The sequence below is a fragment of the Polyangium sp. 6x1 genome (assembly GCF_029946515.1).
Lineage (GTDB): Bacteria > Myxococcota_A > Polyangia > Polyangiales > Polyangiaceae > Polyangium.
In genome coordinates this window covers 1-115,343 of the sequence record NZ_JARZHH010000032.1, presented here as the reverse complement: position 1 = coordinate 115,343, position 115,343 = coordinate 1, and the positions used below count along the sequence as shown (strand labels likewise).

Sequence of the window (115,343 nt, the reverse complement as noted above, 5' to 3'; positions counted from 1 at the left end):
CGTGCACGCGCATCTCGCCAAGGAGCCGCCTCCGCTCGATTCCGTCGCCCCGGACGTGCCGAGAGCCGTGGCGGCCATCGTGGCGAAGCTCCTGGCCAAGGATCCCGAACGGCGTTACCAGACGGCCCGCGGCGTGGCGGAGGATCTGGAGGAGGCCCTCCGGCAATGGGACGAGCGGGGCACGGTGGAGCCGTTCCGCCTGGGAAAAAAAGATTTTTCGCGCAAGCTCCGGTTGCCGCAGGCGCTGGTGGGGCGGGAGCGCGACGTCGAGCGGGTGGCCGAATCCTTCGCGCGCGCCGCACAGGGCGCGGCGGAGCTTTTGCTCGTCGGTGGTCCCTCGGGCATCGGCAAGACGGCGCTGGTGCGCACGGTGTACAAGGATATCGCGCAGGCGGGGCGCGGGCTCTTGATCGCCGGCAAGCACGACCAGCTCGCGCGGTCGACGCCGTTCGCGGCGCTCGCGCAAGCCTTCGGGGCGCTGATGCGGCAATGGCTCGGGAGCTCCGAGGCGGTGCTCGAGGCCTGGAAGGAGCGGATCCGGCGCGAGGTCGGGGACAATGCGCGGCTCATCGCGGACGTGGTGCCGGAGCTCGACCTGGTCATGGGCAAGTTGCCGCCGGTGCCGCCGGTCGAAGGCGAGCAGGTGCTCAATCGGCAGAAGCTGACGTGGCTGAATTTCGTGCGAGCCGTCACGGCGCCCAACCCGCCGCTCGTGATGTTCCTGGACGACATGCAATGGGCCGACAGCGCCACGCTGATCATCCTGCAAACGCTGCTGACGGACGTGGAGCGCAAGTCGCTGCTCGTGATCGCAGCGTACCGCGACAACGAGACGCCGCCCGAGCACCCGCTGTGGAAGCTCGTGGAGGCGGTGGAAAAGAGCGAGGCCCGGGTCTCACGATTGACGGTGGGCCCGCTGTCGGGCGAGCAGGTGCAAAAGTGGCTCGCGCGAACGCTGGAGAGCGAGCCCGCGCGGGTCGAGCCACTTTCGCGCGTGCTTTCGCAGAAGACCCGCGGAAACCCGTTTTTCCTGGAGCAGCTCTTGCTCTCGCTGCACCGGCAGAAGCAGGTGGTGCGGGATCCGGAGAGCGGGGCGTGGCGCTGGGAGCAATCGTCGCTGGAGAGGGCGGGCGTCACCGATAACGTGGTGGCGCTCTTGACGGACAAAGTGCGCGAGATGCCCGAGGCGACGCAAAAGCTTCTGGGGCTCGCGGCCTGCGCGGGCCACACGTTCCACCTGCAAGACCTCACGCGGCTCAGCGGTTGGGAGCGCGCCCCGGTGACGGGGGCGTTATGGCCGGCGCTGGACGCGGAGCTCGTGGTGCCGGTCGATGGCGCGTACCGCCCCGCGCAGGCGCTCGGAGGCATCGGCGAGGAGTCCCTGGACGCGGCGTACCGGTTTTTGCACGACCGCGTGCAGCAGGCGAGCTACGAGCGGATCTCGCCGGAGCGGCGCGTCCTCGCGCACCTGGAGATCGGCCGGCGGCTTCGGGCGCGTTATCGCGCCGAGGGGGGTACGGCCCCGCAATTCCTGGAGCTCGTGCGGCACCTGAACCTGGGCTCGGCGCGGCTCGAATCCGTGGAGGAGCGCAAGGGGGTCGCACGGCTGAACCTCGAGGCCGCGCGGACCGCAAAGGCGGCGAGCTCGTACCGATTGATGGCGAACCTGCTGGACCAGGCGCAGGCGCTCCTCGGCGAGCGGGCCTGGGAGGAGGAGCACGCGCTATCGGTGGAGATTGGTCTCGAGCGCCTGGAGGCCGCCTATCTGCTCCGGGAATTCGACGACGTCGAGGCGCGGGCGCTCGCCTTGCTGGACAGGTCTCTGCCGGAGGTGGCGTGGCTCTCCGCGCAGGAGATTCGCACGCGCTGCTGTGTCGCCACGGGCCAGTATGCGCGGGGCGTCGGGATCGGGATCGCCGCGCTCGAAAAGCAGGGCATCACGTTTCCGGAGACGGATGACGCGTGTCTGGCGGCGCTCCTGCAAGAGTCCACCGAGCTGGATCAATGGCTCGAACGCCACCCGGACGGCTTTGACCGAATGCAGCCCGATCCGTCGCTGGAGCACCGGCTCATCGATGCCCTGATGACGCAGGCGCAGCTCTGCACGATCTACGGCGGCCGGCCGATGCTCTATTCGCTCATCATCGCCCGCATCGTGTCCGAGGCGATACGGCGGGACGCGCTCACGCCGGCCGCCGCCTTCATGATCTGCAGCTTTGCCAATGTGTGGTCTGTCGCGACAGGCATGTATCGGCGCGTCAGGCGATGGCTCACGCCCGGGGTGCGCGCCGCAGAGCGTGTGGGCTCGCCGATGCTGCCCGAGTGCATCGCGCTCAAGGCGATCTATCTGGCCCATTGGAGCCCCATCGACGAAGCGCCCCCCGTGTACGAGCAAGGCATCGCAGCCGGCTTGAAGATCGGGTCGTTTCAAGGCACGAGCTGGGGCCTTCTGGCCGAGCTGTTTTATTACCGCGTCTGGCGTGGCCTGCCGCTCGACCAGGTCCACGCGCAGCACAAGGCTCGCTGGGATCTCGTGCAACGCGCGGGAGACGCCGTGGGGAGGCACCACTTCGAGGCGGTCGCGTCCTATTGCGAGGTGCTGATGACGCCCGACGGCGCGCCAAAACTCCTGCATGACGAGCCCTTGTCGCGGGGTTCGCGCTCCCTCCTCGGCGACGGGGACGGGTTCACGGGAGGGCTCGCTCGGACCTTGGAGGCCTATCTGTTCTGCGTCACGGGCAGGTGGGAGCGCGCGCTGTCGCGGGCGCGGGAGGCAGACCAATTTCGAGCCGACATCCTCGGCATGCCGCCGGTGACGGACATTCCGCTCTTCCTCGCGCTCGCCGCTGCGAAATGCTGGACCGACGCCGCCACGGACGAGCAGCGGGCGCGGCTGCGGGAGCACATCGAGCATAGCCTCACGCGATTGCGTTACTTCACCGAAGGATGTGAATCCAATTTCCTCCACAAGCTGCGCCTCGTCGAGGCCGAATACGCGCGTATCCTCGGCAAGACCGAGGAGGCAGCGACCCGATACGACGAGGCCATCGAGCTTTCCCGCGAGCACCGCTTCCTGCACATCGAGGCCCTCGCAGCCCAGCTCGCCGCCGAATTTCGCCTTTCGATGGGCAAGGGCCACATCGGGGCGATGTACCTGCGCGAGGCGCGTGATGCCTATGCGCGCTGGGGCGCTTATGCCGTGGTCGCCCACCTGGGCGCGCGATATCCCGCCGTGCTCAAGGGGGCCATGCACGAGCCTTCCCCCGAGCGCACGACCATGACGGCGACGACGACCACCACGGGTGCATCCACGGACGCGAGTTTCGACGTGAAGACCGCGGTGCGCGCGGCGCAAGCGCTCTCGGGCGAGCTCGACCCGGGGCGCGTCGTGGGCCGGCTGATGGAGCTCACGCTGGAGAATGCGGGGGCGCAGCGCGGCGCCCTCGTGCTCAGCGAAGGGGAAGCGCTCTCCGTCGTCGCGCGGCTCTCGGTGGAGGGGACCCGCATCGAGACGGGGCTGTCGGAGCCCCTCAGGCAGAGCCAGGACGTGCCGGTGGCGGTGGTGAAATACGCGGCCCGCACGGGCGAGCCGGTGGTGACCGGCGACGCGAGGTCCGAGGCGCGTTTCGCCGGCGATCCGTACCTCACCTCGCACGCGGTCCTCTCGCTTTTGGCGCTGCCGTTGACGCACCGGGGTCACGTGGTGGGCGTGCTGTACCTCGAGCACCGCGACGTACCCTCGGCATTCCCTCCCGCGCGCGTGGAGTTCTTGTCGGTGCTCGCCTCGCAGGCCGCGATCGCCGTCGAGAATGCCGTGCTCTACCGGGACCTGGAGGTGAAGATCCAGGAGCGCACCGCGCAGCTTCAGATCGCCAAGGAGGCGGCCGACCGCGCCAATCGAGCGAAGAGCGATTTTCTTTCGAGCATGAGCCATGAGCTACGCACGCCGCTCAATGGCATCCTCGGCTACGCGCAGTTCCTCATGCGAGCGCCCGAGCTCTCGCCGAAGAGCCGCGAAGGCGTGCAAATCGTGAAGAAATCGGGCGAGCACCTGCTCTCGCTGCTCAATGACCTCCTCGACCTGGCGAAGATCGAGGCCGGCAAGATGGAGCTCGTCCCCCTCCGGCTCGACTTTCCCTCCTTCGTGCAATCCATCGTGGACCTCTGCCGCGTGCGCGCCGAACCGAGGGGCATCGCCTTCACCTACCAGGTTCGGGGCCCGGCGCTCGCCGCCGTGCACGCCGACGAAAAGCGCTTGACGCAGGTGCTCCTGAACCTGCTCGGCAACGCCATCAAATTCACCGAGCGCGGCGCGGTCACGCTGCTCGTCGATGTGCTCGACGAGGGCGGAGCGGGTTCGCGCGAGGTGCGCTTCCGGATCGAAGACACGGGCCCCGGCATCGCCCCGGAGCACCTCGCGCGCATTTTCGACCCCTTCGAGCAGGTGGGAGACCAGCGGGTGAAGAGCGAGGGGACCGGGCTCGGCCTCGCCATCAGCAAGAGGATCATCGAGCAGATGGGCGGGACCATCCATGTCGAGAGCGAGCTCGGCAAAGGGAGCGCGTTCACGGTGACGCTCACGCTGGCCGAGGCGCTCCCTTCCGCGGCCGTCGACGAAGCGCCGGGGTGGGACACGATCACCGGGTATCGCGGCGAGCGCCGCAAGATCCTCGTCGTGGACGACAACGCCGGCAATCGCGCGTTGTTCTCCGATCTGTTGGTCCCCATTGGATTCGACGTCATCCAGGCCGACAGCGGCGAAGCCGGGCTGCGGCTCGCGCTTTTGCACCGGCCGGCGCTGATCCTGATGGACCTCGCCATGCCAGGCCTGGACGGTCATGAGACCACGCGCCGGCTGCGGCAGATGCCCGAGCTCGAGGGGGTGGTGATCCTGGCCTCGTCGGCGAACGTCAACGCCGCCAAACAGCCGAAGGGGGACCAGGCCGGCTGGGACGACTTCTTGCCCAAGCCCGTGCAGGCCAGCCTGCTCTTCAAGAAGATCGAGCGGCTCCTCGGCCTGGAATGGACGCATGAGCCGGTGAAAGCCGCGGCGCCCATGGCGGAGGAGGACGGCGCGTTGCTGCCGCCCTCGGCCGAACAGCTCTCGATGCTCTCGCAGCTCGTGGCGTCGGGCCGTATCCGGAACGTGCTGGCGGAGGCGGTGCGAATGCAGCAAAACGAGCCGCGACTCGGCCCCTGGCTCGAGCAATTCGAGGCGCTGGCGCGGACCTACCAGATACGGAAGCTGCAGGAGTTCGTCGAGAAATATGCCGCGGGAGGCCCGGCGGCGAGCGAGAGCAACTGACGAGCCCCCGGGCGAGGCCTACACGGGCCGGACGCGGCCATCCGGGCTCGTCTCGACCCGAGCATGGGTTCGTCCGGCCAAGCTCGCCACGTGCGCCACGAGCTCCGACGGCTTCACGGGTTTGGCCAGGTGCATCTGGTATCCGGCCAAAAGCGCCCGCGTGCGGTCCTCGGCGCGCGCAAATGCGGTCAACGCGAGCGCCGGGACGCTCCCCCCACGCTCGTGCGGCAATTGCCGTACCTTCTGGATGAGCTCATAACCGCCCTCTTGCGGCATGCCGATGTCGCTCACCAGCACCGTCGGCTGGTCTCGATCGAGCTCTGCCAGAGCCTCCACGACCGAACCCGCCGTCCGCACCTCCGCGTGGCACTCCGCGAGGATTCGCAGGAGCAGCTCGCGCGTGTCCGGCTCGTCGTCCACCACCAGCACCCGCACGCCCGTCAAATTCAAGAGGTCCCCGCCACGGTGCCATACGGGCCGGCGCGGCGGCGTCGAGGGCGCCCGTTCTTCGGCCCAAACCTCGGCATGTTTGGCCTCGAGCGGCAGCCTCACCGTGAAGCTCGCCCCCTGGTCCTTCCCTGGGCTCGCCGCCTCCACCGTCCCCCCGTGCAGCTCCACGAGGTGCTGCACGATCGAAAGCCCGAGGCCGAGCCCGCCGTGCTCGCGCGTGGCCGAAGCGTCTGCTTGTCGGAATTGCTCGAATACGTACGGCAGAAAATCCGGATCGATGCCGATCCCCGTATCGCTCACCGCGAGATGCGCGTACGAACCCTCGCGACGCAACGATACGCTCACCTGCCCGCCCCGCGGCGTGAACTTCATCGAGTTGCTGAGCAGGTTCCACACGATCTGCTGGAGACGATTCGGGTCCCCCATGACCCGTTCTCCGGCCGACGCGACGCTGAGCTCCAGGCGAATCCCCTTCGTCTTCGCCGTCGGCTCCGCCGATGCCAGCATCGTTTCGAGCATCTCGGCCAGATCGACCACCTCCACCTCGAGGCTCAGCCGCCCGCTGATGATGCGCGACATGTCCAGGAGGTCGTCGATGAGCTTGGCTTGCGTTCGCGCATTGCGCTCGATCGTCCCGAGCCCCCGGCGCTGGATCTCGTCCGAAGGGCCGCGCGTGAGGAGCAATTGCGACCATCCGAGGATCGCGGTGAGCGGCGTCCGCAGCTCGTGGCTCAAGAGCGCCAGGAACTCGTCCTTCAGCCGGCCGGTGCGCTCGAGCTCGGCGCGCGCCACCTGCTCGCGGGCGAGCAGCCTCTCCCGCTCCGCCTCCGTCCGCGTTCGCTCGGTGATGTCCGTGGAAACCCCGCAAACCGCATACACGCGGCCGGACTCGTCGAAGAGCGGGCACTTGATCGAGATGTACGTGTGGAGCTCATCGTCCAGAGGAACGATCTCTTCCTTCTCCAGCGGCTTCCCGGCCGCCGCCACCTGCTGGTCGGAGGCGCGAAATGCGTCGGCATGCTCCGCGGGGAACAAGTCATAGTCGGTCTTGCCGATGATCGACCGCGCGCTCACATGATACAACTCTTCGTGGCGGCGGTTGGCCATCAAATAGCGGCCTTCGAGGTCCTTGACGTAGATGACCGCCGTGGAGTTGTCGACGATGGCCTGAAGCAGATGCTGGCTTCCGCGCAAAGCTTCTTCTGCCCGCCGGCGCTCGGCGTTTTCCGCTTCGAGGGCGGCGTTCGAGCTCGCCAGCTCGGCCGTGCGCTCTCGCACCCGTTGTTCCAGCTCCTGCTGGGCTCGCTGGAGCTGCGCGTTCTTCGCTTCCAGCTCCTTCGTTGCCTCGCGCAAGGTCAGGTGCGTCTTGATCCGCGCGAGCACCTCTTCAATCTCGAATGGTTTCGTGATGTAATCGACGCCCCCCGCCTCGAACCCCTCGAGCTTGTTCGCCGCTTCTCCGAGGCAGGTCATGAAGATGACCGGGATGTCTCGGGTGCTCTCGGCCGCTTTCAGGCGCCGGCACGTCTCGAAGCCGTCGATCCCAGGCATCACCACGTCGAGCAGGATCAGGTCGGGTTTCATGAGGTGAGCCCGCTTCAGGGCATCCTCCGCGTCCTGCGCGACGAGCGCTCGATGACCCGCGGATTCCAGATGATCCACCAGCACGGCCAGGTTGATGGGCATATCATCCACAATGAGGATAGTGCCCTCGCGAACACCGGGCGCTGAGGCTCTGCTCATGATCGATGACCGCCGAAGGCGCGCCGCGCACCGAGACGCGGCATCACCTTCCACTCGAATTCTTGGGCCAGCCGGCCCGAAAAAAGCCACGCCCGCCCGGTCGCCGCACCTAGGCGCCACCCGGCGGATATTCCGCGTGTGAAGAAGCCTGGCTCGCTCGTACGCAACATGCTGTGTCTCTGCTGCGCCGGGCAGTCCATTCGGAACCTCGCAATCCGGCCGATCCTGGGACCTTCGCAAGGCGGCGTCAATTCCGAACCGTCGTCCCCTCGGGGGCAGAAGACCTCGCCTGGCCGAGCGTCAATTGTTTGTCGGACCTCGGGCCGTGCTCACACGTCTGTCCCACGCCTGTCAAGCCAAACGAGAACGGATGCGCCAGACAGGGACAAAAACGGCGCGTCGGAAGACGAGGACAAGTGCACGAAGCAACACATCCACGGCGCCGACGAGGGGGGAAGCGGGGCCCCGGGTGGCGGGGCTGGAACGGCCGCGGGTACGTCGCGGTCGAGGCCGCGCGAGACGATCAACGCGGCCTGTTGCGGATGCTCGTCGGGCGCTTGGGAAGGTGACGGAGGCCCATCCACGCGAGCGCCGCGATATGGGTGGCGACCTCTTCGATCGGGGGCTTGCGGACCGTCGTCCACCACTGGCCCACGAACGTCACCATGCCGACGAGGGCATGGCCGTAGATGGGCGCCGCCCGGGCGTCGTAGCCTCCCGCTTTGAAAGCAGCCGTGAAGACCTCGCTGACGCGCTCGCCGAGGTCGCTGAGGAGCGACAACATCCCGCCCCCCGCGGCGGGGGCGTCGTGGGCGAGGATCGCGAAACCATCGGGGTGGTCCTTGACGTAGGTGAGGAAGGCGAGGGCCCCGTGCTCGAGCCGCTCGCGCGGTTCACCTTGCGCAATCGCCTCGGAGATCCTGCGGACCACGTAGTCCATTTCGCGGTCGACCACGACCGCGTAGAGCCCTTCTTTCCCACCGAAGTGCTCGTAGATGACGGGCTTGGAGACCTTGGCGCGTTCGGCGATCTCCTCGACCGAAGTGGCCTCGTAACCGCGTCGCGCAAAGACGAACCGACCCGCGTCGATGATCGAGGCGCGGCGGGCCGAAGCAGAGAGGCGGGGCGCTCGGGGCGGCATCGCGGCGAGTTTAACCCCGCGGATGTCGGCACGCTGGTCGATGGGAGGGACTTTCGCGGAACGCCTTGGCTCCTTCTACCTACGGACGCGTAGGTTTCATCGTCCCCGCGGCCGCTCTCGCGCGCGGCGCATGCAGGCGGTCGACCCTTGGAATTGGGGTCACGTTTCGGTCAGGATCACGAACGGCGCGACGGGCCGTTTGACCTGCTCCCCTCCTCGATCGTATCTACGTTGACGTAGGTAAGCGCGCCGTCGCTGACCACGAGAAGGCCTCCCATGAACGACGAGTTGCATGCAACGCCTGCGAACGGCTTCGAACCGCACTCCGAGAAGCCAAAGCTCCGCGGCGTCATTCACCAGTGGGCGGCGGTGGTCGCGGGCTTCGCGGGCGTGGGGCTCGTGTGCATCGCCGCCGAGATCCGCCGTTCGGTGGCCGCCGCGGTCTACAGCCTCAGCCTGCTCACCCTCTTCGCGGTCAGCGCGACGTACCACCGGATCGACTGGGGCCCGAAGGCGCGCATGCGCATGCGTCGCCTCGACCACGCGGCCATCTTCGTGCTCATTGCTGGCACGTACACGCCCATCGCCCTGATCGCCGTGGGCCCGGGAGACGGGACGAAGCTTTGCGCGCTGGCATGGTCATGTGCAGCCGTTGGTATCGTGAAGTCGGTCTTCTGGTCGGGATCGCCGAAATGGGTGACCGCTGCCGTGGCCGTCGCCGCCGGCTGGTGCATCGTTCCGTTTCTGAGCGCCGTGGGACGCGCGCTCGACCTCATGCAGCTCGTCCTGATCTTCGGCGGAGGCATGTTCTACACGCTCGGCGCCGTTGCCTATGCATCGAAGCGCCCGAACCCCGTCGTCGGCGTCTTCGGCTACCACGAGGTCTTTCACGCCTGCACCGTCGTCGCCGCCGCCATGCATTTCACAGCCGTCGCGACGATCGTTCGAGGGGGGTAACGGTGCGCCGGCCGATGCGTCGTCGCGCCCATGCGACGTCGAGGCCTGCCGCTCCTCCTCCTCGGGCACGAATGTGAAATTTCAATGGGGAATGGCCACGAACGCGAATATCACGTGAACGAGCCCCTCGCAGGGCCCACCGCCCACCCGCCCGATCCGCCCGTCGCCCCCGCTCCCGCCCCCTCGCGTGCGCCTCCCGCCGTCCGCGCTACGCTCGCCCCGCGATGATTGGCTCCGCGGTCACGGCCGTGCTCGGCCCGACGAACACCGGCAAGACACACCGGGCCGTCGAGCGCATGCTGGAGCACGAGTCCGGGATGATCGGGCTGCCGCTGCGGCTCCTCGCGCGCGAGGTCTACGACCGCATCACCGCGCGCCTCGGCGAGCAGCGCGTCGCGCTCGTGACGGGCGAGGAGAAGCGCATCCCGCGCAGGCCGCAATACTGGGTCTGCACGGTCGAGGCCATGCCGCGGAGCCTCGACGTCGAGTTCGTCGCGGTCGACGAGATCCAGCTCGCCTCACATCCGCAGCGCGGTCACGTGTTCACCGAGCGCCTGCTCGATGCCCGCGGCACGAAGGAGACCTGGTTCATGGGGGCCGCGTCGATGCAGCCCATGATCGCCGAGCTCCTGCCCGCGGCGCGGATCCAGACGTTCCCGCGTCTCAGCCGGCTCGCGTTCGCGGGGGCCGAGAAGCTCGCGCGGCTGCCGCAGAGGAGCGCGATCGTCGCGTTTTCCATGCAGGAGGTCTACGAGGTGGCCGAGCGGCTGCGCGCCACGCGCGGCGGCGCGGCCGTGGTGCTCGGGGCGCTGTCGCCGCGCACGCGCAATGCGCAGGTGGCGATGTTCCAGTCCGGAGAGGTCGAGTACATCGTCGCGACCGACGCGATCGGGATGGGGCTGAACCTCGACGTGAAGCACGTGGCATTCGCCGCGCTGCGCAAGTTCGACGGACGGGACGTGCGGGACCTCGAAGCCGCGGAGATCGGGCAGATCGCCGGGCGCGCCGGGCGCTACACGAGTGATGGATCGTTCGGCACGCTCGCGCCCCTCGCGCTGCCGCAGGGGCTCGCGAACGCCGTGGAGGCGCACAGGTTCCCCGCGGTCAAGAAGCTCCTCTGGCGGAACGCGGATCTCGATACGAGCTCGATCGACGGCCTCATCGCCTCGCTGCGGCGCTCGCCGGGGCGGCGCTCGCTCGTGCTGCAGGAGAGCGCCGAGGACGCGGCGGCGCTCACGCGGCTGGCCCAGGATCCCACGATCCGGTCGCGGGCGCAGGGTCGGGAGGCGGTGGAGCTGCTCTGGGAGGTCTGCCGGATCCCCGATTATCGCAAGCTGCTCTTCGAATCCCACGTGGCGCTGCTCGCGGAGATCTTCGCGAACCTCGCAGGGCCACGCGCCTTCCTCGACGAGGCGTGGATGACCGAGCGCGTGCAGGAGATCGACGATCCCGCGGGGGACATCGATACGCTGATCGCGCGCATCTCGGCGATCCGGACGTGGACGTACGTGTCGAATCAAGGCCGCTGGGTGAAGGATCCGGCGGCCTGGCAGGAGCGGACCGCGGCGATCGAGGATCGGCTGAGCGACGCGCTGCACGAGCGGCTGGTGCAGCGGTTCGTCGAAAAGAGCGGCGGCGGGAACAAGGCGCGCGCGACGGGCCCCGCGCGGAAGGCGCCGCCGACGCGGGCCGAGCAGCGGGCGATGGACAAGGCGAATCCGTTCGGCAAGCTCGCGGCGCTCCGGGCGCCGCAGGCGCGCGAGGCGGGCGGCGCGTCGTCGGAGGAGGCGCGCTGGGTGGAGGCGGTCGTCGCGGCGCGGCACGTGTCGATCGAGGTGGATGCGTCAGGGCAGATCACGTTCGAGGACGGGCGCGAGCTTGGCCGGCTCGTGCGGGGGTCGAGCCTGCTCCTGCCGGACGTGAAGCTCGCGGCCCTGCTGGAGCTCGGCGCGGGGGCGCGGGCGCGGATCACGCGGCGGCTCGTGGCGTTCGCGCGCGACCTCGTGGAGGAGCTCTGCGCGCCGCTCCGCGCGCACGCGCCGCGCGGGCTCGGGGCCGCGGCGCGCGGGATCCTGTATCAACTCGAGCAGGGGCTCGGGACGGCGAGGGCCGAGGACGCGGCCGCGCAGATCGCCGAGCTCGCGCCGGAGGACCGGGACAAACTCGCGGCGGCGGGCATCGTGGTGGGCGCGCGGGTGCTGTACGTGCCGGCGATGCTCAAGGGCCCGGCGCTCGTGCGGCGGAGCGCGCTCGTCTCGGCGTTCGCGGGGGCGAGGGCGCCGCGAGCGCCGGGGCCGAGCGTCGTGTCGATGCCGGTCGCGCGGCCCGCGGAGGCGTCGCTCCACACGGCCCTCGGGTATCCGGTGTTCGGGCCTCGCGCGGTGCGCGCGGACGTGGTCGAGAAGGTGTTCGCGGCGATCGAGGCGGACGGCGGCCTCCCGCCGGCAGGCAAGCTCGCGGGGTGGCTCGGGTGCCCGGCAAAAGAAGCGGCGAAGGTGGGCGGAGCGATCCTGGGCGAGGCGCGGGCGTCCTGCGAGGAGCCGGATCGCAGAGCTTCGACGCCGCGCAATGCGGCGGAGTGACGCTCACTGAAACAGAAACGAATGCCAGTACGCGAGGACCTCGCGGGCGATGAACCACGGCTCCTTCAAGAGGCGCCGGCTCATGCGCGCGGGCACCGTGTACACCGCCACGCCCGCGCGCTCGAAGAGCATCTTCACCCGCGGCTCGTGATAATAATGCGTCACCGCGATCGCCCGTGAAAAACCGTGGCGACGCATCAAGAGCGCGCCGTTCTTCGCCGTCCACGAGGACGTGATGCCCGCCTCGTCGAGGATCACGGAGGCCTCCGGCACGCCCGCCGCGACGGCGCGCGCGCGCATCACCTCGGGCTCCGAATGACCATTCTGATCGTCGATCGCCCCGCTCATCACGATCGCTTGGACGAGCCCCTGCTGGTGGAGCCGGATCGCCTCGTCCACGCGATCCGAGAGCGCGAGCGAGGGCGTGCCGTCGTCCCAGACGCGCGCCCCGAACACAATCGCGCAGTCTGCGCGGCGCTCGTACCGCGTCGGACCCAGGGTGACCATGAGGAGGAGCGGCATGGCCACGAAGCTCGCCGCTGTCACCGCCCCGCACGCGATCACGCGCGCGAGCGTCCATCGAGGACGATCCGCGCGATCGGTCGCGACATTCACCGCGAGCGCGCCGAGACAAACCAGGACGACCAGGGAAGCCGGAACGAACGCCGGGCCGCCGATCGCGCCTCGCGCGAGGACGCCGTAAAACGTTGCGACGTCGCGCGCGGCGAGCAGGGCCCCGATCCCGATCACGACCGCCCCGCCGAGACGCGCCCACGCGGGGCGAATCGGCCGCGCCACGTGCCAGAGAAGCGTGACAGCCGAGAGGAGCTCCAGGGCGCGGAAGATCGGCCGCGGCAGATCCGCGTCGCCGAGCCATGTGTGTGTCGTATCGAAGGGGGGCCTGAGCGCCTGGCCTGCGAGGTTCGCGAGGGCGAGCAGGCCGACGGCGAGGCCCACGCCGCGCAGGAGGAAGGCGGCGTGGGAGCGGAGACGAGAAGCGCGCGAGATCAGGAGATCGTGGGCGGGTTCGAGATGCGGGGCAGGCGCGTGCTCGGCGACGCGCCGCTCTTCGAGGAGGGCGCCGACTGCGAGCTCGCGCCGCCGTAGAGCGCCTGGATCGAGGCCGGCATGCGCGAGCCGGGCGGCATCGACGGGCGGCCCATCGGCGGGCGGTACGAGGGACGCTTGACGGCGGGCAGGCGATGCGCGCTGCCGCGGCGCGAGAGCGGCGTGCGGAGCGAGAGCGGCGCGACCTCGTTCGCCGCGTCCTTCATGACCTTCGCGAGCACGCCGTAGACGTTGGCCCACGCTTCCTTGACCTCGGGCGTGAACGCCTCGCCGAGGCCCTTCTCCAGCGTCCACAGGAGCGCAGCGCCCACGATGTCGTAGTGATCGTCGCGAACGCCGTAGGCGAGGTGGCGACGACCGAGCGCCTGGACGGTCGGGATCAGCGCTTCGAGACGATCGAGCGCCTGGACCGCCACCTTCAGCGTGGACATGAGCTTCTTGCCCTGGTCCTTCATGTCGCCCCGGAAGAGGGGCTTGAGAGACGGATCGACCTCGAAAAGCCGACCGTAAAATAGCTCGGCGGCGACGTCCGCAATCGGAGCGACCATCTCGAAGGTCTTCTGGACCAGAAGCTTCTGCTCGTTGTTCATCGTTTCCTCGCGGTCAGCCCTGTTTTCCGGGCGGAGAGATGCTTCGGCGACCACCAGCGCGAAGACCTCTATCCAAGATCTGCGCCGACGTTTCACCCTAGCATGGGTCGGGCTTGGACCGACACTATTTGTTGCGAGGACGCCAAGCGCGTGGCGTCCACGATGCATCGGCAGCGTCCCGACGCGAGGCCCGCAACGTTTGCACCCGAACGACATGGATGTCGGCCCGAGGGCGGAAACATGCGCAGGATCGAGGGGCGCGGCTGCTCAAACGGGGATGATCCCGCGCTTCTTGAAGGGCCGCTCGATGCGCTTGTGCCGCGCGAGCTCGAGGCCCCACGCGACGGCGCGCCGCGTGTCCCGGGGGTCGATCACGTCGTCGATGAGGCCCCAGCCAGCGACCTTCATGACGTCGATGTTCTTCTGGATCATGTCGATCATCTGCTGCTTGAGCTCCGGCGGCGGCGGCGCGTCGCCGAAGAGCTTGCGCGCGGCGATGCCGAGCATGCCCTCGGGGCCCATCACGCTGATCTCGCTGGTCGGCCACCCGACGATGAGGTCCGGCTCGTAGGCGCGGCCGCACATCACGTAATAACCAGCGCCATAGGCCTTGCGCACGACGACCGTGACCTTGGGGACGGTCGCCGCGCTCATGACGTGCAGCATCTTCGCGCCGTGACGGATGATGCCCTCGTGCTCGACCTTCGAGCCGATCATGAAGCCCGGTACGTCCTGGAGGAACACGAGCGGGATGTTGAAGGCGTCGCAGATCTGCATGAACCGCGCGGCCTTGTCGGAGCTGTCGACGTCGAGCACGCCGCCCATGTGATTCGGCTGGTTCGCGACGATGCCGACGCTCTGGCCGCCGATGCGCGCGAGGCAGGTGATGATCTGCCGCGCGAAGCGGGGCTTGATGTCGAAATACTCACCGTGGTCCACGATCGCCGCGATGAGCTTGTACATGTCGTACGCCTTGCGCGGGTTCTCGGGGAGCAGGTCGAGCAGTGATTCCTCGCGCCGATCGACGGGATCCGTCGCGGCGAGGCGCGGCGCCTCCTCCTCGCAATGGGACGGGAAATACGAGAGGTATTTCTTGATCGCCGCGATGCATTCGGCGTCGCTCTTGAACTCGCCGTCGCCTACGCCGCTCTTCGTCGAATGGACCTTCGAGCCGCCGAGGTCTTGCTCGGAGATGTCCTCGCCGGTCATGGCCTTGACGAGCGGCGGGCCGCCGAGGGCCATCGAGCCGATGTCCTTCACCATCGGAACGAAATCGGCGAGGCCCGGGATGTAGGCCGTCCCCGCGGCGCCGGGGCCGACCATGGCCGCGACCTGCGGGACGACGCCGCTCATGACGACCTGCTCGCGGAAGAGGTGGCCGCTGCCCGCGAAGAGCGAAATCGTGTCCGGGTGGCTCGATCCCGGATCGATGCGCGCGCCGGCCGAATCGATGAACCACACCATGGGCCAGCGGCCGCGCAGGGCCATCTGGCGCAGGCGCGTGACCTTCTCCTCGCCGGTATGGCCGATGCTGCCGCCCTTCACCGTGAAATCGTAGGCGGCGGCGCAGACCATGCGGCCGTCGACCTTGCCGAACGCGCAGACGACGGCGTCGGCCGCCGGGCGATCCCGGCCGTCGCCGGCGGCGAGGCCCATCTGCGTGCCGTGCATGCCGACCTCGAAATGGACGCCGTCGTCGAAGAACGCGGCGAGCCTCTCGCGGGCGGTCAGCTTGCCACGCGAATGTTGCTTCGCGACCTTGTCCTCGCCGCCCATCTTGCGCACCTCGGCGCGCCGGGCTTCGAGGTCCTTCAAGAGCTCACGCATGTCCATGGGTCATTTACCCGTCCATTTGGGGGTGCGTTTTTCCAGGAACGCCATCAGGCCTTCCCGCGCGTCGTCCGTCGAGAGCACGGCCCCGAGGCGCTCGCGCAGGAGCGGCAATGCCTGTTCGAGCGCGAGATCGGCCTGCGCCGCGAATGCTTCGAGCCCGAGCTTCACGGTGATCGGGCTCTTGCTTGCAATTTGCCCGGTGATTCGAGAAACCTCGGCGTCGAGCCCGTCCGCGTCGACGGCCTTTCCGACGATCCCGACCGCCGCCGCAGCGTCGGCGTCGAGCCGCTCGCCGAAGAGCATCATTTCGAGCAGGCGCCGCTGCGGGACGACGCGCGCGAGCACGGCCATGATCATCATCGGGAAGAGGCCGACGTTGATCTCGGGCGTGCCGAGCTTCGCCGCCCGCGACGCCACCGCGAAATGGCACGCCGCCACGAGCCCGAGCCCGCCGCCCATCGCGTGCCCGTTCACCCGCGCGACGAGCGGCTTCGGCGAGCGCGTGATCGCGAGCAAAAGATCCGCGTAATCCCCCTTCGGCGGCAATTCGGTGCCCGGGCCGAACGAGCTCATTTGCGTGAAATCGCCGCCGGCGCAGAACGCGTCGCCCGCGCCGGTCAGGACGATCGAGCGTACCGCTTCGTCGCCCGCCGCGTCTTCGAGCGCCCAGAGCAGCTCATTCACCATCGCGGGGCCGATGGCGTTTTTCTTGGGCGGGTTTTTCAGGGTGATCCAGAGCGCGCCGTTCTCCTTCGCGGCGACCTCCAGAAACCCGTACGCGCGCGGCGTCGTCATCGCGGCGCTCCGAGCGAGAGGATCTCCCGCGCCTCCTCGACCGTCGCCGGCCGCCGGCCCACGTCGCGCACGAGCCGCACCGCCGTCTCGACGAGCTCGCCGTTCGATTTCGCCATCTCGCCGTTCGGCAGATAGAGGTGGTCTTCGAGCCCGCAGCGGATGTTGCCGCCGAGCACGAGCGCTGCGGCGATCATGCGCCAGGCGCCGTGGCTGATCCCGATGACCTCCCACTCCGAGCCGGCGGGCATGATCTTCGTCTGGAGCTGGAGCGACTCGACGTGCCCCGGAATGCCGCCGAGCACGTTGACGATGAACGAGAACTGGAGCGGCGGCCTTAGCACGCCCATGTCGAGCAGCGGCGCGATTCCGTTCGTGTGCCCCGTGTCGAAGCATTCGAGCTCGGGCTTCACGCCCGCCTCGTTCATCACCTCGAGCAGCTTGATGATCTTCGAATAGGTGTTCGGAAACACCATATCGAAATCGAATTGCTTGCGCTTGGGCGAGTACTTCGCGTAGTTCATCGTGCCCATGTTGAGGGCGGCGATCTCCGGCTTGCTCTCCCGCACGTACGTGCATTGGTCGGTCACGTCCTCGAGGATCGTGCCCGTCGAGAAATTGAGGATGATCGGGCAGCGGGCGCGGACCTCCTCCTTGATGCGGGCGAAGACGGCCGGGGAGAACGTCGGGCTGCCGTCGTCATTGCGGGCGTGGATGTGCACGACCGAGGCGCCGGCGTCATAGGCGCGCTTGCATTCGTCGCCGATCTCCGCCGGCGTGTATGGAATGCCCGGGTTTTGCCTGCGATTGGCGAGGACGCCCGTGACGGCGCAGGTGACGACGCAAATGTCGGGATCACGCACGCCGGGCTTCTTGCTCTCGCCCGTGAACGTCGGCTTCTCCTTCATGGCTTGTCCTCTTCCTCTCCCACGCGGGGAGCGCCCATCGCCTCGGATACGCGGCCCTCGACATGCGAGACGACGCGCTTTTGCAGCTTGGCCAGGATCCGGAGCAAATGTTCGAGATCGCTTTGCGACAGATCCGTGAGCGCGCTCCGGAAGATCTCCATGGGCTCGACCTGGATCTCCCGCGCGAGCTTCTGGCCCTTTTCGCTGAGCCGGATGTAAACGACGCGCCGATCCGTGGTCGAGCGCTCTCGCTTGACGAGCCCCTCGCGCTCCATGCGGTCGATGATCCCGGTCACCGTGCTGTTCTGGGCGCGAATGCGCTCGGACAGGGATGACAAGGACAGGTCCCCGAGCTCCTCCAGGAGCTTGATGACCGTGAGCTGCGGGCCCGTGAGCCCGAACTGCGCCGCCAGGCCCTTCGTCAGGCGGCGCGACTCGGTATAGAGGTAGATGATCGTCTCGACGATCGCATCCACCTCGGGCTTGGTGTCGGGAGGGAGGGAGGCCGCCACGGATGTTTCGTGTACGAAATATCCGGACCGGAACCGAATGTCAAGGAGGGAGTTTAAGCAAGCCGACTCACGCTCTGAACGGCCGGAACCCCATCGACCGCGTCCGGGCGAGCCGTTCGAGGAACTGCTTGCGGGTGAGGACGATGGCGCCGAGCGCCTTCATGTGCGGCGTCATCACCTGGATGTCGATCCAATCGCAGCCGGCCTCGGCGAGCTTCTCCACGAGGTGCAAAAGCGCGATCTTCGACGCATTCGGCGCGAGGTGGAACATGCTCTCCGCCGAGAAATATCCCTCGACGCAGACGCCATAAATGCCCCCGACGAGCACGTCCTCCGCGTCCCATACCTCGACGCTGTGCGCGAAGCCGAGCTCATGCATCTCCTTGTAGGCGTCCATCAGCTCCGGCGTGATCCACGTGCCGTCCTGACCGGGCCGCGGGACCTCGGCGCAGCGCTCGATGACCGCGTCGAACCCGCGGTCCACCGTGCAGCGGAGCGGGGTCTTCCGGAGCTCGCGGCGCAGGCTGCGCGAGAGGTGGATCTGCGAGAAATCGAGGATCGCGCGCTCTTTCGGGCAAAACCACGGCAGGACATCGAGCCCGTCGATCGGCCACGGAAAGACCCCGCGCCGGTACGCCTCGACGAGCACACGCGGCTCCAGGCTGCCGCCCACGGCCACGATGTCGTCGGCGTCGATGCTCATGCTCGGTCTTCCACGACGCCGGCATCCAAGCGCCAAACCCCCCGTGGGTCAAGCCTTTGCCAGCGGCCAAATCCAGCTTATAGCCCAGCATCGTGCCCGTCTTCGAGAAACGTACCCGGATCCAGGCCCCGCCCGAGGTCGTCTTCGCCTTCCACGAGCGCCCGGACGCGCTGAGCCTCCTGCTACCGCCGTGGGAGCATGCCCGCGTGCTCGAACGCAGCGGCGGGCTGGAGAAGGGCGCGCGAACCGTGATCGAGACGTACATCGGGCCGGTGAAGCAACGCCTCGTGGCGGTTCACACGGCGTACGAAAAAGGGCGGATGTTCCAGGATACCGTGATCGAGGGGCCGTTCGCGCGCTGGGTCCACACGCACACGATGGAGCCGGACGGAGAGGGCGGGACATGGCTCGTCGACCACATCGATTACGCGCTGCCGCTCGGCCCGCTCGGCGCTCTGTTCGGCGGCGCGTTCGCGCGGCGGAAGCTCGAAAGAATGTTCGCGTTCCGCCACGAGGTGACGAAAAAAACCTGCGAGACCTGAGGGGCGTCAGCGTTTGTCCGGCGAACCTGCACCGCTCGCTTTCTCGATCGCCGATAGCTCGAGGAGCACGGCCTTCACGCGCGGATCCTCGGGATCGAGGGCCTGCGCTTTCTCGTATGCCTCGCGCGCCTCCGGGAGCTTGCGCTGCTTGGCGAGGGCGTTGCCGAGGTTCACCCACGCGCTCACGAGCGCAGGATCGAGCGCGAGCGCCTCGCGGTAGACGACCTTCGCGCGCTCGATGTCGCCCTTCTGCGCGATCGCATACCCGAGGTTCGAGCGGTACGTGGCGCGGCGCGGATCCCGCGCGACGGCCGTCTCGAGGCACCGGATCGCGCGATCCGTGTCGTTCAGCGTGAGCAGCGCGGTGCCGAGGTCGTTCTGCACGCGGGCGTCGTTCGGCGCGATCCGCGCGGCGCGCTCGTATACGCGGACGGCCTGCTCCCGCCGGCCGAGCGCGAGCAGGGCCGTGCCGAGGTTCGTCTGCCGCTCGGCCACGCCGGGCTCGATCTCGGCGGCGCGTTCGAGCTCGCGGATCGCCGGCTCGAGTTGCCCCGTGGCGACGAGCCCGACCCCGAGCGCGGAGTGCGCCTCGGCGTCGTTCGGCGAGACCTCGGCGGCCTTACGCAAGGCAGCGAGCGCGGCGTCGGCGCGGCCGAGGACGAGGAGCGCGCGGCCGAGCTCGAGGTGCGCGGGCGCGTAGGCAGGCTCTTTTTGCAGGACGGCTTCGAGGTCCTTCACCGCCTGGAGGAGACCGGGGTGCGTGGGCGCGGCGCCGTAATCGACGGGCGCGTCCTCGGCGGAGAGGCGCGTGCGGACGAGGCCCACGATCGACGCAGGGTCCTTCGGCGCGAGCGTCTTCGCCTTCTTGTACGCCTTCTCGGCCGCGGGAAAATCGCCCCGCGCGAGCGCCTCGTCGCCCTCGGCGAGCGCCTTGTCCGCGGGCGTGCCCGTGCCACGCGCGAGCTTCGCGGGCGGCGGCTGCGGGGCTTCCTCGCTGGAGACGGGCGCGTCGAGCGGGACCCCGGAGCCCGGCGCCGGCGCCGCGGGCGCGGTTGCGGAAGCGGAGGCAGGCGCGGGCGCGGGCGCGGTTACGGAAGGTGTTACGGAAACACTTCCGTAAGTAACAGGCGGCTGCGGCGGGAGCGTCGGCGAAGGAGGCGGCGTGGCGGGGCCACAGGCGGCGAGGATCACGAGCGTGATCACGCCGCCGCGGCGCGTTCGGGTCTTCATCACAGCTTGTACGGGGTCATCGAATGCTCTTTGCCGTCGTAACGCAGGAGCACGGGCTTGTTGTCGAGCCGCGTCGCCACGGCCACGGGCCGCTTCCAGCAGCGGACGAGCGAGACGAGCGTCTCGCGCGCGTAATCGGCCCGGAGGTCCACGCCGCCGTGCTGGTGCTCGAGGAGCAGCTCGCCGCGGTTCTGGTGGTTCGCGTCGATCACGCGGATGTAGGGATCGCCGAAGTTCGTGAGCGAGAAGAGGAGCTTTTCCTTCACGTCGCGGAACTGACGGCTCTCGATCTCGAAACGATCGTTTCGCCCGGAAAAACCGAACGTGTAGAGCTTCTGCTCCAGCACGAAATCGGGGGTCAAGAACTCGTCGATGAACGTGACGTCGTTGTAGAGCGCGCGGACCTGGAAGATCTTCTGCCTCCCGAGGCCGAGGCGCATGTCCCAGCTCCGCTTGGCGTCGAGGTCGTTGCACTCCTCCCATTCGCGGCCGAAACGCCCCTTGTTCCAGCGCTCCTCGATGTAACGGAAGAGCTCGACGCCGACCTTGTACGGGTTCAGCCGGCCCGGCGCCGTGGCCATGACGCCGGCGTTGTTGTCGGCGTAATCGATGATCTCCGAGGCATCGAGGATCTTCTCCGTGAGCATCTTCGAATGCCAGTATGCCGCCCAGCCCTCGTTCATGATCTTGGTCTGGCGCTGCGGCACGAAATAGAGGGCCTCGTCGCGGATGACCTCCAGGATGTCGCGCTCCCAGCGCTCGAGCGGCGCGTGATCGAGCAAGAAGCCGAGCACGTCGCGCTCGGGCCGCTCGGGGACCTTGCGTTCGGGTTTGTCCTTCGCGAGCTGCTTCTTCTTGGCCTCGATGTACTCCTCCGGGTTGATGAAGGATTCCATGTACTCCTTCGCCCGGAGCCGCGGCACCTCGATCGGCTTCTCGTCCTCCTCCTCGTCGCCCTTTCTCGTGACGCCGCGGCCCGAGAACGGCTGCCAGGGATCGATGAGGTTCTCGAGCGAGAGGCATCGATCGATGAAATCCTCGACCTTGTTGATGCCGTGGCGCTCGATGTGCCGCGCGACGCGCGAGCCGTGGTTCGCCATCTTGTCGATCCAGCGCCGATCGGGGTCGTACGGCGTCGTCTTGCGCACCGGATCGATGATGCTGCCCTTCTGATCGAGGTCGGTCGAGCGGAAGCAGAAGTTGTTCTTGAAGAAGTCCACGTGCGCATACACGTGGGCCATCACGAGCTTCTGATCCGTGAGCGAGTTGCCTTCGAGCAAATAGGCGTACGAGGGGTTGTTGTTGATGACCATCTCGTAGATCTTCGAGAGGCCATACTCGTAGCTCTTCGAAAGCTGCTCGTACTCCATGCCGTACCGCCAGTGCGGATACCGGCTCGGGAAACCGCCGTACGCGGCGATCTCGTTCATCTGGTCGTACGTCAGGATCTCGAAGATCACGGGGAAGAAATCGAGGCCGTACTCGCGCGCAACGGTCTCGACGCGCTGCTGTGTGTCCCGCAGGTAGCGGGGGAGCGCGGTGTTCAGCGCAAACTTGCTCATCTCGCCTCTCCGCCCCCTCTCACTTCCCCTTGCCCAGGAAATCCTTGATGCTCCCCACGATGCCGTCCTTGTCACGAATCTCGCTCGTGACGACGCGCTCGTCCCGCCCGAAATGCTCGCGCAGATCCTTGATGAACTGCCCCGAGCCGTACGGGCTCTCGACCTGGCCATACGCGAACATGTTCGCCCGCGGCAAGACCCGGTTTTTCAGGACGTCCACGCACGCGAGCGTATCATCCATCGACCAGTTGTCCCCGTCCGAGAAATGGAACGGATAGATGTTCCACTCGTCCGGCGGATAGTCGGCGTCGATGATCTGCGCGCAGAGCTTGTATGCGCTCGAGATCATCGTGCCGCCCGACTCGCGCGTGTGGAAGAACGTCTCCCGATCGACCTCGCGCGCGACCGCGTCGTGGATGATGAACCGCGATTCGAGGCCCTTGTATTGCTTCGTGAGCCACGCGTCGATCCAGAAGGACTCGATTCGAACGATCTCCTTCTGCTCGTCGCCCATCGAGCCCGAGACGTCCATCATGTAAATGATGACCGCGTTCGCGACGGGCTCCGTGACCGTCTTCCACGATCGATATCGCTTGTCGTCCGGGACGGGCACCACGACGGGCTTTTCGTGCTGGAACGTGCCGCTCGCGATCATGCGCTTCAGCGCCTCGCGGTACGTGCGCTTGAAATGGCGCAAGGACTCGGGGCCGACGCGCCGGATCCCCGAATACCGATCGTGCGCATTCGAGATCTTGTTCTTGCCCTTGTCCTGGATGTCCGGCAGCTCGAGCTCTTCGCCCAGGATGGCCGCCAGCTCGTCGAGCGTGACGTCGACTTCGAGGATGTGATCCCCCGCGTCGCTGCCAGCCTGCCCCTGCCCGGGCTGCTTCTCGTCCCCGCCGTGGATCGGGTCCCCGGGGTTTCCATCCCCCTGCCCCACGCCCCCGCGCTGCTTGTCCCCGTACCGGAACCGCGGGATGTCGATATGCGGGATGGGGATCGATACGAGATCCTTGCCCTTCCGCCCGACGAGCTCGCCTTGCGAAATGTACTTGCGCAGGTTCTGCCGGATCCTCCCGCGGACGATCTGGCGAAAACGGCCGTGGTCCTGGTCGATCTTCAGCGACACCTCGGAAGTGTAGCAGATCCGATCCACGCGAGGCTCTTTCCGCCCGACGAACTGCGCGGCCGCAAAGCACGTTTCCGCACGTCCAGCCTGGCCCGCGCATGCCTCGGACGCCCCCGCGCTCGATCGTCGGTTCGCTCACGCGCTCGATTCGAGGCCCGGGGGCGCGGCCGTTCAGCGCGCGGAGCAGGTGGTCAGTGATCCGCGCGATCCAGCGGTGAATTGGGCGTCCAGGACATGGCCTGTGATACGCTCCGAGGTGATGTCGCGCGGCGCTTATTCCATAAGGATGCTTTGGTTCGTGCTGTCCTTCGTGGCCCTCGGGTGCGGGGGTCGGGCGGAGCTGCTCGGGCCAGGACTCGGCGAGGACGGCCAGGGCGGTCAGGGCGGACAAGGCGGCCAGGGGGGCCAGGGCGGAAGCGCCTGCCTCCAAAACGGGTCGGCCTGCCAGGACGGGAGCGCCTGCTGCAGCGGCACCTGCGAGAACGGCGCGTGCGGCGCGACGACGTGTCTGCCCGATCAGGCGCCCTGCACGGACGCGAGCGAGTGCTGCGCCGGCATCTGCAAAAACGAGCGCTGCGGCACCTGCATCCCCGACGGCTTCGGCTGCGACGCGGGCACCACCTGGTGCTGTAGCGGCGTTTGCGAAAACAACTTTTGCGGGGGCAGCCAGTGCGACCCCGACGGCTTCGACTGCTTCACGGACGCCGAGTGCTGCAGCAAGTCCTGCAACAACGGGGTCTGCGGGTTCGGCCAGTGTAAGCCCGACGGCTTCGGCTGCATGCAGGCCTTCGAGTGCTGCAGCGGCTCCTGCCAGAACGGCGCCTGCGGCTTCACCCCCCAGTGTCAGCCCGAGGGCGCCGCTTGCATGGTGGGCTTCGACTGCTGCAACGGATCCTGCATCAACGGGGTCTGCCAGATCGGGCAGTGCACCGGAAACGGCCTCATGTGCAGCTCGTCCGACGAGTGCTGCTCGGGCGTCTGCTCGAGCGGCGTTTGCCTCGGCAAGCCCTGCACGCACGATGTCTGCGTCGTCGGCCCCGCGCTCGATCCCGGCTGCGGGCCGTGCGCCGCGTCGGTCTGCAAGCTCGACTCGTGGTGCTGCACCACGAACTGGGACGGGCTCTGCGTGAACGCCGTGGACTCGGTCTGCGGGCTGAATTGCGGCGAGTGCACGGAGGATGGCCTGCCGTGCATGTCGGCCGATCAGTGCTGCTCGCAGGTCTGCAACGCGAACGGGACGTGCGGCCCGCTCGTCTGCATGCCCGACGGCAAGCTCTGCCAGAGCGCGGGCGACTGCTGCTCCGGGCAGTGCTCGAACGGCGTCTGCGGTCCCCCGGCGTGCAAGTCCGACGGTGTGCCGTGCATGAGCGCCGGCGAGTGCTGCACGGGCCTCTGCTCGAACGGCATCTGCGGCCCGCCCAAGTGCCAGCCCGACGGCAACGCCTGCATGACGGCCGGTGACTGCTGCATGGGCGTCTGCACGAACGGCGTCTGCGGCAAACCCGTCTGCCAGCCCGACGGCGCGCTCTGCAACGACCCGAGCGCGTGCTGCTCGGGCGTCTGCTCGGGCAACGTCTGCGGTCCGCCGCAGTGCCAGCCCGACGGCGCGATGTGCATGAGCGGCGGCGACTGCTGCAACGGCAAGTGCACGAACGGCGTCTGCGGCGTGTCGGCCTGTCCGTCGGACGGCAGCACGTGCGGCGACTGCGTGGCGCAGAGCTGCTGCAACCAGTTCCAGAACTGCTTGGGCAGCCCCACCTGCCAGAGCAACGTGGAGTGCTTCCTCACGTGCGTGGCCGGCGGCTCGAACCCGGGCCCGTGCTTCTTCCAGTGCGTGAACAGCCCGCAGGCGGTGCAGCTCCTCGTCTGCCTCGGGTCGAACTGCGGCCAGGGCACCTGCTTCTAATCGTGCCCGCCTCCGCTGCCCGGATCGCCGCGGCGTTTTCCCTGCTCGCTTCGCTCGTCGTCACGGAAAACGCCGCGGCCGAGCCGCCCACACCGGCCGAGTCCGCCCTCCTCCACGACCTCGAAAAGATCGTCGAATCGAAGGCCAATTCAGGCTGGAAGATCGATCGGTACGAGCTCGAAACGATGATGCCGGACGCGCTGCAGAGCATCTGCGGCGCGCCGGAGAAGGCGCGGCTCGACGCACTGGAAAGGCAGGCGCGCACGGTGGAGTCGCTCGGCGGGCCGATCGCCGAGGCGTACCGAAAGAACGGCGGGAGCCTCCGCGGGCTGTCGGATCTGCTCGCCGCGACGCGGGTGCACGATCTGCTCGCGGAGGCCCTGAAGCGCGCGCCCGCCGAGTGCCCGTTCTGGATCACGCCGAGCCCCACGTTCCCCGGGCTGCAGACGGACGCCCATCGCTTCACGCTGAACCTGGAGACGGGCGGGCTTTTTCTGCTGCGACGCACGGAGAGCACGTTCCTCCCCGGCGCAGGCGGGCTCGGGCGGCTCCTCCTCGGGCGCGGGCTGTCGGAGCGCTGGACGATGTTGTTCGGCCTGGAGTTCGGCGGCTGGGCGATCATCGAGCAGAGCGAGGGCGAGACGAACTTCCCGCTGGAGTTCATCGGCGCCGCGCCGTTCGTGCTGCGTCACGTGCGGACGACGTGGCAATACGATCTCGAGCTCGCCCCGGTCGTGTTCCTGACGCAGTCGGATCTGCGGCCGAGTGCAGGCGGACGCGTGGGCGTGGCCGTGGGGGTCTCGACGCTCCGGATCCGGGGCATCATGCCGTGGGCCGGCGTGCAGCTCTCGGCGGAGTTTTTCCCGGAGAACGGCGTGCGCAGCGCCGTGACGGTGCTGAAGGGCGGCGCGCGGGTCGGCTTTGACTGGGACTTTTAGCTAGCGCGAAAACGAGAGGCCCCACCAGGCGATCACGCGCGGCGCGCCGCCCTGATCGAAGATCACGGGGCCGATGCCGATGCCGGGCGCGATGGAGCGGAGCTCGTCGCGGAGCGCTCGCACGGGCCAGCCGTGTCCCTGCGCGGGATCGTCGTACCGGAACACGAGCGTCGGCCCGCCATCGAGCGACGACTCGCCACGCTCGATGCGGAACGGGGCGACGCGGCGGCCCCCTTTGAGGAGGTTCCAGCCGATCTCGCCCTCGATGGCCTTGCCCTGCCACGGCAAGAGATCCGACGCGAGGACACGAACGAGGCTCCGGACCGCGAGGAACGCGCCCGGCGCCGCGACGAGCGCGAGGACGCGGCCGCGGCCTTCACCGATCGAAGAAGGATCGAGGTTGCTCCCGCCCGCATAGAAGCGGCGGAGCGACTCGGGATGCGCGCCGACGAGCTCGTCGAGCGACCGAACCATCGAGACGACGCGACCGTGCTGCACTGCCTGCATGAGCCGGCAAGTCGCATGGTTTTGAACGCGCAGCAACGCGGAAGCTCCCTCCCTCTCCGCCACGTGGAGAGGGAGGGATGGGGTGGGTGAGGTCAGGCGCGCGGCGTGCGGGCCGGCGGAGGCGTGCTCCGCGACGGGACCTGCTGAGGCGGCGCGGGCGGGGCCGCGAGCGCAGGCGCAGGCGCGCTCGTGCCGAGGCGGCGCGCGACGTCCGTCAGATCGAGCCCCGTGGCCGCGCGGATCTGCTCGGTCATGGCAATCGCCTTGCGCGCGAGCGAGCCGTCGTCGCCCGACGGGAGCACCGAGAGCGTGCCGATCTTCGTCGGCGTGCGGGCGCCCGCGATGTGCGGCAGGAGCGGCATCATCTGCTGGAGCGCGAGGATCTCGAGCGCGCCCGGCCCTGCCTTGCGGATCTCGTCGACGATGCGGTGCAGCGCCTCGGCCTCGGCCTTGCCGAGCTCGATGATCTTCGCTGCGTCGCCGCGCGCCTGCTCCTCGAGGTTGCGCCGCTCGGCGTCGTGCGGCTGGATCACGTCGGCGAGGAGCTGTCGCTCGACCTGGAGCGCGCGGGCCTTCTGGCGGTTGATCTCCGCCTTGACCTGCGCGATCTGCGCGAGGACCTGGCCGCGCGCTTCCTGGATCATGGCCTCGCGGCGGCTCATCGCGTCCTTGATGCGCTTCTCCGTCTCCTGGCGCGCGATCGCGAGGTCCGCGTCGATCTTGGCGACCTCGCTCTTCGCCCAGTTCTCGGCCTTCTGCTCGGCCGATTCGGCCTGCGTCCTGGCCTCGACGATGCTCGCGTCCATGCGCACGCTCGCGCCGCGCATGCGGCCGATCGAGTTCAGGTAGTTCGCGTCGTCGGCGACGTTCTGGATCTTCAGCGTGTCGAGCACGAGACCCATGCGCTGCATGTCGTGCTCGGCCTCTTCGAGCAGTTTGTCCGCGAACGCGGTCTTGTCCATGTTGACCTGCTCGGGCGTGAGCTGCGCGAGCACGCCGCGGACGTTGCCTTCGAGCGTCTCGCGCGCGATCGCCGCGATCTCGTCGCGCGACTTGCCGAGGAAACGCTCGACCGCGTTCGAGAGCCGCGGCTCCTCACCCGGCAGTTTTACGTGCGCGACGCCCTGCACGTTGAGCGGGATGCCGCCCTTCGAGTAGGCGCCCTTCACGGAGATGTCGACCGGGATGTTGTTGAGATCCATGCGGTCGACGCGCTCGAGCAGCGGGATGCGCACGGCGCGACCGCCGCGCACGGAGCGATAACCGACCTCGCGCGAGCCCACCTGATGCGACCCGCCCGAGAGGACGAGGACCTCGTTCGGCGAGCTCACGAGCAGGAGGTTCTTCAGCGTGTAGATGACGAAGCCCACCACGACGAACGCGGTGAGGCCGAGGACCATGATGATCGGGATCACGAAGCCCTCCCGTGCGATCCGAGGATCTGCTGGATGTCGATGCCCATCGCGCGGCCCGTCTCCTGAAGGACACGCGTGACCGCGGCGGGGTACGCCGCGACGAGCGAGCTGAACGCCTCGACGTCGTTGCCCGCAACGACGTTGACCTCACCGATCTGCGTCTGCGCCACGCGCGCCGCCGCGGCCGTGACGAGCTGCCGGAGCTGCTGGAGCACGTACGCGTCCTTCGCGAGTTGCCCCGCGGCCGCCCACTCCTGCGCCACGAGGCGGAGCGCCTCGGCCGTCGCCTTGCCGTTCTCCACCGTGGGCGCCGCCTCGCCGCGCGCCTTGAGCTCCTGCGCCTTGCGGTTCGCCTCGGCCGGCAGGATGACGTCACAGTTCAGGCGGAGTTTTTCGAGCTCGGCGCGCAAGGCCTGCAGCTCCTGCTCGGCCACGGCGCGCTCGGTCTCGGCCGCGATCTCGGCCTCGTTCTCGATCTGCTTCGCCTCGGCTTCGAGCTTCGCGCTCTCGGCGCGGTAGTTGTTGCGGCTCTGCACGATCACGGTCTCGGCGCGCTTCGCCGCCGTCTCGGCCGCCTGCCGCGCGGCCGCCTGCGCCTCGGCCACGGCCTGGTTCGCCGCGTTCTCGGCGTTCGCCGCGTCGCGCAGCATGGTCGCGATCCGGCCGCGGCCGAGGTTCGCGAGGTAGTGCTGATCGTCAGAGACGTGCTGGACCTTGAGCACGTCGAGCTCGAGGCCGAGTTTGTCGAAGTCGTCACGCGCGTTCTCCACGAGCGTCTCGGCGAACTTGAGCCGGTCCTCGTTCACCTCCTCGGGCGTGAGCTGCGAGATGACCTCGCGCAGGACGCCTTCGAGTGTCTGCTGGGCCGCGATGGAGATCTGCGTGGGCGTGGTGCCGAGGAAGCGCTCGACGGCGTTTCGCACGGCCGTGTCGTTGCTCGCGATCTTCACGTTGGCGATCGCGTGCACGCTGAGCGGGATGCCGCCCTTCGAGTAGGCGTTGTGCACCTGGACCTCGACGGGGAAGAGCCGCATGTCCATGCGGGCCACGCTCTCGAGGAAGGGCACGCGGAAGCCGCGGCCGCCGTGCAGAATCTTGTAACCGCTCACGGTGCCGTCGGGCAGGACGTGCTTGCGGCCGCTGAAGACCAGGATCTCGTTCGGTCGGCAGATGAACAAGAACTGCCGGAGGACCGCCACGAAAATCCCGAAGAGCAGGATGATGCCGCCCGCAGCGAGCAGCACGAAGACGGCTTGATCGAGGTCGGGCGTCCCCGCGCCCGAGGCCACGTCGGTGGAAGGGCGCGTGCGCCGCTGCGCGTCGATCGACGCGAAGAGGACACTGCCGAGAAGATGGTACCCCATCCGACGAGCGTAGCAGGCAACACGCTGTGCCCGCTGCGTGATTGAACACGCGATCGCCCGATTTCCTACGAGCTCAAGCGAGCTCGGAGGGACGCCGCGACACGCGCGCCACGTCGCCTTCCACATCCTCCACGAGAACATGGTCGCCGCGCGCGATCTCCTCGCCGTCGCTCCGGGCGAGCAGGTCGACGCTCTGACCCTTCAAGACGATACGAATCTTGCCGACCTTGTCCTTGCCGACGGGCACGAGCACGCGCCCGACCGAGCCACCGGCGCGCGTGACGTCCGCCGACGTCGACGCCGATCCTTGGGCCACGAAACGAAATGCGAGCTGCGCGAAGAGGCCCGACGAGAGACCGGAGGTCGCCGCGAGCACGAAGATCACGACGGGACCCGCGAGCGCGAAGAGGTGCAGGAGCGAGCCCGACATGCCGAAGCCGAGCAGCGTGAAGACCCAGAAACGCAGCGAGAGAAAAAACGCAAGGATGTCGCTCGCTCCGGTGCCCGCGGGTGTCGTGGCGAGCGCCTTGCCGGAGAAGTCCTTCGCGAGCTCCTTGCCGCCGGCATCACCGTCGTGCGCGTCCCCCGCGTCGGCGTCTCCTTTGCCCCCCGAGACGATCTGCACGAGCAAGATGCCCAAGCCCACGACCAGGGAGAAGAGGTAGACGAGGCCCATCGACGAGAGAGTATCGCGACCGAAGGGCCGAACGATACGGATCGGCAACCCGGGCTCCAGGGAGGCGATCCGAACGATACGGATCGGCAACCCGGGCTCCAGGAAGGCGATCCGAACGATACGGATCGGCAACCGTGGCTCCAGGGAGGCGATCCGAACGATACGGATCGGCAACCCGGGCTCCAGGGAGGCGATCCGAACGATACGGATCGGCGACCGGGCGCCTCAGCTCCCGCGCAGCACGGCCTCGTAGACCTCGCGCACGCGCCCCGTGACCTCCCGGTACCGCGCGAGCAGCTCCCCGGCGGCCTGCGCGCCCGGCCGATCACGGATGCCCATCCGGCGCGCGAGCGGCCACAGGCCCGGCGCGCTCTCTTCGAGCAGGTGCGACGCGTCGGCGTGCACGATGCGGATGCGGCCGCCGAGCTTGCGCAGGAACGCATACCCGTCCCGCAGCGCCTCGGCCTGCTCCGGCGAGAGCTTGCCCGACGCCGCGAGCGCCTCGATCGCGAGGGCCGTCTCCGTCGTGCGGACGCCCGGATCCGCGCCGCTGAGCATCTGCAAGAACTGCACGCAGAGCTCGAGCTCGAAGAGCCCACCGCGCCCGAGCTTGAGATCGTACCGGCCGCGTCGCTCCAGCGAGAGCTCCTGCTCCATGCGGCCCCGGAGCCGGCGGAGCTCCTCGGCGCCCTGCGCGGGATCCCCCGGCATCGCATAGGCCGCGGCGTGCGCGATCTCGATCGCCCGCGCCCCGAGCTCGACGTCGCCCGCCACGGCGCGCGCCCGCAAGAGCGCGAGGCGCTCCCAGGCCGCAGCCTCGACGTGCGGCGTGTCCGGCCCCTTCGCGTGGTACCGCGCGAACGCGTCGATCGACGTGACGAGCAAGCCCTGGTTGCCCGACGGCCGGAGGCGCGTGTCGAGCTCGTAGCCGGGCCCGGCCGGGTGCAGGATCGAGATCAGGCGGATCACGCGCCGCGCCGAGCGAGCGAAGAACGCGTCGGGATCCGCGCCGGCCGGTGCCTTCTCCGGATCGAAGAGGAAGAGGACGTCGAGATCCGAGCCGTAGCCGATCTCGCGGCCGCCGAGCGTACCGACGGCGAGGACCGAGAGGCCTCGCACGGGCTCGCCCTCCGGCGTGCCGAGCGCGTGCCGCGTCGCCGCTTCGAGCGAAGCATCCGCGAGCGCCGAGAGCACGTACCCGACCTCGCGTGGTCCGAGCTCGCTCGCGAGGTCGGCGAGCCCGACGTCGATCACGACGCGCGCCTTCGCCTGGCGGAGCGCGCCGACGAGCTGCTCGTCGGGATCCTCGTCCCCCGCTGCGGCCTCGCGCTTGGCCTGGTCGAGCTCCGCGCGCGCGGACGCGGGCGTCGGGACGGTGCGCGCGAACAGGATGCGATCGCCGTGCTCCGGGTGCTGCACGAGCGCCTCGGCGAGGAACGCGCTGCCCCCGATGGCCTCGACGAGCCTGCGCACGAGGCGCGGCTCGTCCCCGAGGAAACGCAGGTACACACCGGGATGACGGAGCCGCGCGAAGAGCCGGCGCAGCGTGCGCGCGGCCTGCTCCGGATCGGCCGCGTCGGCCACGGCATCGAGGACCGCCTCGCCGAGCCGCGGATAAGCCTCGCGGCTGCGCGCGCCGAGCACCGCGTCCGGGCGGCGCGAGAGATCGAAGAGGTCGCGCGCGACGTCGCCCCCGCGCTCCACCGCTTCGAGCGCGTCCGGCGCCTCGGGCGTCGCGGCGGGCAAGGAGAGCTGCGCGACGCGGCGGAAGGCCGCTTCGAACGCCGCGGCGTCGCCGTCGTCGAGCGCGGCGAGGGCCTCGGCCCAGCGGGAGGGCGCGGGCGCGCCGTCGGGCACGAGCGAGCGGAAGCGCGCTTCCACGCGGCCGAGGTGCTTCGCGAGGTCGACCTCGAACGCCTCGGCCGACGCGAAGCCGAGCGCCCGCGCGAGCCTGCCTGCGGACTCAGGGTCCGCGGGCCACACGTGCGTCTGCTGGCCCGTCGCGAGCTGCACGGCGTGCTCGGCGCGGCGGAGCGCGAGGTACGCCTCGGCGATCTCGCGCGCCTCGCGATCCGTCACGAACCCGGCCGCGCGCAGGCGCCGCAGGCCGTCGAGCGTGCCCTTCACGCGGAGGCGCGCCTCGCGCCCGCCCCAGACGAGGAGGAGCGTCTGCACGAAAAACTCCGCCTCGCGAATGCCGCCCGAACCGAGCTTCAGATCCCGCCCCGGCTCCCGTGACAGCTCGGTCCTCGCGCGCTGCACGAGCTTCGTCATCTCGACGGCGATCGTCGGATCGACGCGCCTCCGCCACACGAAGGGCTCGAGCGCAGCGAGCACCTCGTCACCGAAGTCGAGATCTCCCGCGATGGGCCGCGCGCGCACGAGCGCCGCGCGCTCCCACGTCCGCCCGAACGACTCGTAGTACCGCTCGGCCGCGGCGAGCGAGTTGACGAGCGGCCCGCTCCGCCCCTCGGGCCGCAGGCGCAGATCCACGCGCCACACGAAGCCGCCTTCGGTCACGTCCTCCAGCGTCGCCGTCACGCGCCGCGCGACCCGCGTCCAGAAGTCGTGCAGCGGCAACGTCTCGCTGCCGCCTTGCGTGCACCCGCCCTCGTCCGTGTCGTAGAAGAACACGAGATCGACGTCGGATCCCACGTTGAGCTCGCCCCCGCCGAGCTTGCCCATGCCGAGCACCACGAAGCGCGCGGGCGCGCCGCTGTCGCGCCGCGGCGGGCCGAACCGCGCGGAGAGCTGCGTAACCGCGTCCTTGACCGCCGCGTCGATCGTCACCTCCGCGAGCAGCGCGATCTCTTGCGACGTGACGTCCACGTCCGCGCCCCCGAGCGAAGGCGGCAAGAGCTCACGCAGCGCGACGCGGATCCGCTCTTCCCGCGCGAACCTCCGAAGCTCCCGCGACACCCGCTCGCCGTCGTCACCGTCCCCGAGCCGCGCCCGGAGCCGCGCCTGAAGGCCTGCGCGATCCCGCGCGGCCTGGTGCCCCTCGGCGGCGATCGTCGCGACGATCTCGGGCGACGCTTCGAGCGCGGGCGCGAGGGCCGGATAGGCGCTCGCGAGCAGCACGGCGAGGGCGAAGCCGACCGTGCCGGGCTCGATCCGCTCGGCGAAACGCGTCGCGTAGATCTCGGCGCGCGGCCGATCGATCCGCTGCGCGAGGGCGTGGAGCCGGGAGCGCCGGAGCATCGGAAGGCCGCAACGTAGCAGCGCCCCTCTCTCTTTTCATGCTCGCGGATCCACGTTTTTTCCTCCCTCGGACCCGCCCGAGCAGGCGGGGCGGACGTGTTCACGGATCTCCCTACCCTCGGCTCCGATGCGCCTTGGCGAGGCTCCGCCCACCTCCTATGCTCCGCGACGTGCGTCTCCTCTGCCTCTCGGACATCCATGGACGCGCGGATGCGCTCTCCGCCGTGCTCGCGGTGGCCGAGCGTCGCGGCTACTCGAAGATCCTCGTCGCCGGGGACCTCTGCTTCCCCGGCCCCGATCCGCTCGAGACGTGGCGTCGGCTCACGCAGATCCAGGCCATCCTCGTCCAGGGCACCGGCGATCGCGCGCTCGCGACGCTCGACATCAGCAAGGTCGTCCCGAAGAGCCCCCACGAGCGCTCGCGGCTCGAGCGCCTCTCCGGGGTGCGCACCGAGCTCGGCGAGCTCATCCTCGCGCGGCTCGGCAGGCTCCCGACGACCCATCGGATGAACCTCGAAGACGGCAGCGAGCTTTTGCTCGTCCACGGCTCCCCGGTCGATCCGTTCGAGCCGTTCTGCCACGACATGACGGACGAGGAGATGGCGGCCCTGCTCGGCGACGATCCGGCCGACGTGATCGTCTGCGGCGGCTCGCACGTGCCTTTTGATCGCATGGTGCAGGGCGTACGCATCGTGAACGTGGGCAGCGTCGGCGAAGCCCCGGGCGGCGAGGGCGCGGGGCAAGGCTTTTCGCACGCCGACGTCACGCTGCTCGAAACGAGCATCGCCGGCGTCGAGGTCGAGCAGATCGCCGTCCCTCTCGGGAAGGCGGCGTAGGGAGGGAGCGGCGAACGATTCGCCGGGCCAGTCGGCTGGCTTTCTTTACGTCCCTTGGAACCCCGAGAAACCACCTGGCCCTGCACAGTAGCCATTCCCAAGCGACGGCGTGCAGCGCTATGATGTAGTTTGGCAGCATGAACAGCGGGCCGCCTGACGACGATATCGAAGCCACGCGGGTCGCCCACGTGAAGGAGCTCCAGGACGAGCTCAGGGCTCGATCGCAGCGTGATCGCGCCTATCTCATCGTGCTCGTCGGCTCGAACGTCGGCGAGATGTTCGAGGTCGAGTTTCCGGAGACCGTCCTGGGCCGCGGGGCGAACGCCACGGTGCGTCTGAACGACGACGGCATTTCGCGAAGGCACGCGCGGCTCGTCCGCGCCGGCAACGACGTGGTGCTCGAAGACCTCAACAGCTCGAACGGCACCTCGGTGAACGGCGAGAACATCAGCCAGCGCATCCTGCGCGACGGCGACAAGATCCGCCTGGGATCGACCACGATCCTCAAGTTCACCTACCACGACCACCTCGACGTCAGCTTCCAGCAGCAGATGATCGACGCGGCGCTGCGCGACGGGCTGACGAAGGCGTTCAACAAGCGCTATTTCCTGAGCCGCCTCGAGACCGAGATCGCCTACGCGAAGCGGCACCGCGCGCCCCTCTCGCTCGTGATGTTCGACGTCGACCACTTCAAGCGCGTGAACGACACGTACGGTCACCTCGCCGGCGACTACGTGCTCACGAAGATCTCGAAGCTGACGATGAACACGGTGCGGACCGAGGACGTCTTCGCGCGCTACGGCGGCGAGGAGTTCGGCGTGATCTGCCGCGGCGTCTCGCTCGGCAACGCGGGCATCCTCGGCGAGCGGCTGCGCTCGGCCGTGGAGACCACGCCGTTCGAGCACGAAGGGACGCGCATCCCCATCACGATCAGCGTCGGCGTCGCCGCGAGCCCGGATCTGCCGGTGGAGACGCCCGAGCAGCTCATCGCCGCCGCCGACGAGGCGCTCTATCAGGCGAAGCGGACGGGCAGGAACCGCGTCCTCCTGAAGCACGGGACAGGCTGAACCGCGGCTACGCAGGCTCGTCGAGCGCGCGCCGGAGCTCGCTCACGAAGGTGCGGACGGCGCGCCTCTGCTCGTCGCCGCTCGCGGCCTGCTCGATGCGCCGCGCGAGCGCCGTGCCGACGACGACGCCATCCGCGCCGCCGGACACTTCACCCGCCGCGAGCTTTGCGCTCGCGCCGCTGTCGATGCCGAAGCCCACGAGCACGGGCCGGTCGAACGCGCGACGCATCCCCTCGGCGTCGCGCGCGGCCGCGGCGAGGTCCGACGGGTTCGCCCCCGTCACGCCGGTCATCGAGATCGAGTACACGAACGCGCGCGGCGCGCCTTCGAGCGGCGTGGAAGCGCGCCGGATCGCCTCGATCCGCGCCGCGTGGCTCGTCGGCGACACGAGCGGCACCACGCCGAGGCCCTCGGACGCGCACGCACCCCGGAGCGGCCCCGCCTCCTCGGGAGGCAGATCCACGACGAGAAGCGCGTCCACGCCGGCCCCTCGCGCGAGCCGCGCGACCTTCGCCTCCCCCGCGACGAGCACGGGGTTGTAGTACGTGAACAGCACGAGCGGCGCCTCCGAGCGAGCGCGCACGCGCGACGCCACTTCGAGCACGCGTTCGAGCGTCGCGCCCGCCGCGATCGCTCGTTGCGCCGCGCGCGCGAGGGTCGGGCCGTCGGCCGTGGGATCACTGAACGGCACGCCGAGCTCGAGGACGTCCGCGCCCGCGTCGATCGCCTCGAGCGCGAGAAACCCCGACGCTTCGAGCGACGGATCCCCGACGCAGAGGTACACGCAGAGCGCCTTCCGGCCCGCGCGACGGAGCTCGACGAAGCGCTGATCGATCCGGTGCATCACTTCCCCCCGCCGTACGCCGTGATCGTGTCCAGGTCCTTGTCGCCGCGACCCGAGAGGCAAACGAGGATCCGCGCCGGCCGTCCTCGCGCCTCGGCCTCGCGCCGCGCGATGGGTCCGATCGCCGCGAACGCGTGCGCCGTCTCCAGCGCGACCACGATCCCCTCCGCGCGCGCCACCTCGCGCGCCGCGTCGAGCGCCTCCGTGTCCGTCGCGGAGACGTACGTCGCGCGCCCCGTGTCGCGCAGGCGCGCGTGCTCCGGCCCCACGCCCGGATAATCGAGCCCCGCGCTCACCGAGTGCGCCTCGGTCACCTGCCCCGCGTCGTCGCAGAGCACGTACGTCTTCGCGCCGTGCAGCACGCCGACGCGCCCGCGCGAGAGCGTCGCCGCGTGCTTGTCCGTGTCGAGCCCGAGCCCTGCGGCCTCGACGCCGTAGAGCGACACGCTCGTATCGCCCTCGAACGCCTTGAAGATCCCGATCGCGTTCGATCCGCCGCCCACACACGCGACGACGGCGTCCGGGAGCGCCCCGCGATCGAGGCACGAAGCGCGCGCCTCGTCGCCGATGATCCGCTGCAGCGACGCGACGAGCGTGGGGTACGGATGCGGCCCCGCCGCGCTGCCCACGCAGTAGTACGTGGTCCGAACGTTCGTCACCCAGTCGCGTAGCGCCTCGTTCATCGCGTCCTTCAGCGTCCGCGACCCCGACTCCACCGGCACCACGCGCGCGCCGAGCAGCCGCATCCGCGCCACGTTCGGCGCTTGCCGCTCCATGTCGAGCGCGCCCTGGTAGACCTCGCACGGGAGACCGAGGAGCGCCGCCGCCGTCGCCGTCGCCACGCCGTGCTGCCCCGCGCCCGTCTCCGCGATGATCCGCGTCTTGCCCATCGCCTTCGCGAGCAAGAGCTGGCCGAGCGCGTTGTTGATCTTGTGCGCCCCCGTGTGACAGAGGTCCTCGCGCTTGAGCAGAAGCTCTGCGATCGCTCCTCCGTCTGGATCGATCCGCCGCGCGAGCCGCTTCGCCTCCGTCAGGGGCGTCGGCCGCCCGACGTAGCTGCGCAAGAGCTCGTGGAGCTCCGCCTGGAACGACGGCGACGGCAGGATCTCCTGACGAGCGCGATCGAGCTCCTCGAGCGCGGGCACGAGCGTCTCTGCGACGAAGCGCCCTCCAAACTGTCCGAAATACCCGGAGACGAGCACGGCGAGAAGCCTGCTCGCCCGCGTGCTACCGGGCGAGCAGGTCCTTCCTGAAACGGAGGTGCAGCGAGCCCCGCGGCGCGGAGGTCACCAAACCGCGCACATCTTCGCCGGGCGCATCGGCGTGCCCTCGGCGCACGAGAACGCCTGGGCGAACTCGGGCGTGTTCACGAGCGGACCGTTCACGCGGAACCGGGGCGCCGAGTGCGTGTTCGTCTTCGCGTGGTGCCGCGCGTACTCGTCGCGGCTCTTCGCGCACCAGGCCTGCGCGTGCGCCAGGAAGAACTGCTGATCCTCGGTGAAACCGCCTGCGACGGTCACGTTCGCCGCGCCCTTGCGCATCTCGCGGTACGCCATGAACGCGAGCTTGATGCCGCCGAGATCCGCGATGTTCTCGCCGAGCGTGAGCTTGCCATTGAGCTTCACGCCGGGCAGCGGCTCGTACGTCGAGTACTGCTCCTCGACGCACGTCGTCTTCTTCTTGAAGAGCTCCCCGACGGCGGGCTCCCACCAGTTCTCGAGGTTGCCGTTGCCCGCGTACTGCGAGCCCTCGTCATCGAAGCCGTGCGTGAGCTCGTGGCCCACGACCATGCCCATGCCGCCGAGGTTCACCTGGATCGCCGACTTCACGTCGTAGAACGGCGGCTGCAGGATCCCGGCCGGGAAGACCATGTGGTTCTTCTGCGCGTCGTAGTACGCGTTCACCATCGGAGGGCTCATCTGCCACTCCTCGCGATCGACGGGCTTGCCGATCTTGGCGAGCCTGCGCCTCTGCTCGAACGCGCCCGCGGCCATCGCGTTCTTCCCGTAGCTCTTCCGGTCGACCTCGAAGTCGTAGCTACGCCACTTGCCCGGGTAGCCGATGAGGTAGGCCATCGTCGAGAGCTTGGCGAGCGCGCGCTCCTTCGTCTTCTCGTCCATCCAGTCGAGCGAGCGCACGCGCCCCCCGAAGGCCGTGCTGATCTGCTGCACCATCTGCTCGGCCGCGCGCTTCGAATCCCCGGCGAAGTGGCGCGACACGAACGGCTGCGCGACGAGCTCGCCGAGCGCGTGATCGGTGGCCTCGACGCACCGCTTCCAGCGCGGCTTCTGCTCCTTCAGGCCGAAAAGGCGGGCGCGAAACGAGAACGCCTCGTCCACGAACGGCTTCGACAGCTCGTCGGCCGACGCGCGCACGATCTGCCACGTCAGGTAGTTCTGCCAGACGCTGGCCTTCACCGACCCGAGCAGCTTGTCGAGGCCCTCGAAGAACGGGATCGACGTCAGGTTCGCCTGCTTCACGTCCGAGATCCCGATCGTCTTGAAGTACACGTCCCAGGGGAACGAAGGCGCCTTCTTCGCGAGATCCTCGCGGCTCACCATGTTGTAGACGCCCTTCGGATCGCGGCGCTCCACGCGCGTCTTCGAGATCTTGGCGATGTTGGTCTCGAGCGCGAGCACGTCCGCCGCGGCCTTCTTCGCGTCGGCCTCGGAGAGCCCCGCGAGCTTCAGCATCCGCTCGACGTGGGCCACGTACTCGGCACGCAGCTTCTTCGAGTCGTCGTCGTCCTTCGTGTAGTAGTCGCGATCCGGCAGGCCGAGCCCGCCTTGATCGAGCGTGGCGATGACGCGCGTCGCGTCCCCGGGATCCTGCTCGCCCGAGATCCAGAACAGCGGGAAGATTCCCTTGCCATGCAGGTCGGTGACCAGCGTGGTCACGTCCTTCGCCGATGAAACTTTCCGCGCACGATCCACGAGCGGCTTGATCGGCGTGATGCCCGCGGCGTCCACGGCCGCCTCATCCATGCACGCGGCGTAGTAGTCGCCGATCTTCTTCGTCGTCGGATCGGGGTTCTTCGCCTTGCCCGCGTCCTCGAGGATCGTCTTCAGCGCGAGCTCGTTGCGCTTGTCGATCTCGCTGAAGCTCCGCACCCAGGACGCCTCGTCCGAGGGGATCTCCGTCGACTTGAGCCAGCCGCCGCAGGCGAACTGGTAGAAGTCGGTGCAAGGATTGACGGACTTGTCGAGCGCGGCGCCGTCGAGGCCGACGCTCTCCAGCGTGGCTTCGACGGCCGGCGGCCCCTTGTCGGCGGGGGGAGCGACGGTGGGCACGGGGCCCGCGGTGTTGGTGATCGGCTCGGGCTTGGCCGAGCCACACCCAGCGAGGAGGGACATCGCCACGGAGGCGAAGGCGAGGGAAAGCGTGCGCATACGAGTCTCCGGTCGGGGGAGCGGCATCCTAGGACGAACCGCGCATGTCGCAACGATGGACGTCGCGCCGGAGCCCATGTGAACCCGCGAGAGCGCGTGAACAGGAGAGGACGTGGAGGGGCGTGATCGAGACCGCGATCAGCGACGCGAAATTTCTACGCGCCGACGACCCCTGCGCGCCGCGACGGCCGCGCCGATCACGACGCCCGCGATCCAGCCGAAGGACGCATCGCTCCCGCCGCCGACGACCCGGCACCCGCAGCTCCCGTCGTCGCCGCCGTCCGTGCCGCCACCATCGCTCCCACCCGCGCCTCCACTTCCGCCGGCAGCTCCGCTTCCGCCAGCGCCTCCGCCGCTGCCGCCGCTCCCGCCGGCGCCGCCGCTGCCGCCGGCGCCTCCGCTCCCGCCCGCGCCTCCATCGCCGTTGAGCTCGTAGGCGCCGATGTCGATCGTGCCGACCGTCATGCGCCCCACGGCGTCGGCCGGGTGCACGTAATGAAACTTGGGGGTCAAATCGTTTCCGCCGCCCATCCCGGGCGCCTCGCCCTTGTCCACGCAGGGCGAACCTTCCTTCAGCCGGTAGTCGAACGCGGCCTGATCGACGAACATGGGATCGCCCTGGAAGTTCGTCCCGAGGCTCGCGTTGCCCTGGTTCGTCAGCGTCCCCGGCCCGACGAAGATGTTGTTCCGGACGACCGCCGGGACGGCGTTCGAGCCGATGTTGAGGAACGTGCCGCCGTTCGGGCGCTCGTTGACGAACGTGTTGTTCACGACGAAGAGCTCGGTGATCGGGTTCGCCCCGTTCGACTCGAGGCAATAACCGACGAGCGAGCTGTTGTCCGTGTTCGGCCCCTGCTGGATGAGGTTGCCGATGATGAACGTCCGGCCGCCGTTCGAGATGTCGATCTCGTAGCTGCCCGTCCCGTCCTCCTCCGTGAGGCGGTTGTAGAGGACGTGGTTCTCGAGCGCGCGGGTCTTCAGCAGGTGGCCGATCTTCGCGGCGTGCGAGTAGTTGTACTGGAAGACCAGCTTGGCGACGTGGTTGATGTAGAGGTTGTGCGACTGGCCGTCGCCGTAGCCGTTGTTCGCGAACTCCGTGTACTCGATGAGGATCGTGCTCGCTGCGTTGTTGCCCGCGAGGATGCCGTTCTCGTTGTCGTGGAAGTAGCAGCCGCGGACCGTGAGGTTTGCGCCCTCCTGGCGGATGCCCGCGCCGTTCTGATCCGGGACCGTGGCGCCCGAGAGCTCGATGTTCTCGACGACGGTGTCGTTCCCCGCGATGACCCAGATCGCCTTGCCGCCCGAGTTTTTCCCCGCCGCGTCGATCTTCGCGAGCCCACCCACGCCACGCAACGTGAGCCCGTTCTTCGACCAGCCGCAGACATCGCCGTCGTAGTTGCCGGCCGCGTCGATCTCGATGGTATCGCCGTCGCTCGCCGCCGCGATCGCCGCGCAGGGCGTCGCGTGCGTCTTGCCCGGACCCACGGTCAACGTCGCAGCCGACACCGTCGTCGCCGCGAGCACGCACGGCGCCGCGACGAGAACCCCCAAGAGTCCCCTCGAACCTCTCCGCATCATCACCAAGACCTCCTCTTCAGGCGTCGTCCGCGCTGTCCGCCGCTCGCGCGGCGTCCTGCGTGGCACGCCGGGCTTCGTCGACGAACGCGCGCATCTTGCGTTCGTCCTTGAGCCCGGGCGCGTACTCGACACCGCTCGCGACGTCGACACCAAAGGGCTGCACGACGCGCACCGCCTCGGCGACGTTGTCGGGCCCGAGCCCGCCCGCGAGCAGGACGCGACGCGCGCGCGAGAGCTCGACGACGAGCGCGGGATCGACGCGCACGCCCGTGCCCCCCTTCTGCCCCGGGACACGCGCGTCGACGAGCAGGAGGTCACCGCCGTACCGCGCCGCGAGCGCGACGTCCTCGGCGCCGCCGATGCGCAGCGCCTTGAACGCGCGCGGCCCGAGTGTGCCCAGCACCTCGGGCGGCTCGTCTCCATGGAGCTGCACCCGGTCGAGCCCGACCTCGGCGACGAGCGCCTCGATGCGCTGGGGATCGAGATCGGCCACGACGCCGACGATCTCCACGCGACCGCGCGCCGCGCCCACGAGCGCGCGCGCGAGCGGCACGTCGATACGACGTGGTGATCCTGGGACGAAGTTGAGGCCGAGCATGTCGGCGCCCGCGGAGACGGCGGCCTCCACGTCCTCGATCCGCGTAAAACCGCAGATCTTGACGTGAAGAGCCGGGGGCGTTCGGTTCACTCGATGCCGAGGAGCTCTTTGACCTTGGCGATCACCTGAGGCGCCTGGATGGGCTTGGTGATGTACGCGTTCGCGCCGAGCTGGAGCGCGCGTTGCCGGTCTTCCTGCGAGCCTTCGGTGGTGATGATGATGATCGGCGTGTCCTTGTGCACCGGATCCGACCGGACACGCTTGACGAGCTTCAGCCCGTCCATGATCGGCATGTTGATGTCGGTGATGATGACGTCGTACTTCGTCGAGGCGAGCTTGCGCAGGCCATCGACGCCGTCGTCCGCCTCCGTGACGCGCAGGTTCTTGAGCCGCGCGAGCGCGAAGACCAAGAGCTGCCGCATCATGGGCGAATCTTCGACAATCAGGCAGGAGTACTCGGCCATCGATCAGTCCTCCAGGTCGAGGAACGCCTGTACACCAGGCACCTTGCGACCTGCATCGGTGAACAGCCGCGCGCTGACGAGCGCGAGGGCGGCCTGCGCGCCCAGGAGCCGGAACAGCTCACCGTCCTGGTCGTCGAAGGCCGTCTTTTGGGAAAGCGTCCCGAAGATGGCGATGACGCCGATGGGCTGGCCATCGATGAGCAGCGGTACCACCGCCGCGGGGCTCTCGACCGTGCCCTTCGAGACATCGTTCTCGGCGTCGTAGTACAGCTTGCCGGTGGAAAAAGCCCGTCCGATCGGGCCCTCGTCCACCGGTAGGGTCGCGATGTCGGCGAAGCTCTGGCCTTCCGTCGCCACCGCCACGAGCTCTTTCTTGTCGTCCGAGGCGATGTAGACACCGAACCGAGCCGCGCCGAGCAGCTGCGCCAAAAGCTCCTTGATGTTGCGGAGCACGTGGCGAACGTTCGTCGAGGAGTGGAGCTGCGAGGTCGCGACGTAGAGGTTCGCGAGGCTCGCGAGCTCGGACTCCACTTCCTGATGGCGCGAGGTGTAGCGATCGCTCACCGCCTCCATCGCCACCGAGCGCTGGAGCAGCGCGTTCTTCTCGCCCTCGAGCGCCTCGATCTTCCGCACGAGATCCCGCATCGCCGTGTCGCTGGCGATGTGCGAGCGGAGCCTGCCGTTCTCGTTCTCGAGCTCCGAGAGCCGGTCGCGCAGACGCTCGTTCTCCTTCAGGACCTCTTCGGTCAACTGAGCGCCCTTGCGGAAGAACTGCTGGATGAACAAATCCCGCTCCCTTTTCAGGTCTTCCGGAGGCTGGTCGCTGGGCGTCTTGGATCGCCCTTCGTTGTCGCTCATCGTCTCCCTGGGATCTCCAGCGACCCGGACGGTAGCACGCCCGGCTCGCCGGCAGGAAGGCCCCTTAAGATGGCCGGGCCAAGCTCATTTCTTCCAGCCGCCGGAGGCGAGGGCCGCCCAGCGCTCGAGATCCGGGGAAAGAAGGGTGGGCGCGCGCCGAAGGGCCCGTACGTCCCGTGCGCCCACCAAAAGCATGACGGCGCGGAGCTCGGACTCCACCCGGTCGAGGAAGGCGAGCGCACCATCCCGGCCCCCCGAAAGAAGCGCTTGCAAGACCGGTCGAGCAATCCCCGCCGCATGCGCGCCGAGCGCGATCGCCTTCGCGACGTCGACGCCGCTCGCGACGCCGCCGGTCGCGATGATGCTCTTGAACCGCGGCCGCGCCTCGCGGGTGATCAGCACCGAAGCCGCCGTCGGCACGCCCCAGTCCCGCAGCGTCACGCCGAGCGAACGCTCTTGCCCCGCGGCGCGCGCCGTCTCCACCGCGACCCAGCTCGTGCCGCCCGCGCCCGACACATCGACGTGCCGCACGCCCGCCTTCGCGAGCTTCTTCGCGGTGCGCGGCCCGATCCCGCAGCCCGTCTCCTTCGCCACGACCGGCACGGGGAGCTCCGCGACGAGCCGCTCAAGCGCCCCGACCACGCCCACGAAATCTCGATCCCCGCCCGGCTGCACGGTCTCCTGCGCCGGGTTCAGGTGCACGCAGAGCGCGTCGGCGCTCACGGCCTCGACGAGCTCGAGCACCTTCGAGGTCTCGAGGCTCTTGGCCTGCACGCCGCCGATGTTGCCGAGCACGAGCGTCGTCGGCGCCACGTCCCGCACCATGTACGTCTCGCGGGGCTCGCCCTTCAGGATCGCGCGCTGGCTGCCGAGGCCGAAGCCATAACCGCGCTCCTCGGCGATCCGCGCGAGCTCCCGGTTGATGTCCCGCGCGCGCTCGGTGCCGCCCGTCATCGCCGCGATCACGAGCGGCGCGCGCAGCTTCTTGCCGAGCAGCTCGATCGACGTGTCGATCTCGTCGACCACGAGCTCGGGCAGCGCGTCGTGCACGAGCTCGACGCCCTCGAACAGCGTCGTCTTCGCGCGGAAACCCACGTCACCCGTGGCGCACAGGTCGATGTGGTCGGCCTTGCGCGAGGAAATCGAAGAGCCCTGCGGCGGGACTGTCTGGAGTTCGGTCATTCGATCCGTCCGCCCCCTCCATGAGGCTTAGCGGTCCACGAATCAAGGGAAAGAAGCCCCTACGCTTTCGACGCGGCGCCGCGCACGCACTAGACTGTTCGCATGGATCTACCCGCCGAACCGAGGGTCCGCTGGCTCCTCCATCGCGCCGCGGCCCTGATCGAGCAAGGCGCCGAGCCCGTGCGTAGCCTGGTGCTCCCCACCGCGGATTATTTCCCCGATGCCTTCGACGGATCGCCGAACGCGGTGGCGAAGCTCCTCGAGCGCGTGCAAGCGCTCGCGGGCCTCTCGGATCTCACGGTCGAGCTCACGCTCGTCACGCCCGAAGGCGAGACGATGAGCACGGGCTGCGGCAGCGGCGCTTGTGGACCCGGCGGCAAGATCGAGGCGCGCCTCGATCGCGTCGGTCGCCGTCCCGACGGCTCCTACGTCGTCGCCGTGGGCACGGGCGAGGTGCGTGATCCCGTCGTCCTCACGACGGCCCTCGTCCGCTCCGTGGCGTGCATGTTCATGACCGAGGCCGACGCGTACGACGGGCTCTCCGCGGCCGAGCGTGAGCACGTCACGGATCTCGCGGGCGTGCTGCTCGGCTTCGGCGTCCTGCTCGCCAATGGTTCGCACGTCGTGGTGAAGGGCTGCGGCGGCGCGAAGATCCACTCCGCGACGCGCCTCGCCACGAACGAGCTCACGCTCGCGCTCGCGATGTTCTGCAAGCTCTTCGGCACGGACGGCAGGGTCGCGACGCGCCACCTCGATCCCGTCCCGCGCGAGCGCTTCGCGGAGTCCGAGACGTGGGCGCGCGCGAACGCGGCCGTCGTGCGCCGGCTGCGCGAGGATCCGGACGGGATCCGCAGCGACGCGTTCGTCCTCGATCAAGCCGAGGGATGGATGTCGCGCCTCTTCGGCTTCGGCCGCAGCAAGCGCGCGCCCACGGCCGAGGAGACGCTCTCCGAGCTCGAACGATCGATGCGCGCCACCACGCCGAAGAAGACTGTTGATCCCGAACGCGCCAAGAAGCTCGCCGAGCTCCGCGCGCTCGTGGACGAGACCCTGGAAGGACAATGAGCGGACGACTCTGGGACAAAGGCGGCGCCACCGACGCCGCCATGCTCCGTTACACCTCTCGCGACGACTGGAAGCTCGATCAACGCCTGCTCGCCTACGACCTCGTGGCCACGCGCGCGCACGTGCGCGGCCTCCGTCGCATCGGCGTCCTCTCGGAGGGCGAGCTCGACGCCATGGAGCGCGCGCTCGCCGAGCTCGTCCGCAGGAACGACGCCGGCGAGCTCGTGCTCACCGAGGCCGACGAGGACGGCCACACCGCGATCGAGTCCGCGCTCGTCTCGATGCTCGGCGACACCGGCAAGAAGGTCCACACGGGCCGCAGCCGCAACGATCAGGTCCTCGTGGCGATGCGCCTCTACGAGCGCGACGCGATGGACGAGCTCGAAGCGCTCGTCCTCGCCGCTTCCTCCGCGCTCGTCGCGCTCGCGCGTCGCGAGGAGAAGACACCGCTGCCCGGCTACACGCACCTCCAGCGCGCCGTGCCGAGCTCGGTGGGCCTCTGGGCCGGCTCCTTCGCCGAAGGCCTGCTCGACGCGGTCACCATCGTCCGCGCCGCGCGCGCGCTCACCGATCGCTCCGCGCTCGGCGCCGCCGCCGGCTACGGCGTGAACCTCCCGCTCGATCGCGAAGGCGTGGCGCGCGAGCTCGGTTTCTCCGACGTCGCGTGGAACCCGCTCGGCTCGCAGACCTCACGCGGCATCGTCGAGGCCACGCTGCTCGCCGCTGCGTGGCAGGTCATGGCGATCGTCCGCAGGCTCGCCTGGGACCTCTCCCTCTTCACGACGAGCGAGTTCGGCTTCGTGCGCCTCCCCGACGCGTTCACCACGGGCTCGTCGATCATGCCGCAGAAGCGCAACCCCGACGTCGTCGAGCTCATGCGGGCCGCCTGCTCCATCGTGCAAGGCGCGCTCGCCGAGGTGCAGACCCTCGTCGCGCTCCCGTCCGGCTACCACCGCGATCTGCAGCTCACGAAGTCGCCCGTGCTGCGTGGCCTCGACGAGACGCTCGCCACGGTCCGCCTCCTGCCGCGCCTCGTCGAGGGCCTTCGTTTTGACCACGAACGAATGCTCGCCGCGATCACGCCCGAGTGCTTCGCCACGGACCGAGCCGTCGAGCTCGCCGCCTCCGGCGTCCCCTTCCGCGAGGCGTATCGCCGCGTCGCCGACGAGATCAAAGGGCTCGCCCAGGGCGACGCGCCGGCGAGCCTCGCCGCGCGTGTCTCGCCGGGTGCGCCGGGCGATCTGCGCCTCGATCTCCTCGAAGCGCGCCTCGCCTCGTTCAGCGCATCTCGGTGACCGCGTCCGCGCCGCCCACCAGCACCACGTCTGCCATCTCGATGAAGAGCCCCGTGTCGACGACGCCGGGGATGCGCCGCGCCTCGGCGTGCGTACGCGCGGGATCGTCGAGCGCCGCGAAGCGCGTGTCGACGATCCAGTTCATGTTGTCGGTCACGAAGGGAAAACCGTCCGCCTTCTTGCGCACGACGGGCTCTCCGCCGAGGTTTTTGAGGTGCCGCGACGCCGTGGCCACCGCGAACGGCACCACCTCGATCGGGATCGCCGTCCTCGTTCCGAGCTTCGGAACGAGCTTCTCCGGCGTCACCAGAATCACGAGCCGCTCGGCCTCGTACGCGACCACGCGCTCGCGCAGGAGCGCGCCGCCAAGGCCCTTCGTGAGCGCGAGATCCGGCGTCACCTCGTCCGCGCCGTCGAACGCCACGTCGATCCCGTCGATCTCGTCGAGCCCGACGCACTCGATCTGGAGCTTCTTCGCGAGCTCCTCCGACCGCTTCGAGGTCGGCACGCCCCGCACGCGGAGCCCCCGGCGCACCCGCTCGGCGAGGCGATCGATGAACGCCTCCGCGGCGCGGCCCGTGCCGAGGCCGAGCGTCATTCCATCCGCCACGTGCGCGAGCGCCGCGAGCGCCACCCGATCGAGCGCGACCGGATCCGGACCCTGAGACATCGTCATGCCCCGCCCTTGCTCGATCGTGGCGCGCGCGGCAACCGCGAACGACCTTTTCCCGCGGCCTTCTTCGCCGGGGCCTTCACGCTCGGCTTCGCGCCGCCTCCCGACCCATCGAGCGGCGCCGGGCAAACGTCGCGGACCCTGCAGCCTTTGCACTCTCTCCCGGACCAGATCCGATCGAACGTCTCCTGCATCTCGTCGAGCAGCACGTCGTCGTCCGTCAGGATCCCCGCCTCGAAGTTGCGCCGCCCTTCGCCCTTCGCGCCGAGCCCGGCGCCCGTCAGGTTTGCCGACCCGAGGTAAAGCGCCGCGCCGTCGACCGCGATCATCTTGAGGTGCACGCGCGGGCAACGGCGCATCGCGAGCCCGCCTGCGCGCAGGTCGTCGTGCCGCGCGAGCTCCTCGCGGAACGCGCGTGACGGCACGCCCGCGTGAAGCAGCCGCAGCTCGACGCCGCTCCGCGCGAGGCCCCTCAGCACCTCCAGCAGCGACACGTATTTTCCCCGCGCGCGTGCCCTCGATCCCACGGGCGCCTCCACGCGCAGCTCCTTCACGTTCGCCGTCGCGATCCACACGCTCACCCGCGCCGACGCGAGCACGCGCTGCACGAGCACGTCGTAGTGCGCGCGATCCCGGAGCAGGCGCAGCTCGACGCGCCGGCCGCCGAGGCTCAAGGCGACGTGGCCTCGATGGAGAGATGCGCGGCGAGGATCGACCGCACGTCGTCCGGCATCGGGCACGATGCCATCACGTCGAGGTTCGTCGTGACGATCGTGTGCTCCACCGTCGCGACGAGCACAGCCCCCGCTTCGCGCAGCATCCGGTACCTGAGCGTCGCGCTCCGGTTGCCGAGATGCGCCGTGCTCGTCTCGATCCGGAGCACGTCACCGTACCGCGCGGGCGCGCTGAACGACATGTTCACCTTCACCGCGGGAAAACCCACGCGCCGCTTCACGATGAGGTGCGCATATCCGCCGTCGAGCCCCGCGAAAAAGTGCTCCATCGCCTCGTGGGCGAGGCCGAGGTAGTGCCCGAAGAAGACGATCCCCGCCGCGTCGACCTCCTCGAACTTGATCGGCCGCACGAAGGGGATCATGGCTTCACGCGAGATCCTCGGCGAGCTTCGTGATCGACGCGGGCCCGAGCTCGTTCCGCACGACGTACTTCGGGTGATCCACGCGCACCGCGACCTTCGCCGTCTTGCCGCGGATCGACGCGATCGCCGCTTCGGAGAGCTTCACCTTGAAGTAGTGCACGGCCGTCGTCCGGTCCGGCATCACGCCCTTCGGATCACTCGTCGCGGGCGCGCGCACGCCGTCGACCTCCACGCTCACGCAGCCTTCGAGGCCCTTCAGCTCGATCAGCATGCGGTCGCGGATCACGGCGTCCGGGATCTCCACGAACAAGGTCAGGCTGAGCTCGCCCTGGGACGGGATCAGCTCGTTGTACGTCACGACCTCGTGCGCGATGCCGCTCTCGCTCGTGATGCGCTCGGTGCGCAGCATCTCCTGGATCTGCAAGAGCACCGAGTCTCGGTTCTCGAACACCGCCGACATCTGTTCGCCGAGCTTCACCCGGCGCGGCCGCTTCTCCTCGATGACGCGCGCCCGGAACCTCGCCCGGATCTGCTCGTAGTCGCCGAGGGGCAGGATCTCGCTCCGATCGATCGGTCGCATCGCTCTTCCATCCTCCGGGATCAGGCCCGTTCCGCCTTCGTCGTCGTGGGTTCGGCGCCCTCGGCGGACAAGAGCCCGTAGGCCCGCGCGAGCGCCTCGATCGGGTGGAGAACGTGCTTGCCCGTCTCCTTCACCACGCGGAGCCCTGCCAGCGTGCAGTCGCTCACGACCATGTCCGGCTCCGCGTCCGACACGCCGCGCACGAGCTTCTGCGCGTAGCGGCGCCCCGTCTCGTAGTTCGCCGCCTTCATGCCCCACGTCCCGTCGACGGCCGAGCACTGCTCGATCACGCGCACGTCCGTGTCGGGCACGACGCCGAGCACGCGCGCGCCGGGAAACCCGACCTTCTGCGCGCGCAGGTGGCAGGCCGCGTGATACGCGACCTTGCCGAGCTTCTGCGGGAACTCGCGCACGAGCTTCTTCTCGCGGCCGAGCTTCACCAGGAACTCCATGAGGTCGATCGTCGCCGCCGCGACCTCCTTCGCCTCCGGCGTCGGCAGGTACTCCGCCCACTCCTTCTTCATCGTGTAGCCGCACGTCGGTCCGGGCACGACGATCGATCGGCCCGCGCGCACGTGCGGCAGGAGCAGCTCCACGTTGTGCTTGATCTTCTCGGTCGCGGCCTTCACGTCGCCGCCGTCGAGGTTCGGCATCCCGCAGCAGGTCAGGCTCGCGCCGCGATCCTCGCCCACGCCGGGATACCGCACGCGCACGCCGTTGTGCTCGAGCACGCGCACCGTCGCGCGCGCCACGCTCGGCACGTTGTACTCGCCGTAGCAGGTCGCGAAGAGCACGACCTCGCCGTTTTTCCCCGCCTTCTCGGAGGGCTCGTGCCCCTCGAGCCACGCGCCGAACGTCTGCCCTGCCATCGGCGGCAGCGGGAACTCCGCCGAGATGCCCGTCACCTTCTCCTGCACCTTGCGCACGAGGCTCGACGCCAGCACGAGGTTCGAGATCGGCGCCATCACGCCGCCGCCCACGGCGCCGATCGCCTGCGGCTCGCCGAGGATCTTGTCGACGAACGCGATCCCATCCCGCGCGGCGCGGTTCGCTCGCTCGCGGGCCATCAGCCGCGGGAAATCGAGCAGCTCCGACGAGCCCTCGTCGGGCGTGTACGGGCACTTGATATAACAGAGCTTGCACTGCCAGCAGGCGTCGCTGACGGCCTTGATGTCCGCGTCGTCGATGAGCTCTGCGCCCTCGGCGCGGCCCGACTCGATCGCCTTGTCGACGCGGTTGAACAGCTCCGGGAACGAACCGCAGTAGCCGACGCACATGCGGCACTCGTGACAGATCTGGAACGCGCGGCGCAGCTCCGCTTCGAGATCCCGCGCGTCGTAGTAACGCGGATCGTGCGGGCTCGTTGCCGGCGGGGCCTTGGGCTTGCGAGGGATGACGCTCACGGCTTGATCTCGTCTCCGGTTCGTCCGGGCAAAGGGGAGGGCGCGTGTTTCCGCGGCTGGCGCGCGGGAGAGCAGCGTTTGCCGCTCGCCCGCGCGCCGCGCGGCGCGCTCGATCAGCTCAGAAGTCGAGCGAATCGAGGGCCTTCGCGAAGCGGCCCGCGTGCGACTTCTCGGCCTTCGCGAGCGTCTCGAACCACTCGGCGATGTCGTCGAAGCCCTCGTCGCGGGCCGTCTTCGCCATGCCGGGGTACATCGTCTCGTACTCGTGCGTCTCACCGGCGACGGAGGCCTTGAGGTTCTTCTCCGTGTTGCCGATCGGCAGGCCCGTGGCGGGATCGCCGACCGCCTTCAGGTAGTCGAGGTGGCCGTGCGCGTGGCCCGTCTCGCCGTCGGCCGTGTCCTTGAAGAGGCCCGCGATCTCGGGGCGCCCCTCCACGTCCGCGACCTTGGCGAAGTAGAGATAACGGCGGTTCGCCTGCGACTCGCCGGCAAACGCGTCCTTCAGGTTCTGGTGGGTTCTGGTTCCTGCGAGGTTCGCCATGGGTGATCTCGTCTCCTTCGTACTTCCAACGATGGGGAGCAACTGCGTGGTGAAACTAGCGTGGTTTGCCCGCGCGCGCCCGGCCCGACGTGGGCTCGTCCGCGGCGCAGGCCTCGCACAGCCCGCGGTAGATGCGCTCCACGGCGCGCAGGGAGAACCCCGGCGCGGCCGCGCTCACGCTGGGACCGAGCTCTGCGATCGGCTCGCCGTCCGCGCACGAGGGCACGTCGCGCACGAGGCCGCAGCGATCACACACCGCGTGGTTGTGCGGCGTCATGTTCGCGTCGAAGCGCGCCGCGCCTGGCGACAGGCTCAACGACACGCAGAGCCCGGCCTCCGCGAGCGCGTCGAGCGTGTTGTACACGGTCGCGAAGCTCATCGTCGGCATCGCGGGGCGGAGCCGTTCGAAGAGCTCCTGGGCCGTGGGGTGCGTCGGGTCGCCCGCGAGCTCGCGCGCGATGGCCAGCCGTTGCGGCGTCAGCTTGAGGCCGGAGGCCCGGACCCGCGCCAGCGTCTCGGCGAAACGTGCTTCGGCCTCGGGGCACGCGTTCGGCACGTCCGGTGGATACTTAGAATCTTTCTCAGCTGCAAGGGCTCCCGAGTTGAGGAAAATCCCTACAGTTCCCTGCGTGATGGTCCTTCGCCGGGCGGCCGGGCCCGAGAAATCGTGGAGAATCTCACGGGTTTCGCCTGGCGCACGATCCATCGGGGACTCGAACACGCATGGACGGCCTTGCCAGACAAAAATCCCCCTGACATACTGTCGCCCCCTCGCAAACCGGGTCCGCGTACACGTGTACCTGCGCACCGCGAGGAAAACGAAGGACGACAAGGCCCCGCGCGGCCCGGGGGAACAGGGCCCCGCACGACGGAAACGAGAGGACGCGTTCAGAGATGCCTACCGACGCCATTCAGTGCAAACCGCTCGAGGTCGCCGTGGGCGACAAGGGAATCGAGCGCGCGATCAAGCACCTCAAGCGGAAGATGGCCGCCGAGGGCATCCTTCGTGAGCTCAAGAGGCGCCGGCACTACATGAAGCCCTCGGTCAAGCGCCGCAAGAAGGCGTCCGAGGCTGCCCGGCGCCGCCGCAAGCGGTCCAAGATGGACGTGATGCAATAGCCCGGCGGCGCGTCCGCGCGCCCCCGAGGATGTCGACGATGACGCCGGCCGCTCCGCGGAGTCCGGCGTTTCGTCGTTTTGTTCGACCTTGAAACATCTCATTCTCACCACCTCCTACCCGACGAACGAGGCCGACCCTTCCGGCCACTTCGTCCGCGCCGAAGCGCGTGCGCTCGCGCGGCAAGGGCACGAGGTGCACGTCGTCGCGCCGGGAGGATCACCTTTCGACGCACCCACGCGTGATCCCGCGGCGCCCTCGCTCCACGTGCATCCCGCGGGCGGCGGCGCGCTCTTCGGCTGGCCGGGCGCGATCGCGCGCGCGCGGCGTGATCCCGCGCGCCTGCTGCACGCGCTACCGTTTGCCGTCGCGGCGCGTGCGCGTGCGAGCGCGATCGGCGCTGTCGATCGCGCGATCGCGCACTGGATCGTGCCCTCGGCGATCCCGGTGCTCCTCGGTTTTCCCGCGCCGCTCGAGGTCGTTGGTCACGGCGCCGACGTGCGCCTGCTCTGCGCCATGCCAACTGCAGCGCGCCTCTTCCTCGTTCGTGCCCTCCTCGATCGCGACGCCTCCTTCCGCTTCGCCGCGGCCGCCTCCCTCGACGCCCTCTCCCGCGCGCTCCCCGCGCCGCTCGCCGCGCGCCTCGAACGCAAGAGCCGCGTCGAGCCCGTCCTGCTCGACCTCCCCGACGTCACCTCACGCGCCCATGCGCTCCGCGCCTCGCTCGATCTTCCCACGTCCGCGGACAAACTCGTCGTCGCCGCGGGCCGCCTCGTCCCTTCGAAGCGCGTCGACCTCGCGATCGAGGCTGCGACCTCTGCCTCGATGTCGATCGTCGTCGTGGGAGACGGCCCGCTGCGCGCCGAGCTCGAAGCTCTCGCGCGTGGCCGCGCCGCGCATGCGTGGTTCGTCGGCCTCGTGCCGCGGGACGAGGCGCTCGCGTGGATCGCGGCGGCGGACGTTCTCCTGCATGCTTCGGCGGAGGAGGCTGCGCCCACCGTCGTTCGCGAGGCGCGCGCCCTTGGCGTGCCCGTCGTCGCGTGCGCGGCGGGGGACGTCGGCGTGTGGGCGCGGCGCGACCCTCGACTCGTCGTCGCCGCGCCCGACGTCCAGGCCCTTTCGGCCGCGCTTCGGGCCGCCGTGGCTGCGCGTTCGTAGGGCACCTTCCCGAGCTCGTGAGGACGTACAAAAGCGACGAACGAGGCTCTTGCAATCCTCGACAATTCGACTAGGGTGCCGCCTCGCGCTGCGGGGCAAACACCACGCAGAGCGGCTCGGGGCGTAGCGCAGCCTGGTTAGCGCACTTGACTGGGGGTCAAGGGGTCGGTGGTTCAAATCCACTCGCCCCGACAAGGTCCGGAGGATGAAAGTCCTCCGGACCTTTCGGTTTTTTGTGGTCCGGCCGAACGGGACGCTGACGAAGGCCCTTCGCGCTTCGGCGCGTCGAGCCTTCGAGATCCGTCTTGTCCGGGGGTTTGGAGGAAGCGCGGCAATTCGGGCCGCGCAGGCTCATGAGGGGGCTGCCCCAGGCGTCGCGAGCGGTTCGAGCCTGGGAAGGCCGAGCGAGGCGTACTCCGTACGTCGAGCGAGGCCGACCGACGGATCGGGGGCTTGGGGGCGCAGCTCCGCTTGCGGAGCGGAGCCCCCAAACGTCGACCGACGCGCAGCAGCCTGGGGCAGTACCCTCACTTGAAGCCGATACGGAAGTTGACCGGTCCGCAGTCGGGCGCGTCGTCCATCGACAGCGTCGCCTCGTGACGGCCGGGGTCGCCCGTCACCGTGATGCTGCCGCCCGTGCTGCGGTCGCCCTTGTCGCCGATGCCGATCGGCAGGTCGAGCGCCGCGCCCGCGCCGCTCCAGGTCAGGCGCATCGTCGCCGTCGGCTGCTGATCGGCGGGGCTCAGGTTCTCGCCTTTGAACTCGATCACCAGGCGCTCTGCGTTCGCGATGTCCGAACGGAACGTCGCCTTGGCGCCGCAGTCCATGCGGAAGCGGTGCGTATCTCCGCGCTTGATCGACAGCGCGGCGGAGGGCGGAGGCTGGAACGCGTCGCCCTTCTTCGGCGGCGGAACCTTCACGACGATGCAGCCCGTGGACGCCGCGGCGAGGAGACCGAGCGTCGCGATACGCGCGGCCCCGGAAAGAAACGCGGAAACCTTCTTCGACATGACAAGCGCCTCCATCGAGCCCGCCGGCCCCCTCCGCGCCCGTGCGGGTACGAATCGGCGGCTACCATTTCGCGTATAAACGACGTCGGTGGGAAGATCCACTCTTTCACGCTCGCCGTGGCGCGCCGCGCGCGTCGTAGTATCGTCCGCGTCCCATGGCCGAATCCACCCCCGATCTCCGCGACTTGCCCAAGGACCGCGCCTACGACGAATTGGACCGCACGCTCGAAGCCGTCCTCGCGGGCCTCGAAGATCCCATCGCGGTGATGGCCACGATGAGCGCGCTCTTGCATCACGGCTTCGGCCATCTCTGGACCGGCTTCTACCGCGTCGTCGGCCCCGACCTCCTCCGCGTCGGTCCTTATCAAGGCACGCTCGGCTGCCTCGAAATTCCCTTCGGCAAAGGCGTCTGCGGCGCCGCGGCGCGCGAGCGCCTCAGCGTCGTCGTCCCCGATGTCCACGCCTTCCCCGGCCACATCACCTGCGACGGCCGCTCCCGCTCCGAAATCGTCGTCCCGGTCTTCGATGCCTCGGGCGCGCTCCTCGCCGTGCTCGACATCGACTCCGACCGCCCCGCGGCCTTCGACGACGAGGACCGGCGCCGCCTCGAAGCGATCGTCGGCTGGTTCGCCCGCACGCGCTGAGGCTGCATCTTCCCTCTTCGCAGCCCTCCCCGCCTCGCTTACACTCGGCTGCATGCTCCGCCCCACCTTGCGAATGCCGTGCGGATATCCCGACGCGGCGCCGCATCTCCGCGACGAGGCCCGCCTCCTGCAGCGCGAGCTCAAGCGTTGGGCGTATTCCATGAGCCCCGACGGCCAGTTCGGCCCTCGGACCGATGCCGCCGTGCGCCATTTCCAGCGCAAGCGTGGCCTCAAGGATGACGGCGTCGTCGGACCACGCACCTGGGACGCCGTCCTCGATCCCGACGCGAAGGCCATTGGCGCGAGCTTCCAGTATCAGCCCGCGGGCGCCGCGGATCCCACGCCCTCGGCCCCCGCCGCGCCGAAACCCGCGACGCCCGCGCCCGAACCTGCCCCGGCAAACCCCGGCGCGGGCGGGGCCGGATGGATGGCCATCGCGCGCAAGGAAGAGGGCGTCCGCGAGACCTCGGGGCGGGCGGCCAATCCGCGCATTGTCGAGTACCACGCGACGACCACGCTCCGCGCGCAATCGGACGAGATTGCGTGGTGCGCCTCGTTCGTGAACTGGGTCCTCAAGAAGGCCGGCATCAAGGGCACGAACTCGGCCGCCGCGGCGAGCTGGGTGAAATGGGGCGCGCCCACGACCGCGCGCCAGGGCGCGATCGCCGTCATTTACAATGCCCGCGCCGCGAACTCGTCCCTCTCGACCTCCGGCAATCACGTCGGTTTCCTGGTCCGCGAGACGAGCACCCATTACGTGCTCCTCGGCGGCAACCAGTCGAACTCCGTGAAAGAGTCGAGCTTCGCCAAGACGAAATGGCGACTCAAGGCTTATCGCTGGCCGTCTTCCTGATTCTCACCGCTTCGTCGCGGGCCCGCCGAGCGTCTCGTCGAGCGAGCGCGCGGGCGGGCGGCAATCGCGGGGCGAGAGCTCGACCCGCGCGATCCCTTCCACCATGAATCGGTGCTCGCTGCCCTGCGCGTCCCATACCACGACGCGCCGGATGGCCGCGAGATCGCCACGCGCCGCGAGGACACGATCGACCTCGATCCGGGCCCGCACGCAGCCGGGGCGTGGCATTCGCGGGGCCGCCTCGATCACCGCCATCCACGCGCGCGCCGCGTCTGCGCGGACCACGACCTCGAACGCCGCGTCGAGGCCCTCCGCGAGGAGCGCGGTGAGCGCGACGTACGGCGTGTCGTCGATCGTCGACCTCGCAATCACGTAGCCTCGACGCACGAGCGAGGCCTCGCTCCCGTTCGCGAGCAGGATCTCCTCGGCCGGATCGTCCGCGAAGATGCGCACGATGGGCTCGCCGCCGTCCTCGCCCCGCCAAGCGTCCACGAGCTCCGCCGTCTCCTCCACGCGCCCCGCGCGCTCGCGGGTCTTGCGCAATGCCGCGCGGAGCGCCAGCGTGCCCTTGTACAGCGCCGAAAGCTCGGCGACGAGGTCCCCCGCGAGCGCCGCGATCGGCCCAGGACACACGAACCTCGGCGAAAGCGAAAGCGCCTCGTCCCGCAGCCGATCCGCCCCTCCGCCCTTCCTCGTCGGGCCCCCCTCGTCCTGCCGCTCCAGGAGGAGCAGCGGGCACGAAACCCACGGCGCCGGCGGCTCCGTGGAGAGAGATGTATCAGGTCGACAAACAGGGGCCGCGCGCGGCCGGATCGCCCGCGTGTTCGCCCGCCCGAGCGCAATGCCGGACGCGCCTTCCGCCCCGATCGCGGACGCCGGCGCGCCCTCTCTCCACGGGGACACCGGGGCCCCCGCGAGGGCGTAGAGCCATGCCAAACCCGTTGGATCGAGCGCATGGAGCGCGTCGCGCATCTCCGCCGGCATCGACTCCATGCGCGCCCCGATTTCCCGGACGACCCACCCTTCGTGTGGCTTCATGGCCTCCCGCACGGCGTCCCACGCCCGCGCGATCGCCGCCGACCCGCCCCGCGCGTGGGCCTTCTCCAGAAAGCCCCGCGCCTCCTCCTCGTCCGCGCGGATCAATGCGAGGATCCCCGTGCAGCCGAGCAGGAATGGATCCGACCCGCCGTGCTCCGCGGCCTCCCGCAGGTTTCTCCGGGCCACCTCGAACGAGGCCTCGCCCGAAGGCACGCCGAACGCCTGCAGCATCGCGTTGACCCGCAGGAGCGCGAGCCCCGCGCGGCCCAGAATCCGCGGCCTCCGCGGATCGTCCCAGCGCGCGCGCGAGGCCGCCTCCGCGAGCGCCGCGCGCGCCTCGTCCGCGCGACCTTCCAGTTCGAGCACGCGCGCGAGCGAATACGACACGCCCGAAAGGAGCGCGAGCAGCCCCGGCCCCGCGTCGAGCCGGAGCCACACCCGGCCGAGCCGTTCCCGCAGGGCGAAGAGCGCCTCGCTCGACTCCCGCGCCCGCCCGCGCTCGGCGCGCGAGATCGCGTGCGAGCACTCGGCCGCGCAGAGCGCCTCCAGAATCGGCAGGTGAAGCGTCCCCGCGAAGCGCGCGCGCACCGCGGCCATCCGCGCCTCCGCCTCCTCGTGCCGGCCGAGCGCGTCGAGCGCCGTCACCTCATTGCACGCGACGGCCGCGGCGACCTCGAAGAACGGCGTCTCCGTCACGCCCGCGAGCCGCTCCCGCAGCGCCGCGAGCGCCGCCACGGCCTGCGCTCCGTATCCCGCAAGCGAGAGCGTCGCCGCCGCATTCGCAGCCCCGAGCGCAACGAACGCGGGCATCGGCGCCGCCGCGGACGCCTCCGCCCGGCGCGCGAGCTCCATCGCCGCGTCGAGCGCCCGATCATACGCGCCCATGCGCCCGAGCGAGAACACCGCCCCGCAAAGCGACGCCGCTTCCACGGCGCGAGCGCCGTGCCCCTCGGCGCTCGCGGACGCGACGCGGGCCATCGAAAAATGGTTCGCCGCGGTATCGTCCCAGCCGAGCTCCTGGCAGCAGACGCCGGCCGCGTGCGCCGCGTCGGCGAGCACGGCCGCGAGCCACGGCGGCTCGCCCGTCAGGCGCATCTCCTCGGCGAGCTCGAGCGCCATCCCGAGGTGCTTGCATGCGTCGGCCCACTCCTCGCGGCCCGCGTGGAGCTTTCCTTGCCGGTACGACGCCAGAAGCACGCACGTGAGGAACTCGCGATCCTCGAATCGCCGCGGGAAGAAGCGCCGGATCACCTCGCCGTAATCGGAGCCACCCGGCTCGCCGGACTCGACCGCGAGATCCCCGAGCGCGACGAGGGCCCGCGCCGCGTCCCGCGCGCCCCCCTCGTCGCGGATCTCGCCACGCGCGATCTCCAGGTACGCCTTGCGCGCGGCGCGATGATTCCCCTCGGCCCGCAGCGCCGCCGCGCGGACGAACGGGTCTCCCTCGATGAGCCGCACGCTCTGCGGCGTGCGCGCGCTCGAGGGCGACGAGCCCCGGTCCTCCACGACGAGCTTCGACGAAGGCGGCGGCGACGAATCCGGCCCGACGCGCCCGCGCCGCGCCTCGATCGCGGCCCAGAGATCCCGCGAGCTCGGCCGCGCCGCCTCGCCCACGTCGAGCGGGCTCTGGCGCCGGAGGCATTGCACGAACCGCAGATAGGCGTGGGCGAGGCTCTTCGGATCCGCGGCCGACTCGACCTCCGCCGCGATCATCGCGCCCCGCGCGGCGCGCTCGTTCCAGGGGATCGTCGCGAGCGCGAGGTAGGGCCCGAGATCCCGCCCCATCACGTTCGTCGTCTCGTAGATCAGCCCTTCGAGCTGCTCCTTGGCCTCTTGCACGAACGCGCGCCCGCCCTCGCCCTCCTCCACGCGCACGAGCAGCGGAAACAGCGGGAGCGGCCGACTCGCGTCCACGAGCGCGCGCCGCGCGTGAGCGAACCTGCCGAGATCGATCGCCTCCTCCAGCGACGCGTCATCCACGAGCAGCACGAGTTTGTCCACGAGGTGCGCGGCGAGCAGCGCAGTCGCCTCGGTCCGGCCCGAGGGCACGTTCACGAGCACCTCGTCGTACCGGGCCCGCAATGCGCGCCCGAGCGGGGCGAGCAGCCACGAACACTCCTCGATGACCCGCGCTCGCGTCACCGCCGATCGCGACCCCTCGGCGGGCCAGTAAAACAGCTCGGCCGGCGCTCCGCCGAGCTTCAGGGGCACCACGCGGATGCCCGCGCTGCCGCCTTCGAGCTGCATGATCCCCGCGCGCACGACGGCCTCGGGCGGAGCTTCCCGCCCGCGCCCGGACAGGAGCGGCGAGACCGCGGCGCGCACGCCTTCGAAGAAATCGACGACGCCCGCACCCCTGCGCCCCTCGCCTCGCCCCTGAAAATATCGCTCCAGCGCGGGCTCGTCGACCGCCAGATCCACGATGAGGACGCGCTTGCCTTTTTGCGCCAGCAGCGCGCCCACATTGGCCACGGCCATCGCGCGCCCGACGCCTCCGCGTGCCGAAGCGATCCCGACGATGATCCCCTGCCGATCGCTCACGCCGCCCTCGTCCCGTCCCCTCCCCGCGCCCGGGAATCCGACGGGCCCCGGACTCTACCGGACCGGGGTATCGCCTGGCAATAGATGCCCCGCTTTGGTGAGCGTTCTTCCAGCCAATGACGCATGCTCCGGGCATCGGTATCTCGACGAACCGCCGCTCCGGTGCTTACCTCGCGCGGCCAGGAAACGCAGAGGAGACGAGCCGTGGATCCGAGAGAGAGCCAAGCGACCCCCGAAGGCGCCATCGTGGTAAACGACCGCGTCCACGTCCCCCCGTCCGCCCTCACAGTGACGACGGCGCGCTCCTCCGGCCCCGGCGGTCAAAACGTCAACAAGGTCGAGTCCAAGGTCGACGTCCGGGTCGATCTCGGCGCGATCGTGGGCCTCGACGACGGCGCGCGGGCACGGCTCCTCGCAGCGGTGCGGACGCGCCTCGACGCCGAGGGCAAGCTGCGCATCACGAGCCAGAGGACGCGGGATCAACTGAAGAACCTGGCGGACGCACACGAAAAGATCCGCGCGCTCGTCGCAGCAGCCCTCGTCGCGCCCAAACCACGCAAGCCCACGCGCCCCACCCGCGGCGCAGTCGAGCGGCGCCTCGACGAAAAGAAACGCGCCGGGGAACGCAAACGGTCACGCGCCGGCCGCGGCGAGGATTGATCGAAGCGCTTCGCTGGGGCTTTGCCCCAGGCCCCACCAGGAGCTATCCGCTCCTGGACCTGGACCAGCGCAAGCGCTGGACTCGTGGTCGATGAACTGCGCGATGCGCAGTTCATCGAACGGGCCGATGCAAGACCACGAGCGACGCTGCCAACCAAGACAGCAGCGCTGAAGGTTCAACCAGCGAGGCGGTCCCACCGGCCTGTGGGAAGAACTGCGCGGCGCGCAGTTCTTCCCCAAATGGTCCAGGGCTGGCCCTGGTCCGGGTCGAGGGGCGGATAGCCCCCGCGGGGTCCGGGGCGGAGCCCTGGCGCGGCGGCCTCCCGAGGGTCGTCCTACGGCGCGTCCGCTCCCTGCGACCCGTCCTGGATGGGCACGGAGACGTGCTCGTGCACGATGAGCCATTGCCCGTCGCGCCATGCCCATACCACGGTCCAGCGTGCGTCGAACGACTCTGTCATGCCGTCTTGGAACGTGATGTCGAAATGCACGACGGTGGCGCCCAATGCGTGGTTTCCTTGAACGTCGATCCGGGCGTCGTCGCGGACCTTGGCTTTCAGGCTGGTGAACTGCCCGAGAAGTTCCTTCACACCCTTCTCGTAGGCTGTCCAGCCTCGGTGCTCGAGGGGCGTGAAATCGAAGAAAACGAGGCCATCGTCCTTCGCGTAGAATTGGGCGGTTTTCTGCGGATCGAGGGTGCTCCAGGCGTCCCACGTGCGCTGCATGAGCTCTGTGGTGGGCTTCTCGGGCGCGCTTTGCTCCGGCTCGGAGGTTTTGGCCTTCTTGCAGCCCATGGGCGCCGTGACGAGCGCTGGAATCGATAGCGCGGCGGCCAGGGAGAGTCCGGCGAGGAGAGAAGAGCGAACCTTTTTCATGCGCGTCGCCTCCTGCGAATCGCGGCGAGCCGATGCACGCAGCGGGCCGCCGGCCGGGGCCGCTTGGACGAAAATTCGACGCTTTCAGCCCGAGAGGAACCGGAAAGAGGCGATCGGGAGAACCGGCGTCGTCAATTCAGGAGAAGCCCGACCCGTCGAAGAAACCTATGCTTTCAGGAGGGAAGACCTATTGCAGTGGCTTGTTGACATCGCGTCGATATGTCACGTAATGTAAGCGCACACAGTCGAGTCGCTGACGGCGCCGTGGCAACCACGGGAGGACGGGATGGGGACGGGGTTGGGATCGTCTTGCCGATCGCATGACGAGGGCGGGGCGCTCCTCGACCTTGCGCTTCGTGCGTCGGGCGCGGGACATTGGTCCTGGGACCTGGGGGCGCAGGAGGGCTACTGGTCCGACGAAGTGTACCGCATGTTCGGGCAGCTCCCAGCCGCGGACGGGGGCTTGGTGTCGGGCGAGATCTGGCGCAAGGCCGTCCATCCCGAGGATCTTGCGCCCACGCAGGCGCGCTTCGCGGCGGCCTTCGTGGAGGGCGACGAGTTCGTCTCCGAATATCGCATTCGGCGATCCGACGGCGCCATCCGGTGGATTCGATCGCGGGGACGTGTCCTCCGGGACGACCCTGGACGGCCGCGCATGATCGGCGTATCGCTCGACGTCACGCCGGAGAAAACCCAGGAAGCTCGGCTCCGCGCCAGCGAAGAGCGGTTCGAGACGGCGGTCGAGAGCTCCCTCGACGCGGTCGGCATTTATTCGGCCGTGCGTGACGCGTCCGGCGCCATCGTCGATTTTCGCACCGATTACGTCAACGCCGCCGCGTGCGAGCTCGGCCGGATGTCGCGCGAGGCGCAGATTGGCAGGACGCTGCGCGAGCTCTACCCCGCCCCGCGCGCCGCGCGTGGCATCGCGCACTATGCCCGGGTCGTCGAGACGGGCGAGCCCCTCTTCAAGGAGGCCTTCCATTACGAGGACGAGAACGACGACCCCGAAGGGCGCCTCGAGCGCGTCTACGACCTGCGCGTGGTCCGCATGGGCGACGGGTTTCTGGCCACGTGGCGCGACATCACCCCTCGCGTGCGCAGCGAGCAGGAGGTCCGCCAAACCAAGGAGATGCTCCAATCGCTGATCGACAACTCCGCGGCGTCCATCTTCGTCAAGGACGCGAACGGCCGTTTCCTCCTCGCGAACCCGCGCACGCAGGCGAACTTCGGGCTGCCCCTCGATCGAATCCTCGGAAAGACCGACCACGAGCTCGTCGCTCCCGCCATTGCCGACGCCTTCCGCCAGAACGACCTCGACGTGATCCGCTCCGAGCGCGTGATCGAGCGCGAGGAGGAGATGGTCATCGACGGCAAGGTCCACACCTTCCTCTCGCTCAAGTTTCCGCTGCGGGATCGCCACGGCAAACCTTACGCCGTCTGCGGCGTGGCGACGGACATCACGGATCGAAAACGATTCGAGGAGGCGCTGCGCGAGAGCGAATTGCGCTTCCGCAACATGGCGGACACCGCCCCCGTGATCATCTGGGTCACCGAGGCGGACGGCGCCAAGAGCTTTCTCAGCCAGCGCTGGTATGATTTCACCGGCCAACCCCCGGAGCGCGCCCTCGGTCGCGGCTGGCTCGAGGCGCTCCACCCGAGTGACCGCGACGAGATAGCGGCCCAGTTCCTCGCGGCCTCGCGCCTCTGCGAAACCATCCGGTTCGAATACCGCTTGCGGCGGAAGGACGGCGAATACCGCTGGGTGCTCGACTCGGCGACCCCGCGGTTCGGCCCGCGGGGCGATTTTCGCGGGTATGTCGGCTCGGTGGTGGACATCAGCGAGCGCAAGCGGCTCGAAGACGGCCTCCGCGCGAGCGAGGAGCGGGCGCGGGCACGAGCCCACGAGATGGAGGCGATGATGGACGCGACGCCCGCCGCGATCTGGATCGCGCATGATCCGCAATGCCACCTCATCACCGGCAGCCGCACCGCGTACGAGATGATGCGCGTCCCGCTCGGGCAGACGAACATCTCGAAGACGGGGGCGGAGGGCGACACCGTCCCGCACCTGCGGATCTTCCGGGACGGCCAGGAGGTCCGCCCCGAGGATCTGCCCATCCAGCGAGCCGCGCGTGGAGAACCGGCGCGCGATTGGGAGGAGGAAATCGTCTTCGACGACGGGGACCGCATCACCATCTTCGGCAGCGCCGTCCCGCTGCGCGGCCCGAACGGCGAGGTGCGCGGCTCCATCGGGGCCTTCGTCGACATCACGGCGTTCAAGAGGGCCGAGGCGGCGCTGCACAGCGAAAGGCAGCGGACGGAGGAGGCGCTCCGGGCCGCGGACCGCCGCAAAGACGAGTTTCTGGCCATGCTCTCGCACGAGCTCCGAAATCCCCTCGCGACGATTCGCAATGCGGTCTCCGTGCTCCGCTGCACGCGCTCGGAGAGCGCGCGCGTCGAGCGGCTGCACGACATGATCGACCGCCAATCCGAGCAGCTCGCGCGGATGGTCGACGACCTGCTCGACGTCGGTCGAATCACGCAGGGAAAGCTGAGCCTCCGCAAGGAGCGCATCGAGCTTGGTGCGATCGTGAGCCGCGCGGTCGAGACGAGCCGCCCGCTCATCGACGCGGCCGGGCATACGCTCTCCCTCAAGCTGCCCGGGGGCCCCATCGTGCTCGAAGGGGATCTCGGCCGGCTCTCGCAGGTCCTCTCGAACCTCCTCAACAACGCGGCGAAATACACCGAGAGCCGGGGCCTCATCCGGCTCGCGGCCGAGGTCCGGGACGACGAGGTCGAGATCCGGGTGGAGGACAATGGAATCGGCATCGCGCCCGACGTCTTGCCCCATGTCTTCGACCTCTTCACGCAAGCGAGCCGCGCCATCGACCGCGCGCAGGGCGGCCTCGGCATCGGCCTCACGCTGGTGCGCACGCTCGTGGAAATGCACGGCGGCAAGGTCTCGGCGCGCAGCGGCGGCATGGGCCAGGGCGCCGAATTCACCTTGCGCCTGCCGATATGCCACGCCGCGAGGGCAGAAGAGCGCGCCGCGCCGATGAGCGCGGAGCGCGAGCTTTCGCCGCGGAGCGCGCACCGCCGCGTCCTCGTCGTCGACGACAACGTCGACGCCGCGGAGAGCCTGGCCCTCATGCTCGGCTACCTCGGGCACGAGACCCGCGTCGCGCACGACGGGCCGAGCACGCTCGAGATCGCCGCGGCGTTCCTGCCGGAGGTCGTCCTGCTCGACATTGGCCTGCCGGGGATCGACGGCTACGAGGTCGCGCGCCGCCTGCGCGCGCAGCGCGAGACGCGTGCGGCGCTCCTCATCGCGCTCACGGGGTACGGGCAGGAGGAGGATCGAAGGCGGGCGCGACGGGCCGGCTTCGACCACCACCTCACGAAGCCGGTCGACCACGACCGGCTGCTCTCCCTCATCGACACGATGGCGGCCGCGGTCGACGTCTCCGCCTGACGTAACGAGACTCCGAACGCGACCTTCCCTTCTCCGCCCCCCCTCGTGCAACATGCGCGGACGGAGCAGGTGCATGCAGCGCGTGATCGATGCCTTCTGGGAGCGACTCGAGGACAACGTCACGGAGTCGTGCACGCGCGTGACCGCGGCGAACATCCCTTTTTATCGGGACATGACGCTGGCGGAGCGGCACGGGACGCTCAAGCGGGCGTTCGAGGCGATGGGCCACGACCTCGCGGCGAGCGAAGCGCAGACGTTCCCGGCGCTCTTGCGGAAGCTCGGGGAGCAACGCTCGGGGCTCGGCGTCACCATCACGGACGTCCTCCGGGCCATGCTCATCGGCTTCGAGGTCGTGACCGAGGATTTCGCGACCTTCTTCGCCGAAGACCTCGAGGCGCGCCTCCACTGGGAGCGGGTCCGCGCGCGCGTGAGTTACATGAGCGCGGCGGCCCTCGCGGACGCGTATCTCGCGGCGCGCGAGAGGCTCGTGCGCGCGCAGGCCGAGGAGATCGTGCAGCTCTCGGCGCGGGTGCTCCCGCTCTACCCGGGGATCCTCGTCTTGCCGCTCGTCGGGGCGATCGACGCCACGCGCGCGGCGCACCTCACGCCGCTCTTGCTCCAGGCCGTCGTGGAGAACCAAGCCCGGGTCGTCTTGCTCGACGTGACGGGTTTGCCCACGGCCATCGCGGAGACGGCCGAGCATTTGATGGGCGCGGCGCGGGGCGTCGAATTGCTGGGGGCGACGCCGATCCTCGTGGGCGTGCGGCCACACATGGCGCGCGCGATGGTCGAGGCCGGGGTCGACCTCGGAGGGCTCCGGTCCCGCGCGGACCTTTCGAGCGGGCTGCGTGATGCGCTCGACCAGCTCGGCCTCGCGATTGCACGCAAGCGCTAGCCCATCGAACCGTTTGGCGATCGGGCTCGCCCCTGCTCGCGACATGCGTGATCACGCAACTTCGACCTGCGTGATCACGCAAGCTCGCTCTTGCGTGGTTGCGCAAGCGGCAGCCGGGAGGGGGCCGCTCGTTGGTGTCCCTCCGAGGCGGAGGAGCGGGCAGCACGCCTCGGGGACAAAACAAAAAAAAGCCGAGCGGTCGTGAAACCGCTCGGCATGTGTGGGGAGCCAATGTTTTGTATCGAAGGGCCGTTCAGGCCATGGGCTTAGCAGAGCAGGAAGAAAGTGACGCGCGCGAAGTCTCCTTGCGGCACCTGGGTGCTGATGGGGATGAGATCGGCGGCGGAGCTCGGCAGGCCGCGCTCGCCGGCCGGCTGGAGCTCGAACTTCGCGTTGATGAGATCGGTCGACTTCTTGCCGATACAATACTTGCCCTGATTGGTCATCATCACGTCGTTGAGCTGCTCCTTCAGGTCACCGAGGGACGCTCCTTTCCAGGTGGATACCTTGACCTGATTCCCGAAGTGATCCCCTACCTTGTCGCGCTCGAAGAAGACGAGCTCTGCTCCTTTGTTCGTCTCGACCGTGTAGAGGTAAAGCCGCCGGTCCTGAATCGACAGATTCGCGTCGCTCACCTTTTGGGCGAGGTCCTTGGCATTCCCGTAGAACGTGTGCGCCTCGGGGGTACGCGAGTTGATGACGCAGACCTCGCGGACCTTCGCCGCGGGCGCCGCCTCGGGCGCCCCGTACGCAAACCCCGTCGTGGCCAGCATCGTCGCAGGCAAGACCCATTTCATGACATTGGCCGATAGCCGCATGATGTCCTCCTCGTACGTCGACCTTCTCGACCGTACGGGAACCGCCCTCCGCAAGGCACATGCCACCCTGGACATAGCCGACGACGCTCGGACGATCCCGACGCTGCCAATGCTTCGGGCTCTCCGCTCGACGGGAGGAAGGGCGCATGCATGCTGGGCGCGAGGAGGAGGCGAGCGATGGGCATCGATTTCGACGAGGCACGACGGAGGTGGGACGCGAGCGCGGAGAAAGAGGAGGAATGGCTGCGCTCGCCCTCGGTCAACCGGGCGCTGCGGTTTCGTGAAATCGAGCGGCGCCTCGCTTCCGTGCGAACCATCCTGGACGTCGGGGGAGGCACGGGCGCCTTCTCCCTTCCCCTCGCGCAGCGCGGATTCGAAGTCGTCCACGTGGACTTCTCGCCGGCCATGTTGGACCTTGCGCGCCGCAAGGCCGGAGGGGCCACGAACATCCGGTTCGTGGAGGCCAATGCAATCGACCTATCCATGTTCCCGGATCGATCCTTCGACCTCGTGCTGAACACGGATGGACCCGTCTCGGGGGCCGGCGCGGAGGCAGAGCGGGTGCTCCGCGAGAGCTGTCGTGTCACGCGAAAGACGCTGATCGTGACGGCAGCCCACAGCGCGTGGGCTTTCCTGCGAAGGATCCGCAATCGCCCTGTCCCCGCGGAGATCCGCACCTTCCTGCCCGCCGAGCTCAAAGGGACGCTCTCAGCGCTCGGAATGACGGTGCTCCGCGCCGGCGGGCTCGGCTCGCTCGCGCACCTGTGCGGGGACGATTTCGTGAAGGGCGTCCTCGCGAATCCCGATTCCGTCGAGCCTTTCCTGGACGAATGCGAGCGCTTCGACCGCGACATCCTGCCGGACGGGCCGGGGACCTACGACGATACGGGGCTCATCGCGGTCGCCGAGAGCGCTTGATCCGGCAAATCCGCGGCGAAGCTCTGCCAATCCGCGTGCGCGCGGAGCTTCGCCACGACGATCGGCAGCGGATGCGCATACACCGCGGGATCGGTCGCCTCGCCTGGCTCCGTCGCGACGTAGGCCAGCCGTTCGTGGGGCGGCTCGAAGGCCGTGTCGATGCCGGGCTTGTTGCCGCGCGCGTCGATCCGATACCAGCCGAGGCCCGGCAGGTGGACGGCATTGAAGCCGTGCAGGCAAAAGCCCGATGCATGAGCGAGCCGCTGATACCCGAGCCCCGCGGGGAGGCCGCTGGCGCGCAGCAGGGCCGCAAGCAGGTGGCTCTTGGCATAGCAGAAGCCGACGCGATGGCGCAGCACCTCGGACGCCGTGCACGTGAGCGGCCCGGCCTGGATGTCGAGGGTATGGCGCACCTCGTCGCGCACCCACGTGAAGCAACGCCGCGCGATCTCGATCGGCCCTTCGGCCCCCTGCGAAAGCGCGGCCGCCTGCGCGCGCACCTCGGGATGTTGCCAATCGATGACGTCGGTCGTGGCCAGGTAGTCGTTCGCCATTCCTTCTTCGCGGTCGTACACCGAGCTCACAACCTGCGCAAGGCCTCCGCGAGCCCGCGCGACAGCGACGAATACGTCGCCAAACCCGACACGTCGAACCCGCTCGTCACGAGCTTCCTCGCCCCGGCCGCGCCGATCCCCGTCACGATCACGCTGGCGCCGACGAGCTTCACGGCGGCGATCACGTCGAGCATGGCGCGCAGCGCGACGGCGTCGAGCTTCGAGACCCCGGTCACGTCGAGCAGGAGCAGCCGCGCGCCGCTCTCGACGACGGCCGAAAGCACGCGCCCGCAAAAACGCGCCGCCCGCTCCTCGTCGAAGGGGCCGACGAGGGGCGTCAGGAGCAGCCCTTCCCGGAGCGCGAGAATGGGCGCGCCGCGCTCCAGCAGCTCGTCGGCTTGCAGCTCGATGATGCTGCGGGCGGCTTCGAGGGCCTCGATCTGCACGCGGAGGCTGGCGTTCGCGTGTTCGATCTCGCGGGTGCGCTCGTGCACGCGCTCTTCGAGCTCCTCGCGGGCGCGGACGAGCTCGGCTTCGGTGCGTTTTCGCTCGGAGATGTCGCGAATCACGCTGACGAGCGTCCTGCCCTCGTCGACACGTTTCGTGCTCACCTCGACGGGGAACGTGCTGCCGTCCCGGCGCCGATGCGACGTTTCGAAGAGCAGCCCTTCGCAGAGCGCGCGCGCCAATTGCTGTCCGATGTCGGCCTGGGTGCCGGGATCGCGCAGATCGCGGATGGAGAGCGCGCGCAGCTCGTCCTGCGAATAACCATAAGCGTGGGAAGCGGCCGGGTTTGCTTCGAGGATCCGGCCGTCGTTCCCGATGAAGAGGATGATGTCCCGCGCCTCCCCGAGGAGCGCTTCGTAAGGTAGCCTCATGGTCCCACCCGAGGGCCCTCTCTTACAAGGGTCGCTCGGGCCGATCCATCAGAAATTCGTCACGGCGGGTGGGAATGACGTTACGCACTGGAACGATCCAGGCGGATGGAAGGGGTGCGGCCTCCTGGAAGGACCTTCCCGAACGGGTCGAAAGCATAATGGGACAGGTCCTTCGACCTCGGCGAGGCGGATGAAACCACCTTCCCGGGGTCGCCCGAGTGCCCGGATCTTGTTTACCTTACAATCTGACAGGTGCGGGGAGGGGTTTTGGGGTGGTTCGAAGGCGGTTCGGGGGGTCGATCGACCTCCCGCGGGTGGTTTTGATCAGCCTGGCTGGATGGATTCAGTGCCCGCGGGTGGTTGGACGTTGCTGCCGCGGCGGGCGGCGGCTTCGCGATAGGCGTCGAGGGGGCGGAGGGCGGAGCGGGCGGCGGTGACGCTGGATTCGTCGTCCTCGTCGACGGAGGCGCAGACCTTGGTGGCGTATTCGACGATGGCGCGCCCCATGGCGCGGACGTGGTCGGCGAGGTTGACGCCTTCGGCTTGCTCGCGGAGGAGAACGCCCTGCACCATGGCGCCATACTGCTCGTGCTGGGCGCGAACGTTGTCGAGGAAGATCTTGCCGGCGATACGATCGATGTCCTTTTCGAGCCCCTCCTCGTCGATCCGCTTGAGGATGGTGTCGGCGGTGGACCATTGCACCGCAAACGTGTCCTTGAGGAAGGAGAGACCGTCGGGCCCAAAGAGAATGGTCACGAGCTCTGCGGCGCGCTTGGCGTCCTGGTATTTGGCGACCGGGAGGTCGGCGTATGCGAGGAGGCGCATGCGCAGGGCGCCCCAGGAGGCGTCGCCGGCTTGATCGATGAGGCGCGCGGCGTCGTCGGAGACCTTGCCGAGGGCTTTTTGGCGGATGGCGAGGGCGGTTTGGGCCTTGTCGGCCGTGGTGTTGATTTTGGCGGCGGATTTCAGGAGGGCCGCGGAGGCGTCCTTCGGGCAGGCGGCGAAGAGGGCGCGGCTGAGGGTAATGCCGGCCTCGGCGGTCATGATGGGGGCGCGGACGTAGAGGGTGGGATCCGGGGGATCGAGGGACATGGTGGGGGAGGATACGGGAGGTGGGGGTGGGAGGGGAAGAGGGATTTGTACGGGGTTGCTCAGTTGAGCTTGGGGTTGCCGGGAGAGGGGGGCTTGAGGTGGGGAGGGAGGCCACGGGCGCCTGTCAGGTCAGCGTCTTTCAGGTTCGCACGTTGCAGGTTCGCGCCTTGCAGCATCGCGCCTACCAGGTTCGCGCCTAGCAGGTTCGCGCGTTGCAGGTTCGCGCCTTGCAGGTTCGCGCCTACCAGGTGCGCGCGGAACAGGTTCGCGCCTTCCAGGTCCGCGCCTACCAGGTGCGCGCGGAACAGGTCCGCGCGTTGCAGGTCCGCGCCTTCCAGGTTCGCGCCTTCCAGGTTCGCGCCTTCCAGGTTCGCGCCTTGCAGCATCGCGCCTACCAGGGTTGCATTCTGCAAATTTGCGCGAACAAGATCGCGGGAATGAAGAATGCATAGCGCCAGATCGAGCCAATCGAGACAGTCAAGGACGAGCCTGCTTCCCGCACCACGCTGTCCGAGCAGCCTGACAATCCAGGCTCCAGCGCTCTCCGGATCCGGCCACTTCACTTCGCTGACTTCCTGCGTGGCCCGCGCACACGCGCACAAGCTCGCGAGGAGCGCCTCCTCTGCGTTCCGGGCTTGGCGAACATCCTCGGCGAACGTCAACAGGCGAGGGGAAATGGCTTGCATGGGCATCCCCGTCCGCAGCATTCGTTCGATGACCCGCGCCAGCATCCCCTGCCATATCCGAGCCTTCTCGGCCCCTGCGAGCGTGACCTGATCACATAGAAACCGATGGATGCTCCCATCCATGGCAGTCGGGCCACAAAGCGTCACCCAATGCCGTAGCGCGTCCCCTTCGTCCCAGCCCCCCTCCCCTGCCTCGTGCCTCTCCAGCTCTCCCTGCATGCGAATGAGTAGCCGCTCGATCCGCAGCGCCACGAGGTACTCGCTAAAGCTCTTGTGCGTGAACTCGAACGCCTCATCTCCACCAGCCGTACGGCCCGCCTGTCGGAAATAGAACGCGAGCAGAAGCTGCATCACTCCGGAGCCCCGTCGGTCCTCGCAATCTTTCACGAATTGCTTGAACTTCCCTTCCAGGGAAAGGCGGGTGCCTATCTCCGCTACGGTCGCCGTTCGTCCGTTGCCGTGCCACGCCGCGACGGCAATCTCCTCCAGGGCGCGCCCGAAATCGCGTCGCTCGAATGCTCGTGTCGCAGGGTGGGGAGACCGGCCAGCATAGGCCCGCTCGTAGACTTCATCTAGCAGATCGCCGTAGATGAGATTCCGGTTGACGTTCTTCGAGAAGTCGATGTTCCCCCGTGCATAGCTCCGGGCAACCAGATAGCCGAGCAGCGGCTGCGCGGTAACTTCATCCAGATCTTGCCGATATAGTTCCTCGGGCATGTCCGCGTACGTGCCCCCCGTGGCTGCCGCAAAGCCCCTCCACCAGGCATCCCGCTGGTCCTCTGCCAGGAACTCCTTCGGATCCACATACGCCTCTCTCCGCCTTTCGTGCTCGGGGACGTAGTACGGCAGCAGCGTCAGCACCTGCCCCGCCTTGCGCAGCAGGTCACTTCCCTGCTGCACGGCCACCTCGCGCCCCTCAACCAGGATCTGTACCCGCAGCCGCTCGTGGTTGCGCCGCTCCACATACCGCCGCGCCTCCTCCAGGAACCACCGCGCCCGCTCTGCTCCGGTCTTCCCCTGCATCGATAGCTCGTCCAGCCCATCGAAGATCAGGAGCACTCGCTCCTCTCCTCTTTGCTGATCGAGCGGGTTGTCCGGCAAGCATTCCGTATCTCGAACGAATTTGCCCACAATGTCCGCGATGTCGCCCTGCGGATCCACGCGATGCATGGGCACCAGCAGCACCCGCTTCCCCTTGGCGGCCAGCTTCGCCGCGAACATCTTCGCGAACGACGATTTGCCGGATCCCGGTCCGCCACAGATCACGCGCAACGCATCGTCCTTGTCACCTCGCTCGACCCAGGCCCCGAGCTCATCATTGAGCTGCACCACGATACGCCGAACCTTGTCCCGCAGGATTCCTCGCGACGCTTCCGTTTCCCTATCCTTCCCCTCCTCCACCCGTTGCTCGAAAAACGCACGCGGTGGCACATAGACGAGCGCCAAACCAAACGCCTCATCCAGCATCCGCTCATTGATCGACCGATTCAACCGAGCTGCATACGCGTGCCACGCCCGCTCCCGCTCGGCCGCGGGTGTGAACGGCGTGTCGAATGCGCCCTTTACCTTCGCGTATGCCTCGGGGCGGCGCCCCCACTCCTCGTGCAGCGCTTGCACGAAATAGCTCGGAAGCCGACCGCTCACCGCGCGGCTTGCGGCATCGGGCAAATCATGTTTCCGAAGCCACTCCTCGAACGTCGGCGCGATCATACGAAGGAGCGGAAAGTCTTCGGGCCGCTCGAAGAACTTCGAGTCGATCGCGAGTTCCTGCTCCGCAAGCGCCACCTTCAACGTTTCCCCGAGAACCTCGGGGTCCCCGACCGGCTGGATCGTCAACGTCTCCGCCAGCTCCCGCACGAGCTCACGCATCGCCTGCACGAGCGACCGGAACACGAGCTCCCACGCCAGCTCCTCGGGCTTCGTCTCCAGCCCGAGCGACACGGCAGCATCCGCCCCCGCGAGCCCGACCTCGGACCAGTTCTGCGTGACGCCCCCCGCGACCCCGCGCCCCAGCGCCTTGAACAGCTCCTTGATGTTGAGCGAAAGCGGCTTGTTCCAGATCGAAATCGGCTTCGTCAACGCGACCGAGGTGCCCTTCCTCTTCCCCATCCTCGCCGCTTCGCCCACCGCCGCACGCGCGTCAAGCACGTGCCCCCTTGCTCCTCCCCTTCCCCTGTGAAACCCTGCGCCCGATGCCCGACCCGCGGCTGCTTCCTCCCGATCCGCTGGCGTTCGTCCAGCGCTGCGTCCGGTCGGGGAGCATCCTCTGGACGCATCACGTGAACATGCGCTTCGGTCAGCGCCGCGTCACGCGTGACATGGTCCTCGATGCGGTCGACTCGTTCGAGATCATCGAGGCGTACCCGGACGACAAGTATCTGCCGAGCTATCTCGTCCGCGGCGAGCAAGCTTCGAGCGTGTTCCACGTGCTCTTCGCGGTCGATGTGGCAGAAGAGAACGTGCGGGTCGTGACGGCCTACCTTCCCGATCCCGCAAAGTGGGACCCCGGTTTCCGACGACGGAGGCAACGCCCATGATGTGCACCACCTGCGGCAGCGACCTGGAGGAACGGGTCACCGATCTCCCGTTCAAGCTCGGGGATCGCTCCATCGTCATCATCAAGGACGTACCCGTCCTCCAATGCCCCCACTGCCACGCCTACCTCCTGCGTGACCCCGTGATGGCCGAGGTCGAACGGCTCCTCGAATCCACGAACGAGGGCGCAGAGCTCGCCATCCTCCGCTACGCAGCCTGACACTCCGTCTTCGCAACCCCTCGAAACCATTCACCTACTTTTTGCTGCGCTCGCGCCCCCACCTCTGATACCATCGCGGTCGAGCCATGACCCAGCTTGCCGCGCGTGTTGGTGATGCGCACACCTGTCCGGCGCATGTCGGGGGGCCGATTCTGCCGCCGGGGTGTCCAACCGTCGTCATTGGGGGACAGGCGGCCGCGCGGATCGACGACCTCTGCCAATGCCAGGGCCCGACGGACGTCATCAAGACAGGCGCGCCCACCGTGCTCATCGGCGGCAAACCCGCGGCGCGCAAGGGCGACCTCACGCGGCACGACGGCGTCGTGGCCATGGGGTTTGCCACGGTCCTCATCGGACCCCTCGCGCCCGGCGACGCGGTGGCCTCGCTCTTCACCGACGAATATCTGTCCACGCTCGTCGGCAAAGAATGGCAAGGGGCGAATACCGAAAAACTGAAGAAGGCGATGGAGACGCTCTGGGAGCATCGCCACGACCCGGACAACCCCGCGGTCGCCGAGGCCCTGAAGGACATCGCCGAGGCGCGCGGCAAACCCCTCGATCAGATCCAGCAGGATTGGCAGAGATATCAGGCCGCGCTCGCCGAGCAGGAGCGGATCGCCGCCGAGAAGGGCATCGATCCGCCGCCCGGTATCAACAACTTCCTGCACGGCGATTTCATGGGGTCCACGTCGCAGCTCCGGTATGGCCAGGTCGCCGGGGATGCGCTGGGGATGGATCCCGTGTTTGGCTCGCTCTTGAACCCGACGGGTGGGCTCGTCGGTCCGGGCAATGCGGCGGTCGACGGCAACGACTCCGCGATCGGGTATCACGGCGCGGTCCACGATGCCGGCGGATATCTGTACAATTATCACAATCAGGGCCCCGGATATGATTACCTCGGGCTCGAAGGGCGCGACACGTCGAGCCCGCTCTCCGGGCAGCGGGCCGGGATCTCGTACTGGCGTGACCAGCTCCCCGATCGCAGCGGCGGACAGAAATTCACCGACGGCGCGGGCGACGTGATCATGGATGGAGTCGTCGGGACCGTCGACGGGGTCTCGAACGCCTGGGAGACCACGAAAGACGTGGTCGGAGACGCGTACAACGGCGCCAAGGATTGGGCCTCCGACACCTGGAACAGCCTGTGGGATTAGGGCGACCGATGAAATCTTTCACGCTCGAAATCGAGGAGCTCGCGACCCTCGCCGGATTTCTGAACGCGAAGAAGCTCGTCGGCCTCGACGCATCGCTTTTCTCCGTGTTCTCCGAGGAGAACCTTCCGCGCCTCGTGGCCAAGCTGAACGAGCACGGCTGGCTCACGCCGGCGGAACGACCGGGCACGTATCACTTCAACGAAGACCTGATGCAGGCCCTGGCCGTCGCCGTGGCCCCGGAGTTCGCCGTGCTCGCGCGCTCGGAAGCGCAGGCGAAATCGATCGTGTTTTACCTGGCCGGCGACGAGATCACCGAGATCGTGATCACCGCGGATCGGGCCGTCGTCGCGCGCATCGAGAGCCAGGACGAGATGGTCGCGCAGATCATGGCGTTCCTGCAGGGCGCGTGGCCCGGGGAGATCGCGGTCGCCCGCGTGAAAGGCGAGGCCTTCGACGCGGGGCGCCGTGCGAAGATCGATGCGCAAGGGATCATGAGCACCAAGACGCCGGGGCTCTTGCCCGGCGATACGTGGAGCGCCGAGAACGTCAGCGCGTTTTTGCGCGGCGCGATGGCCGAGCTACGAGCTCCGCGAGGGTAGACGCCGCACCACGGAGACCGAAAGCTCCCTCGACGGGGTAATGGTGATCCCCCGGATCTCGGCCTGGGCATTCGCGCCCGCCGGGACCCGGAGCTCCACGCGTTCGAGGATCCGCGCGAGCACGATCCGCATTTCGACGCCGGCGAACGCCATCCCGAGGCAGGTCCGCCTCCCGCCGCCGAACGGGAAGAAATGGTTCGTCGGGGCCGAACCGGGCGCGAGGAACCGCTCGGGCCGGAAGCGCGCCGGGTCGCCCCACGTGTCCGCGCGCCGGTGCGCGAGGGCGATGCAGGCCCACACGATCGTGTCGGACGGGATGTCGTACTCGCGGATCCGCATCGGTCGCTTCAGGTGCCGGCCCACCGCCGGCGCGATCGGCGTGATGCGCATCGCCTCCTTGATGCACGCGTCGAGGTACACGAGCTCGCCCGCGCGCGCAGGATCGAAGGGGTTGTCCGAAAAGACGCGCTCCCTCTCGGCGCGGATCTCGGCGAGCACCTCCGGCCGGGAGAGCACGTGATAAAGCGCCCAGGTGAGCGTATTCGCCGTGGTCTCGTGGCCCCCGACGAGCAACGTGACGAGCTCGTCCTGCACGTGCGCCACGTCCATGAGCGCGCCGTCCTCGTAGCGGGCCTCGGCGAGCAAAGCGAGCACGTCGGAACGCCCCGCGGCGCCTTCCCTGCGGCAGCGCTCCACGTCCTCGCGCAGGTATTCGAGCACCTCGGCCTTGGCCGCCCCCCATTTCTCCCATGGGAGCAGCGGCCTCCGCGGCACGGGGCCGCCCGCGAGGCGCCGCCGCACGGCCCCGTCGAGCAGCGAGCGCACGCGGTTCGCATTGAGCAGCGCCGAGGCCATGAAAAGCGCGGGCGTCATCGCTCCATTGAGCCACGTGAGCAGCGGCCCACGAATGCGCGCCGCGCGCCTGTCGTCCTCGGCGCCGAAGACGCAGCGGAGGATGACGTCGAGCGTGATGTCCTGGAGCTCGCTGTGAATGGCGAGCTGCTCGCCGGGCTCCCAGCAATCGACCACGCGGTCGGTGGACGTGCACATCGAGGTGGCATAGGTGCGCAATCGTTCGCCGTGCAGGTGCGGCATCATGAGCTGGCGGTCGCGGTGGTGCCGATCGCCGTCGAGGAAGAGCAGCGAGCTCTCGCCGATGTTCATCGGGAACGACTGCTGTCCTTGCGCGTAATCGTCGGGCTTGAGCGCGAAGATCTGCCGCACGATCGCCGGATCGCTGCTGACCACGCGGGGCGGGTCGCCGGGCAGCCGCAACGTGAACACGTCGCCGTAGCGGCGGACGCAGTCTTCGAGATAGGCATACGGGTCGCGACCGAAGCGCATCGCCTGGAGGAAAGGCGGCTCCTCGGGCCCAGGGGGAAGCGTTGAGCGCGTGTGCATGGTCCGTAGGGTAGCCCAGGCCCCCGCGCTCGGCCGCCGAGGGGCCCGTGTCGACCCTGGACGTCGCGCCCCCGGACGCGGTCGAAATCGATTTGGACGAACGCTTCCCCTTCCCCCTCCGCTCGCCTTCGCGTTATCCTCCGGGCCTGCATGGCGTCTGCTGCTCTCGCCGATCCCTTCGCCTGGGTGGGCCAAACCATCGACGGCAAGTTCCGCGTCGAGGCGGTCGTCGGCGAGGGCGGGTTCGGCATCGTCTACCGCGCTTTGCACCTCGGGCTCGGCGAGCCGGTCGCCGTCAAGTGCCTCAAGATTCCCTCGAGCCTCGCCCCGGACGAACGCGAACGTTTCCAGCAGAGCTTCCTCGAAGAAGGGCGCCTGCTCCGCAAGCTCTCGCGCGCGACGCCCGCGGTCGTGCAGGCCCTCGACGTCGGCGCCGCCGTCGCCCCGAACGGCGTGTGGGCGCCGTATCTCGTGCTCGAATGGCTCCACGGCGAGACGCTCGAAGCATTCCTCGCGCGCCGGAACGAGGGCAACCAGGGCGGCCTCCCGCTCGCCGACGCCGTCCGGCTCCTCGAACCGGCCGCGCTCGCGCTCGCGGCGGCGCACGACGAGGGAATCGCGCATCGGGACATCAAGCCCGCGAACCTCTTCCTGAGCGACGCGAACCTCGTGGGGGGCCCGGCCGCCCACACGCCCCTCAGCACGCTCACGATGAAGGTGCTCGATTTCGGCATCGCCAAGGTCATCGCCGACAATGCCTCGATCACCCGCGCGATGGAGCAGACCGGGAACGCGCCCTCGATGTTCACGCCGTTTTACGGGGCGCCCGAGCAGTTCAATCGGAGGTTCGGCGCGACCGGGCCCTGGACCGACGTGTACGCCCTCGCGCTCGTGCTCGTCGAGCTCTGCACGGGAAAGAGCGCGCTCGTCGGCGACGACGTCACGCAGCTCTACATTGCCACGACCGACGCCTCGATCAGGCCCACGCCCCGCACGCACGGGCTGCGCACGAGCCACGCCGTCGAGGCCGTTTTCCAGAAGGCGCTCGCGATCGAGCCGCGTGGTCGATACACCTCGGCGCGCCTCTTCTGGGACGCGCTGCGCGAGGCGCTCGCAGCGCCCATCGAGGCGGACGCGCCCGGCGAGACCGCGCCCCCGATCGACGCCGACATCCGCGATCCGCTGACGACCTCGCCCCAGATCACCGAGGCGCGCACGGCCAAACCCGCCTCCTCGCGGCGCTCGCTTTTCGCGGCGATCGGCGCTTTGACGTTCGTCACGGCCGCCGTCGCGGCGTCCGTCGTGATCAAGAACCGCGGCGAGGTCGAGCCGACGCCGACGGCCTCCCGCATGGGCCTCGAGCTCGGCCACGTGGAGCTGCCGAGCTCGACGGCGGACATGATCCTCGTGCCCGCGGGCAGCTTCACGATGGGACACGCGAAGGAAGGGAAAACCGAAAAACCGGCGCACTCTGTGACGATCTCGAAGCCGTTTTACCTGGACCGCACCGAGGTGACGGCGGAGGACTATGCGCGTTGCGTGGCCGCGGGGAAATGCGCGCGGAGCAGCGTGCACGGGGCGGGCGTGGACGAGGCCGAGGCCACGAAGTTCGCGCCGTATTGCACGGAGGCCGATCCGGCGAAGGCGCGCCACCCCATCAATTGCATCGACCATGGGCAGGCGTCGAAGCTCTGCGCGTTCCTCGGCAAACGTTTGCCCACGGAGGCGGAATGGGAGTACGCCGCGCGCGGCAAGGACGAGCGGCGCTTTCCCTGGGGCGAGGAGCCCGTCGCCTGCACGTTCGGCAATTTCGCGCGCGCGGCCGGCCAGTGCACGGGGCGGGAAAAAGGCACGATGCCCGTGGGCTCGTTCCCCGATCACGCGAGCCCGTTCGGCGCGCTCGACATGGCCGGCAACGTCTGGGAATGGGTCGCGGACGGCTTCGATCCGGGCGCCTACACGAAAGGCGAGCGCAAGGATCCGCTCGTCACCACGGGCGCGAAGGGCGTGATCCGCGGCGGCTCCTGGGATTTCGCGTCGAGCGCCGCCAAGACGACGACGCGTTACGCATTCGACCGCGCCACGGGCCACGTCAGCACGGGCGTGCGCTGCGCCAAGAACGCCGAATGACATGCAAGACATCCTCGCCACGCTCTGCGCCGCGCTCCTCGCGGCCCGAACGTTCGAGGGCGCCGCGGGCGCCACGCTCGCGCCCATGCTCCGCCTCGCGTCCGAGGGCCTCGCCGCGGGTCGTCACACGGGCCGCGGGCGCATTCTGCGGGGCATGGTGCACCTGCGCCCCGGCGACGGATATCGAGGCCTCGTGGTGATGGAGCAGGGCGCGGCAGCGGCGCGGCCGCTCGAAGCCGGCACGCCGGCGCACCTGCCCTCGGCGTCGGCATGGCGATGGGTCGCGACGTACGGGTGCGCGGTGACGATCGACGTGACGCTCGGCAAGGTGGAGCCGCACCTGGAAGGGGGCGGCGTCGTGGTGCGCGAGAAGCTCGCTGGGCCGGAGGTGGCCTTCGGGCGCGAGAGCGCAGCGAGGTTACTCGAACGCGCGGCGACCCACCTCGCCGTCGTGCCGCTGCGATTGCCAGGCGCGGTGATCGGGATGATCTCCCTCGAAGCCGATTGCCAGGCAGCGATCGGCCGGCCCTTCTGGGGGCACGAATTGCTCGGGGCGCTGCAGCTCGTCGCGGACGTCGCGGCGCCGCACCTCGCGTCGTTGCCGATGGCGCCGCCGCCCCCCGCGGCTCGGGACGAGCTCTTGCCCGTGCTGGGCGCGAAAATGGCCGGGCTCGTGCAAATGGCGCGCGTCTTCGCCGAGCAGGAGGAGACGATCCTGCTCGGCGGCCCGACAGGCGCGGGGAAATCACGCATCGCGCGCTGGTGCCACGCGCAATCACGCCGCAAGGCCAAGCGCTTCGAGGCGCTCGATCTGATGACCGTGCCCGACGAGCTGCAAATGGGCGAGCTCTTCGGGTGGAAGAAGGGCGCCTTCAGCGGCGCCGTGACCGACAATCCCGGGGCCGTGGCTCGCGCCGACGGCGGGACTTTGTTCATCGACGAGATCGACAAGCTCTCGCTGAAGGCCCAAGCAGGGCTCTTGCAGGTGCTCGAGGAGCGCCGGTATCGCGCGCTCGGCGATGGCTCGGGCGAGCGGCGCGCGGACGTGCGGTTCCTCGTCGGGACGAACGCGGACCTCGGCGCCGCCGTCGTCGCCGGCAAGTTCCGCGAGGATCTTTATTATCGAATCAACGTGCTGCCGGTGAAGCTCCTGCCGCTCGACGAGCGCGCGGACGAGATCCCGGAATGGGCGCATTACATGCTCCAGCGGCGGCACGAGGAGAGCGTGCCCGAGGGGCGGGCGCACGTCGCGCCTCAGGCAGCGCGGGCGCTCGTCGCGGCGCGCTGGCCGGGCAATCTGCGGCAGCTCGACAACATCATCCGGCGCGCGTACGCGCTCGTTCTGGTGGAGCAAGGGGGGCTTCCGCGCGAGATCACGCTGGAGGCGCGGCACGTCGAGCGCGCGCTCGGATACGAGGGGGGCGGCGGAGCGAAGGAGCCGGCGTTCGCGCAGATCCGGCGGGCCGCGGAGGCGGTCGTCGACGAGGCCGAGAGGCGCGAGGCGGCGGGAGAGGCGCTGGATCTCGATCTGGCCGAGGCGTTTCGCGGGGTGGTGCTCGGGACGGCGGCGCGACGCAAGAACAGCAAGGAGGCGGCCTTCCGGCTGCTCGGCAAGGCGGGCGTCGTGCAGAACCGGAACCACCAGAAGGCGTTCCGGCGGGAAATCGAGAAGGTGAACGCGCTGCTCCGCGCGCTCGGGCAGGACGGAGAAGGGCCCTTCGACGATCTCGTCGAGAAGGACGAGAAGTAGCGTCGCAGGCGACGGCGGCGCGTCGGCGGGGACGCGGGCGCGTTCGGAGGCGAGGAGCGCGGGAACGGGCGCCCGGGAGGCGTCGCCGGCTCCGCGGGCGCGTCGTGGTGAACGCTGGAGGAGGACGGGTCCCCTGCGGGAGCGCTGAAAAAACGCGGTGGATGGGCAGGAACGCGGGGCGGGCGGGGCTGGCCCGCGCCTTGCGATAGGGCCCTGTCGAAGCGCGTCGGCGCCGAGGGAATCGCGCGACGCACACAGGGAGATACGTTTGTCATGAATGAGCATTCTTCTTCGATGGGCCGTGCGCATGCGACGTGGAGCGGGGCGGCGCTGCTGCTCGTGGCGGGGACGCTGGCCGTCGGGCCGGGTTGCGCCGAGGTGGAGGGGGTGGCGACGGAGGAGATGACCGAGGCGGAGATGGCCGAGGGGGAGACGGCGGAGGCGCCCGCGGCGGTCATCAGCGCGCCGAGCCGCGTCGGGCCTTACGGGGTGGCGAAGCTCGCCGACGGGACGCCGGCGATCGTCGATGGGAATGGCCAGCGCGTGGTCTTCCACGGGGTTTCGCGGCCCGGCCTCGAATCGTCATGGCACGGCGAGGGGCCGAGCCAGCCGAGCCTCTACATCCCCGTCCCGAATCCGCAGATCTCCGGCGGCACGCGCCTCACGCCGGGCATCCACCCGGACGAGTATGCCCACATGAAGCAATGGGGCTTCGATACGGTCCGGCTGCCCGTGTCCTGGGATTATCGCTGCTATGGCGACCGCCTCGCGGACGCCCTCAGCGCGAATCCCGACGCCGATCTGCCCTGCAACAACCCCGCGGTGTGGGAGATCTACTGGCAGATCATCAAGGACAACGTGAGGAAGATCCAGGCCCAAGGGATGGACGTGATCATCGACGTCCGATCCGACGCGAGCGTGCGGGGCTCCGACGGCATCAAGGAAAACGACTGGAATCACATGCCGCACGTGTGGACGGCCGAGGACGGGACGGCGCAAAACGTCTTCATTGGCCGGAACCTGCAAGGCCAGAACATGTACGGCAACGTCGGGCTCGGGAGCTTCCTGCGGCGGCTCGGGCACGAGCTCGGGCACAAGCCGGGGCAGCCGAATGACGGGATCGATCGATCCCGCGTCGTCTTCGAGATCTTCAACACGCCGCACGTGCCTTGCACGAACACGGCGGACTGGTCGGAGGACGAGGTCTGGCGAATCTGGCTCGACGGCACGAAAAACCCGGACGGGTCCTACGGGACCAAGGCCTGCACATTGCCCAAGGCGGACGGGAGCGGGAGCGTCACGAAGAACTTCAATTACGCAGGGATGCGGGTGCTGTACGAGCGCGTGCGCGAGTTCGGCGCGCAGAACGTGGTGCTCGTGGGCGCGATCGACGGGGTCGACCTGCGGCGCGTGTGGCAACCGCAATACCAGATCACGGGCGCGACGAACCTCGCGTATGCGGTCAATCCGTACGTCTGGTTCGCGAAGGAGAACGGCGTCGCGGGCGTCGAGAACATGGCGGCGTTCGAATCGCTCTTCGATCAGTACTTCGGCTACCTGGCCGCGCAATCGCCCCTGTTCCCCGTGGTGATCACGGAGTTCGGGTCGGGCGAGCCGACCGGTTGCACGAATGATCAGGAGGTCGATTTTCTGCACATGGTGCTGCTCTATGCGAGCCGCCCCAACCGGCAGTTCGGGTGGGTGGCGTGGTCGTGGTTCTTCCCCGAGACGCAGGCCTTGCGATGCGGCTATTACAGCTCGCTCATCGACGGATGGCGCAGCCCCACGGGAGGGGCGCCTGGGCCGAGCATTCTGGGGCGCGGGGTGGTCGAATTCCTGAAGGCCACGCAGTACATCTGGCCCGAGGTGACGGTGCAGAACGATTTCACCTGTGACCCGAGCCTGCCCGGCACGCTCACCTGGGCCATGAAGTACGCGCTTCCTGGGCAGTGGGTGCGCTTCGCTCTGCCGCGTGACACGAACGGCAATACGACCGTGCAGACCTCGTGCAACCTCCCGCCCATGAAGTGGGGCGTGCGTATGGTCGGCAATTCCCCCTATGCGCAGGGGGTGTGCTCGGGTGGACGCACGACGATCGACGGCACCATGGCCCCCGGCCACGGGCTCGTGCTGGAGGGGAACAACGACCTCACGAACGTCACGGTGCAACATTTCCCCGGCACCGAGATCGTCGAGCTCCCGCCGTACCAGAGCACCAACAACGACTGGTGCGTACAGACGGTCCCGTGACCGTCATGGGATGAATTCGGCGCGTCCGTGGACGCCGCCGGCGACTTCCGGTAGACACAATCGAGTTCCCATTTCCACAGACCATCACGAAGACGGAGGTTTCCTTGTTCAACGGACCGTTCGCCGACAACACCACCCTGGAAGTCGTGCTCAATGGCAACCTCGTGGGGTACGTGTTCGCATGCCCGCCGAGCATTCCCAATGAGCGCGTGCATCAGGAGCAGCGCTGGGTGCTCTATGACGGCGCCCTGCCCTTGCCTTCCACGGGAATCACCCTTCGCACGCCGCAGACCCTGCGGGAGCCGCTCACGACCCTGGAAGCCTGGAATGCGACCTGGCCGGATCTCTGGCGCAAGGGGGCCCATTACGTGAAGGTCTACAGCGCCAGCTACGCCTCCATCAGCACGGCGGCGCCCCCCCCGGCGCCGACCCTGTCCATCGCGCGGTCGGTCGGTATGGCGATCGAGGAGAGGATCGGCGTGGCCCTACCGACGAAACGGACCTCGAAGGCGCTCGATGGCAGCACGGCGACGACGGCGGAATGGGGACCGGCAGGCGGGGGGCAAACGGGCGGCGGCGACGAACGCGGCCAGATCGATTATCGTTTCCAGTCGGGCGTGCCCATCGCGGCGTACGACCCCACGGCCTACGGGCAGATCCGTGGATACGTCTTCGGCACGGCCATCCCCGCGACGACCAGCTACCGCACGAATGTGGAATACTGGACGCTCCTGCCCGACTATGCCCCCCCGGGGAGCAGGAGCGGCGCGAGCCAGATGCCGCTCGAAAAGGTGGCGCAAGACGAGGCGGGTCTCGTCGGGGTGGTCATCGCCAATCCCGGCCGGATCTTGCCGAGGACCGTGGACAGCGAGTCGGCGTTCCGGCAGTTCTCCAGCGCGGTCTGGAAGGAAGGCTCGACCTACGTGATCGCCGCCTGCGCTTATCTCGACGCGCCGCCCGCCGACCCCTGATCCCCCTCGATCGCCGCCCGCGCCTCGTCCACCGAGAGCACCTCCATCCGCATCGACCAAAACGCCGGCGGGACCCCCGCGCAGAGCTCGGGCAGAGACGCACGAAAACGATCCCGTACGTCCTGACGAACGAGGCCCAGCATGCCGAGCATCTGGATCCCGAGCCCCGGCACCGGGCACGCGGCGATCTGCGTCGCGAGATCCCGCGCCTCCCCCTCCCCCACACGGCGGCCGCATGCAATGGCAAGGGATTGCGCGAGGAGCGACGCCCAGCGTTTGCCCATCCCCGTCCAGATGCGCGTTGCCCGCTCGGCGAGCGCCCGCGCGAAGTCCCGATCACCGCCGCGAAAAGCGACCGCGCCCTCGTTCATGCAAACGAGCCCCTCGAGATCGGGGACGCCGAGCCGCTCGACGGCGTCGAGCAATTCCCGATCGGGCGCGTGGACCCGACACGCGCGATACCCGACCGCGCGGAGGAGCCACTCCGCCCGCGCCTCGAGGTGCGCGTGCCGGCACCTCTGCGCGAGGTCGCGCGCCTCCGTCGCATACGCCGCGGCTTCGTCGAATCGAAAGGTCTCCATCCGCGCCGAGGCCGCATTGTCGAGGGCAGCGATACGCGAGGCGAGGAAAGGCTCTGCCTCGGCGACGCGGAGGTGCAGCCGCGCGGCGTCCTCGAAATGGCCATCCTGGTACGCCTTGCGCGCGAGCCCCGCGTCGAGCACCAGGCGCGCCGAGGGCTCGCCCGTCGAAGTGGCCCACGATTCGACCTCGCAAAGCACGACCTCGAGCCGCCGCTCCGGCGCATTCGGGCCGCGCCGCGCGCTCGCGATACGCAGGCGCTGCCGCCACGCCTCCAGGCGGACCTCGGCAAACGGGGCGACGGCGTCGGCCATCGCGAAGGCACGATCGGCCCCCGCCGCGAGCGCGAGCGCCGCGCGCACGAGCGCTTCGAGGTGCGCGACGTCCTCGGTCCGGGGGCGCGTGCGGCAGAGCTCGTAGAGGATTCGATCGAGCGCGGAGGGCGTCCCCTCGGAGAGCGCGACTTCGGCCCACGAAACGAGCAAGGCCTGCTCGCGCGAAGTGGCGCGGGGATCCTGGGCGAATGGGCTTTGCCGGACGAAGAGCAGCCCCTCGCGGATCGCCGTCACTGCGCGGCCGAGCCGCCCCTCTTCGGCCGCTCGGCGCCCGCTGGCCTCGGCTTCGAGGGTGATCTCGATGCATTCGTCGATCGAGCCGCCCTCGGCCGCGCGGAGCAGGCGCAAGAGCCGCCCCTCGGTGCCAGGCGCGCGGCGCGCGGCGAGGGCGCGGTGGATCGCCCGCACACGCGCCGTCGGCAGGCGCGGCGCGAGGCCGAGGTGCAGCAGGAAAGCATTCTCGCCCCTCGGGTGTCCCCATGGAGCGAGGTCCATGAGCTCGGCGACGAGCGCCTCCGCGGCCCATGGCAGATTGCCGATCGCCGCGGCGACCTCCAGCGGTGGATACTCGGGCAGCCCAAGCTCGATGCAGGCCACGAGCTCCTCGAGGTGCGGCGGAATCGGCGGGGGTTTGTCCAGGGACGGAGGCGAGGGCTCGGGCGGCATGGCTTCGAGCTGATCGAGCGCGCCCCGATCGACCACGAACGCGGCGCCATCCCAGCGCGCGAGCCCCGCGCGCGTCCAGCCTTCGAGCTCGTTCACCACGCGCGCGGCCACGCCCCCCGTCCGCGCGTCGAGCACGCGCGCCGCGTCCGTTTGCAGGTGAAAGAGCCGCTCCGGTCCGGCAAACAGCGGGCGGAGGTCGCCTTCGTCGAGCAGCCGGAGCGGGATCTCCTCGAAATCTCTCCAAGGGTCTTGCCCCGTGACCAGGATCGCGCCCCATCCGCGCGCGCGCTCGATCGCCTCGCGGGACCAGCGATCGAGCTCCTCCACGTCGTCGACGGCGAGGACCACGCCCGCCGCGAGCAGGGAGCGCAGCCGTTCGTCCACCCACGACGAGACCGCGCCGAGCGCGCCCTCACGCGGAAGCGGCCCGATCACGGGCGCGAGGCTCTCGTAAGGCCTGGGCGAGGGCGGAGCGCGGAGCACGGTACGTCCCTCGCGAGAGAGCGCCTCGACCGCCTCGGCGAGGGCGCGGGAGCGACCCGTGCCCGGCTCTCCCACGAGGTAGGCGAATTGGTTTGTCCGGCCGGCGTCGACGAGCGCGCGCACCGGCCCCTCGCCGCCGAGGCGAGGCAACGTCGTCCTTTGCGCGGCCTTTTGCCCTCGCAGGATCCCGAGCGCCTCCGCGGCCGAGCGCGGCCGATCCTCGGGCTCGAGGGCGAGCATACGCTCGACGAGCGCGGAGACCTCCTCGGGGACGCCGGGGGCGATCCGCGCGAGCGGCTCGGGGCGCTCGGTGAGACGCGCGATCATGAGCGCCTGGAGGCTCCCCGCGTGGTGCGGCAATCGCCCGGCGAGCGCCTCGTAAAGCAGCACGCCGAGCGCATAGAGATCCGTCTGCGGCGAGACCGCTTCGCCGCGAAGCTGCTCGGGCGCGAGGTACGGAAACGTGCCCTCGATGTATCCGGCCGGCGCATCGTCCTCGCCCGACAAACGCCCCGAGGAGAGGCCGAAATCGAGGATCGTCGGCCTCCCGTCCGCGCCGACGAGCACGTTCTCGGGCTTGAGGTCGCGATGAACGATGGCGGCGGCATGGATACGCGCGAGCGTCTCCAGCACGGCAACGGTGGTGCCGGCCATCGCGGGCCACGCAACAGGGAGGGCGACGCCGGGGAAGGGCAAACCCGCGACGAGTTCCATCACGAGGAACGGGCATCCTTCTTCCGTCCCCTCGTCAAAGAGGCGCGCCACCCCGGGCAATCGCAGGAGCCGGAGCGTGGAGATCTCCCTGCGCGCGCGGGCCGGATCCGTGGCAGACCCCGCGCGCAGGAACTTCACCGCCACGACCTCGCCGGCGAGCGTATCCCGCGCCTCCCACACCTCGCCGTGCCCGCCGCGCCCAAGCTCGCGGAGGAGCTCGTAACGATCGGCGATCCGAGCGGCAGGCCGGGGTTGAAAGCCTACGCCGGGATCGCGGTCAGCCGAGGCGTGCAGGGACATGCGCCAATTGCGCCGAGCGTAGGCGTCGCACGGATCCGCGTCAATCTGCGGCGCCGTCCTTCCAGCGCTTCGGCAAGCCTGCCAAGGCGTTGGAGGTCTGCCGACGCATTGGAGGTAGCCTTGCCCTGTCTCGTTTTCGCGTTTACGACCAGGGAAGCTCGAAGACGAACGAGGAGGCAAACATGGCCATCATCCCGGCGAAGTACACGGCGAAGGATTATTCGGCGCTCAAGGGCCTGCAGGGCATCACCGACGATCAGGTCGCCGTCCATCTGACGCTTTACAATGGGTACGTCACGCGCTCGAACAAGCTGAACGAGACGCTCGCGTCGATGGTCGCCGACGGCAAGGCGAGCACGTTCGAGTACAACGAGCTGAAGCGCCGCGCAGGCTGGGAAATCAACGGCGTGCTGCTCCACGAGTACTACTTCGACAACCTCACGTCGAAAGCCACGGACGGCAAGGACACGCGGTTCGCGGAGGCCATCGGGCGGCAGTACGGCAGCTTCGACGACTGGAAGAAGGACTTCCTCGGCGTCGCCAAGATGCCGGGCGTCGGCTGGGCCATCACGTATTTCGACCCCACGCGCGGCCAGTTCGACAATTACTGGATCGACCGCCACGACGTCGGCCACCCCGCAGGCCACCGCCCGATCGTGGTGCTCGACCTCTGGGAGCACGCGTGGAGCGCGTACCTGAAGCCCACCGAGCGCGCGAAATACCTCGAGGATTTCTTCGCGAACGTGAACTGGAGCGTCATCGACGCGCGGCTCTGATCAGGGCTCTACCGGTGGCAGACCGACCCTGAGCATCGCCTTGTTCGGCACCGTCTCCACGAGGCCGACCCAGACGCCCGTCGCCTGCTGATAACACACCTTGCCGCCCGGCAATTCGCGCCCGAGGCTCACGTCTTTCGTCTCGCTGCCGTGACGAACCGTGACCCGGGCCATGGCGATGTTTCGGTCCGCGGCGACGGGCGTGTATTTCACCTCTCGCACCGTGACCTCGACGCCTTGCTCGAAGGCGAGCGCCTTGTTCACTTCGATGCCCACGCCCGCGAGCGGCGCCTTGCCCGGCGTCGACGCGGGGCCGAGCCAGCGCACGTTTTGCACGACGGGCGGCTGCGGGCCCTCGCATTCCATCGACGCTTGCGTGGGCGACGCCGGACCGTCCAGCGTGGCCTCGGACGAGGTCCCGCATCCGAGCAGTCCGAGCCCGAGCATTGCCGCGAAAAACCCCCGCATGATGTTCCTCCGTGCTTCCATGATGATCAGCCCGGGCGAACCCCGGCGATGTTGCACCCGAGATCGGCCAGCGCGAAGACCGCGGCCCCGAACGCGCCCGCGCTCTCGGAGCTCGCGTTGCCTTGCAGGCTCCGCTTGTAGACGCCCTGCGCGATCGCCGCCAGGCGGAAAATGCCGAACGCCATGAAATAAGGCCAGTCCTCGATCTCGCCCCGGCCCGTGAGCTTGCAATACATCTCGACGATCCCCTTCTCGTCGGGAATGCCGAGCGCCCCGAAATCCGCGCCGACGAGGCTGCCGCGCCCCGGGAGCGCCAGGTGATACCCCATGCACAGATACGCGAGATCACTCACCGGATGCCCGAGCGTCGAGAGCTCCCAGTCGATGATCGCGAGCGCGCGAGGCTCGTTCGCCGCGAAGATCACGTTGTCGATGCGATAGTCGCCGTGGACGAGCGTGGTCTCGTCGTGCTTTGGCGCGCTCTTGCCGAGGAAGGCCATGAGCGCCTCCATCGCGGGCACGTCGCCCGTGCGCGAGGCCTCGTACTGGCGCGACCAGCGCTGCACCTGGCGCGGGACGAACCCTCCGACCTTGCCATAATCGCCGAGGCCGACCGTGGCATACTCCACACGGTGGAGCGCGGCGAGGGCGCGGACGAGGTCGTCGTAGATCGCCCGGCGTTCGTCCGGGCCGCTCGTCCCCGGGAGCTGCGGATCCCAGAAGATCCTGCCCGGGACGTGGCGCATGACGAAAAACGGCGTGCCGATCACGGCCGGATCCTCGCAGAGCGCGAGGGTCTCGGGCACGGGCACGTCCGAGCCGGCGAGCGCGCGCATGACGCGGTATTCACGCTCGACCGCGTGCGCCGAGGGCAAAAGCTCCCCCGGCGGCTTCTTGCGCAGGACGAGCTCCATGTCGCCCTCGGGCCCCGAAAAACCGATCCAGTACGTGGGGTTCGACTGGCCGCCCTGGAACTGGAGCGCGGTGACGGCGCCGCCGCCGCGACAAGCTTCCACGTTCGCCGCGAGCCAGCGCGCGAGCGAGGCTTCGTCGATGCGGTGGGCTTCACGCGGAGGGCGGGCGCTCTTCGGCGGCACGAGGGGCATGGCGAGGGGCTTATAACACGAACGCCCCCGCCGTCGTCGATTGGAAAGACAAGCGGCGCGGGGGGGTCAGCCGCGGCGGCTCGCCATGAGTTGCGCGAACGCCTCGCGGCTGTCGGCGAGGACGCGCGCGACGTGCGGCCGCTGGACGATCCGCTCGACGTACGCCGCGACCTGGGGCACGTCGGCGAAGATGTCCGCGCCGAACACGCGCTGGGTCCCCGCCGCGATGAGCGGGAAGTGCATGGCCGCCGCGCAGTCGGCCAGAGTGAACTCGGCGCCGGCGAGGAACGGATCGAACTTCGCGAGCTGCAAGAAGGCGCGGACGCCCTTGGCGAGATCAGCCTTGATCGCGGCCTTGGCCTCGTCGGAGAGCGGGGCGCCCATGAACGCGGCGGGGTAGGTGCGGCGCGCGACGAGCTCGACGTTGAGCTCGAAGACCTGGATGAGCTCGCGGACCTTGGCGCGGGCGAACGGATCGCGCGGATAAAGGGGGTTGTCCGGGTACGCCTCCTCCAGGTACTCGCAGATCACCTGCGACTCGCAGATCACCCCGTGCGGCGTCTCCAGGAAGGGCACGCGGCCCATGGGGGATCGCGCGAGATACGCGGCATCCTGGGAGGGAAAACAGCTCGGATCCTCCTCGTGCGGGATGCCCTTCTCGAGGAGCGCGAGGCGGACCTTGTTGTGGTAGTTGCTGATGCGAAAGCCGCAGAGCTTCATGCGTCGAAATCCCTCTTTGGTTGGGCTGCAGGTCAGAGCCGGGACGGGAGGATGGATCGGATGCGGGCTCCGTGGGAAGGGGGTCGCAAAAACCACGCGGATGTTCGCGGGTTTGAACGGGATGGTCGGGGGATCCGTTCCGCGCTAGGCTCGCCGCCGCATGGTTTTTCTCGTCGTCGGCGACGCCAACGCAGACCTCTCGAGCACGCTCGCGCGTTTCCCGAGCGAGGGCGACGACGTGCCGATGACCGAGCTCGGATACGGCAGCGGCGGTTCGGGCGCGAACGTGGCGACGGCGCTCGCGAAGCTCGGCGCGCGCGCGCGGCTGGTCACGGCGGTCGGGCGGGATCCCGGGGCGGACATCGCGCTCCGGGCCGCGCGGGAAGCGGGCGTGGATCTCGCGTTCGTCGAGACACACCCCACGCAGGCCACCGGACATTGCTTCGTGGCCATTTCCCCGAGCGGCGAGCGGACGTTCCTGAGCTTTCGCGGCGCGAACGCCGCGGTCGCGTGTCCTGATTTCGCGGCCGTGTTCCAGGACGTCGTGCACCTGCACGTGGCGGGGCACGCGCTCCTCGAAGGCGAGCAGTGGATGACGACGCTCGCGCTGATGGAGGAAGCGAATCGCCGCGAGATTCCCATTTCGATCGACATTTGCTTGCCGCTCGTCCGCGCCCGGCCCGAGGAGCTTTTCGCGCTCGCCCCGCGGTTTGCGGTGTTCTTCGGCAACAAGAGCGAGCTCGGCGCGCTCGCCCCGGAGGACCGCCTTGCCACCGCCTGCGAAGCCGCCATCGTGGCGCTCCTCGCGGCGGGCGCGCCGCTCGTGGTGGGCAAGCTCGGCGGCAAGGGCGCCGTCGTGGCCAAGGGGTCCACCCGAACGTTCCTGCATGCCTATCGCGCCAGAGTGCGCGACACAACCGGCGCCGGAGACGGGTTCGTCGCGGCATTCCTTTACGCGTGGCGCCGCGGCGCCTCCCTCGAAGACGCGTGCAGGCTGGGCAACGCCGCAGGCGCGCACATCGTGAGCCGGTTCGGGGCAGCGACGTCGCTGCCGAACCAGGAGGATCTCGTCGAGGTTCTCGCCAAGCACGAAGCCGAGCTCGCTGCATTCTTCACGGATGACAAACCAACGATCGGGAGAGAGACATGACGCCTCCGTGGAAGGCGCGCCTCGACGCGCTCAAGCTCCGGGATCTCGGGGATCTCTTCGGCACGAAAAAACCCGTCCTCGGAATGGTGCATTGCTGGCCGCTGCCCGGCGCACCGGGGTATTCGGGCTACGGGATGGATGTCATCCTGGAGAACGCAATCCGCGACGCCCGCGCGCTCGCGGAGGGCGGCGTGGACGGCATCATCGTCGAGAACATGTGGGACATCCCGTTTCGCGCGGGATCCCATATCGCGCCCGAGAGCATCGCGGCGCACGCGGTCGTGGCGCGGGCCGTGGGGCAAGCCGTGCCCTTGCCGCTCGGCATCAACCTCGTGCACAACGGCGGCGTCGCGCTGCTCGGAATCGCGATCGCCGCGGGCGCGAAGTTCGTCCGGGTGTGCATGCTCGCCGGCGCGGGTGTGTGGGAGGCGGGCTCATGGGACGAGGGATGCGCGGCAGAGCTCTTGCGGCGGCGCAAGGAGCTCGGCGCCGAGCACATCAAGCTGTTCGCCGACGTCGACAAGAAACACTCGGTGCGATTCCCCGGGATCGATCTCGCGACGCACATCGAATGGACGCGTTTTTCCGGGGCCGACGCCCTCATCGTGTCCGGGAAAATGACGGGCGACGCGCCGGATCTCGCGAAGGTGCGGGAGGCCAAGGCGCTCGCCGGGGATTCGCCTGTGCTCATCGGCAGCGGCGCGACCGAGGAGAACGTGACCGCATTTCTCGGCGCGGCCGACGGTGTGATCGTCGGGTCGAGCATCAAGGAGGGCGGGCGCATCGAGGAGCCCGTCGATCCCGAGCGCGTGCGCAGATTCGTACGCGCCGCGCGAGCCGCCGGTTGATACGAGCGCGTCCCCGCATTCCAAGCTACCCTCGCGCGCCGTGACCTCCCGCCAACGCCCCGCCCCGAAGGCCCTGTCCCTCGCCGCCGCTGCGGTGCTGCTCCCGCTCGTCGGGTGCAATCGTTCGTCCACGCCCACGCCTCGGGAAACGTCGCCGGCCGTGACCGCGGTGCCCCCGCCTCTGGGCAATGCCTCGGCGCCCGAGGAGCGCCCGAAGGCGAGTGCTCCTGCGCCGTCACAGATCGATTTTCACGACCTCTTCACGGGCGCGCTGCTGCGTATGCGCGACGAGGAGACCGAGGAGCTCGACGCCGTGCCCACGCGCCGCCTGGGCCTCGGGATGCTCGTCGTGCCGACGGGAAAACTCATGGCGGGCGATCCGCTCGCGAACCTCTCGGCGAATCACGTGCTCGTGCGCGCCGTCCCGCCGGGGCGTTATCCCGTCGAACTGCTGCTCCAGGACGACGAGCGAGGCCGTGTGAATGAATTGCTCCTCGCGCGTGTCGTCTTCGGCCCCGGCCGCCCGACGCGATGGGAGACGGCGGCGGTCGCGGGAGAGAAACCCACGCCGTCTCGCCCCGGCGCGCGCACGGGGTATCCGTCCGACGCCGCGACGGGCTGCTTCATGGATGCGAGCGTGTTCGCCGAATACACGCCGCCGGCTCCGGTACGAACGTCCGTGCGCAATGGCATCGTGTACCAGGAACACCTGAAGGATGACCGCGCCGAGCGAAACAGCGGCGAGCTCATGCAGGCGCTCAAGGCGACCCGCGGCGCGGTAGGCGGGAGCCTCGGTCATGCCGAATGGAAAGGGACCGTCGGAAACATCGTCGCGTTCGGGCTCGGCGGGGATCAGGTGGTCCCGACGTACTGGGGGATCGACGCGAGCGGCGCGGTGGTGGAAATCGTGTCGGTGATCGGCCTCTCGGAAAAGAGGTTTCCGGACGTGCGCTGGCCGGACGGTTGAGAACGCCGGCTACGGCTCGGCGAATGCGCGGTACACGGCCGGATCGGTGATCGAGCGCAGTTTGCCCGCGCCGGCCACGAAGACGTACCGCGTCAGCACGTGGCCGACCTTGCCGCCGAATCGCGAGATCTTGCGACAATCGGCGGTGTAGGTCTGGTCGTCCGCGGCGACCGAGAAATCGCAGAGCTCGTGCACGGCCGCGTAATCTTCGTACTTGCCAAACTCGTGCTCGAAAATGGCGACCGCCTCGGCGCGCGATTTTTCCTTGAGGAAGACCCGCACGCGCTCGTCGAAGAAGCCCGCGAGCGCGGAGGCGCGGCGCGCATTGAAGGTCCGTTCGAGGTCGAGGACGTTCTTCGCCATGGCCCGGAGCATGGCCGGCTGAATGTCGCGGCCCGCCGCGGCGAGCGCGGGCGAGCAGCAGGCCCCGGCGCGGAAGGGGCTCGCCTGCGCCCCGGGGGCGACGGTTTTTCGGCCACACCCCGGCCCCCCACCGCGTACGAAAAACCCCGCGTCGCGCTCGGGCGTGAGAGTCCAGGTCTCGACGGCGGCGATGGCCGGATCGGCCTCGCAGGCGGCTTGCCATTGCGTGGCCGTGCAGAGGTGTTTTCCCGCGGCGACGCAGGCCTCCTCGGCGGCGAGCCAGGTCATGCCCTCGTCGCCCGCCGCGCGCTCGAAGGAAAACTCGCCGAGGAGGCTGCCGTCCGTGAGCGTCTTGCTCGCCACTTTGCGGGAGGGAAGCGCGGGGAGGCTCGGCGCGGCGGGCGGAGGCGCGGCGACGGGCGGCGCGGCGGCCACGCTCGCGGACGGGGGCGCGGAGGGCGCGGCCTCCGGGTCCTTCGTCGGGGACGCGCTTTCGTCCCGACAACCGAGCCCGAGCACGAGCGAGAGGACGAGGAACCCAACGCGGACGAACATTCGCACGCAGCATACAGGCAAGCGCGGGCGAAGGGAATGCGGCGCTCGGGCACGGGCGCTGCACGCGGCCCCTCGCGGGCGGGAGCGCCCGGACGAGGGGGACTCGGATGAGCAAGCCGGCGGGGTGCAAACGGTGGTCGGTCGCAGAGGGGCACGTGGCGAAGCGAGCGGACGGCGCGGAGCCGGACACCGGGAACGACGTGCTCTGGTTGCTCAATGCCTCCGCGCACGAGGCGCACGTGGAGATCATGGTGTACTTCGAGCATCGTGTGCCGGCCGGGCCCTACCGCCTCACGCTCTTGCCCGAACGGAGCCGGCGCGTCCGCTGGCAGGATCTCGAAGGCCCGGAGCCGTTGCCGCTCGGCACGGATTTCGCGAGCGTGATCGAGTCGGACGTGCCGATCGTCGTGCAATACACGCGCGTCTCCGCCGGGGGCGGGGGCGCGATGACGACGATCGCCCACTTCGAGCGCTGCGGGATGTGAGCCTCAGCGTACGGGCGTGCAATTCGGGTAGAGCCGCTGCATCGCGGTCGCGCTGCAAAGCGCGAGGATGGCGGGCTGCGTGAGCGTGGTTTGCCGCGCGGCGCGCTCATAACACGCGATCGGCGCGAGCGAGTCGGCGCAGCGGCAGAGCTCTATCGCTTGCACGGAGAGCAGGAGCCCGGCCGAGGCCCGCTCGTAGCAGGCGATCGGCGCGTCGGACGTCGCGCCGAGGCACAGGAGATACGCGTCGTTCTGCGAGAGCAGCGTTCGCTCGCGAGCGCGCTCGTAGCAGCCGAGGGCGGGGAACGATTCTTCCTCCGCCTGGACCGGGACGAGCGCCGCGGCGAGCGGGCGCGCGCCTCGGAGCTCGCTGGAGCTGGAAATGGTGCGCGCGTCGCGCTCGCAGGAGGCGAGCGAGGCGACGAGCGCAGCCCCGAGCAAGGCTCTCGTCGTGCTCATGTCCGTCCACGCATGCAATGGTCGGGCGAGAGCGCATGGGCGGAACGCCGTGCCGGGAAGGCACGGTCGATGCGAAAAAGGCTTCGCGCTCCGCCGCCTCAGCAAGAAAAAGCAAGCGAACGTGGGCGAGCGCCCCTTGACACGATTGCCCTCCATGCGCCATGTACGGCCTCGCTGCAAAGTCGGACGATCGGCCTGAACGGTCATGTCGGCAATGCAGTACACAAACACTGGGCATTGATTCTTCGATTACTTCGTTGACAGCCGAGACCACGAGGCGCCGGCGGTAAGGGAGCGGCACGGAATGGCGAGGCATGACGTTTCTGGGCTCCGCGACGCGGGGCTGCGGATTGGTTTGTCCGAGGAGGGGAGCGAGGCGATGGCCGCCGCGCTGGAGGCGCTCGCCGCGCAGAGAGTCGCCGATCGCGATTTCTGCGTGCGGACGCTGCCGCGCGTCTCCCGGACGTTCGCGCTGTCGATCCTGTCGCTCCCCGAGGGGCTCTCCGATTCCCTCTGCGCCGCGTATCTCCTCTGCCGGGTCGTCGACAGCATCGAGGACGCGAATCCGATCGCGCCCGAGACCCGCGTTTCGCTCTTCGACGCGTTCGACGCGCTCATGCGGGGCGAGGCGGGGTCTTTGACGGAATTCGAGGCCCGATTCGCGGACGAGGCCGTCGGGATGGCCGAGGCCGATCGCGCGCTCTGCAAGGGCGCGGGCGCGGTGTTTCGCGTGTTCCGTGGTCTACCCGCGGCCGATCAGGAGGCGATCCGGCCGTGGGTGCTCGAGATGAGCCGGGGGATGCGCGAGTACGCGGGGCGCGCGGACGCCGAAGGAAAGACGCGCATCCGCGACGTGGCCGATCTCGAACGATATTGTTATTTCGTGGCCGGCACGGTGGGCGAGCTGCTGACGTCGCTCTTCGAGCGCACCGTGCCCGGCGCGAGCGAGGAGGTCCGCGCGGCGGCGCGGAGCCGCGCGACGCGGTTCGGCCTCGGCCTGCAGATGGTGAACGTGCTGAAAGACGTCGCCGAGGATCTCGACCGCGGCGCATGTTTCCTGCCGGAAGACGTGCTCGCCCGGCACGGGGTTCGTCGCGACGTACTGCTCTCGCCCGAGGCGCGCGCGGGCGGCCTCGCGGCCGTGTCCGAGGTGTGCGCGATCGCGCGAGGGCACCTCGACGCCGCGACGGAGTACACGCTTTGCTGGCCCGGCCGCGAGGGCGCGGAGGTGCGCGCATTCTGCGCGGTGCCGCTCGCGCTGGCGATCGCCACGCTGCGCGAGGTGGAGCGGGGCGAAGACACGCTCGTCCGCGGGCGCGAGCCGAAGATCAACAAGCGCCTCGTGGCCGAGGTGCTCGCCGGCGCCCGGCGCGCGGCCGAGAGCGACGCTGCGCTGACGGCCTTGTTCGCCCGCGCAGCGGAGGCCGGTCCGAGCGCGCCCGCGGGCGGCACGGGGCGCGCAACGATGCCTCTGCTCCGCGCGCGGAGGCCGCCGGTGCCGCCGGAGCGGCGCGCGTCGATGACGGTGATCCGCGGCGGCGCGGACGCGAAGAAATCGGGCAACGAGGCCTCTCGGAATGACGCGCGAACCCGCGAGGGGCGCGTGCTCGTCACGGGCGGCGCGGGGCACCTCGGGCAAAACCTCGTCCGGCGCCTCGTCGCCGAGGGCAAGGACGTCCGCGTGCTCGTGCGGAGCGCGCGCGGCGCGGCGGCGCTCGCGGGGTTGCCCGTCGAGGTCGTGACCTGCGACGTGCGGGACGCGGACGTGCTCGGCGCGGCGACGCGCGGCGTCGCGGAGGTCTATCACGCGGCGGCCCTGGTGGCCGAGGGCGACGAGCGGGCGTTTTTCGAGACGAACGTGCTCGGGACACGCGCGCTGCTCGGCGCGTGCCGCGAGGCGGGCGTGCGGCGGGTCGTCGTGACGAGCTCGCTCGACGCCGTGCAGTACGACGACGCGCGCGGCGCGGCGATCGACGAGACGACGCCGCTCGACCCGTTCTCCGCGCACTCGCCACACGCGCGGACGAAGGCGCTCGCGGAACACGAGTGCTTGAAGGCCGTGGCGGACGGGCTCGACGTGGTCGTGGTCGCGCCGACGACGCTGGTCGGTCCATTCGACGAGCGGCCGAGCGCGATCGGGCGGGCGCTCGTCGATCACGCGAACGGGAAGCTCCGCGCCTTCGCGCGTGGCGCGCTCCTGCTCACGTCGACGCGCGACGCGGTGGACGCGCACGTCGCCGCGATGCGGAGCGGGCGCAAAGGGCAGAAGTACGTGATCACGACCGAGCTCGTTTCGATCGACGATCTGCTCTCGTTCTTCGAGGAGGCGAGCGCGCGGCGCCGCCCGCCGTTCGCCGTGCCGGCTCTGCTCGCGCAGACGTCGCTCGCCCGCAAGCTCGCGGCGGCGCGGATGCTCGGGGGCGAACGCCCGCCCGGCGCGCCCGCGCCCGCGTCCTCGCCGCGGCGCGCGGACACCTCGAAGGCGGAGCGCGAGCTCGGCTTCGTGCCCACGTGCGTGCGGAGCGCAGTGTACGACGCATACGCCGATTTCTTCCGTCGGGCGCTCGTGCCCGAGGGCCCCGCGTCGCGCGGGGCGCACGTCACGCGGCCGTGATCGCGTGAGACCAGGGGCTCCTGCGACGCCCGGTTTGTCTGGGCACGCAGGCCGCCTTCGTTTCGACAGGGGGGGACCAGTTCAGGGGCGCCGCAGGCGAACGCCGCGGCCGTGAATGACGAACGAGGTCCTGCATGAATGGGAAGGCAGAGGGGATCGACTACGACATCGCCGTGATCGGCGCAGGTCCGGTCGGATGCGTGTCGGCGCTCGCGTTCGCGAAGCGAGGCGCGAAGGTGCTTTTGCTCGAATCGAACCCGCGCGCAGTCGAGAGGCTCGCCGGTGAATGGCTGCACCCGCCCGCCGTGGAGATCCTCCGCGGGATCGGCGTGGATCTGCCGGCCGGCGCGACGCACGAGACGGGGCGCGGGTTCGTCCTGTACCCCGACGACGGCACGAATCCGATCGCGCTGCCTTATCGCGCCGGCAACGTCGGCCACGCGATCGAGCACGTCCGGCTCGTCGAGCGGCTGCGCGAGCGCGTGATGGGCGAGGCGCTCATCGACTACCAGCCCGGCTCGCGCGCGACGAACATCGTCCAGCAAACGCTCTCGTACCAGCAAAAGGCCGGCGGGACGCGCTCGGTGCGCGCCGGGCTCGTCGTGGGCGCGAGCGGGCGGAGCGGCGTGGCGCACGCGGCGCTCTCGATCGACCGGAGCGCAGCGACGTATTCGCGCATGGCGGGGCTCCTGCTCGAAGGCGTGCGCATGCCGCTCGAAGGCCACGGCCACGTGTTCCTCGGCGGTCCGGGGCCGGCGCTCGCGTATCGGCTCGACGATCGGCACGTGCGGCTCTGCCTCGACGTGCCCCTCTCGATGCGCGTGCAGCGGAGCAAAGCGGCGACGCTCTGGGACGCGTTCTCGTCCGTGCTGCCCGAGGCGCTGCGGGGCGCGTTCCGCAAGGTGCTCGAGTCCGGCGAGATCTCATGGGCGACGAACCAGATCCGGCCGCGCGTCGATTACGGCCGCGAGGGGCTCGCGCTCGTGGGCGACGCGGTGGGCCACCACCACCCGCTCACGGCGCTCGGCATGACGCTCGGCTTCCAGGACGCGATCGCGCTCGCGGAGGCGAAGAGCTTCCGCGCCTACAGCCGCGAGCGCGCGATCCAGAGCCGCGCGCCGGAGATGCTCGCCGTCGCGCTCTACGAGGTCTTCGCCGACACGTCGGACGAGACGGCGGCGATTCGCAGCGGGATCTACGATCTCTGGCGGGAGCAACCCGCGGAGCGGATGCGCACGATGGGCTTCCTCTCGTGCGAGGACACGAACCCGCTGCATTTCGGCGGATCGTTCCTGAAGGCGTTGCTCCGGGCGTCGAGCGCGATCGTGCGCGATGGCGTGGTGCGGCGCGACCCGCGGCACGCGGCGGGCGTCGCGGGCGAGCTCGGCATGCGCATCCGCTGGCTCATGCGGGCGACGCTCCACCTCACGCCGGCCGAGCCCACGCGGGATTTCCCGCGCTCGGCCGAGGATCGATACGGCGCGGCGCTGAAGGCTTCGGCCGGGCGGGCCGAGGTGCTGGAGCACCCGGCTGCCGAACGCGCGACGCGGCTCGGAAAGGCGCGGCTCGAGCCGCGGACAGCGCTCGCGCGGGGCGTGCGCGCGCTCGTGGCCGAGCAGGCCGAGGACGGCTCGTGGGAGGGCGAGGTCATCTGGAACCCGATGCTCGCGGCCCAGTACGTCATGGCGTGCCACGTGATGGGCTTGCCGATCGATCCGGTGCGTCGCGAGCGGATCTTGCTCCAGTTCGCGCGGACGCGTTTGTCCGATGGAACGTGGGGCATGCACGAGCTGTCGCAGCCCTACCTGTTCGTCACGACGCTCGTGTACGTGGCGGCGCGCCTGCTCGGCGTGCCGGCGGAGGACCCGATGCTCGCGAAGGGACTCGCGTTCCTCCGGAGCGAGGGCGGCGCGGCGGCGATCCCGAGCTGGGGCAAGGTGTGGCTCGCGCTCTGTGGTCTTTATGGCTGGGAGGGCGTGCCGAAGATTTTGCCCGAGGCGTGGCTCTTGCCCCGATCGTGGGCGCTCCACCCGTCGAAGTACTATTGCCACACGCGGTACATCTACCTCGGCATGTCGCTGCTCGTCGCCGCGCGGCGGAGCGCGCCCGAGACGGCGCTCACGCGGGCGCTCCAGGACGAGCTGTATCCCGGCGGGTTTGGCGCAGTCGATTTCGCAGCGGCGCGGCGGCAGCGGCGCGCGGCAGAGCTCCAGACGCCGCCGAGCCTGGCCGTCGAATTCGCGTATCAAGCGTTCGAGGTCGTCGATCGGGTCCGCACGCAGAAATCACGCGCAGGCCTGCTCTCGGCGCTCCGCGAGGAGGTGCGTTACGATCTGCGCGCGAGCGGGCACACGGCGTTGTCGCCCGTGAGCGGGCTGCTCGGAATCCTGGCGCTCTGGATGAACGACCCCAACGACCCGGACGCGATGCTCGCGCTGGAGCGATTCGAGGGCTGGATCTGGGAGGACGACACCGACGGCCTGCGCGTCGCCGGAGCGCGCAGCGCGACCTGGGACACGGCCTTCGCAGCCCAAGCGCTCGTGGCCGCCTCGAAGCACGTGGACGTCTCCGAAGCGCTCACGCGCGCGGACCGATTCTTGGAGGAGCAACAGATCCGCGAGGCCGTCGGAGACGCCGCAGCGCACGACCGGCTCGATCCACGCGGCGGGTATTGCTTCGCCGGCGTCTGGCACGGCTGGCCAGTGAGCGATTGCACGGCCGAAGCGATGCTCGCGCGGCTGGAATCACCGCACCCGCGGGCCTCGGCCGAGGACATGGCAGCAGCAGCGCGGTTCGTGCTCCGCTGCCAAAACCCGGACGGCTCGTTCGGCAGCTACGAGGCGCGGCGGACGAGGATGCCCCTCGAATGGCTGAACCCCGCAGAGATGTTCGGCGATTCGATGAGCGAAGCAGCCTACGTCGAATGCACGGCCTCATGCATCGCAGCGCTCGCAGCATTCCAGAAGCACCACCCGGAGATCCTGCGGAGCGAGGTCGACACCGCAATCCGCAGAGCCGCCGCGAGCCTGCGAGCCCTCCAGCGCGCAGACGGCTCGTTCCCAGCAGCCTGGGGCGTGTGCTTCATCTATGGCACGATGTTCGGCGTGCGCGGCCTGCTCGCAGCCGGCGCGCCGCCACACGACCACGCCATCCGAAAAGCATGCGCGTGGCTCAAAGCACGGCAGCGCCCCGACGGCGGCTGGGGCGAGCATCACGAAAGCGCAATCCGCGGCCAATACCGCGAAAACGACCGGAGCCAGGTGATCCAGACGGCCTGGGCCATCACCGCGCTGCTCGAAGCAAAGGACCCAGACTGGGACGCAATCGATCGCGGCGCGCGCTTCCTCGCCGCCGCCCAACGCGACGACGGCACGTGGCCCACGGAAGAGCCGGCCGGCATCTTCTTCCGCACAGCGCTGCTCCATTACACGCTGTACCGGAGCTATTTCCCGGTCGCCTCCCTCGGCCTCTACGAGACCCGCAGGGCCGGCCGCGAAGTCTGGGGCCGCGAGCGCGCCACCGCATTCGAGCCAGCGTTCGGCTGACGGCGTCGCGCCGGGGCTCTGCCCCGGACCCCGCGGGGGCTGTTCGCCCCTCGACCCGAACCAGGGCCAGCCCTGGACCTCTGGGCATCGACTGCGCTTCGCGCAGTCGATGCGGGGGAAGGTTTTTCAAGCTGTTTGCCCCCTCTTTAGCAGGGCCAGCCCTGGACCTCAGGGGGAAGAACTGCGCGATGCGCAGTTCTTCCCACAGGCCGATGGCAAGACCACGAAGGTCTTTTCACGCGTCGACGGGCCTTGCCGGTCGAACCGTCTTGATGGCAGGATCGCCCGTGGTCTTGACCTGGCCCGTTCGATGAACTGCGCATCGCGCAGTTCATCGACCACGAGTCCAGCGCTTGCGCTGGTCCGGGTCCAGGGGCGGATAGCCCCGGTGGGGCCTGGGGCAAAGCCCCAGCGAGGCGCCTCCCCGATGAGACCGCTTCAGCCGTGGGCCTTGCTCATGATCTTGTGCAGCTCGTCGATCGAGAAGCCGAAGGCGCGGGCGAGGGACTGGAGTGCGAGGCCTTCCTTCTGGCCGACGCCGCCGTCGAGCCATGCGACGGCGGAGGCGACGAGCAGGGTTGCGCGGCGGAGCTCCGGGTCGGGGAGGATCTCGGCGATGGCGTGGGCGCGGGCGTCGATGCCTTCGGAGGCGCGGCCTTGGGCTTCGTTGGCCATGGCGGCGAGCTGGTCGGCGGCGAACTTGTTCTCCGTGAGTGCGCCGACGCGATCGACGAGACGCTCGGATTCGCTGCTCGTGTAACGGCCGTCCGCGGATGCGACCAGGTAGGCGGCCTCGACGAGGGCGCCGATCTGGCTGCCGATGTGCGCCTCTGCGGCGGCGTGCTGGGCTTCGGCTTCGGCCTTCGCGGCGGCCTCGCGCTCGAGCATTTCCTTGTAGGCCTCTGCCTGCGAGAGTGCCTCTTGCACTGCTGCGACGTTCCCCAGGCTTCCCAGCCGCTTCACTTCCGCCATGATGACCTCCCTTTCTTTCGGGCAGCGACCTTCGCACGCCCGAGGCGGCATTGTCCACGACCTTCCCGTGCAGGGGCGATACGATACCGGCCCACATGCCCAAGGCGCCCTGCCCGAAGACCTCTGCTTGGCTCGCCGTGCTCCTGCCCCTTGCCGCTTGTGATCTTGGGGCTCGGATGCCGGAGCTTGTCGCTCGAAGCTCTGCGGCGCTCGTCGCGACCGAGGAGATCGAGCTCACGGCGCCTGATGGTGCTCCGAGCGACTTCTTTGGGCGCTCCGTGGCGCTCTCGGGGGACACGGCGATCGTCGGCGCGCCTGACGAGGACACGACGGGCACGGATGCGGGTGCGGCGTACGTGTTCGTTCGGACGAATGGGGCTTGGGGGTTCGAGCAAAAGCTCGTGGCGAGTGATGGCGGGCCGGGGCAATGGTTCGGGTTCGACGTCGCCGTCGATGGGGATGTCGCCGTCGTGGGCTCGCCGAAGGCCGACGGCGCGATGTCGGCGTCGGGCGCGGTGTATGTGTTCGTCCGGACGAACGGCGTTTGGACGGAGCAGCAAAAGGTGTTCGCGAGCGACGGGACGTCGGGCGATACGATGGGCCAGGCGGTCGCCTTTGCGGGCGGGACGCTCGTCGCGGGGGCGCCGGCCGAGGGTACGAAAGGCGCGGACGCGGGGGCGGTGTATGTATTCGGCGAGAAGGGGGGCGTATTCACGCAGCAGAAGAAGCTCCTCGCGGCGGACGGGCAGGCGGGAGATGAGCTGGGGGCGTCGGTTGGTTTTTCCGGGCAGACCGTGATTGCAGGCGCGCCGGGGGAGGACGACGCGGGGGCGGGCGCGGGCGCGGCGTATGTGTTCGTGGGCGCTGGTCCGGTGTGGAGCCAGCAAAAGAAGTTCGTCGCGGGGGACGGGCAAGCGGGGGACGCGTTTGGTTCGGCGGTGGCGATCGAGGGGGACACGGCGATCGTGGGCGCGCCGCTCGCGAATGCGGCGGGAGGCGACGCGGGGGCGGGGTATGCATTCGCGCGCGTCGGGCTCACGTGGGCGGAGGCGGGGAAGCTCGTGCCGGCGGGGCTCGGGTCGGACGATCGGCTGGGGACGAGCGTGGCCATCACGCAGGGCCGGGTGATCCTGGGCGCGCTGCTCGACGATACGAAAGGATCGAATGCGGGCGCGGCGTACGTGTTCACGGCGAGCGGGCCCGGCTGGTCCGAGGGGCTCCTGCTCGTGGCGGGCGACGGGACGGCGGGCGACGCATTCGGGATCTCGGCGGCGATCGAAGGGGAGACGGCGATCGTGGGCGCGTACCTGGAGGACGACGCCGGGACGAATGCGGGGTCGGCGTATGTGTTCGTCCTGAAAAACGAAGCGGGGGAGGCCTGCGCGACGGCCGCGTCGTGTGCGAGCGGGTTCTGCGTGGATGGCGTGTGCTGCGACAGCGCGTGTGATCTCGGCGCGTGCGACGCGTGCTCGGTGGCCGCGGGCGCGAGCGCGGATGGGGCGTGTACGCTGCTGACGGGGACGGCGTGTGACGACGGCGACGCGTGTACGGTCGGCGATACCTGCGCGGAAGGCGTATGCACGAGTGGAGCGCCCAAAGATTGCGGCGGGGGCACGTGCACGGACGGTCAATGCATGACGGTGGCGGACGCGGGCGCGGACGCAGATGCCGAGGCGGATGCGGATGCCGGGGCGGATGCGGATGCGGCCGCGGATGCGGAGGCAGATGCAGATGTCCCCGCCGACGAAGGCGTCCGCCTCTCCGGCGGCGCTTGTCAGATGAGCCGCGGCACAGGCGAGCCCGCCGACTGGTTTTTCCTGGCGCTCCTCGCGGCCGCGCTCGGAGGGCAATTCAGGTCCGGTCGAGGAGCGCCGCGAGGGACTCGAGCTGCGTCTTGATCTCGTCCCGCGCGCGGCGGAATCGCGCGAGCATCTGCTCACGGCCGAGGCTCGGATCGTCGCTCGCGGGATCCTCGATGGGCACGTAATAGTGCTGCTTGTCGCTCAAGGCCGCCGGACAGACCTCCTCGTCGCAGAGGCGGATCACCGTGTCCACGGAGTCGGGATCGATCGTGCCCACGAATTTCGAGGTGTGTCCGCCGAGGTCGATCCCGATCTCCCGACAAACCTCGACCGCCCACGGGCTCACGTGCGAGGGCTCGCTGCCCGCGCTCTGGACGCGGACGTCGCCGCCGAAGATGGCCCGACCGAGCCCCTCGGCCATCTGGCTGCGCGCGGAGTTTCGTACGCACAAGAAAACGATGGATCGCATCTTGGGCCGTCGGAACGTCATTTCCCCCTCACCCGGCTGTCATCGGCCTCGCGCCGCGTGACGCCCTCCCGGTCGAACAACTCGAGCAGCGGGATCGCCTGCCGCCGTCCGAGGCCCGAAAGATCTTTGAAATCGGCGATCGACATGCGGCCGTGTTTGTCGAGGTGCTCTTTCACTTTCGCGCGGAGCGCGTCGATGCCGGCCCGGAAAAACCAGAGCTCGCCCGCGTGAATCGCGTGTCCCTCGCGCACGAGCTTCGCGAGGATCGCCTTCACTTCCTTCGGCGAAGCGCCCGAGGCTTCCTTGACGCCGAACTCGGTCAAACCCTTGAGCTCGGCCTTCTCCAGCGCCGTGAGCGCCGCGCCGAGCGCGCCGAGCGCGCCCGAGGCCGACGCAGCCGTGATCTGAGGCGCGCGCACCACGTCGCCCTCGACGACGATGGGCTCGCCCGCGACGCTGCCGCTCTTCGAGGCGGCGAGCTTGATGATCTCGTCGGCCGCCTCGGCCCCGGCCCGCTCCGCGAGGCGCGCGCGCAAGGTTTCGAGGACCATGCCGCGATCGAGCGGGTTCTTCTTCTGATGCGCGGCGACGAGGCCACGCGCCTCCACGGCGAGCTCGACGAGGGCCGTCCGCGGCACCCAGCCGATGCGCTTGATGCGCGCGAGCTCGCCCTTGTCGCCGAGCTTGTCGGCCGCACGTTCGAGCTCGGCCGCGGGCAAGGAGAAGCGCGAGGGCAAGACGTCCCGGAGGAGCGGGCGCGGCGAGGATTCGAGGGCGAGCGCGCGCATGACCGCTTGCGCGTCGCGCGAGACGAAGAGGGCTTCGAGGACGGCGAGGCGCGCGGCGCGGCCACGCTTGCGGAGGCTCGGCGGCGGGCGCGCGTCGAGGACCTCGCCGCCGCCGAGCACGGCGCCCGCAGGGCCGTCGACGTCCGAGCCGCGCAGGACGAACCGATCCCCGCCGACCACGGCGAGCGCGTCGGCGAGGCGGAGCCGCGCGAGGCGGCGGCCGTCTTCGAGGGGTTCGCCGAGCAGATCGAGCTTGCCCGAGGAGCGCGCGGTGCCGATGTACACCGAGACGCTCATGCCGCTGCGCACGGGGGCCGTGGCGCGGAGGGAGACGTCGATGCGGCGCGTGGGGACGATGCTGGGATCGTCGGTGACGAGGTCGCCGCGGTGCACGGATTCGAGCGGCAAACCCGCGAGGTTCAAGGCGAGGCGGGTCGGCGCCTCGGCGACGTCGACGGCGCGATCGTGCACGTGCAGGCCACGCGCGCTCGTCTTGTGGACCTCGCCCTCGGCGCTGCGCTCGCCCGCGCGGCCGGTGCCGACGACGTAGAGCGGCGCGCCGAGCGGGATCTTGCCTTCGACGAGGGTGCCCGTGACGACGGTGCCTGCGCCACGCACGGAGAAGACGCGGTCGACGCCGAGGCGCGCGCGCGGCGCGGCGGCGGGCGGCGGGAGCGCGGTCAGGGCGCGACGGACGGCGTCGCGGACGGCGTCGAGGCCCTCGCCCGTGCGCGCGGAGCAGAGCACGACCTCGGCCTGCATGCGGCCCGCGAGCAGCTCCACGGCCTCGTCGCCGGCGAGGCGCGCGAGCTCCTCGCCCACGCGATCCATCTTCGTCACGACCACGACGGCGCGGCGAATGCCGAGCAGCTCGCAGGCGGCGACGTGCTCGCGGGTCTGCGGCATGACGCCCTCGTCCGCCGCGACGACGAGCATCACGACCTCCATGCCGATCGCGCCGGCGATCATGGTGTGCACGAGGCGGCGGTGGCCGGGCACGTCGATGATGCTGACCTCGACGTTGTCTTCGCCCGGGGCGCCCCCCGCGCCGAGGCTCCACGGCGCGAAGCCGAGCTCGATCGTGATGCCGCGACGCTTCTCCTCGGGCAGGCGATCGGTGTCGATGCCCGTCAGGGCGCGGACGAGCGTGGTCTTGCCGTGGTCGACGTGACCCGCGGTGCCGAGGACGAAGCGGCGCACGGCGCGAGGGTAGCGCGAATCGAAGCGGACGCGACAACGCTAGACGTCGTCACGTTCGACAAACCGTGAGAGATGCCACGCGCTGAGCGGCACCATCACGAGCGCCAGCAGATCCGTCGGATCCGCCAGGTTCCGGAACGACCTCGCCCCGCCGAACGGCGCATCCAGCACCCCGAGGAGCGCCCGGTGCACGCCCGTGAACGCAGGCCACGTCTTCAGCAGCGCGAAGTACGCCACGCTCACGCCGCACGAGAGCCAGATTCCACGGCGTCCCACGCGCAGCCCCACGCGGGCACCGCACAGCCGCGCGATCGTGAGCAGCCACTCCGCCGCGGCCACCAGGAACACCGGCAAGAGAAAGCAGATCGCGAGATCCGAGAGCTTGCCGCTCACCACCCCCGGATGCCTGCGTCGCAGCCAGAAGACGTTGAACGCGAGCGCCACCGCCGCGAGAAACGACCATGGGTGCAAGAGCGCCCGGCCCGGGACGTCGCCGCGCTCCCGAGGCTCAGAGCGCACGCCAGACGATCCTGTCCGTGAGCCACTCGACCGGCGCATGATCGTCGGTCAACACCGGCGTGTCCGCAGGCCAGGTCGCGGGCCGCATCGAGGCGTGCTGCGCGGCGAGATCACGCAGCACGGCGGCCGTCTGCGCCGAGACCGAGAGCCCCGCGATCCCGACGCCCTCGGCGGGCGCGTGCTCGGTCGCCACCAGGATCGTGTTCGATTGGTTCGGCGGATCCGCCGCCTGCACGTGCGGGAAGACCTGCGCCATCGTGCGCGCGAGCGCGTGCACGACGCCGCGCTCCTCACCGTGACGGCCCGCATTCACCATGAGCACGCCGCCCGGCGAAAGGCAGCGCCGCGCCGCCGCGAAGAACTCCACTGTCGCGAGCTGGAACGGCACGTACGGGAACTGGAATGCATCGAGCACGATGACGTCCTTCGTCCCCGGCGCGCGCTCTGCCTCGGCCTCGAGGAAGGGGCGCGCGTCGTCGATGATCACCTCGGCCCCCGGCAGCTCGAAGCCGAGCCACTTGCGGCCCGCCTCCACCACCGCCGCATCGAGCTCCACGCCCACCACCGCCGCCGCCGGGTAGAGCCGCCGGAAGACCTCCGCCGACGTGCCGCCGCCGAGCCCGAGGAGCAGCACGCGCTCGGGGCTCGGCCGCGTCCCGTAGCCCGGCGCCATCGCGTAATAGGCCCACACGTCGCGCGCGGGTAGCTCGCCGTCGAGGCGCGCGAACGATTGCACGGCGAAGCCGTCGTTCACCCGGATCTGCCGCTCGCCGCTGCGCTCGACCACCGCGATGTGGTTGTGGAGCGACTCCCCTGCCCAGAGCAGCCGCCCACGCGCGACCGTGGGCGTGGGCAGCGGCGCGAAGGCAAGAGCCACGGTCAGCGCCGAGGTCGAGAGCCCGGCGATGGTCTCCCGGCGCGCGCGGGCGCGAAAGCCGAACGCCGCGGCGCCCACCGAGAGCAGCACCGCGGCCACGTCGAACGTCGCGCGCGTCCCCAGCCAAGGCAGCAGCACGAGCCCCGCGCCGAACGTGCCCACGAGGCTCCCGAGGGTCCCCAGCGCCGAGAGCTGCCCGGCGAGGCGGCCGAGCTTGCCGGTCGCCTCGCCGTCGCCTCCATTCCCGGCTGCGTGCATCACGAGCGGGGGCAGCGCGCCCAGCGAGCCGATGGGGAGCGCGATGGCGAGGGCCGTGATGGCCGCGAGGAGCCCGAGCGAGGCGGCGTCCCCCGCGCGGAAGCGCGCGAGGGTCGACGAGAGCACCCACGGCACCACGCGCGGCAGCGCCGCGAAGAGCAGCGACGACGCCAGCATCAGGCGCACGATCCACAGCGAAGCCGCGCCGCGCGCGCTGAGCCAACCGCCGAGCAGGTTCCCGAGCGCGAGGCTGCCGAGCACCGTGCCGATGAGCATCGCCCACGTCGTGGTGCTCGTCCCCAGGTGCGGCGCGAGGAGCCTGCCCGCGGCGATCTCCCCGTTCATCACGGCCGCGCCGCCGAGGAAGCTCAGCCCCAGCCATGCACCGAGCCCTCTCGGGCGCGCGATGTCGGTCATTTCACGGCCGTGAGGCGCGCCGTGCACGTGCCGAGGCCGCCTTCTGCAGGCGGGTCGACGTTGATGGCGCACTTCACGTCCTTCCCGAGCTGCGTCGTCAAGTCGACCGTGCACGTGGCCACCAGGGCAGGCGCCCCGCCGCCGCCGCCCGCGGTCCCGCCGCCGCCCGCGATCCCACCGCTGCCCGCGGTTCCGCCGCCGCCCGCGGCCCCGCCGCTTCCCCCAGCGCCCGTGTCCTCGGTCGAGGCGACCGGGAGCCGGAAGGTGACCCCTGTGCTCACGAACGGCTCGTCCTCATCGCTGCACGAACCGACCACGCCCCCGGAGACCGGGGCGACGTCGCCCGAGACCTTGGTGATCGGCAGGCTCGCTTCACGACGGGTCATTCCCGGCTGCATGGAGCCATTGATGCGGATGCGGCCGCTGAGGTCACCGCCGCAGGTCGTGGTGATGTCGAAGGTGCGGTCGAAGGACGACTGCGCACATTGTCCCTCTGCGCTGTCGGCCATGAGCAGCGAAAAGAGGCCCGCTGTGGCGAGGATGCTCGCGGAATGACGAACGGTGCGAAACAGGTTCATGGTGTCTCCAAGGAAGGCAAGGCGTCGCGCAAGTATCCGAACTTACATGCGATACCGGCGCCGGGCGACGATGCAAAATCCCGGCCTCGAGGTCCAGCTTGCACCAGGCAAGCCGTGAAGCCTGGTCTGCGGGCATCCTGTGCCGGGGCTGCGCGGGGCGCGGGGCTGACATCGCGATCCGGGTGGTTGTACTCGTGGCCGGGAACCGAAGTTCGCCGAAGAACCATTCCCTCACGACAGCTCGATCGCCTCGTGACGCAGTAGCCCTGCTCGGCGAAACCCGCTAGAAGGGCAGGTGGAAGCGCGCGGTCGGCTGGTGCCACCCCCGGTCTTCAAAATCGGTGCGGGGCAGTTCCGCTGTCCTGGGCAGGTTCGATTCCTGTGCGCTTCCGTCGTCTTCGCCGCGGCGTTTTCACGCCGATGTGCTGTTGCATCGACCGCATCGCGGTCGATGCACCTGAGGTCCAGGGCTGGCCCTGGTCCGGGTCCAGGGGTGGACAACCCCTGGTCGGGCCCGGGGTGAAACCCCGGCGCTACGCTGCCGTCGCAGCGACGCTCAGCTTTCGCCGCCGTCGGTCTTGCCGTGGATGCCGTGCCGCTTGAGGTATGTGCGGACGTGGGCGCGCTCCATGCCGGCGCGGCGTGCGATCTCCGAGATGTTGCCTTTTGCCTCGTCGAAGAGGGCTGCGAAGTATTCGCGCTCGAAGCGCGCGAGCACGTCGTGCTTGGCTTCCTGGAATGCTTTGCCCTTGAAGGATGCGCTTGCGCTCGACACGGGGCCGCCTGCGTTGCTCGAGGGCGGCGGGCCTGCGACGTGGGGCTCGTGGATCTCCGTGAGGGCTCCGAGGTGCGCTGCGACGTCGAGCTCCTCGCCTTCGCCTCCGAGTGCGTAGGCCACGGCGACTGCGTTTTTCAGCTCGCGCACGTTGCCGGGCCAGTCGTGACGCATCAGGCGTTCGAGTGTCGAGTTCGAGACGCGGTCGAACGAGGCTTCGTCGCCGCCGAGATCTCGCAGCATGCGACGCACGAGCACGGGGATGTCTTCGAGCCGCTGGCGCAGCGCGGGGAGCTCCACGCGCACTTGGGCCACGCGGAAGTAGAGGTCGCTGCGGAAGGCGCCGGTGTTCACGGCTCGCACGAGATCTCGCCTCGTTGCGGCGAGCACGCGCACGTCGACCTCGCGGTACGAGGAGCCGCCGACGCTCTTGATGCGCCGCTCGGCCAGCGCGCGGAGCAGCTTGGGTTGCACCTCGATCGGCAGCTCGCCGAGCTCGTCGAGGAAGATCGTCCCGCCTTCGGCTTCCACGAAGGGCGAGAGGCGCTTGTCGACGGCGCCCGTGAAGGCGCCGCGCTCGTGACCGAAGAGTGTTGCTTCGGCCAGGCTCGACGGGATTGAGCCGCAGTCGACCACGACGAACGGCTTTTTTGCGCGCGGGCTCGCCTGGTGGATCGCCTGTGCCACGACCTCCTTGCCTGTGCCCGTCTCGCCCGTGATGAGCACGGTGAGGTCTGTTGGCGCGACCTTGGAGAGCTTTTCGAAGATGCCGCGCATGCCTGCGCTCTGCGCGACGAGCGGGCCGAAGGCCGGGATCGAGGGCACCGTGATCCGCTCGGGCCGCGCTGGCTCGAAGGAGAGCTCGGTCTCGCCGAGGCGCAGCTTGCAGGCCGCGAGCAGGAAGACCTCGCCGACGCGCACGCCGCCTGCGAACGTGCCGTTGCGGCTGCCGAGATCTCGCACGCGCACGCCTTGCTCGGTGGCCACGAGCTCGGCGTGGACGGCGCTGATCTTCGCGTCGTCGAGCACGATGCTGCACTGGGCGTTGCGGCCCACGATCACCGGCTCGGTGCCCACTTCCACCCAGCCCGCTTTGCCGGCCTTGATGCGGCCTCCGCGGACTTCGACCTTGTTTCGTGAAAGGACGGTCGCGTCGTTCACGGCGTCACCCGATTCGTCACCTGCCGGTCCTGCGTCCTCGCCCCGGCTCCAAGGAAACGTCGGGCGAAAGCCCGATCAGCGGCGTATCTACCGTCTCCGTGGGCGGATGATCCACCCACGTGGGTTGATCGTCCTGGCTTGCTGCTGCGTCTGCCTCGTCCGAGATCGTCGGCGGATCGGGCGGACCCACGGGGAGCGACGAGGGCAAGGGTGCCCGCGCCGGCGGGGGCGGCTGGATCGCGCGTGGTCCTGGCGCCAGCGTGCGCCATGCGTCGAGCGCCTCGCGCGCCGTGGGGAACCGGTTCTCGCGTTTGCGCTCGAGCGCGCGTTCGAGGAAGCGCTCGATCCCTGCGGGCCAGCGGTCGCCTGTCGCTTCGGCCAGGCTCGGGGCTTGCCGTTCGAGCTTCATCGCCACGAGCAGCGCTGCGGTCGTCCCTTCGAAGGGCAGCCGCCCCGAGAGGGCGCGGAATGCGACGGCGCCGACGGCGTAGATGTCCGCTCGTTCGTCGGCGCGCGCGGCGCCGCGCACCTGCTCGGGCGCCATGTAGGCGAACGAGCCCAGCGTTGCGTCGAAGGCCGTCAGCGTCGGCTCGTTTTGCTCGCCATCGCCGCGCTTCAGCTTCGAGATGCCGAAGTCCAGGATCTTCGCGCGCTCGGGCCGATCGGGGTACGCGGTGCGCTCGAGGAAGATGTTTCCGGGCTTCAGATCCCGATGGATCACGTCTGCCGCGTGGGCCGCGCAGAGGCCGCAGAGCACGTCCTCGATCATCGGGAAGACCTCGGCGAAGGGCAGGTATTGCTCGCGCTTCAGCCGATCGGCCAGGCTCTCGCCGTCGAGCCTTTCGAACACCAACAAATGTGCGCCGTCGGGCGTCTGGCCCACGTCGAGCAGGCTGCAGACGTAGGGGCTCTGGATGGCCGAGGCGATCTTGGCTTCGCGCTGGAAGCGCTGCACGAGATCGGGCTTCACGGCGGCGCGGGCGAGCAGCACCTTGATGGCCACCTCACGCCCGGTCGTATCGCTCCGAGCAGCCCACACCTCCCCCATACCGCCGCGGCCGAGGAGGCGGGTCACTCGGTAGCCCGCGAGGATGTCGCCAGGGTGGATCGCCACGGACCAGGTATCAACGACCGTACCAGCGAAGGCGTGGGCAGTGGAAGGGAGAAACGCGGCGTGTGTGGCACGGGGAACGATGCGCGCGCGGGCGCCGGAAAAGTGTTCGGATCCACTCGACCCTGCCTCGCACTGCCTGTACGCTCCGGCCGGCCATGCCGCGAACCGCCGAGGACGTAGAGAGCTTCCTCCTGCAACTGAGCCGCCCCTTCGAGAACGACGGCGGGACGTACCTCGTCTCCGCCGGCGAAGACAAGCCGCCGATCGCGATCCGCGTGGCGCCGCCGATCCTCGCCGTACGTGTTTCGATCGGCCCGCTGCCGAAGGACCCCGAGCACCAGAACAAGTTGTTCCGCCGGTTGCTCGAGTACAACGCGACGGACCTGATGCACGCCGCCTACGGCATCGACGATCACACCGTCGTGCTCTCGGCCGCGTTGCCCCTCGACAACCTCGACCTCAACGAGCTCGAGGCCACGCTGAGCGACCTCGATCTCGCGTTGGCGCGTCACGTGCCGACGCTGCACGATCTCGCCACCACCTAGCTCACCTAGCTCGCGAGACCAGTTCGGACGAGAGGCCAATCGAGATGGGAATTTTCGCGCGACTCGCCACGCTCATCAAGTCGAACCTGAACGACCTCATCAGCCGCTCGGAGGATCCCGAGAAGATGCTGAACCAGGTCGTCATCGACATGTCCAACCAGCTCATCGAGGCGAAGAAGCAGGTGGCCGTCTCGATCGCCGACGAGAAGCGCCTCGCCAAGCAGGCCGAGCAGGAGGCCGCGAACGCCGCCGAATGGGAGCGGCGCGCGATGCTCGCGATCAAGGCCGGCGACGACAACCTCGCGAAGGAAGCGCTGGCCCGGAAGAAAGAGCACGACCAGCTCGCCGCGTCCTACAAGGACCAGTGGCAGAAGCAGAAGCAAGCGGTCGAGCAGCTGAAGACGGCGCTCCGCCTGCTCAACAACAAGATCGAAGAGGCCAAGCGCAAGAAGAACGTCCTCATCGCGCGGAAGAAGCGCGCCGAGGCGCAGAAGGCCATCCAGGAGACGCTCTCCGGGCTGAACAACGCCTCTGCCTTCGAGACGTTCGATCGCATGTCGGCCAAGATCGACCAGATCGAGGCCGAGGCCGAGGCCGCGGGCGAGATCCAGGAGCAGTACACGGGCGACACGCTCGCGCACCGCTTCGGTCAGCTCGAGGCCACGCAAGGCGCCGAGGACGACCTCATGGCGCTGAAGCGCAAGATGGGCGTCGCTCCGCCGGAGCCGCCGAAGGAGGTCGCCCCCGCGCAGGTGCGCGTCGCGGGCCCGGCCCCCGCCCCGCCGACGCAGGCCGAGCAAGACGAGCTCGCCGCCGCGCTCGCCGAGCTCGAAGCAGAAGAGCAACGCGAGCAAGCCCGCATGAAGCGCTAGTCGAGTAGTACCTGCCATGAGTGAAGCTGGGACGACGGGCACGGGATCCGTCCGCCCTCCCGCGGAGCAGCGCGCGCCTGCAAGCAAGGCGCAGCCGCCAGCCACCGCGGGGAAGGACGGGCCCGTTTACGCAGAGGACATCGACGCCCTCCTGGGTCGACTCGGCGCGAGCTCGAGCGGCGGGCTCGACGAGGCCGAGGCCGAGGCGCGGCTCGCGAAGTACGGCAAGAACAGGCTGCCGGATCCGCCGCAGAAGAGCGCGCTCCGGAGGCTGTTCGAGCAGTTCGCGAACCCGCTCGTCCTGACGCTGCTCGCGGCGGCCGCGATCGCGGTCGTCGTCGGCTTCACGGATCACGAGGGCGGGATCCTGCATCGCTTCGGCGACGCGATCGCGATCCTCCTGATCGTCATCCTCAACGCGTTCCTCGGCTACTACCAGGAGCGTCGCGCCGAGGCCGCGCTCGACGCGCTGCAGAAGCTCAGCGCGCCCTCCGCGCGCGTGCGCCGCGGCGGCAAGGTGAAGGTCATCGCGGCCGAGGACGTGGTCCCCGGCGACCTCCTCGAGCTCGAAGCGGGCGACGCGATCGCGGCCGACGCGCGGCTCGTGCAGACGATCGACCTCGCGACCGAGGAGGCGGCGCTGACGGGCGAGAGCACCGCCGCGATGAAGGACGCGCTCGCGCCGGTCACGGTGGACGCGCCGCTCGGCGATCGCGTGAACATGGTCTTCACGGGGACGACGGTCGTGCGCGGCAAGGCGCGCGCCGTCATCACCACGACGGGCAGCGGCACCGAGCTCGGCAAGATCGGCGAGATGATCCGGTCGGTCGGCGAGACGAAGACGCCGCTCGAAGAGCGCCTCGAGTCGTTCGGCTCGACGATCCTGCGCGCCTGCCTCGTGCTCTCGGCGGTCCTGCTCGGCTGGGGCTTTTTGCGCGGCGGCCGGCCGTGGCACGAGCTCTTGCTGGAGGCCGTGAGCCTCGCGGTCGCCGCGATCCCCGAGGGCTTGCCCGCGATCACCACGATCACGCTCGCGCTCGGCATGCAGCGCATGGCGCGGCGCGGGGCCATCGTGCGCAAGCTGCCGGCGGTCGAGACGCTCGGCGCGGCGACGGTCATCGCCTCGGACAAGACCGGCACGCTCACGCAGAACGAGATGACCGTGCGGGTCGTCTACACCGGCGGCAAGCGCTACCAGGTCACGGGCGAAGGCTACGATCCGCACGGCGCGTTCCGGCCCGAGGGCGAGATCGACCTCGAAACGGACAAGCTGCCCGCGCCGCTCACGTACACGCTCTCGACGGCTGCGCTCTGCAACAACGCGCACCTCGAGCAGGACAAGGAGACGAAGAAGTGGCGCATCGTCGGCGATCCGACGGAAGGCGCGCTGCTCGCGCTCGCGGCCAAGGGCAACCTCGCCCGCGAGTCCGTCGCTCCTTCGCACCAGTTCGTCCACGAGCTGCCCTTCGACAGCGACCGCAAGCGCATGACGGTGATCACGCGCGACCAGCACGGCCGCGAGATCGCGCACGTGAAGGGCAGCGTCGACGTCCTGCTCCCGCTCTGCGTGAAGTACGCGACCGACGACGGCGTGCGTGGCCTGACCGAGGAGGATCGGCGCACGATCACGCACGTCGCCGAGGAGATGAGCGGGCAGGCGCTGCGCGTGCTCGCGCTCTGCCGTCGCGTGCGCAAGGACGGCGTGGAGGACGGCGACGTCGAGCGTGAGCTCACGTTCCTCGGCCTCGTGGGCATGATGGATCCGCCGCGCGCGGGCGTGAAGGAGGCCGTCGCGACGTGCAAGGCGGCCGGGATCCGCGCGGTGATGATCACCGGCGATCACAAGCTCACGGCGACGGCGATCGCCAAGGAGATCGGCCTCTGGGACGAGGGCGACGAGGCGATCACGGGCTCGGAGCTCGCGAAGATGACGGACGAGGAGCTCACGAAGCGCGTGGAGCACCTGCGCGTCTTCGCGCGGACCACGGCCGAGCAGAAGCTCCGCATCGTGCGTGCGTTCAAGGCGAAGGGGCACGTCGTGGCGATGACGGGCGACGGCGTGAACGACGCGCCGGCGCTGCGCGAGTCGCACATCGGCGTGGCGATGGGCCTCGGCGGCACGGACGTCGCGCGGCAAGCAGCCGACCTCGTGCTCGCGGACGACAACTTCGCCACGATCGTCGAGGCGGTGCGCGAGGGACGCGCGATCTACCGCAACATCCAGAAGTTCATCTTCTTCTTGCTGTCGTCGAACATGGGCCTGCTCGTGGCCGTGTTCGTGGTGTCGTTCTTCGGCAAGTGGCCGCCGCTGACGCCGCTCATGATCCTGTGGATCAACCTCGTGACGAACGGCCTGCCGGCCCTCGCCCTGGGCATCGATCCGCCGGATCCGCACCTCATGCGCGAGCCGCCGCGCGACACGTCCGAGGGCCTCCTGAACCGCCGCGACTACCTCGGGATCCTCTACGTCGGCGGGATCATGGGCGCCGCCGCGGTCGCGCTCTACGTGCTGTCGCCGCAGGACGAGACGGGGCTTTTGCAGACGCGGGCCCTCGCCTTCTCGCTGCTCGCGCTCTCGCCGCTCTTCCACGCGTGGAGCTGCCGGAGCCCGATCCTCTCGGCGTTCTCGTCGAAGCCGCTCGTGAGCCTCCCGCTCTTCCTCGCGTGCGCGGCGAGCGCGGCGATCCACCTCGTCGCGATCCTCGTGCCGAGCCTGCGCCCGGTCTTCCGGACCTACGCGATGTCCCCGAACGAGTGGATGATCCTGCTCGTGCTGTCGGCCCTCGTGGTGCCGGCCGTGGAGGTCGCCAAGGCGATCGATCGGGCGATCCGCAAGCGTACGGCCTGACCGAGGGTGTCGGGACGTCCCGACCCCGACGCGTCACGGTGACGCGCGCGTCTCCAAACCTTCGGACCCCCGCGCGTCACCCTCTCCCCTCCCCCTCCGCGCCTTCCGACACCCCCTCGCGTCACGAGGACGCGCGCCCCTCGCCGCGCGCCGACCCCCTCGCGTCACGGTTGCGCGCCGCCCTCGCCTCGCGCCCGACACGCCCGCGCGACGCCGACGCGCGCCCCTCGCCTCGCGCCCGACACGCCCGCGCGACGCCGACGCGCGCCCCTC

The 115,343-nt window shown here is 69.4% G+C and carries 92 protein-coding genes and 2 tRNA genes (1 of these 94 running past the window's edge); 39 read left to right on the top strand and 55 right to left on the bottom strand.

Features of this window, described 5'->3' with window-relative positions:
* Positions 1 to 5,305 carry the 3' portion of an AAA family ATPase gene (locus QHF85_RS27550; protein ID WP_281330310.1) on the top strand. It extends 656 nt beyond the left edge of the window, so the window shows 5,305 of its 5,961 coding nt (coding positions 657–5,961); its start codon lies off the left edge, out of view; it ends in the stop codon at positions 5,303 to 5,305.
* An 18-nt stretch (positions 5,306 to 5,323) separates the two neighbouring features.
* Here QHF85_RS27550 and QHF85_RS27545 read toward each other — a convergent pair whose 3' ends face one another.
* Positions 5,324 to 7,498 carry a response regulator gene (locus QHF85_RS27545; protein ID WP_281330309.1) on the bottom strand — a complete coding sequence of 725 codons (2,175 nt, stop codon included), beginning with the start codon at positions 7,496 to 7,498 and terminating at the stop codon, positions 5,324 to 5,326.
* A gap of 523 nt (positions 7,499 to 8,021) precedes the next feature.
* The gene (locus QHF85_RS27540; RefSeq protein WP_281330308.1) at positions 8,022 to 8,639 is read right to left on the bottom strand and encodes a TetR/AcrR family transcriptional regulator; all 618 of its coding nucleotides are present in this window, start codon (positions 8,637 to 8,639) and stop codon (positions 8,022 to 8,024) included.
* Between the two features lie 276 nt (positions 8,640 to 8,915).
* On the opposite strand from QHF85_RS27540, the gene QHF85_RS27535 reads away from it, so the two are divergent.
* The gene (locus QHF85_RS27535; RefSeq protein ID WP_281330307.1) at positions 8,916 to 9,596 is read left to right on the top strand and encodes a hemolysin III family protein; all 681 of its coding nucleotides are present in this window, start codon (positions 8,916 to 8,918) and stop codon (positions 9,594 to 9,596) included.
* A 224-nt stretch (positions 9,597 to 9,820) separates the two neighbouring features.
* Complete coding sequence (locus QHF85_RS27530; RefSeq protein WP_281330306.1) at positions 9,821 to 12,178, top strand: helicase-related protein; 2,358 nt, start codon at positions 9,821 to 9,823, stop codon at positions 12,176 to 12,178.
* Positions 12,179 to 12,181: 3 nt separating this feature from the next.
* Here QHF85_RS27530 and QHF85_RS27525 read toward each other — a convergent pair whose 3' ends face one another.
* The 7 genes from QHF85_RS27525 to aat form a co-directional block, all read right to left on the bottom strand.
* Positions 12,182 to 13,135, bottom strand: coding sequence for a YdcF family protein (locus QHF85_RS27525; RefSeq protein ID WP_281330305.1), 954 nt, complete (start codon positions 13,133 to 13,135; stop codon positions 12,182 to 12,184).
* 50 nt (positions 13,136 to 13,185) lie between these two features.
* On the bottom strand, positions 13,186 to 13,836 hold the full coding sequence (locus QHF85_RS27520) for a globin family protein (protein ID WP_281330304.1): 651 nt from the start codon (positions 13,834 to 13,836) through the stop codon (positions 13,186 to 13,188).
* Positions 13,837 to 14,103: 267 nt separating this feature from the next.
* Positions 14,104 to 15,669, bottom strand: a complete 1,566-nt coding sequence (locus tag QHF85_RS27515) for an acyl-CoA carboxylase subunit beta (protein WP_281330303.1) — start codon at positions 15,667 to 15,669, stop codon at positions 14,104 to 14,106.
* Positions 15,670 to 15,672: 3 nt separating this feature from the next.
* Positions 15,673 to 16,464, bottom strand: a complete 792-nt coding sequence (locus tag QHF85_RS27510) for an enoyl-CoA hydratase-related protein (RefSeq protein WP_281330302.1) — start codon at positions 16,462 to 16,464, stop codon at positions 15,673 to 15,675.
* Positions 16,461 to 17,369 carry a 3-keto-5-aminohexanoate cleavage protein gene (locus QHF85_RS27505; protein ID WP_281330301.1) on the bottom strand — a complete coding sequence of 303 codons (909 nt, stop codon included), beginning with the start codon at positions 17,367 to 17,369 and terminating at the stop codon, positions 16,461 to 16,463. Before QHF85_RS27505 ends, QHF85_RS27510 begins: the two co-directional genes overlap by 4 nt.
* On the bottom strand, positions 17,366 to 17,881 hold the full coding sequence (locus QHF85_RS27500) for a MarR family transcriptional regulator (RefSeq protein ID WP_281330300.1): 516 nt from the start codon (positions 17,879 to 17,881) through the stop codon (positions 17,366 to 17,368). Before QHF85_RS27500 ends, QHF85_RS27505 begins: the two co-directional genes overlap by 4 nt.
* A 67-nt stretch (positions 17,882 to 17,948) precedes the next feature.
* Positions 17,949 to 18,584, bottom strand: coding sequence for a leucyl/phenylalanyl-tRNA--protein transferase (gene aat, locus QHF85_RS27495; protein ID WP_281330299.1), 636 nt, complete (start codon positions 18,582 to 18,584; stop codon positions 17,949 to 17,951).
* A gap of 92 nt (positions 18,585 to 18,676) precedes the next feature.
* Here aat and QHF85_RS27490 point away from each other — a divergent pair, with 92 nt between their 5' ends.
* Positions 18,677 to 19,126 carry an SRPBCC family protein gene (locus QHF85_RS27490; protein ID WP_281330298.1) on the top strand — a complete coding sequence of 150 codons (450 nt, stop codon included), beginning with the start codon at positions 18,677 to 18,679 and terminating at the stop codon, positions 19,124 to 19,126.
* Between the two features lie 6 nt (positions 19,127 to 19,132).
* Here the strand turns inward: QHF85_RS27490 and QHF85_RS27485 are convergent, their stop codons facing one another.
* Genes QHF85_RS27485 through QHF85_RS27475 form a run of 3 tightly spaced genes read right to left on the bottom strand, consistent with a single transcriptional unit; the run spans position 19,133 to position 23,047 of the window.
* Positions 19,133 to 20,356 (bottom strand): tetratricopeptide repeat protein, encoded by a 1,224-nt coding sequence (locus QHF85_RS27485; protein ID WP_281330297.1) that lies wholly within the window; start codon positions 20,354 to 20,356, stop codon positions 19,133 to 19,135.
* A complete protein-coding gene (locus QHF85_RS27480) occupies positions 20,356 to 21,918 on the bottom strand; it encodes a SpoVR family protein (RefSeq protein WP_281330296.1) in 1,563 nt (520 codons plus the stop codon). The genes QHF85_RS27485 and QHF85_RS27480 overlap by 1 nt, the downstream gene beginning before the upstream one ends.
* 19 nt (positions 21,919 to 21,937) lie before the next feature.
* Complete coding sequence (locus tag QHF85_RS27475) at positions 21,938 to 23,047, bottom strand: DUF444 family protein (RefSeq protein ID WP_348652767.1); 1,110 nt, start codon at positions 23,045 to 23,047, stop codon at positions 21,938 to 21,940.
* A gap of 298 nt (positions 23,048 to 23,345) precedes the next feature.
* On the opposite strand from QHF85_RS27475, the gene QHF85_RS27470 reads away from it, so the two are divergent.
* Positions 23,346 to 24,953, top strand: a complete 1,608-nt coding sequence (locus QHF85_RS27470) for a hypothetical protein (protein ID WP_281330294.1) — start codon at positions 23,346 to 23,348, stop codon at positions 24,951 to 24,953.
* A 2-nt stretch (positions 24,954 to 24,955) separates the two neighbouring features.
* Complete coding sequence (locus QHF85_RS27465) at positions 24,956 to 25,891, top strand: hypothetical protein (protein ID WP_281330293.1); 936 nt, start codon at positions 24,956 to 24,958, stop codon at positions 25,889 to 25,891.
* On the opposite strand, the gene QHF85_RS27460 is transcribed toward QHF85_RS27465, so the two are convergent.
* The 5 genes from QHF85_RS27460 to glnE form a co-directional block, all read right to left on the bottom strand.
* A complete protein-coding gene (locus tag QHF85_RS27460) occupies positions 25,892 to 26,398 on the bottom strand; it encodes a hypothetical protein (RefSeq protein WP_281330292.1) in 507 nt (168 codons plus the stop codon). It abuts the gene before it with no gap.
* 92 nt (positions 26,399 to 26,490) lie between these two features.
* Entirely contained in the window at positions 26,491 to 27,813 is a 1,323-nt protein-coding gene (locus QHF85_RS27455; RefSeq protein ID WP_281330291.1) for a flotillin family protein, read from the bottom strand.
* On the bottom strand, positions 27,810 to 29,177 hold the full coding sequence (locus QHF85_RS27450; RefSeq protein ID WP_281330290.1) for a flotillin family protein: 1,368 nt from the start codon (positions 29,175 to 29,177) through the stop codon (positions 27,810 to 27,812). The genes QHF85_RS27455 and QHF85_RS27450 overlap by 4 nt, the downstream gene beginning before the upstream one ends.
* A gap of 73 nt (positions 29,178 to 29,250) precedes the next feature.
* Positions 29,251 to 29,853: an NfeD family protein gene (locus QHF85_RS27445; RefSeq protein WP_281330289.1), complete on the bottom strand. Its 603-nt coding sequence runs from the start codon at positions 29,851 to 29,853 to the stop codon at positions 29,251 to 29,253.
* 225 nt (positions 29,854 to 30,078) lie between these two features.
* The gene (gene glnE, locus QHF85_RS27440; RefSeq protein ID WP_281330288.1) at positions 30,079 to 33,054 is read right to left on the bottom strand and encodes a bifunctional [glutamate--ammonia ligase]-adenylyl-L-tyrosine phosphorylase/[glutamate--ammonia-ligase] adenylyltransferase; all 2,976 of its coding nucleotides are present in this window, start codon (positions 33,052 to 33,054) and stop codon (positions 30,079 to 30,081) included.
* Between the two features lie 170 nt (positions 33,055 to 33,224).
* Between glnE and QHF85_RS27435 the strand changes: the two genes are divergently transcribed.
* Both QHF85_RS27435 and QHF85_RS27430 read left to right on the top strand, forming a co-directional pair.
* A complete protein-coding gene (locus tag QHF85_RS27435; RefSeq protein WP_281330287.1) occupies positions 33,225 to 33,890 on the top strand; it encodes a metallophosphoesterase family protein in 666 nt (221 codons plus the stop codon).
* A gap of 137 nt (positions 33,891 to 34,027) precedes the next feature.
* Positions 34,028 to 34,957: a GGDEF domain-containing protein gene (locus QHF85_RS27430; protein ID WP_281330286.1), complete on the top strand. Its 930-nt coding sequence runs from the start codon at positions 34,028 to 34,030 to the stop codon at positions 34,955 to 34,957.
* Between the two features lie 7 nt (positions 34,958 to 34,964).
* Here QHF85_RS27430 and trpA read toward each other — a convergent pair whose 3' ends face one another.
* From trpA to fni, 8 genes are all read right to left on the bottom strand, one after another.
* Positions 34,965 to 35,801, bottom strand: a complete 837-nt coding sequence (trpA, locus tag QHF85_RS27425; protein WP_281330285.1) for a tryptophan synthase subunit alpha — start codon at positions 35,799 to 35,801, stop codon at positions 34,965 to 34,967.
* Positions 35,801 to 37,003, bottom strand: a complete 1,203-nt coding sequence (trpB, locus tag QHF85_RS27420; protein ID WP_281330284.1) for a tryptophan synthase subunit beta — start codon at positions 37,001 to 37,003, stop codon at positions 35,801 to 35,803. Before trpB ends, trpA begins: the two co-directional genes overlap by 1 nt.
* Before the next feature lie 84 nt (positions 37,004 to 37,087).
* Positions 37,088 to 39,190, bottom strand: a complete 2,103-nt coding sequence (locus QHF85_RS27415; RefSeq protein ID WP_281330283.1) for a M13 family metallopeptidase — start codon at positions 39,188 to 39,190, stop codon at positions 37,088 to 37,090.
* 138 nt (positions 39,191 to 39,328) lie between these two features.
* Positions 39,329 to 40,741 (bottom strand): hypothetical protein, encoded by a 1,413-nt coding sequence (locus QHF85_RS27410; RefSeq protein ID WP_281330282.1) that lies wholly within the window; start codon positions 40,739 to 40,741, stop codon positions 39,329 to 39,331.
* A 43-nt stretch (positions 40,742 to 40,784) separates the two neighbouring features.
* Positions 40,785 to 41,456 carry a phosphoribosylanthranilate isomerase gene (locus tag QHF85_RS27405; protein ID WP_281330281.1) on the bottom strand — a complete coding sequence of 224 codons (672 nt, stop codon included), beginning with the start codon at positions 41,454 to 41,456 and terminating at the stop codon, positions 40,785 to 40,787.
* Positions 41,453 to 41,830 carry a response regulator gene (locus tag QHF85_RS27400; RefSeq protein ID WP_136928355.1) on the bottom strand — a complete coding sequence of 126 codons (378 nt, stop codon included), beginning with the start codon at positions 41,828 to 41,830 and terminating at the stop codon, positions 41,453 to 41,455. Before QHF85_RS27400 ends, QHF85_RS27405 begins: the two co-directional genes overlap by 4 nt.
* Before the next feature lie 3 nt (positions 41,831 to 41,833).
* Positions 41,834 to 42,688 carry a GAF domain-containing protein gene (locus tag QHF85_RS27395; RefSeq protein ID WP_281330280.1) on the bottom strand — a complete coding sequence of 285 codons (855 nt, stop codon included), beginning with the start codon at positions 42,686 to 42,688 and terminating at the stop codon, positions 41,834 to 41,836.
* 84 nt (positions 42,689 to 42,772) lie between these two features.
* On the bottom strand, positions 42,773 to 43,870 hold the full coding sequence (gene fni / locus QHF85_RS27390; protein WP_281330279.1) for a type 2 isopentenyl-diphosphate Delta-isomerase: 1,098 nt from the start codon (positions 43,868 to 43,870) through the stop codon (positions 42,773 to 42,775).
* A gap of 102 nt (positions 43,871 to 43,972) precedes the next feature.
* Here fni and QHF85_RS27385 point away from each other — a divergent pair, with 102 nt between their 5' ends.
* Together QHF85_RS27385 and argH are read left to right on the top strand one after the other, a co-directional pair.
* Positions 43,973 to 44,935 (top strand): hypothetical protein, encoded by a 963-nt coding sequence (locus QHF85_RS27385; RefSeq protein WP_281330278.1) that lies wholly within the window; start codon positions 43,973 to 43,975, stop codon positions 44,933 to 44,935.
* Positions 44,932 to 46,230: an argininosuccinate lyase gene (gene argH / locus QHF85_RS27380; protein ID WP_281330277.1), complete on the top strand. Its 1,299-nt coding sequence runs from the start codon at positions 44,932 to 44,934 to the stop codon at positions 46,228 to 46,230. Before QHF85_RS27385 ends, argH begins: the two co-directional genes overlap by 4 nt.
* Here argH and rpiA read toward each other — a convergent pair.
* The 7 genes from rpiA to QHF85_RS27345 all read right to left on the bottom strand — a co-directional run bounded on the left by rpiA (position 46,214) and on the right by QHF85_RS27345 (position 51,079).
* Complete coding sequence (gene rpiA / locus QHF85_RS27375) at positions 46,214 to 46,906, bottom strand: ribose-5-phosphate isomerase RpiA (RefSeq protein WP_281330276.1); 693 nt, start codon at positions 46,904 to 46,906, stop codon at positions 46,214 to 46,216. The genes argH and rpiA overlap by 17 nt on opposite strands.
* A complete protein-coding gene (locus QHF85_RS27370) occupies positions 46,903 to 47,577 on the bottom strand; it encodes a phospholipase D family protein (RefSeq protein WP_281330275.1) in 675 nt (224 codons plus the stop codon). The genes rpiA and QHF85_RS27370 overlap by 4 nt, the downstream gene beginning before the upstream one ends.
* Positions 47,574 to 47,999: a thioesterase family protein gene (locus QHF85_RS27365; protein ID WP_281330274.1), complete on the bottom strand. Its 426-nt coding sequence runs from the start codon at positions 47,997 to 47,999 to the stop codon at positions 47,574 to 47,576. The genes QHF85_RS27370 and QHF85_RS27365 overlap by 4 nt, the downstream gene beginning before the upstream one ends.
* A 4-nt stretch (positions 48,000 to 48,003) precedes the next feature.
* A complete protein-coding gene (locus tag QHF85_RS27360; protein ID WP_281330273.1) occupies positions 48,004 to 48,579 on the bottom strand; it encodes a DUF3501 family protein in 576 nt (191 codons plus the stop codon).
* A 20-nt stretch (positions 48,580 to 48,599) separates the two neighbouring features.
* Positions 48,600 to 49,982: a heterodisulfide reductase-related iron-sulfur binding cluster gene (locus QHF85_RS27355; RefSeq protein ID WP_281330272.1), complete on the bottom strand. Its 1,383-nt coding sequence runs from the start codon at positions 49,980 to 49,982 to the stop codon at positions 48,600 to 48,602.
* A 118-nt stretch (positions 49,983 to 50,100) separates the two neighbouring features.
* Positions 50,101 to 50,523 (bottom strand): rubrerythrin family protein, encoded by a 423-nt coding sequence (locus QHF85_RS27350; RefSeq protein ID WP_281330271.1) that lies wholly within the window; start codon positions 50,521 to 50,523, stop codon positions 50,101 to 50,103.
* A gap of 55 nt (positions 50,524 to 50,578) precedes the next feature.
* Positions 50,579 to 51,079: a Fur family transcriptional regulator gene (locus tag QHF85_RS27345; RefSeq protein WP_281330270.1), complete on the bottom strand. Its 501-nt coding sequence runs from the start codon at positions 51,077 to 51,079 to the stop codon at positions 50,579 to 50,581.
* A 338-nt stretch (positions 51,080 to 51,417) separates the two neighbouring features.
* Between QHF85_RS27345 and rpsU the strand changes: the two genes are divergently transcribed.
* The 3 genes from rpsU (at position 51,418) to QHF85_RS27330 (ending at position 52,990) form a co-directional block, all read left to right on the top strand.
* A complete protein-coding gene (gene rpsU / locus QHF85_RS27340; protein ID WP_136928365.1) occupies positions 51,418 to 51,642 on the top strand; it encodes a 30S ribosomal protein S21 in 225 nt (74 codons plus the stop codon).
* Positions 51,643 to 51,730: 88 nt separating this feature from the next.
* On the top strand, positions 51,731 to 52,798 hold the full coding sequence (locus QHF85_RS27335; protein WP_281330269.1) for a glycosyltransferase: 1,068 nt from the start codon (positions 51,731 to 51,733) through the stop codon (positions 52,796 to 52,798).
* 117 nt (positions 52,799 to 52,915) lie between these two features.
* Positions 52,916 to 52,990: transfer RNA gene (locus QHF85_RS27330), tRNA-Pro, on the top strand.
* Positions 52,991 to 53,325: 335 nt separating this feature from the next.
* Here the strand turns inward: QHF85_RS27330 and QHF85_RS27325 are convergent.
* Entirely contained in the window at positions 53,326 to 53,808 is a 483-nt protein-coding gene (locus QHF85_RS27325; protein WP_281330268.1) for a hypothetical protein, read from the bottom strand.
* A gap of 155 nt (positions 53,809 to 53,963) precedes the next feature.
* Here QHF85_RS27325 and QHF85_RS27320 point away from each other — a divergent pair, with 155 nt between their 5' ends.
* Together QHF85_RS27320 and QHF85_RS27315 are read left to right on the top strand one after the other, a co-directional pair.
* The gene (locus QHF85_RS27320) at positions 53,964 to 54,452 is read left to right on the top strand and encodes a GAF domain-containing protein (protein ID WP_281330267.1); all 489 of its coding nucleotides are present in this window, start codon (positions 53,964 to 53,966) and stop codon (positions 54,450 to 54,452) included.
* Between the two features lie 52 nt (positions 54,453 to 54,504).
* Positions 54,505 to 55,305, top strand: coding sequence for a TIGR02594 family protein (locus QHF85_RS27315; RefSeq protein WP_281330266.1), 801 nt, complete (start codon positions 54,505 to 54,507; stop codon positions 55,303 to 55,305).
* A 3-nt stretch (positions 55,306 to 55,308) separates the two neighbouring features.
* On the opposite strand, the gene QHF85_RS27310 is transcribed toward QHF85_RS27315, so the two are convergent.
* On the bottom strand, positions 55,309 to 58,884 hold the full coding sequence (locus tag QHF85_RS27310) for a hypothetical protein (protein WP_281330265.1): 3,576 nt from the start codon (positions 58,882 to 58,884) through the stop codon (positions 55,309 to 55,311).
* A gap of 204 nt (positions 58,885 to 59,088) precedes the next feature.
* Between QHF85_RS27310 and arfB the strand changes: the two genes are divergently transcribed.
* Positions 59,089 to 59,544, top strand: coding sequence for an alternative ribosome rescue aminoacyl-tRNA hydrolase ArfB (gene arfB / locus QHF85_RS27305; RefSeq protein WP_281330264.1), 456 nt, complete (start codon positions 59,089 to 59,091; stop codon positions 59,542 to 59,544).
* Positions 59,545 to 59,879: 335 nt separating this feature from the next.
* Here the strand turns inward: arfB and QHF85_RS27300 are convergent, their stop codons facing one another.
* Positions 59,880 to 60,419: a nuclear transport factor 2 family protein gene (locus tag QHF85_RS27300; RefSeq protein WP_281330263.1), complete on the bottom strand. Its 540-nt coding sequence runs from the start codon at positions 60,417 to 60,419 to the stop codon at positions 59,880 to 59,882.
* 286 nt (positions 60,420 to 60,705) lie between these two features.
* On the opposite strand from QHF85_RS27300, the gene QHF85_RS27295 reads away from it, so the two are divergent.
* Both QHF85_RS27295 and QHF85_RS27290 read left to right on the top strand, forming a co-directional pair.
* Positions 60,706 to 63,891 (top strand): PAS domain S-box protein, encoded by a 3,186-nt coding sequence (locus QHF85_RS27295; RefSeq protein ID WP_281330262.1) that lies wholly within the window; start codon positions 60,706 to 60,708, stop codon positions 63,889 to 63,891.
* A gap of 73 nt (positions 63,892 to 63,964) precedes the next feature.
* A complete protein-coding gene (locus tag QHF85_RS27290) occupies positions 63,965 to 64,786 on the top strand; it encodes an STAS domain-containing protein (RefSeq protein WP_281330261.1) in 822 nt (273 codons plus the stop codon).
* A 266-nt stretch (positions 64,787 to 65,052) separates the two neighbouring features.
* On the opposite strand, the gene QHF85_RS27285 is transcribed toward QHF85_RS27290, so the two are convergent.
* Positions 65,053 to 65,604, bottom strand: a complete 552-nt coding sequence (locus tag QHF85_RS27285; RefSeq protein ID WP_281330260.1) for a hypothetical protein — start codon at positions 65,602 to 65,604, stop codon at positions 65,053 to 65,055.
* Positions 65,605 to 65,781: 177 nt separating this feature from the next.
* Between QHF85_RS27285 and QHF85_RS27280 the strand changes: the two genes are divergently transcribed.
* Positions 65,782 to 66,522 (top strand): class I SAM-dependent methyltransferase, encoded by a 741-nt coding sequence (locus QHF85_RS27280; protein WP_281330259.1) that lies wholly within the window; start codon positions 65,782 to 65,784, stop codon positions 66,520 to 66,522.
* Here the strand turns inward: QHF85_RS27280 and QHF85_RS27275 are convergent.
* The 4 genes from QHF85_RS27275 to QHF85_RS27260 all read right to left on the bottom strand — a co-directional run bounded on the left by QHF85_RS27275 (position 66,480) and on the right by QHF85_RS27260 (position 71,880).
* On the bottom strand, positions 66,480 to 67,097 hold the full coding sequence (locus QHF85_RS27275; RefSeq protein WP_281330258.1) for a transglutaminase family protein: 618 nt from the start codon (positions 67,095 to 67,097) through the stop codon (positions 66,480 to 66,482). The genes QHF85_RS27280 and QHF85_RS27275 overlap by 43 nt on opposite strands.
* Positions 67,098 to 67,102: 5 nt before the next feature.
* Positions 67,103 to 67,954 (bottom strand): PAS domain S-box protein, encoded by an 852-nt coding sequence (locus tag QHF85_RS27270; protein WP_281330257.1) that lies wholly within the window; start codon positions 67,952 to 67,954, stop codon positions 67,103 to 67,105.
* 324 nt (positions 67,955 to 68,278) lie between these two features.
* Positions 68,279 to 68,998 carry a hypothetical protein gene (locus QHF85_RS27265; RefSeq protein ID WP_281330256.1) on the bottom strand — a complete coding sequence of 240 codons (720 nt, stop codon included), beginning with the start codon at positions 68,996 to 68,998 and terminating at the stop codon, positions 68,279 to 68,281.
* A 107-nt stretch (positions 68,999 to 69,105) separates the two neighbouring features.
* A complete protein-coding gene (locus QHF85_RS27260) occupies positions 69,106 to 71,880 on the bottom strand; it encodes a pentapeptide repeat-containing protein (RefSeq protein ID WP_281330255.1) in 2,775 nt (924 codons plus the stop codon).
* Positions 71,881 to 71,924: 44 nt separating this feature from the next.
* Between QHF85_RS27260 and QHF85_RS27255 the strand changes: the two genes are divergently transcribed.
* From QHF85_RS27255 to QHF85_RS27240, 4 genes are all read left to right on the top strand, one after another.
* Positions 71,925 to 72,269: a DUF4258 domain-containing protein gene (locus QHF85_RS27255; RefSeq protein WP_281330254.1), complete on the top strand. Its 345-nt coding sequence runs from the start codon at positions 71,925 to 71,927 to the stop codon at positions 72,267 to 72,269.
* Complete coding sequence (locus QHF85_RS27250; protein WP_281330253.1) at positions 72,266 to 72,487, top strand: type II toxin-antitoxin system MqsA family antitoxin; 222 nt, start codon at positions 72,266 to 72,268, stop codon at positions 72,485 to 72,487. The genes QHF85_RS27255 and QHF85_RS27250 overlap by 4 nt, the downstream gene beginning before the upstream one ends.
* Before the next feature lie 86 nt (positions 72,488 to 72,573).
* A complete protein-coding gene (locus tag QHF85_RS27245) occupies positions 72,574 to 73,641 on the top strand; it encodes a PAAR domain-containing protein (protein ID WP_281330252.1) in 1,068 nt (355 codons plus the stop codon).
* Positions 73,642 to 73,649: 8 nt separating this feature from the next.
* Positions 73,650 to 74,240, top strand: a complete 591-nt coding sequence (locus QHF85_RS27240) for a hypothetical protein (RefSeq protein ID WP_281330251.1) — start codon at positions 73,650 to 73,652, stop codon at positions 74,238 to 74,240.
* On the opposite strand, the gene QHF85_RS27235 is transcribed toward QHF85_RS27240, so the two are convergent.
* Positions 74,220 to 75,641, bottom strand: coding sequence for a cytochrome P450 (locus tag QHF85_RS27235; protein ID WP_281330250.1), 1,422 nt, complete (start codon positions 75,639 to 75,641; stop codon positions 74,220 to 74,222). The genes QHF85_RS27240 and QHF85_RS27235 overlap by 21 nt on opposite strands.
* A 150-nt stretch (positions 75,642 to 75,791) precedes the next feature.
* Here QHF85_RS27235 and QHF85_RS27230 point away from each other — a divergent pair, with 150 nt between their 5' ends.
* The 4 genes from QHF85_RS27230 (at position 75,792) to QHF85_RS27215 (ending at position 82,742) form a co-directional block, all read left to right on the top strand.
* On the top strand, positions 75,792 to 77,771 hold the full coding sequence (locus tag QHF85_RS27230; protein WP_281330249.1) for a bifunctional serine/threonine-protein kinase/formylglycine-generating enzyme family protein: 1,980 nt from the start codon (positions 75,792 to 75,794) through the stop codon (positions 77,769 to 77,771).
* 1 nt (position 77,772) lies between these two features.
* Positions 77,773 to 79,521, top strand: a complete 1,749-nt coding sequence (locus QHF85_RS27225) for a sigma 54-interacting transcriptional regulator (RefSeq protein WP_281330248.1) — start codon at positions 77,773 to 77,775, stop codon at positions 79,519 to 79,521.
* Between the two features lie 294 nt (positions 79,522 to 79,815).
* On the top strand, positions 79,816 to 81,771 hold the full coding sequence (locus tag QHF85_RS27220) for a cellulase family glycosylhydrolase (RefSeq protein WP_281330247.1): 1,956 nt from the start codon (positions 79,816 to 79,818) through the stop codon (positions 81,769 to 81,771).
* A 104-nt stretch (positions 81,772 to 81,875) separates the two neighbouring features.
* Positions 81,876 to 82,742: a hypothetical protein gene (locus tag QHF85_RS27215; RefSeq protein WP_281330246.1), complete on the top strand. Its 867-nt coding sequence runs from the start codon at positions 81,876 to 81,878 to the stop codon at positions 82,740 to 82,742.
* On the opposite strand, the gene QHF85_RS27210 is transcribed toward QHF85_RS27215, so the two are convergent.
* Complete coding sequence (locus QHF85_RS27210) at positions 82,712 to 85,819, bottom strand: serine/threonine-protein kinase (RefSeq protein ID WP_281330245.1); 3,108 nt, start codon at positions 85,817 to 85,819, stop codon at positions 82,712 to 82,714. The genes QHF85_RS27215 and QHF85_RS27210 overlap by 31 nt on opposite strands.
* A 182-nt stretch (positions 85,820 to 86,001) precedes the next feature.
* Between QHF85_RS27210 and QHF85_RS27205 the strand changes: the two genes are divergently transcribed.
* Positions 86,002 to 86,595: a Fe-Mn family superoxide dismutase gene (locus QHF85_RS27205; RefSeq protein ID WP_281330244.1), complete on the top strand. Its 594-nt coding sequence runs from the start codon at positions 86,002 to 86,004 to the stop codon at positions 86,593 to 86,595.
* Here the strand turns inward: QHF85_RS27205 and QHF85_RS27200 are convergent, their stop codons facing one another.
* From QHF85_RS27200 to QHF85_RS27190, 3 genes are all read right to left on the bottom strand, one after another.
* The gene (locus QHF85_RS27200) at positions 86,596 to 87,063 is read right to left on the bottom strand and encodes a hypothetical protein (RefSeq protein ID WP_281330243.1); all 468 of its coding nucleotides are present in this window, start codon (positions 87,061 to 87,063) and stop codon (positions 86,596 to 86,598) included.
* A 26-nt stretch (positions 87,064 to 87,089) separates the two neighbouring features.
* Positions 87,090 to 88,169 carry a phosphotransferase family protein gene (locus QHF85_RS27195; protein ID WP_281330242.1) on the bottom strand — a complete coding sequence of 360 codons (1,080 nt, stop codon included), beginning with the start codon at positions 88,167 to 88,169 and terminating at the stop codon, positions 87,090 to 87,092.
* 66 nt (positions 88,170 to 88,235) lie between these two features.
* Positions 88,236 to 88,889 (bottom strand): glutathione S-transferase family protein, encoded by a 654-nt coding sequence (locus QHF85_RS27190; protein WP_281330241.1) that lies wholly within the window; start codon positions 88,887 to 88,889, stop codon positions 88,236 to 88,238.
* Between the two features lie 160 nt (positions 88,890 to 89,049).
* On the opposite strand from QHF85_RS27190, the gene QHF85_RS27185 reads away from it, so the two are divergent.
* From QHF85_RS27185 to QHF85_RS27175, 3 genes are read left to right on the top strand one after another with little or no spacing between them, the layout of a single operon-like run.
* Complete coding sequence (locus tag QHF85_RS27185) at positions 89,050 to 90,039, top strand: carbohydrate kinase family protein (RefSeq protein WP_281330240.1); 990 nt, start codon at positions 89,050 to 89,052, stop codon at positions 90,037 to 90,039.
* Positions 90,036 to 90,887, top strand: a complete 852-nt coding sequence (locus QHF85_RS27180) for a BtpA/SgcQ family protein (protein WP_281330239.1) — start codon at positions 90,036 to 90,038, stop codon at positions 90,885 to 90,887. Before QHF85_RS27185 ends, QHF85_RS27180 begins: the two co-directional genes overlap by 4 nt.
* Positions 90,888 to 90,927: 40 nt before the next feature.
* Complete coding sequence (locus tag QHF85_RS27175) at positions 90,928 to 91,854, top strand: DUF4241 domain-containing protein (RefSeq protein ID WP_281330238.1); 927 nt, start codon at positions 90,928 to 90,930, stop codon at positions 91,852 to 91,854.
* A 9-nt stretch (positions 91,855 to 91,863) separates the two neighbouring features.
* Here QHF85_RS27175 and QHF85_RS27170 read toward each other — a convergent pair whose 3' ends face one another.
* A complete protein-coding gene (locus QHF85_RS27170) occupies positions 91,864 to 92,772 on the bottom strand; it encodes a hypothetical protein (protein ID WP_281330237.1) in 909 nt (302 codons plus the stop codon).
* Between the two features lie 107 nt (positions 92,773 to 92,879).
* Between QHF85_RS27170 and QHF85_RS27165 the strand changes: the two genes are divergently transcribed.
* Positions 92,880 to 93,257 carry a sensory rhodopsin transducer gene (locus tag QHF85_RS27165; protein WP_281330236.1) on the top strand — a complete coding sequence of 126 codons (378 nt, stop codon included), beginning with the start codon at positions 92,880 to 92,882 and terminating at the stop codon, positions 93,255 to 93,257.
* A 3-nt stretch (positions 93,258 to 93,260) separates the two neighbouring features.
* Here QHF85_RS27165 and QHF85_RS27160 read toward each other — a convergent pair whose 3' ends face one another.
* The gene (locus QHF85_RS27160; protein ID WP_281330235.1) at positions 93,261 to 93,716 is read right to left on the bottom strand and encodes a hypothetical protein; all 456 of its coding nucleotides are present in this window, start codon (positions 93,714 to 93,716) and stop codon (positions 93,261 to 93,263) included.
* A 304-nt stretch (positions 93,717 to 94,020) separates the two neighbouring features.
* On the opposite strand from QHF85_RS27160, the gene QHF85_RS27155 reads away from it, so the two are divergent.
* Both QHF85_RS27155 and QHF85_RS27150 read left to right on the top strand, forming a co-directional pair.
* The gene (locus tag QHF85_RS27155; RefSeq protein ID WP_281330234.1) at positions 94,021 to 96,330 is read left to right on the top strand and encodes a squalene/phytoene synthase family protein; all 2,310 of its coding nucleotides are present in this window, start codon (positions 94,021 to 94,023) and stop codon (positions 96,328 to 96,330) included.
* Between the two features lie 134 nt (positions 96,331 to 96,464).
* Complete coding sequence (locus QHF85_RS27150; protein ID WP_281330233.1) at positions 96,465 to 99,875, top strand: prenyltransferase/squalene oxidase repeat-containing protein; 3,411 nt, start codon at positions 96,465 to 96,467, stop codon at positions 99,873 to 99,875.
* Between the two features lie 438 nt (positions 99,876 to 100,313).
* Here QHF85_RS27150 and QHF85_RS27145 read toward each other — a convergent pair whose 3' ends face one another.
* Positions 100,314 to 100,847, bottom strand: a complete 534-nt coding sequence (locus tag QHF85_RS27145; protein ID WP_281330232.1) for a tellurite resistance TerB family protein — start codon at positions 100,845 to 100,847, stop codon at positions 100,314 to 100,316.
* A gap of 95 nt (positions 100,848 to 100,942) precedes the next feature.
* On the opposite strand from QHF85_RS27145, the gene QHF85_RS27140 reads away from it, so the two are divergent.
* Positions 100,943 to 102,745, top strand: a complete 1,803-nt coding sequence (locus tag QHF85_RS27140; protein WP_281330231.1) for a hypothetical protein — start codon at positions 100,943 to 100,945, stop codon at positions 102,743 to 102,745.
* Here QHF85_RS27140 and QHF85_RS27135 read toward each other — a convergent pair.
* Genes QHF85_RS27135 through QHF85_RS27115 form a run of 5 tightly spaced genes read right to left on the bottom strand, consistent with a single transcriptional unit; the run spans position 102,699 to position 107,755 of the window.
* Positions 102,699 to 103,118, bottom strand: coding sequence for an arsenate reductase ArsC (locus QHF85_RS27135; protein WP_281330230.1), 420 nt, complete (start codon positions 103,116 to 103,118; stop codon positions 102,699 to 102,701). The two genes, QHF85_RS27140 and QHF85_RS27135, sit on opposite strands and share 47 nt — an antisense overlap.
* 17 nt (positions 103,119 to 103,135) lie before the next feature.
* Positions 103,136 to 105,106 carry a selenocysteine-specific translation elongation factor gene (selB, locus tag QHF85_RS27130; RefSeq protein ID WP_281330229.1) on the bottom strand — a complete coding sequence of 657 codons (1,971 nt, stop codon included), beginning with the start codon at positions 105,104 to 105,106 and terminating at the stop codon, positions 103,136 to 103,138.
* 39 nt (positions 105,107 to 105,145) lie between these two features.
* Positions 105,146 to 105,625 (bottom strand): hypothetical protein, encoded by a 480-nt coding sequence (locus tag QHF85_RS27125; RefSeq protein WP_281330228.1) that lies wholly within the window; start codon positions 105,623 to 105,625, stop codon positions 105,146 to 105,148.
* Positions 105,615 to 107,177, bottom strand: coding sequence for a fused MFS/spermidine synthase (locus QHF85_RS27120; RefSeq protein ID WP_281330227.1), 1,563 nt, complete (start codon positions 107,175 to 107,177; stop codon positions 105,615 to 105,617). Before QHF85_RS27120 ends, QHF85_RS27125 begins: the two co-directional genes overlap by 11 nt.
* The gene (locus QHF85_RS27115; RefSeq protein WP_281330226.1) at positions 107,174 to 107,755 is read right to left on the bottom strand and encodes a hypothetical protein; all 582 of its coding nucleotides are present in this window, start codon (positions 107,753 to 107,755) and stop codon (positions 107,174 to 107,176) included. Before QHF85_RS27115 ends, QHF85_RS27120 begins: the two co-directional genes overlap by 4 nt.
* Positions 107,756 to 108,052: 297 nt before the next feature.
* Between QHF85_RS27115 and QHF85_RS27110 the strand changes: the two genes are divergently transcribed.
* Positions 108,053 to 108,147: transfer RNA gene (locus QHF85_RS27110), tRNA-Sec, on the top strand.
* Between the two features lie 164 nt (positions 108,148 to 108,311).
* Here QHF85_RS27110 and QHF85_RS27105 read toward each other — a convergent pair.
* Both QHF85_RS27105 and QHF85_RS27100 read right to left on the bottom strand, forming a co-directional pair.
* The gene (locus tag QHF85_RS27105; protein ID WP_281330225.1) at positions 108,312 to 109,691 is read right to left on the bottom strand and encodes a sigma 54-interacting transcriptional regulator; all 1,380 of its coding nucleotides are present in this window, start codon (positions 109,689 to 109,691) and stop codon (positions 108,312 to 108,314) included.
* 16 nt (positions 109,692 to 109,707) lie between these two features.
* On the bottom strand, positions 109,708 to 110,805 hold the full coding sequence (locus QHF85_RS27100; protein WP_281330224.1) for a serine/threonine-protein kinase: 1,098 nt from the start codon (positions 110,803 to 110,805) through the stop codon (positions 109,708 to 109,710).
* 155 nt (positions 110,806 to 110,960) lie between these two features.
* Here QHF85_RS27100 and QHF85_RS27095 point away from each other — a divergent pair, with 155 nt between their 5' ends.
* The 3 genes from QHF85_RS27095 to QHF85_RS27085 are packed head-to-tail and all read left to right on the top strand — an operon-like array spanning position 110,961 to position 115,070.
* The gene (locus QHF85_RS27095; protein WP_281330223.1) at positions 110,961 to 111,350 is read left to right on the top strand and encodes a CesT family type III secretion system chaperone; all 390 of its coding nucleotides are present in this window, start codon (positions 110,961 to 110,963) and stop codon (positions 111,348 to 111,350) included.
* 44 nt (positions 111,351 to 111,394) lie between these two features.
* The gene (locus tag QHF85_RS27090) at positions 111,395 to 112,222 is read left to right on the top strand and encodes a PspA/IM30 family protein (RefSeq protein WP_136928401.1); all 828 of its coding nucleotides are present in this window, start codon (positions 111,395 to 111,397) and stop codon (positions 112,220 to 112,222) included.
* A gap of 16 nt (positions 112,223 to 112,238) precedes the next feature.
* Positions 112,239 to 115,070 (top strand): cation-translocating P-type ATPase, encoded by a 2,832-nt coding sequence (locus QHF85_RS27085; protein ID WP_281330222.1) that lies wholly within the window; start codon positions 112,239 to 112,241, stop codon positions 115,068 to 115,070.
* Positions 115,071 to 115,343: the final 273 nt, after the last annotated feature.

Bases quoted from the DNA above. Each gene is read 5' to 3' on its own strand.
- QHF85_RS27545 (WP_281330309.1), bottom strand. From the start codon at position 7,498: ATGAGCAGAGCCTCAGCGCCCGGTGTTCGCGAGGGCACTATCCTCATT.
- QHF85_RS27540 (WP_281330308.1), bottom strand. From the start codon at position 8,639: ATGCCGCCCCGAGCGCCCCGCCTCTCTGCTTCGGCCCGCCGCGCCTCG.
- QHF85_RS27535 (WP_281330307.1), top strand. From the start codon at position 8,916: ATGAACGACGAGTTGCATGCAACGCCTGCGAACGGCTTCGAACCGCAC.
- QHF85_RS27530 (WP_281330306.1), top strand. From the start codon at position 9,821: ATGATTGGCTCCGCGGTCACGGCCGTGCTCGGCCCGACGAACACCGGC.
- QHF85_RS27520 (WP_281330304.1), bottom strand. From the start codon at position 13,836: ATGAACAACGAGCAGAAGCTTCTGGTCCAGAAGACCTTCGAGATGGTC.
- QHF85_RS27515 (WP_281330303.1), bottom strand. From the start codon at position 15,669: ATGGACATGCGTGAGCTCTTGAAGGACCTCGAAGCCCGGCGCGCCGAG.
- QHF85_RS27510 (WP_281330302.1), bottom strand. From the start codon at position 16,464: ATGACGACGCCGCGCGCGTACGGGTTTCTGGAGGTCGCCGCGAAGGAG.
- QHF85_RS27505 (WP_281330301.1), bottom strand. From the start codon at position 17,369: ATGAAGGAGAAGCCGACGTTCACGGGCGAGAGCAAGAAGCCCGGCGTG.
- aat (WP_281330299.1), bottom strand. From the start codon at position 18,584: ATGAGCATCGACGCCGACGACATCGTGGCCGTGGGCGGCAGCCTGGAG.
- QHF85_RS27485 (WP_281330297.1), bottom strand. From the start codon at position 20,356: ATGAAGACCCGAACGCGCCGCGGCGGCGTGATCACGCTCGTGATCCTC.
- QHF85_RS27480 (WP_281330296.1), bottom strand. From the start codon at position 21,918: ATGAGCAAGTTTGCGCTGAACACCGCGCTCCCCCGCTACCTGCGGGAC.
- QHF85_RS27460 (WP_281330292.1), bottom strand. From the start codon at position 26,398: ATGCAGGCAGTGCAGCACGGTCGCGTCGTCTCGATGGTTCGGTCGCTC.
- QHF85_RS27450 (WP_281330290.1), bottom strand. From the start codon at position 29,177: ATGGGGTACCATCTTCTCGGCAGTGTCCTCTTCGCGTCGATCGACGCG.
- QHF85_RS27445 (WP_281330289.1), bottom strand. From the start codon at position 29,853: ATGGGCCTCGTCTACCTCTTCTCCCTGGTCGTGGGCTTGGGCATCTTG.
- glnE (WP_281330288.1), bottom strand. From the start codon at position 33,054: ATGCTCCGGCGCTCCCGGCTCCACGCCCTCGCGCAGCGGATCGATCGG.
- QHF85_RS27430 (WP_281330286.1), top strand. From the start codon at position 34,028: ATGAACAGCGGGCCGCCTGACGACGATATCGAAGCCACGCGGGTCGCC.
- trpA (WP_281330285.1), bottom strand. From the start codon at position 35,801: ATGCACCGGATCGATCAGCGCTTCGTCGAGCTCCGTCGCGCGGGCCGG.
- QHF85_RS27415 (WP_281330283.1), bottom strand. From the start codon at position 39,190: ATGCGCACGCTTTCCCTCGCCTTCGCCTCCGTGGCGATGTCCCTCCTC.
- QHF85_RS27400 (WP_136928355.1), bottom strand. From the start codon at position 41,830: ATGGCCGAGTACTCCTGCCTGATTGTCGAAGATTCGCCCATGATGCGG.
- QHF85_RS27395 (WP_281330280.1), bottom strand. From the start codon at position 42,688: ATGAGCGACAACGAAGGGCGATCCAAGACGCCCAGCGACCAGCCTCCG.
- fni (WP_281330279.1), bottom strand. From the start codon at position 43,870: ATGACCGAACTCCAGACAGTCCCGCCGCAGGGCTCTTCGATTTCCTCG.
- QHF85_RS27385 (WP_281330278.1), top strand. From the start codon at position 43,973: ATGGATCTACCCGCCGAACCGAGGGTCCGCTGGCTCCTCCATCGCGCC.
- argH (WP_281330277.1), top strand. From the start codon at position 44,932: ATGAGCGGACGACTCTGGGACAAAGGCGGCGCCACCGACGCCGCCATG.
- rpiA (WP_281330276.1), bottom strand. From the start codon at position 46,906: ATGACGATGTCTCAGGGTCCGGATCCGGTCGCGCTCGATCGGGTGGCG.
- QHF85_RS27365 (WP_281330274.1), bottom strand. From the start codon at position 47,999: ATGATCCCCTTCGTGCGGCCGATCAAGTTCGAGGAGGTCGACGCGGCG.
- QHF85_RS27360 (WP_281330273.1), bottom strand. From the start codon at position 48,579: ATGCGACCGATCGATCGGAGCGAGATCCTGCCCCTCGGCGACTACGAG.
- QHF85_RS27350 (WP_281330271.1), bottom strand. From the start codon at position 50,523: ATGGCGAACCTCGCAGGAACCAGAACCCACCAGAACCTGAAGGACGCG.
- rpsU (WP_136928365.1), top strand. From the start codon at position 51,418: ATGCCTACCGACGCCATTCAGTGCAAACCGCTCGAGGTCGCCGTGGGC.
- QHF85_RS27325 (WP_281330268.1), bottom strand. From the start codon at position 53,808: ATGTCGAAGAAGGTTTCCGCGTTTCTTTCCGGGGCCGCGCGTATCGCG.
- QHF85_RS27320 (WP_281330267.1), top strand. From the start codon at position 53,964: ATGGCCGAATCCACCCCCGATCTCCGCGACTTGCCCAAGGACCGCGCC.
- QHF85_RS27315 (WP_281330266.1), top strand. From the start codon at position 54,505: ATGCTCCGCCCCACCTTGCGAATGCCGTGCGGATATCCCGACGCGGCG.
- QHF85_RS27300 (WP_281330263.1), bottom strand. From the start codon at position 60,419: ATGAAAAAGGTTCGCTCTTCTCTCCTCGCCGGACTCTCCCTGGCCGCC.
- QHF85_RS27295 (WP_281330262.1), top strand. From the start codon at position 60,706: ATGGGGACGGGGTTGGGATCGTCTTGCCGATCGCATGACGAGGGCGGG.
- QHF85_RS27290 (WP_281330261.1), top strand. From the start codon at position 63,965: ATGCAGCGCGTGATCGATGCCTTCTGGGAGCGACTCGAGGACAACGTC.
- QHF85_RS27285 (WP_281330260.1), bottom strand. From the start codon at position 65,604: ATGCGGCTATCGGCCAATGTCATGAAATGGGTCTTGCCTGCGACGATG.
- QHF85_RS27280 (WP_281330259.1), top strand. From the start codon at position 65,782: ATGGGCATCGATTTCGACGAGGCACGACGGAGGTGGGACGCGAGCGCG.
- QHF85_RS27270 (WP_281330257.1), bottom strand. From the start codon at position 67,954: ATGAGGCTACCTTACGAAGCGCTCCTCGGGGAGGCGCGGGACATCATC.
- QHF85_RS27265 (WP_281330256.1), bottom strand. From the start codon at position 68,998: ATGACCGCCGAGGCCGGCATTACCCTCAGCCGCGCCCTCTTCGCCGCC.
- QHF85_RS27255 (WP_281330254.1), top strand. From the start codon at position 71,925: ATGCCCGACCCGCGGCTGCTTCCTCCCGATCCGCTGGCGTTCGTCCAG.
- QHF85_RS27250 (WP_281330253.1), top strand. From the start codon at position 72,266: ATGATGTGCACCACCTGCGGCAGCGACCTGGAGGAACGGGTCACCGAT.
- QHF85_RS27245 (WP_281330252.1), top strand. From the start codon at position 72,574: ATGACCCAGCTTGCCGCGCGTGTTGGTGATGCGCACACCTGTCCGGCG.
- QHF85_RS27240 (WP_281330251.1), top strand. From the start codon at position 73,650: ATGAAATCTTTCACGCTCGAAATCGAGGAGCTCGCGACCCTCGCCGGA.
- QHF85_RS27235 (WP_281330250.1), bottom strand. From the start codon at position 75,641: ATGCACACGCGCTCAACGCTTCCCCCTGGGCCCGAGGAGCCGCCTTTC.
- QHF85_RS27230 (WP_281330249.1), top strand. From the start codon at position 75,792: ATGGCGTCTGCTGCTCTCGCCGATCCCTTCGCCTGGGTGGGCCAAACC.
- QHF85_RS27225 (WP_281330248.1), top strand. From the start codon at position 77,773: ATGCAAGACATCCTCGCCACGCTCTGCGCCGCGCTCCTCGCGGCCCGA.
- QHF85_RS27220 (WP_281330247.1), top strand. From the start codon at position 79,816: ATGGGCCGTGCGCATGCGACGTGGAGCGGGGCGGCGCTGCTGCTCGTG.
- QHF85_RS27210 (WP_281330245.1), bottom strand. From the start codon at position 85,819: ATGTCCCTGCACGCCTCGGCTGACCGCGATCCCGGCGTAGGCTTTCAA.
- QHF85_RS27205 (WP_281330244.1), top strand. From the start codon at position 86,002: ATGGCCATCATCCCGGCGAAGTACACGGCGAAGGATTATTCGGCGCTC.
- QHF85_RS27200 (WP_281330243.1), bottom strand. From the start codon at position 87,063: ATGCGGGGGTTTTTCGCGGCAATGCTCGGGCTCGGACTGCTCGGATGC.
- QHF85_RS27195 (WP_281330242.1), bottom strand. From the start codon at position 88,169: ATGCCCCTCGTGCCGCCGAAGAGCGCCCGCCCTCCGCGTGAAGCCCAC.
- QHF85_RS27190 (WP_281330241.1), bottom strand. From the start codon at position 88,889: ATGAAGCTCTGCGGCTTTCGCATCAGCAACTACCACAACAAGGTCCGC.
- QHF85_RS27185 (WP_281330240.1), top strand. From the start codon at position 89,050: ATGGTTTTTCTCGTCGTCGGCGACGCCAACGCAGACCTCTCGAGCACG.
- QHF85_RS27180 (WP_281330239.1), top strand. From the start codon at position 90,036: ATGACGCCTCCGTGGAAGGCGCGCCTCGACGCGCTCAAGCTCCGGGAT.
- QHF85_RS27170 (WP_281330237.1), bottom strand. From the start codon at position 92,772: ATGTTCGTCCGCGTTGGGTTCCTCGTCCTCTCGCTCGTGCTCGGGCTC.
- QHF85_RS27165 (WP_281330236.1), top strand. From the start codon at position 92,880: ATGAGCAAGCCGGCGGGGTGCAAACGGTGGTCGGTCGCAGAGGGGCAC.
- QHF85_RS27160 (WP_281330235.1), bottom strand. From the start codon at position 93,716: ATGAGCACGACGAGAGCCTTGCTCGGGGCTGCGCTCGTCGCCTCGCTC.
- QHF85_RS27155 (WP_281330234.1), top strand. From the start codon at position 94,021: ATGGCGAGGCATGACGTTTCTGGGCTCCGCGACGCGGGGCTGCGGATT.
- QHF85_RS27150 (WP_281330233.1), top strand. From the start codon at position 96,465: ATGAATGGGAAGGCAGAGGGGATCGACTACGACATCGCCGTGATCGGC.
- QHF85_RS27145 (WP_281330232.1), bottom strand. From the start codon at position 100,847: ATGGCGGAAGTGAAGCGGCTGGGAAGCCTGGGGAACGTCGCAGCAGTG.
- QHF85_RS27140 (WP_281330231.1), top strand. From the start codon at position 100,943: ATGCCCAAGGCGCCCTGCCCGAAGACCTCTGCTTGGCTCGCCGTGCTC.
- QHF85_RS27135 (WP_281330230.1), bottom strand. From the start codon at position 103,118: ATGCGATCCATCGTTTTCTTGTGCGTACGAAACTCCGCGCGCAGCCAG.
- QHF85_RS27120 (WP_281330227.1), bottom strand. From the start codon at position 107,177: ATGACCGACATCGCGCGCCCGAGAGGGCTCGGTGCATGGCTGGGGCTG.
- QHF85_RS27115 (WP_281330226.1), bottom strand. From the start codon at position 107,755: ATGAACCTGTTTCGCACCGTTCGTCATTCCGCGAGCATCCTCGCCACA.
- QHF85_RS27095 (WP_281330223.1), top strand. From the start codon at position 110,961: ATGCCGCGAACCGCCGAGGACGTAGAGAGCTTCCTCCTGCAACTGAGC.
- QHF85_RS27090 (WP_136928401.1), top strand. From the start codon at position 111,395: ATGGGAATTTTCGCGCGACTCGCCACGCTCATCAAGTCGAACCTGAAC.
- QHF85_RS27085 (WP_281330222.1), top strand. From the start codon at position 112,239: ATGAGTGAAGCTGGGACGACGGGCACGGGATCCGTCCGCCCTCCCGCG.